The sequence below is a fragment of the Pseudoduganella sp. UC29_106 genome, assembly GCF_044055365.1.
Taxonomy (GTDB): domain Bacteria; phylum Pseudomonadota; class Gammaproteobacteria; order Burkholderiales; family Burkholderiaceae_D; genus Rugamonas.
Window position 1 is genome coordinate 5391586 of sequence record NZ_CP171977.1, and the last position, 115343, is coordinate 5506928.

Annotated in this window: 95 protein-coding genes and 15 pseudogenes (2 of these 110 only partly in view); 64 read left to right on the forward strand and 46 right to left on the reverse strand. The window is 63.3% G+C overall.

The genetic code is table 11. The annotated features are described in order from the left end of the window. From ACHMW6_RS27000 to ACHMW6_RS27015, 4 genes and pseudogenes are all read right to left on the reverse strand, one after another. Positions 1-690, reverse strand: the 5' portion of a protein-coding gene (locus tag ACHMW6_RS27000) for a sulfite exporter TauE/SafE family protein (RefSeq protein WP_395401501.1). 24 nt of this gene lie to the left of the window's left edge; only the first 690 of its 714 coding nucleotides appear in the window; it begins with the start codon at positions 688-690; its stop codon lies off the left edge, out of view. A gap of 308 nt (positions 691-998) precedes the next feature. Then, a complete protein-coding gene (locus ACHMW6_RS27005) occupies positions 999-2873 on the reverse strand; it encodes an AMP-binding protein (RefSeq protein WP_395401503.1) in 1875 nt (624 codons plus the stop codon). Positions 2874-2894: 21 nt separating this feature from the next. After that, a complete protein-coding gene (locus ACHMW6_RS27010) occupies positions 2895-3347 on the reverse strand; it encodes a MaoC family dehydratase (protein ID WP_395401505.1) in 453 nt (150 codons plus the stop codon). A 3-nt stretch (positions 3348-3350) separates the two neighbouring features. Further along, a pseudogene (locus ACHMW6_RS27015) lies at positions 3351-5436 on the reverse strand (3-hydroxyacyl-CoA dehydrogenase NAD-binding domain-containing protein). Between the two features lie 152 nt (positions 5437-5588). On the opposite strand from ACHMW6_RS27015, the gene ACHMW6_RS27020 reads away from it, so the two are divergent. From ACHMW6_RS27020 to ACHMW6_RS27040, 5 genes are read left to right on the forward strand one after another with little or no spacing between them, the layout of a single operon-like run. Continuing rightward, a complete protein-coding gene (locus tag ACHMW6_RS27020) occupies positions 5589-6407 on the forward strand; it encodes an ABC transporter ATP-binding protein (RefSeq protein WP_395401507.1) in 819 nt (272 codons plus the stop codon). After that, positions 6404-7144: an ABC transporter ATP-binding protein gene (locus ACHMW6_RS27025; RefSeq protein ID WP_395401509.1), complete on the forward strand. Its 741-nt coding sequence runs from the start codon at positions 6404-6406 to the stop codon at positions 7142-7144. The genes ACHMW6_RS27020 and ACHMW6_RS27025 overlap by 4 nt, the downstream gene beginning before the upstream one ends. A gap of 4 nt (positions 7145-7148) precedes the next feature. Then, the gene (locus ACHMW6_RS27030) at positions 7149-8087 is read left to right on the forward strand and encodes a branched-chain amino acid ABC transporter permease (RefSeq protein ID WP_395401511.1); all 939 of its coding nucleotides are present in this window, start codon (positions 7149-7151) and stop codon (positions 8085-8087) included. A gap of 8 nt (positions 8088-8095) precedes the next feature. Beyond that, positions 8096-9367 (forward strand): branched-chain amino acid ABC transporter permease, encoded by a 1272-nt coding sequence (locus ACHMW6_RS27035; protein ID WP_395401513.1) that lies wholly within the window; start codon positions 8096-8098, stop codon positions 9365-9367. Then, complete coding sequence (locus tag ACHMW6_RS27040; protein ID WP_395401515.1) at positions 9367-10728, forward strand: MATE family efflux transporter; 1362 nt, start codon at positions 9367-9369, stop codon at positions 10726-10728. Before ACHMW6_RS27035 ends, ACHMW6_RS27040 begins: the two co-directional genes overlap by 1 nt. Before the next feature lie 3 nt (positions 10729-10731). Here ACHMW6_RS27040 and ACHMW6_RS27045 read toward each other — a convergent pair whose 3' ends face one another. Both ACHMW6_RS27045 and ACHMW6_RS27050 read right to left on the reverse strand, forming a co-directional pair. Then, positions 10732-11979: a branched-chain amino acid ABC transporter substrate-binding protein gene (locus tag ACHMW6_RS27045; protein WP_395401517.1), complete on the reverse strand. Its 1248-nt coding sequence runs from the start codon at positions 11977-11979 to the stop codon at positions 10732-10734. Positions 11980-12059: 80 nt separating this feature from the next. After that, positions 12060-13565 carry a CoA transferase gene (locus ACHMW6_RS27050; protein ID WP_395401519.1) on the reverse strand — a complete coding sequence of 502 codons (1506 nt, stop codon included), beginning with the start codon at positions 13563-13565 and terminating at the stop codon, positions 12060-12062. A gap of 173 nt (positions 13566-13738) precedes the next feature. Between ACHMW6_RS27050 and ACHMW6_RS27055 the strand changes: the two are divergent. Continuing rightward, positions 13739-14918, forward strand: a pseudogene (locus ACHMW6_RS27055) (acetyl-CoA C-acyltransferase). 2 nt (positions 14919-14920) lie between these two features. Here ACHMW6_RS27055 and ACHMW6_RS27060 read toward each other — a convergent pair. Beyond that, positions 14921-15967 (reverse strand): porin, encoded by a 1047-nt coding sequence (locus ACHMW6_RS27060; RefSeq protein WP_395401521.1) that lies wholly within the window; start codon positions 15965-15967, stop codon positions 14921-14923. Positions 15968-16230: 263 nt separating this feature from the next. Here ACHMW6_RS27060 and ACHMW6_RS27065 point away from each other — a divergent pair, with 263 nt between their 5' ends. Beyond that, on the forward strand, positions 16231-17019 hold the full coding sequence (locus ACHMW6_RS27065) for a WHG domain-containing protein (RefSeq protein ID WP_395401523.1): 789 nt from the start codon (positions 16231-16233) through the stop codon (positions 17017-17019). A 30-nt stretch (positions 17020-17049) separates the two neighbouring features. Here the strand turns inward: ACHMW6_RS27065 and ACHMW6_RS27070 are convergent, their stop codons facing one another. The 4 genes and pseudogenes from ACHMW6_RS27070 to ACHMW6_RS27085 all read right to left on the reverse strand — a co-directional run. Next, entirely contained in the window at positions 17050-17925 is an 876-nt protein-coding gene (locus ACHMW6_RS27070) for an SDR family oxidoreductase (RefSeq protein WP_395401525.1), read from the reverse strand. An 11-nt stretch (positions 17926-17936) separates the two neighbouring features. Beyond that, positions 17937-19181, reverse strand: a complete 1245-nt coding sequence (locus ACHMW6_RS27075) for a CaiB/BaiF CoA transferase family protein (RefSeq protein ID WP_395401527.1) — start codon at positions 19179-19181, stop codon at positions 17937-17939. After that, positions 19181-20101 (reverse strand): acyl-CoA dehydrogenase family protein, encoded by a 921-nt coding sequence (locus tag ACHMW6_RS27080; protein ID WP_395401529.1) that lies wholly within the window; start codon positions 20099-20101, stop codon positions 19181-19183. The genes ACHMW6_RS27075 and ACHMW6_RS27080 overlap by 1 nt, the downstream gene beginning before the upstream one ends. Before the next feature lie 97 nt (positions 20102-20198). Beyond that, positions 20199-20942 (reverse strand): annotated as a pseudogene (locus ACHMW6_RS27085) (acyl-CoA dehydrogenase family protein); the annotation flags it as partial. A gap of 108 nt (positions 20943-21050) precedes the next feature. Here ACHMW6_RS27085 and ACHMW6_RS27090 point away from each other — a divergent pair. The 7 genes and pseudogenes from ACHMW6_RS27090 to ACHMW6_RS27120 all read left to right on the forward strand — a co-directional run bounded on the left by ACHMW6_RS27090 (position 21051) and on the right by ACHMW6_RS27120 (position 26873). Further along, positions 21051-21200, forward strand: a complete 150-nt coding sequence (locus ACHMW6_RS27090) for a hypothetical protein (RefSeq protein WP_395401531.1) — start codon at positions 21051-21053, stop codon at positions 21198-21200. Beyond that, the gene (locus ACHMW6_RS27095; RefSeq protein WP_395401533.1) at positions 21172-22227 is read left to right on the forward strand and encodes an iron-containing alcohol dehydrogenase; all 1056 of its coding nucleotides are present in this window, start codon (positions 21172-21174) and stop codon (positions 22225-22227) included. The genes ACHMW6_RS27090 and ACHMW6_RS27095 overlap by 29 nt, the downstream gene beginning before the upstream one ends. 11 nt (positions 22228-22238) lie before the next feature. Continuing rightward, positions 22239-23150, forward strand: a complete 912-nt coding sequence (locus ACHMW6_RS27100; RefSeq protein WP_395401535.1) for an NAD(P)H-binding protein — start codon at positions 22239-22241, stop codon at positions 23148-23150. A 14-nt stretch (positions 23151-23164) separates the two neighbouring features. Further along, positions 23165-24278 (forward strand): annotated as a pseudogene (locus tag ACHMW6_RS27105) (Re/Si-specific NAD(P)(+) transhydrogenase subunit alpha). A gap of 12 nt (positions 24279-24290) precedes the next feature. Further along, complete coding sequence (locus ACHMW6_RS27110) at positions 24291-24629, forward strand: NAD(P) transhydrogenase subunit alpha (protein WP_395401537.1); 339 nt, start codon at positions 24291-24293, stop codon at positions 24627-24629. After that, positions 24626-26110, forward strand: a complete 1485-nt coding sequence (locus ACHMW6_RS27115) for an NAD(P)(+) transhydrogenase (Re/Si-specific) subunit beta (RefSeq protein WP_395401539.1) — start codon at positions 24626-24628, stop codon at positions 26108-26110. Before ACHMW6_RS27110 ends, ACHMW6_RS27115 begins: the two co-directional genes overlap by 4 nt. Before the next feature lie 10 nt (positions 26111-26120). Then, positions 26121-26873, forward strand: a complete 753-nt coding sequence (locus ACHMW6_RS27120) for a DUF72 domain-containing protein (protein ID WP_395401541.1) — start codon at positions 26121-26123, stop codon at positions 26871-26873. On the opposite strand, the gene ACHMW6_RS27125 is transcribed toward ACHMW6_RS27120, so the two are convergent. The 3 genes from ACHMW6_RS27125 to ACHMW6_RS27135 all read right to left on the reverse strand — a co-directional run bounded on the left by ACHMW6_RS27125 (position 26870) and on the right by ACHMW6_RS27135 (position 29545). Further along, on the reverse strand, positions 26870-27748 hold the full coding sequence (locus tag ACHMW6_RS27125) for an alpha/beta fold hydrolase (protein WP_395401543.1): 879 nt from the start codon (positions 27746-27748) through the stop codon (positions 26870-26872). The genes ACHMW6_RS27120 and ACHMW6_RS27125 overlap by 4 nt on opposite strands. After that, the gene (locus ACHMW6_RS27130) at positions 27745-28329 is read right to left on the reverse strand and encodes a TetR/AcrR family transcriptional regulator (RefSeq protein ID WP_395401545.1); all 585 of its coding nucleotides are present in this window, start codon (positions 28327-28329) and stop codon (positions 27745-27747) included. The genes ACHMW6_RS27125 and ACHMW6_RS27130 overlap by 4 nt, the downstream gene beginning before the upstream one ends. A gap of 118 nt (positions 28330-28447) precedes the next feature. Beyond that, entirely contained in the window at positions 28448-29545 is a 1098-nt protein-coding gene (locus ACHMW6_RS27135; protein ID WP_395401547.1) for a hypothetical protein, read from the reverse strand. Positions 29546-29650: 105 nt separating this feature from the next. Here ACHMW6_RS27135 and gmk point away from each other — a divergent pair, with 105 nt between their 5' ends. The 4 genes and pseudogenes from gmk to ACHMW6_RS27155 all read left to right on the forward strand — a co-directional run bounded on the left by gmk (position 29651) and on the right by ACHMW6_RS27155 (position 34358). Next, positions 29651-30292 (forward strand): guanylate kinase, encoded by a 642-nt coding sequence (gmk, locus tag ACHMW6_RS27140; protein ID WP_395401549.1) that lies wholly within the window; start codon positions 29651-29653, stop codon positions 30290-30292. A 32-nt stretch (positions 30293-30324) separates the two neighbouring features. Continuing rightward, positions 30325-30528, forward strand: a complete 204-nt coding sequence (rpoZ, locus tag ACHMW6_RS27145; RefSeq protein WP_005665923.1) for a DNA-directed RNA polymerase subunit omega — start codon at positions 30325-30327, stop codon at positions 30526-30528. Between the two features lie 67 nt (positions 30529-30595). After that, positions 30596-32864 (forward strand): annotated as a pseudogene (locus tag ACHMW6_RS27150) (RelA/SpoT family protein). A gap of 297 nt (positions 32865-33161) precedes the next feature. After that, positions 33162-34358, forward strand: a complete 1197-nt coding sequence (locus ACHMW6_RS27155; protein WP_395401553.1) for an IS256 family transposase — start codon at positions 33162-33164, stop codon at positions 34356-34358. Between the two features lie 23 nt (positions 34359-34381). Here ACHMW6_RS27155 and ACHMW6_RS27160 read toward each other — a convergent pair whose 3' ends face one another. Both ACHMW6_RS27160 and greB read right to left on the reverse strand, forming a co-directional pair. Continuing rightward, positions 34382-35014 carry a transposase gene (locus ACHMW6_RS27160; protein ID WP_395401555.1) on the reverse strand — a complete coding sequence of 211 codons (633 nt, stop codon included), beginning with the start codon at positions 35012-35014 and terminating at the stop codon, positions 34382-34384. Between the two features lie 76 nt (positions 35015-35090). Further along, the gene (gene greB, locus ACHMW6_RS27165) at positions 35091-35657 is read right to left on the reverse strand and encodes a transcription elongation factor GreB (protein ID WP_395401557.1); all 567 of its coding nucleotides are present in this window, start codon (positions 35655-35657) and stop codon (positions 35091-35093) included. A 37-nt stretch (positions 35658-35694) separates the two neighbouring features. On the opposite strand from greB, the gene ACHMW6_RS27170 reads away from it, so the two are divergent. The 12 genes from ACHMW6_RS27170 (at position 35695) to ACHMW6_RS27225 (ending at position 48091) form a co-directional block, all read left to right on the forward strand. Beyond that, positions 35695-36276, forward strand: a complete 582-nt coding sequence (locus ACHMW6_RS27170) for a hypothetical protein (RefSeq protein ID WP_395401560.1) — start codon at positions 35695-35697, stop codon at positions 36274-36276. Positions 36277-36292: 16 nt separating this feature from the next. Next, positions 36293-37402: a histidine kinase gene (locus ACHMW6_RS27175; protein WP_395401562.1), complete on the forward strand. Its 1110-nt coding sequence runs from the start codon at positions 36293-36295 to the stop codon at positions 37400-37402. An 8-nt stretch (positions 37403-37410) separates the two neighbouring features. After that, positions 37411-38058 carry a response regulator gene (locus tag ACHMW6_RS27180; protein ID WP_395401564.1) on the forward strand — a complete coding sequence of 216 codons (648 nt, stop codon included), beginning with the start codon at positions 37411-37413 and terminating at the stop codon, positions 38056-38058. Positions 38059-38199: 141 nt separating this feature from the next. Continuing rightward, positions 38200-39774: a GGDEF domain-containing protein gene (locus ACHMW6_RS27185; RefSeq protein ID WP_395401566.1), complete on the forward strand. Its 1575-nt coding sequence runs from the start codon at positions 38200-38202 to the stop codon at positions 39772-39774. Positions 39775-40100: 326 nt separating this feature from the next. Then, positions 40101-41594 carry a flagellin gene (locus ACHMW6_RS27190; protein ID WP_395401568.1) on the forward strand — a complete coding sequence of 498 codons (1494 nt, stop codon included), beginning with the start codon at positions 40101-40103 and terminating at the stop codon, positions 41592-41594. Positions 41595-41670: 76 nt separating this feature from the next. Continuing rightward, positions 41671-42039 (forward strand): flagellar protein FlaG, encoded by a 369-nt coding sequence (locus ACHMW6_RS27195; RefSeq protein ID WP_395401570.1) that lies wholly within the window; start codon positions 41671-41673, stop codon positions 42037-42039. A gap of 169 nt (positions 42040-42208) precedes the next feature. After that, complete coding sequence (gene fliD / locus ACHMW6_RS27200) at positions 42209-44878, forward strand: flagellar filament capping protein FliD (protein ID WP_395401572.1); 2670 nt, start codon at positions 42209-42211, stop codon at positions 44876-44878. A gap of 22 nt (positions 44879-44900) precedes the next feature. Next, positions 44901-45332 (forward strand): flagellar export chaperone FliS, encoded by a 432-nt coding sequence (gene fliS, locus ACHMW6_RS27205; protein ID WP_395401576.1) that lies wholly within the window; start codon positions 44901-44903, stop codon positions 45330-45332. A 13-nt stretch (positions 45333-45345) separates the two neighbouring features. Continuing rightward, positions 45346-45672, forward strand: a complete 327-nt coding sequence (locus tag ACHMW6_RS27210) for a flagellar protein FliT (RefSeq protein WP_395401578.1) — start codon at positions 45346-45348, stop codon at positions 45670-45672. Between the two features lie 13 nt (positions 45673-45685). Continuing rightward, positions 45686-46996: a flagellar hook-length control protein FliK gene (locus ACHMW6_RS27215; RefSeq protein WP_395401580.1), complete on the forward strand. Its 1311-nt coding sequence runs from the start codon at positions 45686-45688 to the stop codon at positions 46994-46996. Beyond that, complete coding sequence (locus ACHMW6_RS27220; RefSeq protein ID WP_395401582.1) at positions 46983-47330, forward strand: EscU/YscU/HrcU family type III secretion system export apparatus switch protein; 348 nt, start codon at positions 46983-46985, stop codon at positions 47328-47330. Before ACHMW6_RS27215 ends, ACHMW6_RS27220 begins: the two co-directional genes overlap by 14 nt. Further along, entirely contained in the window at positions 47330-48091 is a 762-nt protein-coding gene (locus tag ACHMW6_RS27225) for a flagellar brake protein (RefSeq protein ID WP_395401584.1), read from the forward strand. Before ACHMW6_RS27220 ends, ACHMW6_RS27225 begins: the two co-directional genes overlap by 1 nt. A gap of 230 nt (positions 48092-48321) precedes the next feature. Here ACHMW6_RS27225 and fliE read toward each other — a convergent pair whose 3' ends face one another. Further along, on the reverse strand, positions 48322-48663 hold the full coding sequence (gene fliE / locus ACHMW6_RS27230) for a flagellar hook-basal body complex protein FliE (RefSeq protein ID WP_395408725.1): 342 nt from the start codon (positions 48661-48663) through the stop codon (positions 48322-48324). 217 nt (positions 48664-48880) lie between these two features. Between fliE and fliF the strand changes: the two are divergent. The 14 genes and pseudogenes from fliF (at position 48881) to fliR (ending at position 60477) form a co-directional block, all read left to right on the forward strand. Further along, positions 48881-50618: pseudogene (gene fliF, locus ACHMW6_RS27235) on the forward strand (flagellar basal-body MS-ring/collar protein FliF). Further along, positions 50611-51611 (forward strand): annotated as a pseudogene (gene fliG / locus ACHMW6_RS27240) (flagellar motor switch protein FliG). Before fliF ends, fliG begins: the two co-directional pseudogenes overlap by 8 nt. Then, positions 51611-52363, forward strand: a complete 753-nt coding sequence (locus ACHMW6_RS27245; protein ID WP_395401586.1) for a flagellar assembly protein FliH — start codon at positions 51611-51613, stop codon at positions 52361-52363. Before fliG ends, ACHMW6_RS27245 begins: the two are co-directional and overlap by 1 nt. A gap of 1 nt (position 52364) precedes the next feature. Continuing rightward, a complete protein-coding gene (gene fliI / locus ACHMW6_RS27250) occupies positions 52365-53771 on the forward strand; it encodes a flagellar protein export ATPase FliI (RefSeq protein ID WP_395401588.1) in 1407 nt (468 codons plus the stop codon). Between the two features lie 34 nt (positions 53772-53805). After that, a complete protein-coding gene (fliJ, locus tag ACHMW6_RS27255) occupies positions 53806-54246 on the forward strand; it encodes a flagellar export protein FliJ (protein ID WP_395401590.1) in 441 nt (146 codons plus the stop codon). 14 nt (positions 54247-54260) lie between these two features. Continuing rightward, entirely contained in the window at positions 54261-55775 is a 1515-nt protein-coding gene (locus ACHMW6_RS27260; protein ID WP_395401592.1) for a flagellar hook-length control protein FliK, read from the forward strand. A 197-nt stretch (positions 55776-55972) separates the two neighbouring features. Continuing rightward, positions 55973-56485 carry a flagellar basal body-associated protein FliL gene (gene fliL, locus ACHMW6_RS27265; protein WP_395401594.1) on the forward strand — a complete coding sequence of 171 codons (513 nt, stop codon included), beginning with the start codon at positions 55973-55975 and terminating at the stop codon, positions 56483-56485. Between the two features lie 15 nt (positions 56486-56500). Further along, on the forward strand, positions 56501-57484 hold the full coding sequence (gene fliM, locus ACHMW6_RS27270; protein ID WP_395401596.1) for a flagellar motor switch protein FliM: 984 nt from the start codon (positions 56501-56503) through the stop codon (positions 57482-57484). Between the two features lie 18 nt (positions 57485-57502). Continuing rightward, positions 57503-57919 (forward strand): flagellar motor switch protein FliN, encoded by a 417-nt coding sequence (fliN, locus tag ACHMW6_RS27275; RefSeq protein ID WP_395401598.1) that lies wholly within the window; start codon positions 57503-57505, stop codon positions 57917-57919. Positions 57920-57931: 12 nt separating this feature from the next. Further along, positions 57932-58543 (forward strand): flagellar biosynthetic protein FliO, encoded by a 612-nt coding sequence (fliO, locus tag ACHMW6_RS27280; RefSeq protein ID WP_395401600.1) that lies wholly within the window; start codon positions 57932-57934, stop codon positions 58541-58543. 8 nt (positions 58544-58551) lie between these two features. Then, positions 58552-59313 carry a flagellar type III secretion system pore protein FliP gene (gene fliP, locus ACHMW6_RS27285; protein ID WP_395401602.1) on the forward strand — a complete coding sequence of 254 codons (762 nt, stop codon included), beginning with the start codon at positions 58552-58554 and terminating at the stop codon, positions 59311-59313. 10 nt (positions 59314-59323) lie between these two features. Continuing rightward, complete coding sequence (fliQ, locus tag ACHMW6_RS27290) at positions 59324-59593, forward strand: flagellar biosynthesis protein FliQ (protein WP_395401604.1); 270 nt, start codon at positions 59324-59326, stop codon at positions 59591-59593. 3 nt (positions 59594-59596) lie between these two features. Then, complete coding sequence (locus ACHMW6_RS27295) at positions 59597-59722, forward strand: hypothetical protein (RefSeq protein WP_395401606.1); 126 nt, start codon at positions 59597-59599, stop codon at positions 59720-59722. 20 nt (positions 59723-59742) lie between these two features. Further along, the gene (gene fliR / locus ACHMW6_RS27300) at positions 59743-60477 is read left to right on the forward strand and encodes a flagellar biosynthetic protein FliR (RefSeq protein ID WP_395401608.1); all 735 of its coding nucleotides are present in this window, start codon (positions 59743-59745) and stop codon (positions 60475-60477) included. On the opposite strand, the gene flgL is transcribed toward fliR, so the two are convergent. From flgL to flgB, 11 genes are all read right to left on the reverse strand, one after another. Further along, complete coding sequence (gene flgL / locus ACHMW6_RS27305; RefSeq protein WP_395401610.1) at positions 60435-61676, reverse strand: flagellar hook-associated protein FlgL; 1242 nt, start codon at positions 61674-61676, stop codon at positions 60435-60437. The two genes, fliR and flgL, sit on opposite strands and share 43 nt — an antisense overlap. 23 nt (positions 61677-61699) lie before the next feature. After that, a complete protein-coding gene (gene flgK / locus ACHMW6_RS27310) occupies positions 61700-63655 on the reverse strand; it encodes a flagellar hook-associated protein FlgK (protein WP_395401612.1) in 1956 nt (651 codons plus the stop codon). A gap of 83 nt (positions 63656-63738) precedes the next feature. Further along, entirely contained in the window at positions 63739-64689 is a 951-nt protein-coding gene (gene flgJ / locus ACHMW6_RS27315) for a flagellar assembly peptidoglycan hydrolase FlgJ (RefSeq protein WP_395401614.1), read from the reverse strand. A 7-nt stretch (positions 64690-64696) separates the two neighbouring features. Continuing rightward, positions 64697-65806: a flagellar basal body P-ring protein FlgI gene (locus ACHMW6_RS27320; RefSeq protein ID WP_395401616.1), complete on the reverse strand. Its 1110-nt coding sequence runs from the start codon at positions 65804-65806 to the stop codon at positions 64697-64699. Between the two features lies 1 nt (position 65807). After that, positions 65808-66464, reverse strand: coding sequence for a flagellar basal body L-ring protein FlgH (locus ACHMW6_RS27325; RefSeq protein WP_395401618.1), 657 nt, complete (start codon positions 66462-66464; stop codon positions 65808-65810). An 11-nt stretch (positions 66465-66475) separates the two neighbouring features. Next, entirely contained in the window at positions 66476-67258 is a 783-nt protein-coding gene (gene flgG, locus ACHMW6_RS27330; protein WP_395401620.1) for a flagellar basal-body rod protein FlgG, read from the reverse strand. Positions 67259-67310: 52 nt separating this feature from the next. Then, complete coding sequence (flgF, locus tag ACHMW6_RS27335; protein WP_395401622.1) at positions 67311-68054, reverse strand: flagellar basal-body rod protein FlgF; 744 nt, start codon at positions 68052-68054, stop codon at positions 67311-67313. 8 nt (positions 68055-68062) lie between these two features. After that, positions 68063-69616: a flagellar hook protein FlgE gene (locus ACHMW6_RS27340; RefSeq protein WP_395401624.1), complete on the reverse strand. Its 1554-nt coding sequence runs from the start codon at positions 69614-69616 to the stop codon at positions 68063-68065. Positions 69617-69644: 28 nt separating this feature from the next. Next, entirely contained in the window at positions 69645-70334 is a 690-nt protein-coding gene (locus ACHMW6_RS27345) for a flagellar hook assembly protein FlgD (protein ID WP_395401626.1), read from the reverse strand. 14 nt (positions 70335-70348) lie between these two features. Beyond that, positions 70349-70756, reverse strand: coding sequence for a flagellar basal body rod protein FlgC (gene flgC, locus ACHMW6_RS27350; RefSeq protein WP_395401628.1), 408 nt, complete (start codon positions 70754-70756; stop codon positions 70349-70351). Beyond that, a complete protein-coding gene (gene flgB, locus ACHMW6_RS27355; protein ID WP_395401630.1) occupies positions 70756-71175 on the reverse strand; it encodes a flagellar basal body rod protein FlgB in 420 nt (139 codons plus the stop codon). Before flgB ends, flgC begins: the two co-directional genes overlap by 1 nt. 130 nt (positions 71176-71305) lie before the next feature. Between flgB and flgA the strand changes: the two genes are divergently transcribed. The 4 genes from flgA (at position 71306) to ACHMW6_RS27375 (ending at position 74662) form a co-directional block, all read left to right on the forward strand. After that, positions 71306-71992: a flagellar basal body P-ring formation chaperone FlgA gene (gene flgA / locus ACHMW6_RS27360; protein ID WP_395401632.1), complete on the forward strand. Its 687-nt coding sequence runs from the start codon at positions 71306-71308 to the stop codon at positions 71990-71992. A 107-nt stretch (positions 71993-72099) separates the two neighbouring features. Next, on the forward strand, positions 72100-72411 hold the full coding sequence (gene flgM / locus ACHMW6_RS27365) for a flagellar biosynthesis anti-sigma factor FlgM (protein ID WP_395401634.1): 312 nt from the start codon (positions 72100-72102) through the stop codon (positions 72409-72411). Positions 72412-72425: 14 nt separating this feature from the next. After that, the gene (locus ACHMW6_RS27370; protein ID WP_395401636.1) at positions 72426-72890 is read left to right on the forward strand and encodes a flagella synthesis protein FlgN; all 465 of its coding nucleotides are present in this window, start codon (positions 72426-72428) and stop codon (positions 72888-72890) included. A 482-nt stretch (positions 72891-73372) separates the two neighbouring features. Beyond that, positions 73373-74662 (forward strand): hypothetical protein, encoded by a 1290-nt coding sequence (locus ACHMW6_RS27375; protein ID WP_395401638.1) that lies wholly within the window; start codon positions 73373-73375, stop codon positions 74660-74662. On the opposite strand, the gene motD is transcribed toward ACHMW6_RS27375, so the two are convergent. The 10 genes and pseudogenes from motD to ACHMW6_RS27425 all read right to left on the reverse strand — a co-directional run bounded on the left by motD (position 74580) and on the right by ACHMW6_RS27425 (position 85625). Further along, positions 74580-75371: a flagellar motor protein MotD gene (gene motD / locus ACHMW6_RS27380; protein ID WP_395401640.1), complete on the reverse strand. Its 792-nt coding sequence runs from the start codon at positions 75369-75371 to the stop codon at positions 74580-74582. The genes ACHMW6_RS27375 and motD overlap by 83 nt on opposite strands. Before the next feature lies 1 nt (position 75372). Continuing rightward, entirely contained in the window at positions 75373-76119 is a 747-nt protein-coding gene (locus tag ACHMW6_RS27385) for a flagellar motor protein (RefSeq protein WP_395401642.1), read from the reverse strand. Continuing rightward, positions 76101-76832 (reverse strand): RNA polymerase sigma factor FliA, encoded by a 732-nt coding sequence (locus ACHMW6_RS27390; protein WP_395401644.1) that lies wholly within the window; start codon positions 76830-76832, stop codon positions 76101-76103. The genes ACHMW6_RS27385 and ACHMW6_RS27390 overlap by 19 nt, the downstream gene beginning before the upstream one ends. 22 nt (positions 76833-76854) lie before the next feature. After that, positions 76855-77674: pseudogene (locus tag ACHMW6_RS27395) on the reverse strand (MinD/ParA family protein). Then, on the reverse strand, positions 77667-79103 hold the full coding sequence (gene flhF / locus ACHMW6_RS27400) for a flagellar biosynthesis protein FlhF (protein WP_395401646.1): 1437 nt from the start codon (positions 79101-79103) through the stop codon (positions 77667-77669). The pseudogene ACHMW6_RS27395 and the gene flhF overlap by 8 nt, the downstream one beginning before the upstream one ends. Before the next feature lie 302 nt (positions 79104-79405). After that, positions 79406-81535 carry a flagellar biosynthesis protein FlhA gene (flhA, locus tag ACHMW6_RS27405; RefSeq protein ID WP_395401648.1) on the reverse strand — a complete coding sequence of 710 codons (2130 nt, stop codon included), beginning with the start codon at positions 81533-81535 and terminating at the stop codon, positions 79406-79408. A gap of 2 nt (positions 81536-81537) precedes the next feature. After that, positions 81538-82692 carry a flagellar biosynthesis protein FlhB gene (gene flhB, locus ACHMW6_RS27410; protein ID WP_395401650.1) on the reverse strand — a complete coding sequence of 385 codons (1155 nt, stop codon included), beginning with the start codon at positions 82690-82692 and terminating at the stop codon, positions 81538-81540. A gap of 88 nt (positions 82693-82780) precedes the next feature. Beyond that, entirely contained in the window at positions 82781-83824 is a 1044-nt protein-coding gene (locus ACHMW6_RS27415; protein WP_395401652.1) for a fumarylacetoacetate hydrolase family protein, read from the reverse strand. Positions 83825-83866: 42 nt separating this feature from the next. Then, positions 83867-84844: an Rpn family recombination-promoting nuclease/putative transposase gene (locus ACHMW6_RS27420; protein WP_395401654.1), complete on the reverse strand. Its 978-nt coding sequence runs from the start codon at positions 84842-84844 to the stop codon at positions 83867-83869. A gap of 64 nt (positions 84845-84908) precedes the next feature. Beyond that, positions 84909-85625: a pseudouridine synthase gene (locus ACHMW6_RS27425; RefSeq protein WP_395401656.1), complete on the reverse strand. Its 717-nt coding sequence runs from the start codon at positions 85623-85625 to the stop codon at positions 84909-84911. A 129-nt stretch (positions 85626-85754) separates the two neighbouring features. Between ACHMW6_RS27425 and ACHMW6_RS27430 the strand changes: the two genes are divergently transcribed. After that, the gene (locus tag ACHMW6_RS27430; RefSeq protein ID WP_395401658.1) at positions 85755-86051 is read left to right on the forward strand and encodes a hypothetical protein; all 297 of its coding nucleotides are present in this window, start codon (positions 85755-85757) and stop codon (positions 86049-86051) included. Positions 86052-86183: 132 nt separating this feature from the next. On the opposite strand, the gene ACHMW6_RS27435 is transcribed toward ACHMW6_RS27430, so the two are convergent. The 4 genes from ACHMW6_RS27435 to rluC are packed head-to-tail and all read right to left on the reverse strand — an operon-like array spanning position 86184 to position 89252. Beyond that, a complete protein-coding gene (locus ACHMW6_RS27435) occupies positions 86184-87188 on the reverse strand; it encodes a S49 family peptidase (RefSeq protein WP_395401660.1) in 1005 nt (334 codons plus the stop codon). An 18-nt stretch (positions 87189-87206) separates the two neighbouring features. Next, the gene (locus ACHMW6_RS27440; RefSeq protein ID WP_395401662.1) at positions 87207-87578 is read right to left on the reverse strand and encodes a Rieske (2Fe-2S) protein; all 372 of its coding nucleotides are present in this window, start codon (positions 87576-87578) and stop codon (positions 87207-87209) included. Continuing rightward, positions 87575-88234, reverse strand: a complete 660-nt coding sequence (locus ACHMW6_RS27445; RefSeq protein ID WP_395401663.1) for an HAD-IIIA family hydrolase — start codon at positions 88232-88234, stop codon at positions 87575-87577. Before ACHMW6_RS27445 ends, ACHMW6_RS27440 begins: the two co-directional genes overlap by 4 nt. Positions 88235-88244: 10 nt before the next feature. Continuing rightward, on the reverse strand, positions 88245-89252 hold the full coding sequence (gene rluC, locus ACHMW6_RS27450; protein WP_395401665.1) for a 23S rRNA pseudouridine(955/2504/2580) synthase RluC: 1008 nt from the start codon (positions 89250-89252) through the stop codon (positions 88245-88247). Between the two features lie 572 nt (positions 89253-89824). Between rluC and ACHMW6_RS27455 the strand changes: the two are divergent. The 4 pseudogenes from ACHMW6_RS27455 to glp all read left to right on the forward strand — a co-directional run bounded on the left by ACHMW6_RS27455 (position 89825) and on the right by glp (position 97423). Continuing rightward, positions 89825-93005 (forward strand): annotated as a pseudogene (locus ACHMW6_RS27455) (ribonuclease E/G). Between the two features lie 69 nt (positions 93006-93074). Next, positions 93075-94425: pseudogene (gene chrA, locus ACHMW6_RS27460) on the forward strand (chromate efflux transporter). Further along, positions 94422-95536, forward strand: a pseudogene (gene moaA / locus ACHMW6_RS27465) (GTP 3',8-cyclase MoaA); the annotation flags it as partial. The pseudogenes chrA and moaA, both read left to right, overlap by 4 nt. Continuing rightward, a pseudogene (gene glp, locus ACHMW6_RS27470) lies at positions 95519-97423 on the forward strand (gephyrin-like molybdotransferase Glp). The pseudogenes moaA and glp, both read left to right, overlap by 18 nt. Before the next feature lie 48 nt (positions 97424-97471). On the opposite strand, the pseudogene ACHMW6_RS27475 reads toward glp, so the two are convergent. Continuing rightward, positions 97472-98702: pseudogene (locus tag ACHMW6_RS27475) on the reverse strand (DNA recombination protein RmuC). Beyond that, entirely contained in the window at positions 98702-99094 is a 393-nt protein-coding gene (locus ACHMW6_RS27480; protein ID WP_395401667.1) for a group II truncated hemoglobin, read from the reverse strand. The pseudogene ACHMW6_RS27475 and the gene ACHMW6_RS27480 overlap by 1 nt, the downstream one beginning before the upstream one ends. 160 nt (positions 99095-99254) lie before the next feature. Here ACHMW6_RS27480 and ACHMW6_RS27485 point away from each other — a divergent pair, with 160 nt between their 5' ends. Continuing rightward, positions 99255-100463: a sensor histidine kinase gene (locus tag ACHMW6_RS27485; protein WP_395401669.1), complete on the forward strand. Its 1209-nt coding sequence runs from the start codon at positions 99255-99257 to the stop codon at positions 100461-100463. Further along, the gene (locus tag ACHMW6_RS27490; RefSeq protein ID WP_395401671.1) at positions 100460-101530 is read left to right on the forward strand and encodes a hypothetical protein; all 1071 of its coding nucleotides are present in this window, start codon (positions 100460-100462) and stop codon (positions 101528-101530) included. The genes ACHMW6_RS27485 and ACHMW6_RS27490 overlap by 4 nt, the downstream gene beginning before the upstream one ends. On the opposite strand, the pseudogene ACHMW6_RS27495 reads toward ACHMW6_RS27490, so the two are convergent. After that, positions 101460-103994: pseudogene (locus ACHMW6_RS27495) on the reverse strand (ABC transporter permease). The gene ACHMW6_RS27490 and the pseudogene ACHMW6_RS27495 overlap by 71 nt on opposite strands. Position 103995: 1 nt before the next feature. Then, a complete protein-coding gene (locus tag ACHMW6_RS27500; protein ID WP_395401673.1) occupies positions 103996-104976 on the reverse strand; it encodes an adenosine deaminase in 981 nt (326 codons plus the stop codon). A gap of 430 nt (positions 104977-105406) precedes the next feature. On the opposite strand from ACHMW6_RS27500, the pseudogene ACHMW6_RS27505 reads away from it, so the two are divergent. From ACHMW6_RS27505 to ACHMW6_RS27545, 9 genes and pseudogenes are all read left to right on the forward strand, one after another. Further along, positions 105407-107330 (forward strand): annotated as a pseudogene (locus tag ACHMW6_RS27505) (PrkA family serine protein kinase). A 128-nt stretch (positions 107331-107458) separates the two neighbouring features. Further along, positions 107459-108727, forward strand: coding sequence for a YeaH/YhbH family protein (locus tag ACHMW6_RS27510; RefSeq protein ID WP_395401675.1), 1269 nt, complete (start codon positions 107459-107461; stop codon positions 108725-108727). Continuing rightward, entirely contained in the window at positions 108724-110262 is a 1539-nt protein-coding gene (locus ACHMW6_RS27515) for a SpoVR family protein (RefSeq protein ID WP_395401677.1), read from the forward strand. Before ACHMW6_RS27510 ends, ACHMW6_RS27515 begins: the two co-directional genes overlap by 4 nt. A 572-nt stretch (positions 110263-110834) precedes the next feature. After that, positions 110835-111500 (forward strand): energy transducer TonB, encoded by a 666-nt coding sequence (locus ACHMW6_RS27520; RefSeq protein WP_395401679.1) that lies wholly within the window; start codon positions 110835-110837, stop codon positions 111498-111500. An 86-nt stretch (positions 111501-111586) separates the two neighbouring features. After that, a complete protein-coding gene (locus ACHMW6_RS27525; protein WP_395401681.1) occupies positions 111587-112504 on the forward strand; it encodes a MotA/TolQ/ExbB proton channel family protein in 918 nt (305 codons plus the stop codon). Between the two features lie 17 nt (positions 112505-112521). Then, a complete protein-coding gene (locus tag ACHMW6_RS27530; protein ID WP_395401683.1) occupies positions 112522-112950 on the forward strand; it encodes an ExbD/TolR family protein in 429 nt (142 codons plus the stop codon). 51 nt (positions 112951-113001) lie between these two features. Then, the gene (locus ACHMW6_RS27535; protein WP_395401685.1) at positions 113002-113424 is read left to right on the forward strand and encodes an ExbD/TolR family protein; all 423 of its coding nucleotides are present in this window, start codon (positions 113002-113004) and stop codon (positions 113422-113424) included. A gap of 83 nt (positions 113425-113507) precedes the next feature. Further along, positions 113508-114683, forward strand: a complete 1176-nt coding sequence (locus ACHMW6_RS27540; RefSeq protein WP_395401687.1) for a tetratricopeptide repeat protein — start codon at positions 113508-113510, stop codon at positions 114681-114683. Between the two features lie 145 nt (positions 114684-114828). After that, positions 114829-115343, forward strand: partial view of a bifunctional riboflavin kinase/FAD synthetase gene (locus ACHMW6_RS27545; RefSeq protein ID WP_395401689.1) — the 5' portion only. The gene runs 442 nt beyond the window's last position; only the first 515 of its 957 coding nucleotides appear in the window; the start codon lies at positions 114829-114831; its stop codon lies off the right edge, out of view.

Here is a 115343-nt window from a genome sequence, read left to right on the forward strand (position 1 = left end):
ATCCCACAGCAATTTAAACGCCGTAATCACCAGCAGCCCATAACAAATCCTGTAAAGCTGCTCCTGATTCAGCCGTCCATGTAATTTCCACCCTGCCCAGACGCCGAAAAACGCCGCCGGCAGGCAAATCAGCATCAGCACCCATAAACCGTCCGCAAAACGTCCCACGGCGATCCAGGGCCCCGCCTTGAGCAAATTCCCGATCGTGAAAAACATGCTGGTGGTGCCGGCATAAACTTCCTTCGACAGCCCAAGCGGCAGCAGGTACATGGCCAGCGGCGGCCCGCCGGAGTGCGCGACCATCGTGGTCACGCCGGACGCCGTGCCGGCCAGCACCGCCTTGCCCTGCGAGCGCTCGCGCGTGACGCCGGCGCCCTTCCCCCGCAGCCACAGCCAGGCGAAATACAGCGTCGTCAGCGCCATCAGGATTTCGACGATATGGCGGTCAACATGCTCCAGCAGGACGTAGCCTGCGATGATGCCGGCTACCAGGCCCGGCACCAGCAAGGCCAGGTCGGGCTTCGACCAGGTATTGGGGCGCCAGAAGCGCAGGGCGAAGAGGTCCATGGCCACGAACAGCGGCGCCAGCATGCTGCCGGCCTTGATCGGGTCCATCACGAGGGCGAGCAGCGGAATGCCGATGATGGCAAAGCCGCCGCCGAACGCCCCCTTCATGAAGCCAATGGCCATGACAGCCGCCATGGAAACGGTAATAACTATGGGGTCCAATTGCATGGTGAGGATGTTACTACGCAGGCCGCCAACCTGAAAATCAAACTAAAGACATAAACCAGGTGGCTGGCACATCGTGCCTGCCACGAGCATTCCAGGTTTTCAGCCGCCGCTCGCTGATACAAGCCTTGCACTCATATCCCAGGCAGCGGCCGCGGACGACATAAAATCTTCGTCCGCGGGCCAGAGCTCGCCGCAGTTGCGGCACTGCTGCTCGTCCCCCAGCTCGGTGGTGGCGAGGCGGCGGAAGCCGCCCCGGTAGCGTCTCACTTCGAGCACGGTGCGGACCGCACGGTGGTGGCTGGACGGGGATCGGCGAACAGCGCTTTCACATCATCCGCACGGCGCTCGATCACGGCGCGCTGGTTGATGCTGCCCTTGTCCGTCACCTCGTAGGCCTGCATCGACGGCGGCTCGGCCAGCAGGCCAAGGCATTCGATGCGCATCGAAGCGGCACGCACATCGGCGTTGACCTTAGACAGCCGCTGCTCCAGCTCCGCCAGCAGGGCCGGATGCTGGCGCAGCTGTTGCACCTGCACGCCCTCCAGCTCCGGCAGCAGCTTCGCGCAGGCGGAAGGATCGGGCCAGGCCAGGGCGCCGACGGTATCCGCGCCGTCGCTGGTCAGCACGGCTTCGCGCAGCAGCGGGCTGCAAGCCTCCAGCAGGCGGGTACGCAGTGCGGCGGTGCGCACCCAGGTGCCGTTCGCCAGCTTGAAGTCCTCGGCGAAGCGGCCCGCGAAGCGCAGACCCGCCAGCGGCTGCTCCGGGTCGACGAAGCGCACCGCGTCACCCAGCATGTAATAGCCATCCTCGTCAAAGGCATTGGCGCTCAGCTCCGGCGCACCGAGATATTCGCTGAAGATATTCGGGCCGCGGAGGCGCATCTCGTAGCGACCCGGAAGATTCGGATCTTCAAGCAGTTTTAGTTCCACGCCCGACACGGGCAGGCCGATGCAGCCCACATCGTCCACCGCCCAGTACTGCGTGACGGCCGGGCCGGACGACTCGGTGGCGCCGAACACGGAAGTGAGCACGATGCGCTCACCCGTGATGGACACGGCCAGGCGCTGGAAGCGGTCGTACAGGTCGCGCGACAGCACGGCGCCGCCGTAATAGACGTACTTCAGGCGCGAGAAGAAGTGGCGCGCGAATTCCGGCTCCTTCTCCAGCGCGGCAATCAGCATCGTCAGGCCGATCGGCACGTTGAAGTACAGCGAAGGCGCGACTTCGCGCAGGTTCTTCAGCGTGATGTCGAAACGGCCCGGCATCGGGCGGCCATCGTCGATGTACAGCGTGGCGCCGAAACGCAGGATGCGGTTCATCACGATGTTCCCGCCCATCACATGGTGCCAGGGCAGCCATTCCAGGTAGACCGGCTGCTCTTCCGGGTCCTTCTCGAATACGCGCGCCGCCATCTCCTGCGCGGCGGCCAGCATCGAGCGCGTCTGCACCACGGCCTTGGGCACACCGGTGGAGCCCGAGGTGAACATATACTTTGCGTGCTGCTCCGGCTTCAGCGCGGCGTGATGCTCTTCCAGGCCGGGCGCCAGCGGTGCTTCCGACCAGGCGGCAAAGCGCTGCATGCCCGGCTGGGCGCCGTCAACGGTGATAATGCGCTCGGACGGCAGGCCCGTTGCAGCGACGGCGCCCGCGTATTTGGACGCATCCTGCACGAAGATCAGATGGGGCTTCACCACGGCCAGCGTGGAACGCATGCGCGTGAACTCGCCGCCCAGTGCCGCATAGGCCGGCGATACAGGCGCCACGGGCACGCCTGCATACAGCGCACCCCACGTCATCAGGGCCTGCTCAGCCGAATTCTCGGACAGGATGGCCAGCGGCTTTTCCTGCGAAGCACCGGCCGCCAGCAGCGAGGAAGCCACGGAGCGGATCGCGTTCCACACCTGGCGGATGGACCAGCTCACCCATTCGCCCTGCGCATTGCGCTGCACCAGCATGGGATTATCGGGCCGCAGCTTGATCCAGTGCGCCAGCCAGTCGGTGGTGCAGGCGGCGGGCTGGCCCAGGTCATGGCCAGAGCCCAGCAGCAGCACGCCGCCGGGCTTGCGCTCGACAGTGGCTGTCGGCTTGCGGAAGCCTACGTTGCGGAACGGAACCTGAGCGGTAGTATTTGTCGTCATCTTGCTGTCTCCATCGCTGTATTATGCGGCCGGCCGCTTTGGCACGCTGGACAGGCCATACATGCGCATGACCACTTCGCCGCGCTGGTTCTTCAGCTCAAGGCGGGCCTTGGCGATGCCGCGCTTCGGCTTGTCCGGCAAGGTGATGATTTCCACCAGCTCGCGCTCCACGGTCAGCACGTCGTCCACTCTTACCGGCTGCAGCCAGCGCAGCTCATCCACGCCTACGCCCACCACCGGCAGGTCGCCGAAGATACGCGCTTCCACACTGACACGCATAGCCATCGAGGCCAGGTGCCAGCCGCTGGCCACCAGACCGCCGAAGGGGCCGGCCGCCGCGGCTTCCGGGTCGGTGTGGAAGGGCTGGGGATCGAAACTCAGGCCAAAGTTGATGATGTCTTCCTGAGTGATCGCGATCGGGGCGCTGGTCCACCGCTCGCCGACCTCCAGGTCTTCCAGGTATCGTTTGACCATGGTTTAGCCCCCAAAGGTCTTGCCCTGTTCGGCCAACGACACCAGCAGCGGGTCCGGCTGCCACTGGCTGCCCTGGTAGCCCTGCTGCCATTCGCGCATTTTCGCGAGCACCTTGTCCAGGCCGAATTCGCTGGCGAAGAACATCGGGCCGCCGCGCGTGGCGGGGAAGCCGTAGCCGGTGATGTAGACCACGTCGATATCGGAAGCGCGCTGGGCGATGCCTTCGCTCAGGATGGCCGCCCCCTCGTTGGCCAGCGCGAACAGCAGGCGCTGCACGATTTCCTCGTCGCTCACCTGGCGCTGCGGGATGTTGTGCTCGGCGCGGTAGGCGGCCAGGATGGCTTCCGCTTCCGGGTCCGGCAGCGGCGTACGCTGGCCCGGCTCATAACGGTACCAGCCCTTGCCGGTCTTCTGGCCCAGGCGACCCGCTTCGCAGATGCGGTCGGCGATGCGCGAATAGACCATCTCCGGCCGCTCGATGTAGCGGCGCTTGCGGATCGACCAGCCGATATCCAGGCCACTCAGGTCGCCCACGGCCAGCGGGCCCATGGCCATGCCCCACTTCTGCATCGCGCCATCGATCTGCTGCGGCGAGCAGCCTTCATCCAGCAGGAACAGCGCCTGCTGCAGGTACTTCTGCAACATGCGGTTGCCGATGAAGCCATCGCACACGCCGGACGATACCGGCACCTTGCCCAGGGTGCGCGAGAGCTGCATCACGGTCAGCAGCACATCGTCCGCCGTCTGTTCGCAATCGACCACTTCCAGCAGGCGCATGACATTGGCCGGCGAGAAGAAGTGCATGCCGATCACGTCCTGCGACCGGTTGGTGGCGGCGGCAATCGCGTTCACATCCAGCATCGACGTGTTGGTGGCGAGGATAGAGCCGGGCTTCGTGATTTCGGACAGTTCCTTGAAGATGCGGCATTTGAGGTCGAAGTCTTCGAATACGGCTTCGACCACGATGTCCGCACCGGCGGCATCGGTCAGCGCGGCGCCCGGCGTGATCAGGGCCAGCACGGCCTCGCGCTCGGCGGCGCTCATGCGGCCTTTGGCCACCTTGGCGTCATAGACTTTGGCAATGTGGGCGCGGCCGCGTTCCAGCGACTCCGGCTTGGCGTCGATCAGGGTGACGGGAATGCCGGCGTCGGCAAAGCAGATGGCGATGCCGGAGCCCATGGTGCCTGCGCCGATCACAGCGGCGCTCTGCACGGGGCGCGGTTTCACGTCCGCGCCGAGGCGGGCGATCTTGGCGGCCTGGCGCTCGGCGACGAATACATGGCGCAACGCCTTCGATTCCGGCGTGCCGAGCATGGCGAGGAAGCGCTCGCGCTCATAAGCCAGGCCCTGGTCGAAAGGCTGCTCGACTGCGGCGACGCAGCAATCGACGATATGAAGCTTGGCGATATTGCCCTGGGCGCCGGCTTCGACCTTGTCGCGCAGCTTGGCCAGGTAGCCGGGCGCCAGCGCGTCCACCCGGGCCGGCAGGTCGCGCGTGCGGCGCAACTGGCCCGATCTTGCTGCGGGCGAAATCCACGGCGGCGGACAGCACATCACCTTCGAAAATGGCGTCCACCAGTCCCAGTTGATGGGCTTCCTCAGCTGTGACGGCGGCGCCGGTCAGCATCATGTCGGCAGCCTTGTCCATCGGCACCAGGCGTGGCAGGCGCTGCGTGCCGCCCGCGCCGGGCAGGAAGCCGAATTTCACTTCCGGCAAGCCCAGTTTGCCCTCCGCGCCGGCCACGCGGTAGTGCAGGGCCAGCGCCAGTTCCAGCCCGGCGCCGTAGGCAAAGCCCTCGATTGCGGCGACTACAACCTTGTCGATCTTGTCACAGCCTTCGATCAGCTCCGGCATGATGGGACTGATACGCTGGGCCGGCGTATTGAATTCGCGCACATCGGCGCCTCCGCAGAAAATCCCGCCCTTCCCCGTGATCACAATGGCCTGCACATCGCTGCGCGCCGCCGCGTGCTGCAGCATGGCGCCCAGCCGGCCGCGCTGCGCGCCCGAGAGGCTGTTCACCGGGGGATTGTCGAGAGAAAGGATGGCTACACCGTCCACTGTTGGGTAATCGCTTGCTGCATGCATCGTCGTCTCCGCTGAGGTTCTGGTGATTTGATTTTGACAGTGTAAAGTTTGGAAGTCAATATAACTGAACCACTTAAATAGTGTTTGGCAGTGGCGAAATCTGCTGCTATTATGAATTCGCATCTTTACATTGTAATGTTTGGATCATACAAATGAACGAATCAAGAACGGAGACACAAGGCGCAGTACCTGCACTGCACCTTGCAGCAGTAAAGAAAGCCTTCGGCGCCACCGAAATCATCCGGGGCGTAAACTGGGAGGTCGCGCAGGGCGAATGCCATGTGCTGATCGGTCCCAACGGCGCCGGAAAATCCACCCTCTTTGGCCTGATCAGCGGCCACCTGCGCCCCAGCAGCGGCAATATTTCCCTGTGCGGCACGCAGATTTCGGGACTCAGTCCCAGCAAAATCAGCCGCAGCGGTCTGGGACGCAGTTTCCAGACCAATAACCTCTTTGCCCGCATGAGCGCCTTCGAGAATGTGCGCATCGGCGCCCTGCGCGCCGTCGGCTATGGCCCCGCCTTCTGGCGCGGCCTGCCGCATGGCGGTCCCGCCGACCTGCGGGCGCTGGAAGTGCTGGATGAAGTGGGCCTGTTGGAAAAGGCCCACGTTGCAGCCGGCCTGCTGTCCTATGCCGACCAGCGCGCGCTGGAAATCGCGATGGCGATTGCCGGCGGCCAGCAGGTGCTGCTGTTCGACGAGCCCACGGCCGGCATGAACCGCGAGGAAACGGCACGTGTGATCGGCCTGCTGCAGAAGCTGCGCGCCGGCGATGCGCGCCGCACCATCGTCATCATCGAACACGATATGAATGTGGTGTTCGAGCTGGCCGACAGGATTTCCGTGCTGGTGTACGGCGAATTGATCGCCACCGACATCCCTTCGCAGATCCGCGCCAACCGCAAGGTCCAGGAAGCCTATCTGGGCGTTCCGGCCACGCTGCAGCAGGCCGCCGCCATGGAGGTGTCATGAGCCAGCTGCATCCCACTCCACTGCTGCGCACCAGCGATGTCACGGCCGGCTATGGCCAGGGCCAGGTGCTGCACGGCGTCGATCTCACGGTCAATGCCGGCGAAACGGTCGGCCTGCTGGGCCGCAACGGCGCCGGCCGTTCCACGCTGCTGAAAACCATCATGCGCCTGGTGCGCGGCGCCGGCAGCGTGACGATGGACGGCAAGGAAATCGGCAAGGCGCCAACCCATGAAGTCACCCGGTCTGGCATCGCTTACGTGCCGGAAGACCGCGGCATCTTCCCCGACCTCACGGTGCGCGAAAACCTCGCCGTGGGCATGCGCGGACGGAATTTCGCCGGCCATGAAAAGACGGCTGGCGCCAGCTGGAGCGAAGAGGAATTCTTCGACATGTTCCCCAACCTGAAGCGGCGCGCCAATACACCGGGCGGCGTGCTGTCCGGCGGCGAGCAGCAGATGCTGACCATCTGCCGTGCGCTGATGGGCAGGCCGCGTCTGATCCTGGTCGACGAACCGACCGAGGGCCTGAGCCTGTCCATGGTGGAACAGGTGGCAAACCTGCTGCGCGAGATCGCGAAGCGCGGTGTGGCCATCGTGCTGGTCGAGCAGAAGCTCACAATTGCCCTGCAGTGCTGCGACAGGCTGAATGTGATGGGCCACGGCCGCATCGTGTTCGACGGCACGGTCAACGAATTTGAATCCGATCCGGGCGTGCGCGCTCACTGGCTGGAGGTCTGAACCGATGGATACACTGGCACTGGGCCTCTTCAATGGCGTCACGTACGGAATGCTGATGTTCCTGATGGCGGCGGGCCTCACCCTCGTCTTCAGCATGCTCGGCGTGCTGAATTTCGCCCACACCGCCTTCTATATGCTGGGCGCTTACTTCAGCTATACCTTCGCCCAGCTGCTGGGCCTGGGCTTCTGGGCCGGCCTGGTGGCCGCGCCGCTCTGCTGTGCGCTGCTGGGCGCCGCCGTCGAACGTTATGGATTGCGCCATGTGATGCGCTACGGCCTGCTCGGTCCCCTGCTGTTCACCTTCGCGCTGGATTTCGTACTGGTGGAAGTGGTCACCCTGGTGTGGGGCAAGCAGCCGGTCGCCTACCAGGTTCCTGCATCGCTCGACTTCGCCTTGTTCACTTTCCACGGCATCGAATATTCGGCCTACCGCTTCTTTGCGCTAAGCATGTCGCTGGTGGTGCTGGCCAGCCTGTTCATCATGCTGAAGACCACGCGCATCGGCGTGACGGTGCGCGCTTCGCTGTCGCATCCGGATGTCGTCAATTCCCTTGGCCACAACCTGCCCGCCCTGCGCGCCGGCGTGTTCGTGCTGGGCGCCGCACTGGCGGGCCTGGCGGGCGCGCTGGCAGGCAACCTGCTGGGCACGGAGCCCGGCATGGCCAACCAGCTGGGCACCCAGTTGTTCATCATCATCGTGGTGGGCGGCCTCGGTTCGCTGGCCGGCGCCTTTGTCGCCTCCATCCTGCTGGGGGTGTTGCAGACGCTGGCGATTTCCACGGGCCTGAGCTGGGCCGAACTGCTTGGCCCCCTGCAGCAATGGGCCGCCGGCGTGGATGCGCTGGCAGAACCGGTCAGCCGCTTCGCGCCGCTGATTCCTTTCGCAATGGTGCTGGCAGTGCTGCTGTTCCGTCCGCGCGGCCTGATGGGACAGAGAGAATAATGATGGACATGACGACACCAATGCCGGCCGCGCGTTATGCGGCCTACCTGCCGAAGCGCCGCACGCTGGCCAGCCGCGCTGCGCCCTGGGCCGCCACCCTGCTGCTGCTGGCCGTGCTGCCCTTCGTGTTTTCCGGCCTGCTCGGCATCTCCGTGCTGACCCAGTCCTGCATCGCGATCACCTTCGCGCTGGCCTATAACATGCTGCTGGGCGGTACGGGCCTGCTGTCCTTCGGGCATGCGCTGTACTTCGGCGTCGGCGCCTATGTCAGCGGCCATTTGCTGAACAATTATGGAGCCTCCGTGCCGGTAGTACTGGTGCCGCTGGCGGGCGGCTTAGCGGCGCTGGCCGTGGGCGGCGTGCTGGCCCTGTTCACGGTGCGCCACGACCGCACCACTTACGCCATGATCTCGCTCGCCATTGGCCAGCTGGTGTATGCAAGCTCCATCATCATGACTTCGTGGTCAGGCGGCGACACGGGCATCCGCATCGATCCCGCGGCCGCCAATGGCTGGGGCGTGGACTTCGGCGACCCGCGCGCGATGTACTTCCTCGTGGCCGGCTGGACGTGGCTGGCGGCGCTGGGCATGTTCCTCGTCACCCGTACGCCGCTGGGACGCCTGATGAATGCAACGCGCGACAACTCCCACCGCGTGTCGTTTGTCGGATTCAGCCCGGTGGGCGTGCGCGGCCTGGCGCTGACGCTGTCCGGCGGCTTTGCCGGCATTGCCGGCTCGCTGTACGCGCTGGCGATGCAGGTGGTGACCACCGATACCTTCGGCCTGCCGCAGACGGCGTCCGTCATGCTGCACACCTATATCGGCGGCTTCACGACCTTCGTCGGACCCGCGCTGGGCGCGCTGCTGATGACGGTCACTTCGGCCCACCTGTCCGCGCTCACGGAGGCGTGGCCGCTGTACCAGGGCGCGTTCCTGCTGGTGGTCATCATCTACTCGCAGCATGGCCTGGTCGGCGCAGTCACCTCGGGCCGCAGCCTGCTGGTCCGCCTGGGTGCGCAGCGCGGCGTGGCGTATGTGGCCATCAGCTGCGTGCTGGCCGTACTGTGCACCGCGCTGATCGTGGCGGGCTTTGTCGGCATCGTGGAGATGACGCAATCCTGGTCAGCCAATAATGGCGAGCCCGTGACACTGCTCTCTGGTGCGCTGGCATTCGAGGTGTCGCCGCGCCAGCCCGCGCACTGGATTGCCGCTGCGGCTGCGCTGCTGCTTGGGGCGGCCGGCACGGCGCTGGTCCGCCGCCGCTTCCGCCCCGCCACATAATGCGTGATACGCAACCCGCGCTCGACGAGCGCACCCGGCGCCTGCTCACGGCGCCGGTCCTCCCTACCCTGCTGCGCATGGCAGCACCCAATATGCTGGTGATGCTGGCCCAGGCTTCGGTCGGCCTGATCGAGACCTGGTTCGTGTCCCGCCTGGGCATCGACGCACTGGCAGGACTGTCGCTGGTATTCCCGGTGCTGATGCTGGTGCAGATGGTTTCCGGTGGCGCGATGGGCGGCGCGATCATCGGCGCCGTGGCGCGCAACCTGGGCCAGGGCCGGCGCGAGCAGGCCAATGAACTACCCTGGTATGCGCTGGCGATTGCCGCCGCCTTCGGCACCCTCACCAGCGCGCTGGCCCTTGGCGGGGGCGCAGCGCTTTACCAGCTGCTGGGCGGCCATGGCGAAGTGCTGCGCGCGGCGCTCAGCTACTCCCACATCGTCTTTGGCGGCGCGCTGCTGATCTGGGCCTTCAACCTGATGGCGGCCGTCATCCGCGGCACCGGCGACATGGCGCTGCCGACTTTTGTCATCGTCGGCGGTGCGGTCACGCTGCTGCCGCTGTCGCCCGCACTCATCTTCGGCATCGGTCCGCTACCGCGGCTGGGCGTTGCCGGCGGCGCGGCGGCCGTGCTGCTGTACTACGTTGGCGGCTGCGCGGTGTTCGCCTGGCATTTATGGCGCGGCAAGGGATTGCTGAAACCTGCCCGGCGTCCGCCGCGCCTGCGCTGGGCGCTGCTGCGCGAAATACTGCGCGTGGGCGCGCTGTCGTCCGTAGTGAGTGTGAGCGCCAACCTGACCATCGTCGGCGTGACGGGCTTTGTGGCCTTGCATGGTACCGCAGCCGTGGCAGGCTATGGCGCGGGCAGCCGACTCGAATACCTGCTGGTGCCATTGATGTTCGGCCTTGGCATTCCGATCAGCGTGCTGTGCGCAACCTGCCTTGGTGCGGGCAACGCCGCGCGCGCCCAGCGGGTCGCCTGGACCGGCGCCGCGCTGGCCTTCGGTATCGCTGAAACCATAGGACTGGCGGCGGCCTGCTGGTCGCAGGAATGGATCAATGCTTTCGGCGGCGATGCGCAAATGCTGGCATCCGGCGTGGCCTACCTCCGCATCGCAGCCCCCTGCTTCGGCATGTTCGGGCTGGGACTGGCGCTTTACTTCGCCGCACAGGGCACGGGAAAAGTCGCCCTGCCCGCCTGCGGCGCCGCGCTGCGCACCGTTGTCGCACTGGGCGGCTGCTGGGCGGCGCAGCGCCTGGGCGCGGGCTTGCCGTGGATGTTTGCTTCGGTGGGATTGGGAATGACGGTATTTGCCGCCGTCAACGTGGTGGCCACGCTGAACGGCGGCAGGGGGAAGTGAAAATCAGGCGCCTGCAGGACGCTTCATCTTGCAGGTGGTCGGCTCGCTCATGGCTTCAGTCTTATAGGTCTTCAGCAGCTTGAAACCCCAGGGCGTGCCCTCCTGCTTGTACTTGGCATCAGCGGTCAGTGCAGAGATAACGATCGGCAGCTGCGCCTGGTGATCGCTCGCACGCATCGTCGCCTGATAGCCGCCCACCCCGACAGTCAAACCTTCCATTGCCTTCGCCACTTTCAGCGGTTGCAGGGAATTGGCCTTGCGGATGGCGCCGGCCAGGAACTGCCAGCTGCGGTAGGCGCGGTAGCTTTCCATATCGCCGCCGCCTTCCGCGCGCGAATCGTCCTGCAGCTTGTCCATGGCCGGATCGTCCATGCTCATGACGGCATCCGAAGACTGCAGGACTTTGTTGACGCCCTTCTCGCCGATCGCGGTCACCTGACCGTGCTGGGAGGCGAATGTGGTCATCCATTTCGCGTTCAGGCCGATATCGTTGCCGGCGCGGATCAAGCGATTCAGGTCCGTGCCAATATTGGCGGTAATGACAACGTCAGGATTGGCGGCCTTGATCTTGGCGACGTAAGGGGTAAAGTCCTGCACACGGCTGGGCGGATGCAGCTGGGTGCCGACGATCTGGATGTCCGGACGCTGCTGCTTCAGGAAACGGCGCATGGCGGCTTCCGCATTCTGGCCCATCTGGTAATCCATATTCATCAGGTAGACCTTCTTGATGTTCGGGTCCTCGGCCAGGTAGCTGATCATGCCCTTGGCCTTCATGCCGATATGGCCGTCGGTACGGAAGTGCCAGAAGGAGCAGTACTTGTTGGTCATCTCTTCATCGAGGCCGGCCCAGTTCATCAGGATGATTTCCTTGCCCGGATTGCGGGAATTGTATTTCTCGATCGCGTCCACCAGGGTCAGGGTGATGTTGGACCCGATCCCCTGGATGATGAAGTGGATATCTTCGCCGATGGCGCGGTCCAGGCAGTTCTTGCCGTCCTTCGGATTGAACTTGCTGTCGCAGGTCACAAACTCCACCTTGGCGCCGGCGACGCCGCCTGCGTCGTTATCGCGCTTCACGGCCCATTTGAAATTCTGCAGCGTGCGTTCCAGCGTTGCCGACTGGGGTCCGGACAGGGGATCGATCAGCATCACCTTGAAGGTCGGCTGGGGCTGCGCCTGCGCGGGCAGCGCGCAGGACAGGGCGGCAGGGAGGATGGTCAGGGGAAGTGCGAGTTGGCGTAGCTTGAGCATTACTGTCTCCGGTTATTGTAGTCGTCATTAACTTGACATTGAAAAGATTAGTCCTAAACCGCCCACTTTGCAAGAGGTGCTTAAGTGCTATGCAGCCATTCTGGACGGCAAGAGCCGCGCGGTACGAACACGGTGCGGTAGGCGCCCGGCGTGCGCGACATGACGACCTGGTCGGTCACACCCTGGTAATGGCCGGCCGGCGTGTCGGCGCTGAACAGTTCCGGCTCCAGCTGCAAGTGGTCACCGCCGCTGCCGGCGATGCCGTGCGCATACTCCTTGTCGAAAATGCCCATCGAATAAAGCCAGAGCGAAACGCGGGTCAGTGACACGTGGACGCGGTAGCTGCCGCCCTCTTTCGCCCGGCGCATCAGGGCCGCCACGGCGCCGGCCGTACACAGCCAGCCGACAATATTGTCATTGACGACCATGACCGGCGGCAGCTGCGGCGCATCCGGGCGGCCTTCCAGCGACATCACGCCGGTCACGGCGCCCGCCGTCTGGTCGAAGCCCGCGCGGTTGGCCCAGGGACCCGTTTCGCCGTGCAGGCTGATGGAAACGTGGACGATACCAGGGCGGATCGCCGCCGCCTCCTCCGCCGAGAAGCCGTGGCGGTCAAGGAAGCCGAGGCGGCGGTTGGCGTAGAACACATCCGCATCCCTCAGCAGGGAAGTCATGCGCGCATGGCCTTCCGCCTCGCCGATATCCAGCAGGGCCGAGCGCACACCCACATTGGCCGTGGCGTACATGGTGTCGATCTCGTGATCGGTGGGACGCCAGATGTTCAGCACATCGGCGCCGTGCAGCGCCATGGCGCGGCCGATGGCGGAACCGGCAATCACGCGGGCCAGACCCAGCGCTTTGATGCCGTCCAGCGGCTGCGTGGCATTGGCGGAGAAAGGTTCGGGTTCGGATTCGCCAATCTTTTCGATCTGGATCAGCGGCAGATGGGAAAGGTGGTCACGGTACTGGGACTCTTCCATGAACTCTTCCAGCGAGCGCACCACGGGCATCACCACCTTCTGTTCGGCGCCGGCCAGTTCCAGCTCATAGGCATCCCATTTGGCAATGGCGGCAGCGATGGCGGCCGGATCGTCCGAACAGCCCAGCATGCGGATGGTCTGGGAACGCATGCGCGGATACAGGTTGAATGGCATGACCCAGCGGCCATCCTTCGCTTCGAAGAAGGCGCGCATGAAGGGATTGTCCGGATCGGCATTATTGCGGATCGGGTAACCGTTCAGCTTTTCCCAGCGGCGTTCGAAGAAGGGGCACAGGCGGCGCGGCGCCTTGCGGATGTCGAGCGAGATGTCCTGCCCCTCGCCGGTGCGCATCGCCCACAGCGACGCCATCGCGGCCGACTTGACCATGATGGCCGTGCCGGCCGCGGCGCCCAGGCGGAATACGCTGGGCACGATCGGATCGGCGCCGGTGAAGGTGATGGAACCGCCGGTGCTGTCCGGGCGGATACCTATGCCTTCCAGCACGGCGTTCAGGTGGGCGTTGATGTTGAAAGGGGCGTCTCCGGTCTCGCGCTGGGCCAGGATTGCGCGCAGCGGCGCGGTCAGCGGGCTTGTTTTGTCTTGCATGGTTTGGTCCTTGCAGAATATTTACATCGTCAAGATTAAACCCGGAATTTTCCGATTGCAAGCGGAATTGCTCGCTTCCAGCGCGGACGCGGCATTTTTGCGAAAAATATTTGACTTTAAACTTTACAGCGTTAAGATAGAATTCCCATATCAGACCGACACGAGGAATCATCATGCGCGAAGCAGTCATCGTCTCCACCGCCCCGTACGCCCCTGACCAAGGCCCACCGGGGCGAGTTCAATATCACGGCCGGCCCTACCCTGGCTTCCTTCGCCGTGCGCGCCGCCGTTGAACGGGCCGGCATCGATCCGGAGCAGATCGAAGACGCCATCATCGGCTGCGGCTACCCGGAAGGGACCACGGGCCGCAATGTGGCGCGCCAGGCCGTGGTGCGCGCCGGCCTGCCGCTGAGCATTGCCGGCACCACCGTGAACCGCTTCTGCGCCTCCGGCCTGCAGGCCATCGCCATGGCGGCAGGCCGTATTGTCGTTGACGGCGTGCCGGCCATGATTGCGGGCGGCGTGGAGAGCATTTCCCACATCGTGACGCGCGAGAAAGGCGCCGGCACCGACCCCTGGCTGGTGGAGCACAAGCCCGATATCTACCTGCCCATGATCGATACCGGCGACACCGTCGCGGCCCGCTACGGCATCAGTCGCGAGGAACAGGATGCCTTCTCCGTGGAGAGCCAGCGCCGCACCGAGAAAGCCCAGAAAGCTGGCCGCTATCGCGACGAGATCATTGCCTGCACTACCACGATGGCCGTCAAGAACAAGGAAACCGGTGAGGTTAGCCAGCGCGAAGTAACGGTGGATGCTGATACCTGCAATCGCCCCGGCACCACCTATGAGGCCCTGGCAAAGCTGGAGCCGGTGCGCGGCCCGGATCAATTTGTCACTGCCGGCAACTCGTCCCAATTGTCCGACGGCGCCTCGGCCTGTGTGCTGATGGAAGCCAAGGATGCCGAGCGCGCCAACCTGAAGCCGCTGGGCGCTTTCCGCGGCCTGGCCGTAGCGGGCAACGAGCCGGATGAAATGGGTATCGCGCCCGTGTTCGCGGTGCCCAAGCTGCTGCAACGCCACGGCCTGAAGATCGAGGACATCGACCTGTGGGAGCTGAATGAAGCTTTCGCCTCGCAATCGCTGTATGTGATCAAGCGCCTGGGGCTGCCGACCGACCGCCTGAACGTGAACGGCGGCGCCATCTCCATCGGCCATCCCTTCGGCATGACCGGCGCCCGACTGGCAGGCCACGTGCTGATCGAGGGCCGCCGCCGCGGCGCGAAGTATGCAGTGGTGACGATGTGCATTGCCGGCGGCATGGGAGCCGCCGGCCTGTTCGAGATCTTCTGATATCAGAAGGTGTGCTGGATGCCGGTAGCGACGCCGAACTGGCTCGTCTGCCGGCTGGCAGGAATGTAGGCGCCCTCATAGCGGTTCTTGTCGATGCCGCCATAGATCAGGGTGCGCTTGCTGAAGGTATAGCTGGCGCCGATGATCGCAAGCTCACGATTGCCATCCAGGCCAGGGCTCAGCGACTCGCTCTTGTAGTAGGCCGCAGTTGCCGAGAACAGTGGCGTGAACTTCCAGCCAATGCCGCCCCACACGATGCGATTGCCGTAGCCGGTCTTCGCGGCATCCTGCGTTTCCCGCACATAGCCCGCAGTCAGGCGCAGCTGCTCGCCCGCCCAGGCGCCGCCGAAGGTTCGCGCCGTATTGCGGAAGCCTCCAACCGTGTACTTCTGGGTGATGGCGCCGCCCACCGTAAATCCATTCTGCGTATAGGTCGCGCCGATCGCGCGCGCAGAGCCGGGACGCTCGCTTCCTGCCTGCTCGCCGGCGGCATATTCGGCGCGCGCCGTGAGGCCGCCAAAGGTGCCGGTGTACTGGATGTCGTTATTGAAGCGCGTGCCGGACGTTGCTGAAGCGCCCAGGCCCGCTGCGACGGCGGCTGCCGGCAGCGATGTGCCCTGGCCGCTGATCAAGGGCGCCAGCGTGGGAAAGCGGAAGCTGAAGGGATCGTAGGAGCCGATGATGCGGTAAGCGATGGTGTACTGCCGGCCCAGATTGAGCGTGTGGTTCTTGTAGCCCAGGCCCACGGCCGCTGTACGGTTGAAGATATTGCCTGCCACGTCCTGCGCGCCGGTGTCGGTGAAGAAGCCGCTTTCGAGGGTGAACAGGGCCTTCATGCCGCCACCAAGATCCTCCTCGCCGCGGAAGCCCAGGCGGTTGGCCAGGTAGTGGCCCGAGGTCTGGGTGTACAGGCCGTCGCCTGCCGCATTGGTGTTGGTCTGGTAGCGCACGCCGCCGTCGATGGTGCCGTACACAGTGACGTTGCTCTGGGCCGAGGCAAGGCCCGCGCATGCGCCCAGAGCTGCGGACGCAATGAGGGTTTTACACATGCTGAAGTCTCCGGTTGTTTTAATAGTCGATACTCGACAAATCCAGTATTGGCCTATAATGTGACACTGTCAAGTTAACAGTAGCAAATACAACGCAAATATGCGAAGGGCACTTCAGCTTGTGCTATTGTGCCTACTGAAGCAGTCAAGGAACCTTTCAACGCTAACTTTATGCAGAACGAAAAAGACGAGAACGCCGCTCCGGCAGCCGCTGGCAAGCGGGGCAAAAAGGCGCATGGCACCACGGGAACCTGCGCGAGGACATGGTCAAGCGCGGCGTGGAACTGATTGAATTGCGCGGCGCGGCAGAGCTGTCGCTGCGCGAAGTGGCGCGCCTGGTGGGCGTGTCGCAGACCGCACCTACCCACCACTTCGGCGACAAGGAAGGCCTGCTGGCCGCCATCGCGTCCGAGGGTTTCCGCGTACTGATGGGCGAGCGCCTGGCGGCGCTGAAGGATGGCATGACCAAGGAACAGCGGCTGCGCGTGGTGATGCGCGTCTATGTATCCTTCGCGCTGCGCCATCCGGAACTGTTCCACCTGATGTTCGGCACGCGCATTCCGGACAAGCGCAAGCACGCGGAGCTGATGGAGGCGAGCGCCGCCTCCTTCCAGTTCCTCAGCAACTCAATTGCCGAGTTCATGGCCGCCGACAACAGCGAGCGCCCGCCGCGCTTCTCCCGCGCTGGCCGTATGGTCGGGCATGCATGGGCTGGCGACGCTGCTGTCCGACCGCGACAGCGGCTTGTTCCAGGTGCCGGATCCCATGGTCGACCAGGTTTGCGAAAGCGTGACCAATGTTCTGCTCGACGGCCTCAAAGCCGCCCAGGCGCGCACCAGCACCGAAGCGCCCGCCGAGAAGCCCGCCCCCCGCCGCAAGGCCGCCAAATCCGCCTGACGCCGCCTGTCCGGGGACGCCGCCCCCTTGCGCCGTCCCGATCCACCCCGCGCCGCGTCACGGCGCCGTCTGTTCCGCGTCACGCCGCGATGCAACGCCGCTTGCTCCGCTCGGCGACGCAACGCCACTTCGGTCTGTTGCGTCGCAGGGCGTAGGGCGGATCATTGATCCGCCGTGCCTGCACGTCACGCGGCCGTGCGCTGCGCCCGATCCTTATCATTCAAGGCCTTGATCGACGACTTGGCATCCGCCCAATCCTGATCCGACCAATCCTTGAAGTGGTAGAAGTTACCGCCGGTCGCCAGCGAATTCGCGCCATCAATGGTCAAGGTCTGGCCGGTCATCCACTCCACGCCATCCGCCATCAGGAAGGTCGCCAGATTCTGCAGCTCCGGCATCTCGCCCACGCGCCCCATCGGGCTGCCCTCATCGCGGCCGGAGTCTTCACGCCCCGGATACAGCCGCTTGCTCATGCCATCGGTCGGGAAGGCGCCAGGCGCAATCGCGTTCAGACGGATACCATAACGCCCCCACTCCACCGCCAGCGACTTGGTCATCACATTCACGCCCGCCTTGGACATGGCGGAAGGCACAACGAAAGGCCCGCCGTTATTGACCCAGGTGACCAGGATCGACACCACGCTGCCCTTCAATCCATTCTCGATCCAGCGCTTGCCCACCGCCTGCGTCACATAGAAAGTGCCATGAAGGACGATGTTGGCGATCGCGTCGAAACCACGGCTGGACAAGTCTTCCGTACGGCTGACGAAATTGCCTGCGGCATTGTTGACCAGGCCAGTCAGCGGACCTTCTTTCCAGATCTCGGCCACCATCGCATCCACAGCCTCCGCATTGCGGATATCGACCGCCACGCCTTTCACGCGGCCGCCGAAACGGTCCATCAACTCGCGAGCAGTTTCCTCCAGCACGCTCTCGCGGCGGCCGCAGATATAGATGTCTGCGCCCAGTTCCAGGTATTTCGCTGCGATTTCCTTGCCAAGGCCCGAGCCGCCGCCGGTAACCAGGATGCGCTTGCCCTTCAGAAGATCTTTCGTAAACATGGTGTTTCCTTTTAGTTGGAAGAGTTCAAAGTGCGGCCTAAGACAACGGCACCGCTGCCGGCCAGTTGTGAAATATCGGAATCGGTGTAGCCCGCCTCGCGCAGGACTTCAGCGCTGTGCTGTCCCAGTGCAGGCGCAGGCCCCATTGAGCCCAGCGGCGTGCCGGACCACGTGGTCGGATTGCCCAGTGTGCGCACGCGGCCCTGGCCGGGCTGCTCGTCCTCGCCAATGAAACCGATGGCGCGCAGGTGCGGATCGTCAAGCAGGTCGTCGATGGAGTTGATCACCTGGTGCGGAATATCCGCTTCATCCAGCAGCCATTGCCACTCGGCGGTCGTACGCTCGGGCATGACGGAAGCCACCCAGGCGTAAACAGCGCGGATATTGCGTGAGCGGTTGCGCTGGGTCGAGAAGCGTGGATCGTTAAACATTTCGCGCTTGCCGATCGCCTCGAAGAAATTGCGCCAGTGCTTGTCGTTATAGATCAGCACACAGAGATAGCCATCCTTGGTGCGGTACGGCGCGCGGTCATGCGACAGCAGTCGGTCGTAGCCCGATTCGCCCTCGTCCGGCACGAAGCTGCGGCCCGCCATATGGTCGGCCAGTACGAAATGCGCCACACTTTCGAACATGGCCACTTCCACCTCTTGGCCTTGCCCGCTGCGTTCGCGTGCAAACAGGGCGGCGGTAATCGCATACACCACGTGCAGGCCCGTGACGCGGTCCGCCAGCGAAACCGGCGCAAAGGCCGGACGCGTGCTGCCGTACTGCTGCATCAGCCATGGCAGCGCGGTCGCGCCCTGGATCAGGTCATCGTAGGCAGGACGGTCGGCATATGGTCCCTTGGCGCTGAAACCGCAGGCGTTCACATACACCAGGCGCGGATTGATCGCCTGCATGGCCGCATAATCGAGGCCCAGGCGCTTCATCGCCGCGGGGCGGATATTCGACAGCAGCACGTCCGCATCCTGCGCAAGGCGCAGCAGCACTTCACGCGCAGCCGGCTGCTTCAGGTCCAGCACCATGCTGCGCTTGCCGCGGTTGTTGTGCATGAAGACATGGCCCATGCCCTCGCCTTCCGTGCGCATCACACCCGCTTCGCGCACATTGTCGCCGTCCGGCGCTTCAATCTTGATTACGTCCGCGCCCAGGCCCGCCAAGGTCAGCGTGGCCAGCGGGCCAAGCACGATGGACGACAAATCGAGGATGCGTACGCCGGCCAGCGGGCCATTGCCCTTGTTCTGCTCGGCGCTCATCAGAATTCCTCCGCGGTGATGCCCAGCGCTTCGCCGCCCTGGCCGATGCGCAGCGCCAATTGGGCGGTTTCCGGCAGCAGGCAGCTGCCAAAATAGGTTGCCGTCTTGATCTTGCCCTGCAGGTAGGCCGCGTCCTCTTTCGCGCTCAGCGCCACGCGCGCCATGCGCAGCCACATGCCGCCGGTGGCGACCAGGCCGAACAGGCGCAGGTAGTCCGACGCGGCGGCGGCCAGGCGTGCGTGCTCCCCGGCCTCACTCCAGGAGCGCAACTGGCTGCTGGCGACGCGCAGGCGGGCCATGCCGGCGGACAGCGCGCCGGTCAGCTCCGCCAGCTGCGGCTCGCCGCAAGCGGAATGCATCTCGGCTTCGATGCGGCCCAGGTAGCGCTGCAGCGCGCGTCCCTCGCTCTGGTTGATCTTGCGGTGCACCAGGTCCAGCGCCTGGATCGCATTCGTGCCTTCGTACAGCGGCACAATCCGCGCGTCGCGGTACAGGTGTTCCATGCCGTGTTCGTGCACATAGCCGTGGCCGCCGAAGATGCCGATGCCAAGTTCCGTAACTTCCATCGCGCATTCGCTGATGAAGGCTTTCAGCACGGGCGTCAGCAGCGCCAGTTCTTCTTCCGCCTCGTTGCGGACTGCCGCATCGGGGTGGCGGGCGCGCACGTCCAGCGCCATGGCGGAGTCGATATAGAGGGCGCGCGCGCCTTCCACCAGGGCCTTCATGGTCAGCAGGTTCTTGCGCACATCCGGATGGTGGATGATGGGGTCCGGTCCCTTCCCTTCGACGCCGGGTGCGCGGCCCTGGCGGCGGTCCTTTGCGTAAGCCAGCGCGTTCTGGAAGCTCACTTCCGCCGCGCCCAGGCTTTGCACCGCAACGCCAACGCGGGAAGAATTCATCATCGTGAACATGGCCTGCATGCCGCCGTGCTCCTTGCCCCAGCAGCCAGCCTTGCGCTTCGTCGAAATTCAGCACGGCCGTGGCGGAGGCGCGGATGCCCATTTTGTGCTCGATGGAGCCGCAGTTCACGCCATTCGCTGCGCCGGTGTCGGGCAGCAGCTTGGGCACCAGGAACAGGCTGATGCCGCGCGTGCCGGGCGGCGCGTCGGGCAGGCGCGCCAGTACCAGATGGATAATGTTTTCAGACAGGTCATGCTCGCCGGCCGAAATGAAGATCTTGGTGCCGGTGACGCGGAAGCTGCCGTCACCTGCCGGTGTGGCGCGCGTGCGCACCAGCGACAGGTCGGAGCCGGCCTGCGGTTCGGTCATGCACATGGTGCCGGTCCATTTGCCGGATGCCAGGCGCGAGAGATAGCGCTCCTTCAGTTCCTCGCTGCCGTGTGCCGAGATGGCGCGGTAGGCGCCCATCGACAGGCCCGCGTACATGCCGAAGGACATCGAACCGGAAGCCATGAACTCGCGCACCAGCAGGCCAAGCGAGGCTGGCAGGCCCTGGCCGCCGTATTGTTCCTCCGCCGCCAATGCGGTCCAACCACCTTCGCAGTACTGGCGATAGGCTTCCTTATAGCCGGGCGGCGTGGTCACGACGCCTGCATCATGGGTGCAGCCGACATCATCGCCGGGCAGGTTGATTGGCAGGACCACATCGCGAGCAAAGGTGGCGGCGCTGTCCAGCACCGCCAGCACCACATCCAGGCTCACATCCTCATAGCCTTCCAGCCCGGCTAGCGTGGATTCGTAGTCAAATACTTGTTCCAGCAGATAGCGCATGTCGCGCAAAGGTGCTGCGTATGAAGGCATGAGGGCGTCTCCTATGGCTGAGAATTTAAACTTGACACTGTCATGTTAAGCGAACATACTGCATCACGCAAGCTCGAAATCGAAATTCAAACGACAGGAGATATCACCATGCATGACAAAGGCACGCACCTCTTCCCCGCCATGGAGCGGGTCGACTTTGGCCGCCCAGCCGCACAGGCGCTGGCCGCGGAAGCCGACCGCCTGGGGCAGCAAGCGTGTTTTCCTTATCGTGAGCCGCAGCCTGAACACGAATACTGATGAGATAACGAAACTGCGCGACGCATTGGGCGAGCGCTGCGCCGGCGCGTATGACGGGGTGCCGCAGCACACCACGCGCGAAAGCGTTGCCGAGATCACGCGCGCCGCGCTGGAAGTGAAGGCTGACCTGCTGGTGGCAGTCGGCGGCGGTTCGGTAGTTGACGCTGCAAAGATTACAACCTTGTGCATGGAGCACGGCATTGTCGATCCGGATGGGCTGGATGGCTTCGAAGTGAAATTCGACAGCGCCGGCCGCGTGAGCCTGAAGAATTTCCGCGGCCCGACGGTGCGCATGATCGCCATTCCGAGCACCCTATCCGGCGGCGAATACAACGCTGGCTGCCTGGTCACCGACCCGCGCCGCAACCTGAAGCAAACTTTCTTCAGCCGCCAGATGATGCCGATCACGATCATCCTTGACCCGGAACTGCTGAAATACGCGCCGGACGACCTGCTGCTGGGTTCCGGCACGCGCGCCATGGACCATGCGATCGAAGCCCTGTGCTCCCCGCGCGGCACGCCACTGACCGATTCCGTGGTGCTGCGCGGCCTGGCGCTGATGGCAAAATGGCTGCCGCGCGCCCGCGCCGACCGCAACGACCTGGAAGCTGCGCGCCAGTGCCAGACAGCGTCCTGGCTGTGCTCCTTCGGCCTGCAGTCGCGCGTGCCGATGGGCGCCAGCCACGCCATCGGCCACGTGCTGGGGGGCACCTGCCACGTGCCGCACTTCCTGTGCACGCCGGTGATGATGCCGGCCATCCTGGACTACAATCGCCCGGCAGCGGAAGAGGCGCAGGCGGAATTGTCCGCCGCGCTGGGCCACCCCGGGATGCCGGCCTCGCAGGCCTTCCGGGAATTCTGCGTTTCGCTCGGCCTGCCTACCAGCCTGTCCCAGGTCGGCGTCGGCCCGGACCAGTTCCAGCTCATCGGCGAAACCACGATGAAGGAAGAGTTCTTCATCTACACTAATCCACGTCCCGTGCGTTCCCCTGCCGACGTGATCGATATCCTGAAACTCGCGGCCTGAAAGGACTGAACATGACCAGCAATTCCCCCATCCTCGTTACCGGCGCGGCCGGCCGTGTCGGCGCCATCGGCCGCACCCTGACCCAGCTGCTGATCGACCGCGGCCACAAGGTGCGCGCCATGGTGCGCAAGGAAGACGAGCGCTCGCAAGCCCTGCGCGATATGGGCGCCGAAGTCGTGGTCGGCAACCTGCTCAGCCTCGAGGACATGCACCGCATCATCAAGGGCTGCGAGTCGATCTACTTCGCCATGTCCGTTTCGGACGCCTACCTGGCGGCGACGGTCAACGTGGCGGCGGTAGCGAAACATTACGGTGTCAAGACCTTCGTCAATATGTCGCAGATGACGCTGTCCCAGATGAGCATTACCGAAACCACGGACAGCCCCCAGCACAAGCTGCACTGGCTGGCCGAGCAGGCGCTGGAGTGGTCCGGCCTGCCGGTGGTGACGGTACGCCCGACCGTGTTCCTCGAAGGCTTCTTCCTGCGCTTCTCGCAAAAGTCGGTACGCGAAGCGAACAAGATCATGTTGCCTTTCGGCGAAGGCAAGACTTCGCCCATCGCCGCCGACGACGTGGCGCGCGCCGTGGCGGCCATCCTCTCCGCACCGCAGGGCCATATCGGCCGCACCTATCACCTCACCGGCCCGCGCTCGGTGAACATGCACGAATACGCGAAAGAGTATTCGGAAGCACTGGGCCGCGACATTACCTACCAGGACATTCCGCTCGCACCGTGGCGCGAAACCCTGATCCAGATGGGCCTTCCTATTCATCTGGTCGATCACCTCTCCGTGATGGCGGACCTGCATCGCGCCGGCCGCTATGACCGCCAGAGCAGCGACGTGCTGGAACTGACCGGCCAGCAGGCGACCAGCGTGCGCGACTTCATTGCCCGCCACGCGGCCGTGTTCACGCCAGGCTAAAACGGAGCCACAAAATGAGAATAGGCATTCCCGCGGAAACGCGGGCGGGGGGAAACTCGCGTCGCCGCAACGCCGGAGACGGTGAAAAAGCTGGCGGCGAAGCACCAGGTGATCGTGCAGAGCGGCGCCGGCATCGCCGCCTCGGTCACGGACGAAGCTTATGTCGCAGCCGGTGCGGCCATCGGCACCGCGGCGAACGCCTTCGGCACCGAGGTCGTTTTGAAGGTGCGCGCGCCGAACGCGGAAGAGCGCAGGCTGATGAAGCCGGGCGCTGTGCTGATCGGCATGCTCAATCCTTTCGACGGCGAGAATATCACCGCCATGGCGGAAGCGCGGCTGCAAGCCTTCGCGCTGGAAGCCGTGCCGCGCATCACGCGGGCGCAGTCGATGGACGTGCTGTCCTCGCAGGCAAATATCGCCGGCTACAAGGCCGTGATGGTAGGCGCGAATACTTACCAGCGCTTCATGCCCATGCTGATGACGGCGGCCGGCACTGTGAAAGCGGCGCGCGTGCTGATCATGGGGGTAGGCGTGGCGGGCCTGCAGGCCATCGCAACAGCCAAGCGCCTGGGCGCCGTGATTGAAGCATCCGACGTGCGGCCGCCGGTGAAAGAACAGGTGGAGTCGCTGGGCGCAAAGTTCATTGACGTGCCCTACCTGACTGATGAAGAACGCGAAATCGCGCAAGGCGTGGGCGGCTATGCGCGCCCCATGCCGGCTGAATGGATGAAGCGCCAGGCGCAACTGGTACACGAACGCGCCAAGCTGGCGGACATCGTCATCACGACTGCGCTGATCCCCGGCCGTCCCGCGCCGGTACTGATCGGCGAGGAAACGGTGAAGGCGATGAAGCCCGGCTCCGTGATCGTGGACCTGGCGGTGGCTCAAGGCGGCAACTGCCCGCTGTCCGAATCCGGTAAGACAGTGATCCGGCACGGCGTACATATCGTCGGCGAACCGGACCTGGCCTGCCACGTGGCGGCGGATGCTTCGGCACTATACGCGCGCAATGTGCTGGACTTCCTCAAGCTGATCATCGACAAGGACGACGCCTTGTCAATCGACCTCGAGGATGAAATCCTGAAGGCCACCCTGGTGTGCGCCGATGGCGTGGTGCTGCGCAAATAAGGAGATAGGCAAATGGAAATCAGTCATACCATCATCAACCTGATCATCTTCGTGCTGGCCATCTATGTCGGCTACCACGTGGTGTGGAACGTGACGCCGGCGCTGCATACGCCGCTGATGGCGGTCACCAACGCCATCTCGGCCATCGTTATCGTGGGCGCCATGCTGGCGGCGGGACTCACCGAAGGCCTCACGGGGCGGGTGGCGGGGACGATCGGCGTGGCGCTGGCGGCCGTCAACGTGTTTGGCGGCTTCCTCGTCACGCAGCGCATGCTGGAAATGTTCAAAAAGAAGGAAAAGCCGAAGGCAGCGCCGGCGGCCGCTACGCCACAGAAGGAGGTCACGCAATGAGCTGGCTGACCCTTAATCTTGTGACGATGATGTACCTCGTTGCCTCGGTATGCTTCATCCAGGCGCTGAAGGGCCTGTCCTCCCCCGCCAGCGCGCGCATAGGCAATGCCTTCGGCATGAGCGGCATGGCGATTGCCGCCGTGACGACGATCGCCCTCATCCTCAAGCTGCGGGCGGACGCGATGGCGGCCGGCGCGGCCGGCCAGGGCGGCGCGGGACTCGCGTTGGTTGCACTGGGCGTGGTGGCGGGCGGCGGCATCGGCGCCACGCTGGCCAGACGCGTCGAAATGACCAAGATGCCGGAACTGGTGGCGGCCATGCACTCGCTGATCGGCCTTGCGGCGGTCTGCATCGCCGTGGCCGCGGTGTCGGAGCCGCAAGCCTTCGGCATCGCCGCGGTGGGCCAGGCGCTGCCGCTGGGGAACCGCATCGAGCTGTTCATCGGCACCTTTGTCGGCGCCATCACCTTCTCCGGATCGGTGATCGCTTTCGGCAAACTGGCCGGCAAGTACAGGTTCCGCCTGTTCCAGGGCGCGCCAGTGGTGTTCAGCGGACAGCACATGCTCAACCTGGCGCTGGCCGTGCTCATGGTCGGCCTGGGCCTGGTGTTCGTGTTAGCGCCCGGCACCCAGCCCGCGTGGCCCCCCTTCCTGCTTATGACGGCCATCGCCTTCCTGCTCGGCGTGCTGATCATCATCCCGATCGGCGGTGCGGACATGCCGGTCGTTGTGTCCATGCTGAACTCCTATTCCGGCTGGGCGGCGGCAGGCATCGGCTTCTCGCTGAATAACGCGATGCTGATCATTGCCGGCTCGCTGGTCGGCTCCAGCGGCGCCATCCTCTCCTACATCATGTGCAAGGCGATGAACCGCTCCTTCTTCAACGTTATCCTGGGCGGCTTCGGCGGCGAAGGTGCGAGCGGAGGCGGAGGCGGTGGCGGCGGCGAGACGCCGGCGCGGCCGGTGAAATCCGGCTCGGCCGATGACGCCTCCTTCATCATGGCCAATGCGGAAACCGTAATCATCGTTCCTGGCTACGGCCTGGCCGTGGCGCGCGCCCAGCACGCGCTGAAGGAACTGGTGGAGAAGCTCACGCACAAGGGTGTCGTCGTCAAATATGCGATCCACCCGGTGGCGGGCCGCATGCCGGGCCATATGAACGTGCTGCTGGCCGAGGCGGAAGTGCCTTACGACCAGGTGTTCGAGATGGAGGACATCAACGGCGAATTCGGCCAGACCGATGTAGTATTGGTGCTGGGCGCGAACGATGTGGTCAACCCGGCCGCCAGGGATCCGAAATCGCCGATCGCCGGCATGCCGATCCTGGAGGCGTACAAGGCCAAGAGCATCATCGTCAACAAACGCTCGATGGCCTCCGGCTACGCGGGCCTGGACAATGACCTGTTCTACCAGCCGAATACGATGATGGTGTTCGGCGACGCGAAGAAGGTCATTGAGGAGATGGTGAAAGCGGTCGAATAAAGGAGATCACATGGCGGCGGAGCGCATTCGGGTAGGCATAGGCGGCTGGGATTTCGAACCATGGCGTGAGACTTTCTACCCGGCGGATGTATCGAAGAAGCGCCAGCTGGAATACGCGAGCCGCCAGCTCACCAGCATCGAGGTCAACGGCACCTTCTACAGCACATTCAAGCCGACGACTTTCGCCAGCTGGTATGAGCAGACGCCGGACGACTTCAGGTTTTCCATCAAGGCTAACCGCTTCGCCACCAACCGCAAGGTGCTGGGCGACGCGGGCGAATCGATCGAGCGCTTTCTCAATAGCGGCCTGTCAGAACTGGGCGAGAAGCTCGGTCCCATCCTGTGGCAGCTGGCCGCCACCAAGAAGTTCGATCCGGACGATGTGGCGGCCTTCTTCAAGCTGCTGCCGAAAAAGCTGGGCAAGCTTAAGCTGCAGCATGTGCTGGACGCGCGCCACGAGAGCTTCATGTGCGAGGAATACCTGAAGCTGGCGCGCAAGCACAAGGTCGCCACCGTCATCACCGACAGTGAGAAATTCCCCAACTTCAGCGACATCACGGGCGATTTCGTGTACGCGCGTCTGATGAGTGCAAAGAGCGAGGTCACCACCGGCTACACCAAGCCGGCGCTGAAGAAATGGGCCACACAAGCCCAGGAATGGAGCGATGGCGGCAAGCGCGACGTGTTCGTCTACTTCATCAACGGCGCCAAGGAACGAGCGCCCGCCGCGGCACAGGAACTGCTGCGCGTGCTGAACCGCTAGCGGCCCAGTCCTTCGAACCAGTCCAGCGCCCCGGCCCATAGTGGCTCGGCGTGCTGGCGGAAATAGCCCATGTGGCCAAGCTTGCCCAAGCCGCGCGATGCCGGTTCGACATCGATGCCGTGCCACGGCGCGTGGCGGTAGCCGCTCATGAAGGCATCGCGCGAACGGGGCGGCGCCCACAGGTCGTCGGTGGCGTTCAGGGCCAGGATCGGCGTGCGCACGCGGGCAAAACCCTCCGCGATTTCGGGCACCGTGGGATCGTCGAAGAAGTAGCGCGGGTAATTGCACCAGCGCTTCCACTGTCGATAGACGCCGATCGGCAGGTCCTCTCCCATTCCCAGCATGCTCCAGGCCAGCCTGCCCTTCCAGCGAGTAATCAGCGGGCCAATCACGCTCCACATCAGCCACACGCGGGGACGTTCGCGGCGCGGCATCCAGCCGTGCCAGCCGGCGCCTACGCCGAACATATACATGCCGTCGATGCGCGCGTGATTGGGCAGCAGGCCGAGCGCATGGCCGCCGTAGGAATGGCCGACCAGGTAGAGCGGCGCATCGCCGCCGGCGGAGAACTGGTCCACCACGGCGCTCAGGTCCAGGCGGGCCCAGTCCAGGAAGTCCGCCTCGAAGCCGCGCAGCGAGCGCGGGGCCGATTCGCCCACGCCGCGGTAGTCGAAAGTGAGCACGCTGTAGCCGCGGGCGGAAGAATATTCGGCAAAGCGGCGGTAGAAGCCCTGCGGCACGCCGGTGGCGCCGGCGACGATGAGACGTGCCCGCTCGGCGCCAATGGCTGGATAGCTGGTGGCCGCGAGTGCGTAGCCGTCGGCGGCAGGAAGGGTGAGGCGGTGCGGGCGCGCGCCTGGCGGCAACTGGCTCATGGTCGTTTCTCCACTTTGAGCATCGGCATCAGGGCGTCCATGGCCTGCACCATGGGCGCTGTATCGTTGGCCACGCGCGCCTGCAGCAGTCCGCCCTCGTAGGCGGCGATGATCAGGGCGGCGATGGCGGCGGCGCGCTGAGGCGGGTGGCCGGCGTTTACCAGCACGTCGGCGATGCGCGCGCGCAGCGTGGCGAAGCCTTCGCTGAGCGTGCGGCGGATTTCGATGTCGGCGGCGGTCGATTCCAGGGCTACGGCGGCCAGCGGGCAACCCAGCTCGAACTCGGAATCGTCCAGCCCGCGCAGGGCGCGCAGGATCCAGGCTTGCAGGGCGGACGTGAAATCCGGCTCTTTCGCGACGTAGCTGTCCAGCTTGTGGCAGAGGTAGCTGAAGGTCGCTTCGATGGCGGCCACGGCCAGCGCATCCTTGCCGCCGGGGAAGTGGTGGTACAGCACGCCCTTCGGTGCATTCGCCACGGACAGGATCTCGCTCAGGCCGGCGCCGTGCAGGCCGCGGTGCTGCAGGGTCGTGATCATGGCGTTGATCAGGCGCTCGCGGGTGGTGGGTTGTTTGGTCTCCATGCAATGCATTCTATAGACCGGTCGGTCTAGTCGCAAGCAAAAAATAAAATCCACGGCGGAAACCTGGTGTCAGGCACATCGTGCCTGACACCTGCTTTTGCTGTGGGTCTTAAGCCAATTACAGCGACCTGCTGGCGCGGAAGGCGGCCCAGGCGCGGTCGAGCTCCAGCGGGAGCGGATCCCACTTCGGGTCAAAGGTGGCTTCGTTGATACGGCCGCCGGTCACGGTGCGGCTGTTGTACGAGTAGCAAGCGGTAAAGCCGGCTTCGATCGCGCCGCGCAGCGCGGTCGGCGCGTCCTGCGTTCCCAGCTCACCCCGGTTGACCAGGTCACCCAGCGGCAGCGGCGCCGAGTGGGCATCCAGCGTCAGCAGATACGCAACATACCCCTGCTCCTGCAGCGCGCGGGCCGTGGCAGCATCCTCAGGCCGCACGAAAATGGCGCCAAACAGATGTTCCACGCCGCGGATCGAGCCATACAGCGCCACCGGCGGACGGGCCGCCTTGACAGGCAAATCAAGCGCGGCAAAGGCGGCGTTCCGGTCGGCGGGACGGGCCAGCCAGCGCACCACCACATTGCGCTTGACCATCTTCGCCGCATAGCGCGTTTCGACGAAGGGCTCCAGCGACTCGATGCCGGCGCGCTGCCAGCTGCGGTCGGCCTGGGTGCGCGTGTACTCGCGCAAGTAGAGCCGGTGGACGATATGGTGGAACAGGTCGCTGGCATTCACGCGCGGGAACTTGTTGATGGCCAACTCCAGCGCGCGGGCCACGGCCTCGCGGTTCTTCAGCTTGGGACGCGGCAGGTTCAACTGGGCATAGAGGGCGCAGATTTCCGTCTCCAGCCACAGATAGCCTTCGCGCGTGATGCCTTCCAGTAGCACTTCCCTGATGCGGCCCTGCCACACCATGGGCACGCGCACGCCGCGCGGGTCGCCGATGGCCTCGCCGCGCAGGGGCAGCGCGGGCGTGTCCTCGTCCGGCGTGAACCAGCCGAGCTCGGTGAAGAAGGTCTTGTGGCAGTAGCCGATGGCGGTCAGCCAGTCGAACAGTTCGACGATGTCAAGCGGCCGCGCCCTGGATTCGGCGCTTTCAACCCAGGACGGCGCCTGATCGAACGCGTCTGCAAGGTCAGCCTGTGTAATATTGGCGTTATGACGGACGCTCGCCAAGTGCTCGACGAGCTGGATATATCGGGGATCTTGAGTGGTGGTCATACAGCAATATATCCGGAGCAAGCTTTGTTCCGCAACGCTAGCCCGACCGCCGTTGCTCTTGGTAAAATAGATCTTTGGGCGAGCGCCCCCTATTGAGAATTGCAAATGAGCCAACACTTTTCCGGCAGCCTGTTCATGGTTGCAGCCCCTTCGGGCGCCGGCAAATCGACGCTGGTGAATGCCCTGCTGGCGCAGGAACCGGCGATCAAACTGTCGATTTCGACCACTACCCGCGCGCCGCGTCCTGGCGAGCAGAATGGCCGCGAGTACTTCTTCACCACGCCGGAGGACTTCCTCAAGCGCGCTGAAGCAGGCGAATTCCTCGAGTGGGCGGAAGTGCACGGCAATTACTATGGCACCTCGCGCATCTTCGTTGAAGAACAGATGAAGGCCGGCACCGATATCCTGCTGGAGATCGACTGGCAAGGCGCGCGCCAGGTGAAGAAGCAGTTCGCCCAGGCGCTGGGCATTTTCATCCTGCCACCGTCCATCGCGGCGCTGGAAGAACGCCTGCATAAACGCGGCCAGGACGAACCCCACGTGATCACCCGCCGGCTGCTGGCGGCAGGCGGCGAAATCGCCCACGCGCCGGAGTTCGAGTATGTTATTATCAACGAAGAGTTCCCGGTCGCCTTGTCCGAGCTGAGCGCGATCGTCCGTTCGGCCCGTTGCCGTTTCCCGCAGCAAGCCGCCCGCAGCGCCGCGCTGTTTACCCAGCTGGGTATCCACGCCGGCCACGCAGAATAATCACCGAATACACGCATCCAGGAGTATAAAGAATGGCCCGTATCACGATCGAAGATTGCCTGAAAAACGTACCTAACCGTTTCCAGCTGACCCTGGCCGCAACCTACCGCGCCCGCCAGCTGCTGCAAGGCCACACCCCTAAGGTCGAAGCCAAGGACAAGCCAACCGTGGTGGCGCTGCGCGAAATCGCCGCCGGTAAAGTGGGTCTGGAAATGCTGAAAAAGGTCCCTATGTAAGCTGGGAACCTGGTTCCCGACCTTCATGTCACAGGTTCACCCAGTAGGATTCCATCACTGACCAGATATGAACCTGACCAGCACCGACTCCAGTGTGACTGAACAGCCCGCCCGCCGGGCAAGGCGCCCGGCTAAATCTACGCCGGGCGTTGACGTTTCTGCAGCATCCAATTCCACCTCGTCCTACGCCGCCAGCGTCGCGACCATCAGCCATCTCACCGAAAAGCTCGCCGAATACATGGGCGAATCCGACCTGAAGAAGGTCAAGGAAGCCTATCGCTTCTCGGACGAGATGCACCTGGGCCAGGTGCGTAAGTCGGGCGAACCGTATATCTCGCACCCGATCGCGGTGGCGGAAATCTGTGCGGACTGGAAGCTGGATGCGCAGGCCATCATGGCCGCGCTGCTGCACGATGTGATGGAAGACCAGGACGTCAAGAAGGATGAACTGATCGAGCGTTTCGGCGCGCCGGTCGCGCATCTGGTGGACGGCCTGTCGAAACTGGAGAAAATCGAGTTCCAGAGCCAGATCGAAGCGCAGGCGGAAAACTTCCGCAAGATGCTGCTGGCCATGGCCTCGGACGTGCGGGTCATTCTGATCAAGCTGGCCGACCGCCTGCACAATATGCGCACGCTGGACGTGATGGCGCCCATCAAGAAGCGCCGCATCGCGGCCGAGACGATGGAAGTCTATGTGCCCATCGCGCACCGCTTGGGCCTGAACAATATCTACCGCGAGCTGCAGGAACTCTCCTTTGCCCACCTGTACCCGCTGCGCTATCACGTGCTGTCCAAGGCCGTGAAGGCGGCGCGCGGCAACCGCCGCGAGGTGGTGGGCAAGATCATGGAAGCGGTCAAGAATACGCTGGGCATGGCCGGCATCCATGCCGAGGTCTATGGCCGCGAGAAGACCCTGTACGGCATCTACAAGAAGATGCGCGCCAAGCGCCTGACCTTCTCGCAGGTGCTGGATGTGTACGGCTTCCGCGTGGTGGTGGACAGCTTCTCGAACTGTTACGTGGCGCTGGGCACCCTGCACTCGCTGTACAAGCCCATGCCGGGCAAGTTCAAGGATTACATCGCGATCCGCAAGCTGAACGGCTACCAGTCGCTGCACACGACGCTGATCGGCCCCTACGGCACGCCGGTCGAATTCCAGATCCGCACCCAGGAAATGCACCGCACAGCCGAATCGGGCGTGGCGGCGCACTGGCTGTACAAGAACAATGACGCGAACATGTCGGACATGCAGCAGCGCACCCACGCGTGGCTGCAGTCCCTGCTCGATATCCAGCAGCAGACGGGCGACTCCGCCGAATTCCTGGAACACGTGAAGGTCGACCTGTTCCCGGACTCGGTGTACGTGTTCACGCCGAAGTCCAAGATCATCGCGCTGCCCGCGCGGCGCCACGCCGATCGATTTCGCTTACGCGATCCACACCGGCATCGGCGATCATACGGTGTCCGTAATGATTAACTCCGAGCCGGCCCAACTGCGCACGGAATTGCGTAATGGCGATATCGTGGAAATCACGACCGACCCTGATTCGCGTCCTTCGCCGAGCTGGCTGTCCTTCGTGCGCACCGGCAAGGCGCGCTCGGCGATCCGCCACCACCTGCGCACCATCAACCTGCCGGAATCGATCCGCCTCGGCCAGCAGCTGCTGAACCAGGCCCTGCACGCGATCAATATTTCGCCTGACCTGCCGGGTCCGCTGATGGAGCGCCTGCTGAACGAATCGTCGGCCAAGTCGCCCGAGGAGCTGTATGCCGACATCGGCATCGGCAAGCGCATGGCTGCGCTCGTGGCGCGCCATATCTTCGGGCTGATGGGCGGCGAGTCGGCCGCTTCCGCGCCAATCGACCACAACAGCGCGGCAGATCTCGATCCGGTCACGATTTACGGCAGCGAGGGCGTGTCTGTGCAACTGGCGCCGTGCTGCCTGCCGATCCCAGGCGACCACATCGTCGGCCAGTTGCGCCGCGACCAGGGCCTGCAAGTCCACACCGCCGACTGCACCGTGGCCAAGCGCCTCAAGCAGAAGGAACCGGACCGCTGGATCGCCGTGAAATGGGGCACCGAGCTGAACCGCCGCTTCGACTCGCGTATCCGCCTGCTGATCAACAATGAGAAGGGCATCCTCGCCCGCGTGGCTGCCGAAATCGGCGAATCCGACGGCAACATCACCTTCGTCGGCATGGACGAGGACCGCGAGCACATCCTCCACCAACTGCGCTTCACCATCCAGGTGAAGGACCGCGTGCACCTCGCCGCCCTGCTGCGCAACGTGCGCAAGGTCGCCGGCGTCAACCGCGTTTCCCGCGAACGCGCCTAAAAACCAACGGCCTCAAAGCAGGTGTCAGGCACATCGTGCCTGACACCAGGTTTATGCCATGGGTTTTCGTTTTTCTGCAACGGCCCGCATAAATGCCTGGTCGCCAATTGCGAATTCGCTACGTGTTGCGGTGCGAATTCGATCCAGGTCGGCTTGTGCAAAGATGGTGCCCCAGGGTGTGGTGTATGAAGAGGTCGCCGGAGTCGGCGTTTAGGAAGGCTGCTTGAGGGCGGCCATTGTGATTCTTAAGGTAATGTTGGGTTTGCGAAGACCTTAACTCAACCTAAGGGAAACACAATGACCAACGCCACTATCGCACTATCCGAGCTCGCCGAAAAGGGGGCGGATGCAGATTTCATCCGTCAGACCTTGCAACATGCCCTGCAGCGGCTCATGGAAATGGACGTGGAAGCGCTTTGCCAGGCCGCCTATGGCGAGCGCAGTGAGGAACGCATCAACAGCCGCAACGGCTATCGCGACCGTGCTTATGAAACCCGGGCCGGCAAAGTCGATCTCAAAATACCAAAGCTGCGCAGCGGCAGTTATTTCCCCGGCTTCCTAGAGCCACGGCGCACAGCCGAAAAGGCGCTAACAGCGGTGATTCAGGAGGCCTATATTCAGGGCATCTCCACCCGCTCAGTCGATGAACTGGTCAAGGCTATGGGCATGACCGGCGTCTCCAAGAGTCAGGTCTCGCGGCTGTGCGAAGAGATCGATGAGCGGGTACAAGCTTTCCTTGGTCGGCCTATCGAAGGCGATTGGCCTTACCTGTGGATCGATGCCACCTACGTTAAATCGCGTCAGGCCGGCCGAGTCGTGTCAGTGGCCGTGATAATCGCGGTGGCCGTCAACACTGACGGCGTGCGCGAAATCCTTGGCGTGGCGACCGGCCCTTCCGAGGCTGAGCCTTTCTGGACCGAGTTTCTGCGCGGCCTGACGCGGCGAGGGCTGCGTGGCGTTAAGCTGGTTATCTCGGATGCCCATGAAGGGCTGAAGGCGGCCACCAGCAAGGTGTTGAAGACAACTTGGCAGCGTTGCCGTGTGCACTTTATCCGTAACGCCCTGGCGCATGTTGGTAAAGGCCAGCGCCAGGCCGTACTGGCCATGATCAATACCATCTTTGTGCAGGAAAGCGCCGAGGCAGCCAGCGGGCAGTGGCGAACAGTGGCCGACCAGCTGCGGGCCAAATTCTCCAAGCTGGCTGCCATGATGGATGACGCCGAATATGAGGTTCTATCCTTCATGAGCTTTCCCAAGGCGCACCGAACCCAGATTCACAGCACCAATCCGTTGGAACGCCTGAACGCCGAGGTCAAACGCCGCACTAACGTTATTGGCATCTTCCCCAATGACCGCGCCATCATCCGGCTCGTGGGCGCCTTGATGCTGGAGCAAAATGACGAGTGGTCACTGCAACGCCGATACATGCAGCTTGAAGGATTGCAGTCCTTGAGCGACAATCAGTCCGCACGGCTCTCTGCCGTGATCAACTGATCGGGGACCCAGCCCCTTGAGAATCACTTCTCGTACACCACTCCTGGGGACACCATCTGTGCAAACGGTATATCAAATAGCCGCCGGTATCGAGCCGCCCGAGAAACCGTATCACCACCAAGCCGCAGATACACCTCATGCGGCGTAACCAGTGAGTTCGCATTCCCTTCCGCGTTGCACCGATAACTCGACCACAAATAAGCCCCCGGAAACGACTCCATCCCGGCCCTGACCGGATTCAGTTCGATATACCGTTGACACAACAACAGATAGTCCTCCTGCTGTACGACGCAGCACCTATACCGCCCGTCCCACATCGTGCCGGTTTGATAGTGACGCCAGTGCAAATACTGCGAGATACGTTGGGTCAACGACTTCATCAGCCTGCTATGCGCTTCGCGTTCGCGGAGTGTCAGCAATAGGTGAACGTGATTGGTCATCAGCACATAAGCGTGCAGTTCACAGCCGTACTTGAGGCAATAATGATTGAGCAAATTGAGAAAGCGCGAGCGTTCATCATCGCTGAAGAAGCACTGCTGCCGGTTGTCGCCGCGCTGGACAATGTGCAAACAAGTGCCCGGATCGAAGTCACGCGATGAACGTGGCATGCCGTTTGCTCCAATCAAAACCAAAGGCGTGAACCAGGTGTCTGCCACGATGTGGCAGACACCAGCTTTACGGTGTGGGTTCTGAGGAGTTTAGCGGCGCTTTAACAGGCCAGTTTGAGCCGCCTCAAACCTCGCCAGGCGCGGGGTAGCTGACTTCGAGGACTTCGATTTCTTCCACGCCAGTGGGCGTGTGAAGCGTGACGGTGTCGCCTTCACGGGCCTTGGTCAGCGTGCGGGCGACGGGGGAGATCCAGCTGATCTTGCCCTTCAACGGATCAAACTCGTCGATGCCAACGATGGTAATGGTTTGCTCTTCGCCGGACTGCTTGGCATATGTCACGGTTGCGCCAAAGAAGATCTGATCGCTGCCATGGTGCACGCTGGGGTCAACCACAGCAGCCAGGTCCAGCCGCTTGGTCAGGAAGCGGATGCGGCGGTCGATTTCGCGCAGGCGGCGCTTGCCGTAGATGTAGTCGCCGTTTTCGGAACGGTCGCCATTGGACGCCGCCCAGTGCACCACTTTCACCACTTCGGGCCGATCGACGTCAATCAGCTGGAGCAGCTCATCCTTGATGCGCTGGTAGCCCGCGGGGGTGATGTAGTTCTTCGATCCCGGCGGGATCGCCAGCGCGGCAGGGACGGCATCATCGTCGTCGTCCTGCTCGCTCTCTTTTACGAATGCCTTGTTCATATCTGCTTAAGTCTAATGGTGCAATAATGGCACCCACATGAAGCGATTGTACACATTCAGACGCCGCCTGTTTGCCCCACTCGTCTACCTGGCCGCCCTCTTCCTGATGCTGGAGGAATGGCTGTGGGACGTGGGCGCACGCTTCATGGCGAAACTGGCGCAATTTCCGCCGTTGCGCGCGCTGGAACGCTTCATCAGCAAGCTTGGCCCCTTTGCCGCGCTGGCAGTCTTCGTGCTACCAGCATTGATGCTGTTCCCCGTCAAGCTGCTGGCCCTGATGGCCATTGCCCATGGACACGCCATGCTGGGCCTGGCCGTTTTCATCACCGCCAAGCTGGCCGGTGCGGCGGCGGTAGCCCGGCTGTACGGACTGACCCGCCCTGCCCTGCTGCGCCTGCAATGGTTTGCCCGCCTGCACAACTGGTTCATCGATCTGAAAGACCGCTGGATCGCGCGCCTGAAGGCCACCGCCGCCTGGCGCGAATGCCGGGAGGCGTTGCATGCCTGCCGCGTCTGGCTGCGCAGGCTGTGGCGGCGCGGTCCCGGTGGCCGTCACGACAAGCGTGCGCTCAGGGTGTTGCGCCGCTTTAGCGCTTTCTGGCGTGCACGGCGCCGGTGACGCTACACTATCGCCCATGCACCCGTGCCAACCTACTGTTCTCGATGCCATTGCCGCACACACACCCGGCCTGGTCTACCAGTTCTCCCGCCTGCCCGACGGCAGCGTTGAATTCCCCTACCTGAGCGACGGCTGCCTGGCGCTGCTCGGTATCACGGCCAGCGAGCTGCAGGCCGCGCCGCACCGTTTCCTCGAACTGATCCTGCAGGAAGACCGCGCCTCCTATCAGGAAGCAATGGACGCTTCGGCCGCTTCGCTCTGGAGCTGGAACTGGGAAGGCCGCATCTGGGTCGAAGCCTGGAAGGACGTGAAGTGGATCAACTTGCGCTCCACCCCGCACCGCCTGGAAGACGGCACCGTGCAGTGGGAAGGCATCATGAGCAACATCACGGAGAGCAAACTGGAACAGCTGGAAGTGCGCGCCAGCCGCGCTCGCCTGGCCGAACTGACGGCGCACATCGAAAAGGTAAAGGAACAGGAACGCGAGCGCATCGCCCGCGAAATCCATGACGACCTGGGCGGCAACCTGACCGCCATCAAGATGGCCCTGGCCATGCTGGCGGCGCGCCTGCCGGAAGGCGACAGCACGCTGCATCAGAAAGCCGCCTATGTCGATTCCCTGGTCGACCGCACCATCGATGCCGTGCACCGCATCTCGCTCGATCTGCGTCCCTCGGTGCTGGACTTCGGCCTGCCCGTCGCACTGGAATGGCAGGTCAAGGAATTTGCCACCCAGGCCGGCATCCCCTGCAGTTTCGAGTCCAATGTGAAGGACCTGGACCTCCATCCGGACCAGGCCGCCGCCCTGTTCCGCATCGCCCAGGAAGCGCTGACCAATATCGCCAAGCATGCGGACGCCAAGACAGTCACGGTGCGCCTGCAGCGCGCGCGCGGCATCCTGAGCCTCAAAATTACCGATGACGGCCAGGGTATCCACGCCACGGACCGCAGCAAGCCCGACTCTTTCGGCCTGCGCGGCATGGCCGAGCGCGCCAATGCGCTGGGCGGTACGTTGACGCTAAGCCACGCGCCGGGCGGCGGCACGGTGGTTGCGATCAAATTACGGCTCCCGGCAAGCGCTGTGGACGTTAAAATAGCGAACCAAGGAGTTGCCGTAACGAAATAACGATCCTCATGAGCGAAAAAGCCACTATCAAGGTCTTCATTGCCGATGACCACGCCATTGTCCGCGAAGGCCTGAAGCAGATCCTGGCCGAGACCAAGGACATCGTGGTCGCCGGCGAGGCCGAAAACGGGCTGGACGCCGTCAAGCTGTTCCGCAAATCGGGCTGCCACGTAGTGCTGCTGGATATTTCCATGCCCGACCGCAGCGGCATCGAAGTGCTCAAGCAGATCAAGAAGGAAAAGCCGGAGCTGGCCGTGCTGATGCTGTCCATGCATCGCGAGGACCAGTACGCGATCCGTTCTCTGAAAGCCGGCGCGGCGGGCTATCTGACCAAACAAAGTGCGCCAAAAGAGCTCGTCAATGCGATACGCCAGGTCGCTAGCGGATTAAAATACATTAGTCCGGCACTGGCCCAGGAATTGGCCAATCATGTCGGTGAGGACCATCAGGCGGCCCTGCACGAAACCCTGTCGGACCGGGAATACCAGACCCTGACCATGATCGCCTCCGGCAAGACCGTAGGCGCGATTGCCAAGGAGCTGTCGCTCTCGGTCAAGACCGTCAGCGAGTACCGCGCCCGCCTCCTGGTCAAGATGAAACTGAAGAACAGCGCCGAGCTCACACATTACGCCATCAAAAACCAGTTGATTGATTGACGGACAGCCTCCGCCGTCCCCGCGGCCCGAAACCTTGCCCGTAAATAAAGCAAGTTTCTCCCCGCTAATCAAAAGATAAACTGGACAAAGGTTGGCCTAAGATGCTGACAATCGGTAAACCTTGTAAAGGCTGTACGTCAGATGTCTAGCAAACCCACCAATCCAGCCGCGGCGGACATGAATCCGGCTGATGTTGCTCGCGAGGCTTTCCGCCGCCTCGCCTTGCGCCGGATTGCCCCTACGCCTGAAGCGTATCGCGACATCTACCACGAAATCATCGGCGTCACCCCGGCCGTAGCGCCGGCTGCGGACCCAGGCCCGGAAAACGTGCTGACCCAGTTTGCCGCCCGCCTGACCGAGCAGTCCGGCGAGCTGGCCGACTTCGGCCGCCGCTTCAACCGGGCCGTCAAGGCGCGCGACTGGGAAGCCTATGCCCGCACGCTGGCCGCGCTGGCCGATCGCCCCGTGCTGCGTGCCGATGGCGGCATCGAACTGGCGCCGAATCCCGAGGGCGAACAGGCCAGGCAGCTGCGTGAACTGCTGAGCCGCACCCTGACCTTTGCCGTCGCATCCCTTCTGAGCGGCACACCAACGCTGGTGGCCGAAGCCGAAGCGCTGGGCGCCGCCACCAAGGAGGCCCACACTGAAGCGGCGCTGGCCGAGATCGGCACGCGCCTGAAGCAGCTGTGCTACCAGATCGAGATCCGCAGCGGCGACACGGCCGAGCAGCAGGAATTGCTGCTGCGCCTGTTCCGCCTGCTGCTGGAGAACGTATCCGAACTGCTGGATGACGATTCCTGGCTGCGCGGCCAGATCGACGCCGTGCAGAACCTGATTGCCGGTCCGCTCGACCAACGCGCGCTGGAAGAAGCAACGCGCAGCCTGAAAGACGTCATCTATAAACAGAGCCAGCTCAAGCACAGCCTGTCCGACGTCAAGGTAACGGTCAAGAATATGATGATGACCTTCATCGACCGCTTGGGCGCCGTGGCCACCTCCACCGGCGACTTCCACGAAAAGATCGGCGGCTATTCCGAGAAGATCAGCCAGGCCAAGGATATTTCCGAGCTCAACCAGATTTTGGACGATGTACTGAAGGAAACCCGCCTGGTCCAGAGCGAGGCGTTGATGGCCCGCGACCGCATGGTATCGGCCCAGCAGGAGGTGCAGGACGCGGAAGCGCGCATCCACGCGCTGGAAGCCAAGCTGCAGCATATGAGCGAACTGGTGCGCGAGGACCAGCTGACCGGTTCCCTGAACCGCCGAGGCCTGGACGATATCTTCGAACGCGAAACCGCCCGTGCCGACCGCCGCGGCACGCCGCTCTGCATCGCGGTGCTGGACCTGGACGACTTCAAGAAGCTCAACGACTCGCTGGGCCATATCGCCGGCGACAATGCGCTGAAGCACCTGGTCAAGGTGGTCAAGGAAACCCTGCGCTCGATGGACGTGATCGCCCGCTTCGGCGGCGAGGAATTCCTGATCCTGCTGCCGGAGACCTCGATTGAGGCGGCCGTGGCGACCATGACCCGGCTGCAGCGCGAGCTGACCCGTCACTTCTTCATGCATGAGAATGAGAAGGTGCTGATTACGTTCTCCGCCGGCGTGGCCCTGCGCCGGCCGCACGAAGGGCAGACCGAACTGGTCAAGCGCGCGGATGCGGCGATGTATCAGGCCAAGCGCACGGGCAAAAATCGCGTGGTTGTTGCTGAATAATTAAGCCTTGTCCCTGGGTCAGCCCCCTCGGGTCTGATCCAGGTGTTAGGGTTTCAACAAGAAAGCTGCCTCCGGGCAGTTTTTTTTCGCCTCAAAAAAATCTTTTTTACCCCTAAAGTTCCCCAAAACCCCGCCGTTTAAGCGGGCGTCCCCGCCCCGACTTTAGAGGGAAAATGCCGGTTTTTCCCTCTCAAATCCCCCTAAAGGTTCCCGCACGGCAACCGTTACCCAAAACAACAGCGGCTTGATCGTCACGGAACAACGTGGCGGGCCAAAGTGAACGAGCAAATAGCCCAACTAGCAGTACCAAGTTTTGGAGAATTACCATGGCTTCCGTAATCAATACCAACATCGCCTCCCTGAACTCGCAGCGTAACCTGAGCGCATCCCAGGCCAGCCTGTCCACGTCCCTGCAGCGTCTGTCTTCCGGTCTGCGCATCAACAGCGCGAAAGACGATGCGGCAGGCCTGGCGATCTCCGACCGTATGTCTTCGCAGATCCGCGGCATGAACCAGGCAACCCGCAACGCAAACGACGGCGTTTCCCTGGCTCAGACCGCTGAAGGCGCACTGTCATCCTCCGGCGACATCCTGCAGCGTATCCGCGAACTGGCTGTGCAGTCGTCCAACGCCACCAACAGCGCTTCCGACCGTCAGGCTCTGCAGACTGAGGTGACCCAGCTGTCGTCCGAACTGAACCGTATCGCCCAGACCACCACCTTCAACGGCCAGGCCCTGCTGGATGGCACCATGGGTACCGCGAACTTCCAGATCGGCGCTGATGCAAACCAGCTGATCTCCGCTAACGGCGCGAACTTCCTGACCAACACCTACGGCGACAACCGTGTGGAAAACGACGCCGTGCAGGTCGACACCGCCATCACCGGCGGCGCAGTGACCGTTTCCGGTTCCCGTGGTTCGAAGAGCTACACCGCGACCGCGACCGACACCGCACAATCCATCGCTGCGCAGGTCAACAAGCTGACCAGCGATACCGGCGTGACCGCTACTGCCAAGACCGAAGTCAACCTGTCGCTGACCAGCGGCGAGTCCTTCAAGTTCGACCTGAAGGGCGATAACAGCACCGCTGTATCGATCTCCTTCTCGGTTGGCGGCTCCGGCACCGGCGTGGGCTCTTCGGCGGCCGACTATGCTGCTGGCATCAACGCCATCAACGCACAGTCCGCCAAGACCGGTATCACGGCCCAGTACGACCAGACCAATGGCGGCCTGAAGCTGACCAGCGCCACCGGCGCCGACATCAGCATCGCCAACACCAACACTGGCGTGACGAACACCAACTTCGACATGGCCACGTACAAGACCAACGGCGGCCTGGTGGCAACTCCGGTAACCACCCAGACCACCGCTGGCGGCGCCGCTTCGATCGCTCACGGCCGTGTGACCTTCGACTCCGAGAACAGCTTCTCCATCACCGACGCCGGCACCGGCTACGGTCTGGGCGCAGCAGCTTCCGCCACCACCGCCCAGGCTTCCAGCCTGAAGTCCGTGGCTTCCCTGGACGTGACCACCTTCGACGGCGCCCAGCTGGCGATCAAGATTGCCGATGCAGCACTGGCAACCGTGAACAACCAGCGCGCTAACTACGGTGCACTGCAGTCCCGCTTCTCGTCGGCGATCTCGAACCTGAGCGCGACCACCGAGAACCTGTCTTCGTCCCGCAGCCGTATCGTGGACACCGACTTCGCAGCTGAAACCGCAAGCCTGACCCGCGGCCAGATCCTGCAGCAAGCCGGTACCGCAATGCTGGCCCAGGCGAACTCCCTGCCGAACGGCGTGCTGAGCCTGCTGCGTGGCTAATCGAGCACAACAAGCTAGCTAAAGCACACCCCCGTCCCGGATTTTCCGGGCGGGGGTTTGTCACTAGGAGGCCCGAATGACTATTGATTCGATTGCGACTGCCGCCCCCCGCCCCGACCGGGCCGTGGGTGTCGAAACGGTCGCCCTGCCAGTAGCCGGCCGCGCGCCGGCCGCAACAGTAGACACTGCCGATGCCGTCAAGGCCAAGGCCGCAGCACCATCGTTGAAGGAAGTCGAACAAGCTGTAGCGGAAATCAACAAGACGCTGCAGAGCAAGGCCCAAAGCCTCGAGTTCTCGATCGACGATGACAGCAAGCGCACTATCGTCAAGGTGATCGACCAAAGCACGAAGGAAGTGCTGCGCCAGATCCCCACGCCGGAAGCTTTGCAAATCGCTAAGTCCTTAGCCAACAGTAAAGGTTTGCTGGTCGACCAGGAAGCCTGATTGCCTGGCAATACGGCCCGGCCTGTCCGCGCATGCGGCAGGCCGGGCCTTTTTGTTTTATGCTGGCGAATCGCAGCGTCTGAAAACAAACCGGTATTTCCCCCTCTCAAGTCCCCTTTGAATCTGCCGTAAATACCTTAGACTTGTTCTGTTTTCTCAGGAGTGCGCCGTGGCTGTTTCGTCTACCCCAACATTGTCGTCCCCCGGTTTGGGTTCCGGCCTGAACGTGAATGATATTGTCGATAAATTGATGGCTGCCGAATCGGTGCCACTGCAAACTTACGACAAGAAGACCGCGTCTTTCCAGTCCAAGCTGAGCGCCATCGGTTCGCTCAGTGGCGCCATCGGCGTGTTCCAGAGCGCGCTGGGCGGACTGACCAACGCGTCGGCGTTTAACGGCTTGACCACGACGCCCGGCGATACCACGGTGCTGAGCGCCAGCGCAGGCTCGAAAGCCGTGGCGGGCAATTACAACATCAACGTCACCCAGCTGGCGCAGGCGCAGAGCCTGACCACGAGCGGGTTGGCAAGCAAATCCTCGGCTGTCGGACTGGGCGGCGCCACCACGCTGTTTTTCCAGTTCGGCACGACGTCCGGCTCTTTCGGCACCCAAGGCGTGGGCTTGACGGCCGCGATGCTGAACAACGGTATCAGCAACGGCGCGCTGTCCATCAACGGCACCGCCATTGCCACTTCGTCCAGCACCAACAGCGCCGTGGCGCTGGCTGACGCGATCAATGCCAAGAGCGCAAACACTGGCGTGACCGCCAGCGTATCGAATATCTTCTCGACCTTCGGCGATGTGGAAACCGCCGCGGGCGGCAGCTACTCGTTGACAGTCGGCGGCGTGGAAATTGCCAGCCAGGCGGGCGGCGTGGCCGCCGGCGCTGGTGTGACCGCCGCCAGCATCGATGCCGACCTGGCTGACAGCTCAAGCGCCGCCGCAACCGCACTGGCCGCGGCAGGCATCACCTATACCGGCAGCGCCGCCGCGGGCACGCTCGAATTCAAGAACGCCAGCGGCGGCAGCATCGCCGTCGAGGAAGTGGTCGGCGGCGCAGCCGGCGAAGTGACGGGCGGCGCCAAGACGACCGCCGGCACCGCCAACGCGGGCGCTACCTATGCTTCCGCCACCAGCATTACCCTGGCATCCGCCAACGGCAGTCCGATCACCATCGGCGGCACCAACCCGGCGCTGGCCGGCTTTACCGCCGGCAGCGGCGGCAGCTTCATGGGCGCCGGCTTCAGCCAGGATGCCTCGCAGCCGTCCGCCTCGGTGCTGATCGACAGCAGCAACAACACGCTGGAAGGCATCCGCGACGCCATCAACAAGGCCAATATCGGCGTGCAGGCCAGCATCATCAATGACGGCAGCGCCACGCCCTACCGTCTCGTGCTGACCTCGACCAAGAGCGGCGCGAATGCATCGATGAAGATCACGATGAACGGCGACGGCAGCAATCCGCCGGACAGCGCGATTTCCAACCTGCTGTCCTACGACCCGGCCGGCACGCAGGCGCTGCAACAGACTTCGGCTGCGCAGGATACCAAGGTCAACGTCAATGGCATCACGGTCACCAGCTCGTCCAATGCGATCAGCGAAGCGATCCAGGGTGTGACCCTGAACGTGACCAAGGTCGGCAGCACCACGCTCAACGTGTCCAAGGACACCGGCACGATCAAGAGCAACCTGACCGCCTTCGTCAAGGCCTACAACGACCTGAACAAGGCGCTGAAGGACCTCACCGCCTACGACCCGGAAACCAAGAAAGCCGGCATACTGCAGGGCGATGCGACCGCCCAGACCATCCAGTCCCAGCTGCGCCGCATGCTGGGTTCGGAAATCACCGGCCTGTCCGGTGGCCTGCGCAACCTGGGCCAGGTCGGCATTACTTTCGACAAGGATGGCTCGCTGGCCCTGGACAACAGCAAGCTGCAGAAAGCGATCGACGGCAACTTCTCCGACATCGCCGGCCTGTTCGCCGCCATTGGTACCGCGACCGACAACCAGGTCGGCTTCGTCAGTTCGACCGCCGCCACCAAGCCCGGCACGTATGACCTGGAAATCACGGCCATGGCCACCCAGGGCGCGATGACCAGCGCCGCGGCAGTCGGCGGCACCACGACCATCAACGCGAATACGGTGTGGGCAGTGTCGCTGAACGACACCACGCCGAGCAACTCGAAAAACATCGCCAACGTCACCATTCCTCCCGGCACCTACACGCCGCAGGAACTGGCAAAGGCACTGCAATCGTCGATCAACGGTCTGTCGGCGTTTTCATCGAACGGCGCCAGCGTCAGCGCCACCATCGACAGCAATGGCAAGCTGGTACTGTCGTCCAGCAAGTACGGCTCGGCTTCGAATATTGCGCTGACCGACGTCAGCGGCAGCACCGTGGCTGATGTGTTCGGCTCCACCACGCCGGTGGCAGGCACCGACGTGGCCGGCACGCTGGGCGGCCATCCCGTGGTCGGCAGCGGCCAGACCCTGACCGGCGCCGGCGGCACCGATGTCGAAGGCCTGAAAATTGAAATCACTGGCGGCACCATCGGCAGCCGCGGTTCGGTGTCCTTCTCGCAAGGCTACGGCTACCAGCTGAACAACCTGGCCACATCGTTCCTGGGTGCGAAAGGCTTGATCAGCAATGTAACCGCCGGCCTGAACAACAGCATCAAGGATATTGCCAAGCAGCGCGACGCCTTCTCGGCCAGACTGGACGACATCGAAAAGCGCTATCGCACCCAGTTCACCGCACTGGATGTGACCCTGTCGAAGATGCAATCCACGCAACAGTATTTGACTCAGCAGCTGGCATCGCTGGCCGCCAACGGCTGATCACAGGAACAGAGGAGAGACTATGTTCGGAACCACTCAACGCGGCGTTAACGCCTATGCCAAAGTCGGCCTGGAGACCGGTGTCACCGCCGCCTCGCCGCACAAGCTGATCGTCATGCTGTACGACGGCGCACTGGCCGCCATCATGACCGGCATCACGCAGATGAACGCTGGCAATGTGCAGGAAAAAGGCAAGGCCATTTCCAAGGCCATCCAGATCATCGACAACGGCCTGCGCGCCAGCCTGGACAAGGAAGTGGGCGGCGAGATCGCCCAGAACCTGGACGCGCTGTACGACTACATGAGCCGCCGCCTGCTGGAAGCGAATCTCAAGAACCAGCCGGAAATCTTGGAAGAAGTGCGCGGCCTGCTGGCCGACCTGCGCGACACCTGGAACCAGATTGGCAATGCGGGCGCCGCTCCGGTCCCAGCCAAGACCCCTGCCTTTGCGTAATTTGAGGATAACGATGACGAATCAGGAAGTATTGTCGGTGTACGGGGAAATGGCCAGGCTGAGCGCCTCGATGCTGCGCGCGGCACAGGCTGCAGAATGGGACCGACTGGAAGAGCTGGAAGCGGGCGTGTCCGCCCAGGTAAGCCGCCTGCGCGGCAATGAAGACGCGGTTGTGCTGGACAGCGCCGAGCGTGCGCAGAAGCTGGCCATGATCAAGCAGATTCTCGACGACGACCACCAGATCCGCGACCTGACCATGCCGTGGATGGCCGAGCTGTCCAAACTGATTTCCAGCACCGGTACCGAACGTCGCCTGGCCAACGCCTACGGCGGCGTCTGAGTAAGGGGGCGCCGTGCTGCCCCCGAGCCTGGATACGGGCAATGTGCGCGGCGTTACGCCGGTCGAAACCCGGCTGCCTGCGCCGCCCGTCAACGCGGCGCGCCAGGAAGCTTTCCAGCGCACGATCTCCAATATGGTCGGCCAAACCTTGTCCGGCCAGGTTCTCTCCAAATTCGCCGATGGCAGCTACCTGGTGCGCGTGGCCGATACCGCAGCGCGCATGCTGCTGCCGGCGAACATCCAGGCCGGCACCCAGTTGCCGCTGACCGTGGTGGCCGCCGAGCCGCGGCCCACGCTGCAGATCGGCGCCGGCAATCCGCTCGCCGGCCAGGCCGCCGTCATCTACACCGAAGACAATCCGCCGCCGGCGATGGACGCGTCGCGCCTGCCGTCGCAGGACACGAGCACCCTCAGCCAGGCGGGCCGGCAGGCCGCGCAGCAGGCCGCTCTGCCCGGCCAGCCCGCCACGGACACCGCCGACGCGCATGCTGCAACCGGACCCGGCGCCAACGCCGCCGCGCAAGCCCGTCCGCAAAGCGCCGCCGCCACCCTGCTGAGCAAGGCGCCCCTGATACCTGCCGACCAGCTGCCGGCCCTGGACAAGAACACGCCGCAATCCACGCTGAGCCCGGCCGCGCGCGCGATCTCGACTGCACTGGCCAACGCCTACACCACGCCCGGCGTACCGGTCACCATCAACGGCAAGATCCCCCTCTCGCTGGGCGGCCCGCCCGACGCAGACAAGCTGACGCAAAACCTGAAACACGCCATCGGCGACAGCGGCCTGTTCTACGAATCGCACGTGGCCGAATGGGCCGAAGGCAAGCGCAGCCTGCAGGACTTGCAGCGCGAACCGCAGATGCAGCGCATGGCGCAGGCTGCCTCGCAATCGCCTGCCGAGGCCGCAGCAAAATTGCTAAGCGGACCGGATCTCTCCGCTGCGCAAATGATCAACCAGCAGCTGCACACCCAGGAACAGGGCAAGCTGATCTGGCAAGGCCAGGCCTGGCCGGGCCAGCCGATGGAATGGCAGATAGAGCGCGACCGCCGCGATGGCGGCAGCCACGGCGGCCAAGGCGAGCGCGAAGAAGCGCCCGTGTGGCGCAGCGGCGTGCGCTTCCGCCTTCCGCTGCTGGGCAAGGTCGGCGCCAGCGTGACGATGGTGGGCGACCAGGTGCACATCGCCGTCGAATCCGGCTCTGAAGACACGGCCGCCACGCTGCGCGCCTGGGCCAGTGTGCTGCAAAGCGCGATGGATGCGGCGGGCGCGCCGCTGGCCTCGCTGACCATCAGCGCGGAGGATGGCGGCGATGGACAATCCTGAACTGCCGCGCCGCCCGCTGCAAAGCGCCGTGGCACTCGCCTACAAGAGCGGCCAGGCGGCGCCGAAAGTCGTCGCCAAAGGGCGTGGACTGGTTGCGGAGCAGATCATTGCCGTCGCCGCCGAACACGGCGTGCACATCCACGAATCGAAGGAACTGGTATCGCTGCTGATGGACGTCGACCTCGACGCCCAGATCCCGCCCATGCTCTACCGTACAATTGCGGAACTGTTGGCATGGCTATATCATATTGAAGCAACGCAAAAGTCTGGACAGCCCCCGCCCCCGGCGCCGGATCTGAGCGTACCGATCGATTCCCCAGACAACGGACTTTGATGCACACCTATATTTCGGATGCGGACCTTGAGAACTGGCATGATTTTGAGGTCGAATCGCGCCGCGAAATAATCGCCCTGCTGCGCGGCATCAGCGAAAAGAAGCAACTGATCCGCATGCTGGTGCACGGCGAGTCGGATGTCTGTGTGACCTCTATCCTGGAAGTCGATCCCGATAACGACGCGGTCATCCTCGACTGCTCGATCAACCCCGACCAGAACCGCCGCATCCTGTCGGCCAAGCAGATTTCGTATGAGACTTCGCTGGACAAGATCCGCATCATTTTCGGCAGCGCGAACGCGCAATCCGTGACCTTTGAAGGCGGCCAGGCCCTGAAGATTGCCGTGCCGACCAGCCTGATCCGCCTGCAGCGCCGCGAGTTTTATCGCATGGCGACGCCGGTCAGCAATCCGGTGCGCGTGGAGATTCCGCTGCCGGCCGAGATGGGCGGCGGCACCACGCATTTCCCGCTGGCGGATATCAGCTGCGGTGGTATTGCCATACTCGACAATCGGCTGATCCTGGGGGATACGATCGGCCGCATCTACCACGATTGCCGCATCGAACTGCCGGAAGCTGGCACGATCGCTACCGGATTGCAGATCCGTAATTCGATCGAACTGACGCTGCTGAACAACAAATCGAACCGGCGGCTGGGGTGCCAGTTTGTCGACATCCCCCGTTCCGCGCTGAATGCCGTGCAGCGCTACATCACCAAGCTCGAACGCGAACGCAACGCGCGGATAGCCGGACTGAGCTAAGACGGCGGATCAAAACGATCCGCCCTACGCGCCGCGGCCATCCAGGCGCCAAATCCACGTTCGGCCGTGCGTGCTCCGCCGTGACACCCGAAATTCGGGGTCAGCTCTGTCATTCGGACAGCGAGCGCTAACATTTGACTCACATCAATACGCAAAAACGCGCATTTCGGCGTATTGAGCCAGATCAAAGAATAGGTTCGCGTGTCCGAATGACAGAGCTGACCCCGACTTTAAATTTGCATGTTCATGATGTCGTGATACGCCTGCACCAGCTTATTACGCACCTGCATCGTTGCCTGAAAATTAATCGCCGCCTTCTGTTGCGCGATCATCACGTCCGATAAATTCACGGAATCGTCGCCCATCTGGAAGCGCTTGCTCAGCCCCTCGGCCGTATTCTGCGAAGCCGCGACCGTGTCCAGCGCCCCCTTCAGCGCCTGCGAAAAGTCAACCTTCGAGGCCGGCTGCTCGGTCTGGATGGCCGGCGGCGTGGCTTGCGGGCGTGTAGCCGCCGCCTTCAGCTGGGCGATCATGGCCTGGATCTGGCTATTGTCGATGCCGCCTGTTCTCATCATCTACTCCAATCTGTTGCTGTAGCGGAACAACGACACTTCAAGCGTCTGTTGCCGAGCTACAATATATGCCTACTGTCAGGCTTCCAGAATACGGCAGCCAGAGCAAGCAGCTGGCAACAAGCAGGACGGGAAACGGCCTTCTTTTCAAGCCTTTAAAGAGCGCAACAGCGCCTGATAATGTGCAACAGGCCCATAACCCCACACAGATAAACCCATGGCAGCAGCCGCCGAACAACTCGATACCGACGCACCGGACGCCCAGACCGCCCAGCCGGCCGGACGTTTTGCCTTCCTCCAGACCCCGATGGGCAAGAACCTGGCGCGGGGCGCGGCGGCCGCCGGCATCCTGGCCGTGGTGCTGATCCTGTGGCTGTGGAACAAGGAGCCGGACTACAAGGTCCTGTTCTCCAACTATAGCGACCGCGACGGCGGCGCCATCACGGCGGCGCTGGACCAGATGCAGGTCAAGCACAAGTTTTCCGAAGGCGGCAATGCCATCCTCGGTGCCATCCGAACAGGTGCACGACATACGCCTGAAGCTGGCCGCCCAAGGCTTGCCCAAGGGCGGCAACGTGGGCTTCGAACTGATGGAAAACCAGAAGCTGGGCGTGTCCCAGTTCCTGGAACAGGTCAATTACCAGCGCGCCCTGGAAGGCGAGCTGGCGCGCTCGATCCAGTCGATCGCCGCCGTCGAGTCGGCACGCGTGCACCTGGCGCTGCCGAAGCCGTCCGTCTTCGTGCGCGAGCAGCAGAAGCCGACCGCGTCCGTGCTGCTGAACCTGCACCCGAACCGCGTCATCGACCCGGCCCAGACCAGTGCCATCGTGCACCTGGTGGCGTCCTCAGTCCCTGAACTGACCCCGGCCAATGTGACCGTGGTGGACCAGAACGGCAACCTGGTGTCCGACCTGAACAAAAATGGCGCCGCCGGCAACAACGCCAAGAACCTCGACGCCAGTCAGCTCAAGTATGTGCAGGAACTGCAGAAGCAGGTGATCAAGCAGGTTGAATCGATCATCACGCCTATCGTGGGCGAAGGCAATGTGCGCGCCGAAGCCGTGGCGGACGTGGACTTCTCCGCCGTCGAACAGGCCGCCGAATCCTACAAGCCGAACTCCCCGCCCGCCGCGTCCGCCATCCGCAGCCAGCAGAGCAGCGAGACTTCGGGCAATCCGAACGCCAATCCGAGCGGCGTGCCGGGCGCCCTGTCCAACCAGCCGCCGGGCACCGCGACCGCGCCGCTGACCACCAATCCGCCAGGCACCGCGCCGGCGCCGGGCCAGCCGGGCACGGCTGCGACCGCCAACGGCGGCCCGTCGCACAAGGAGTCGACTACCAATTACGAAGTCGACAAGACCGTCCGCTACGAGCAGAAAGCCATGGCCGGCCTGAAGCGCATGACGGTGGGCGTCGTAGTAAACTACCGGCGTATCGTCGGCAAGGATGGCAAAGTTACCGTGCGTCCGCTGAGCGCGGAAGAAATGGCGAAGATCAACAGCCTGGTGCGCGAAGCGATGGGCTACAACCAGGACCGCGGCGACTCGGTCAGCGTGGCCAACGCCCCGTTCGATGGCGTGGACAAGGCGCCGGAGCCGCCGCTGGAATGGTGGCGTGACCCGGCCAACCTGCCGCTGGCCAAGGAACTGGCGAAGTTCCTGATCACCGCGCTGATTTTGCTTTACATCCTGCTGCGCATCGTGCGCCCGATGATGCGTCCGGTGTTCAAGAAGATCGACGAAATCAACGAGCCAGAGCCGGAGCCGGAAGAAGAAGTCATCGAAGCACCGAGCGGCCCGACGCCGGAAGAAATGCTGGCGCAGGAAATCGCCGAAATGGAAGAAAATACGGCGCGCACCTACCGCGACAACCTGGCGCTGGCCAAGAAGCTCGCGATGGAAGATCCGCGCATCGTCGCCAACGTCATCAAGGAATGGATAGGCAACAATGACTAACGAGAACACCGGTCTGCAAAAGGCTGCCATTCTGATGCTGGCCATGGGCGAAGGCGAAGCGGCCGAAGTGATGAAATTCCTCGGCCCGCGCGAAGTGCTGAGCTGGGCGCCGCGATGGCGACCATGAAGAACGTGCCGCACGAAGTGGTGGTCAATACGCTGGACGATTTCCGCGACCAGTACGCAGCCGCCTCCACCGTGGGCCTGGATTCCGACGAATACATCCGCCAGGTGCTGACCAAGGCGCTGGGCGACGACAAGGCTTCCGTGCTGCTGTCCCGCATCCTGGGCGGCAAGGACGCGTCCGGCATCGAATCGCTGAAGTGGATGGATTCGCAATCGGTTGCCGAACTGATCCGCAACGAACACCCGCAGATTATCGCCACCATCCTGGTCCACCTGGAGCGCGACCAGGCTTGCGAAATTCTGGGCCACTTCACCGACCGCCTGCGCAACGACGTGGTGCTGCGTATCGCCACGCTGGACGGCGTGCAGCCGGCCGCGCTGCGAGAGCTGAACGACGTGCTGACCAAGCTCCTGTCCGGCAATGAAAACATCAAGAAGTCCACGCTGGGCGGCATCCGCGCGGCAGCCGAGATCCTGAACTTCATGTCCGGCGAGCAGGAACAGAACGTGATGGACAATATCAAGAACTACGACAACGATATGGCGCAGAAGATCATGGACGAGATGTTCGTGTTCGACAACCTGATCGATATCGACGACCGCGGCATCCAGCTGCTGCTGCGCGAAGTGCAGTCCGAAATGCTGATCATCGCGCTGAAAGGCGCGTCGCAGGACTTGCGCGACAAGGTCTTCAAGAACATGTCGGCGCGTGCCGCCGAGATGATGCGCGAAGACCTGGAATCGAAGGGCCCTGTGCGCCTGTCTGAAGTGGAAACCCAGCAGAAGCAGATCCTGCAGATCGTGCGCCGCCTGGCGGACGAAGGCCAGATCGTGCTGGGCGGTAAAGGCGAGGATAGCTTCATCTGATGGCGCAGATTCCGAAAGAACAGCAGACCGCCTTCCAGCGCTGGGAGCTCAAGTCCTTCGGGGACATGCGTCCCAGTGCCGTGGCCCAGCGCGAGCGCGAGGAAGCCGAGGCGCGTGCCGCCGCGGAAGCTGCGGCCGCCGAAGAAGCGGCCGCGCACGCTGCCGAGCTTGCGGCGTATGAGGAGGTCCCGCCTCCGCCCGACTACCCGACTGAAGAAGAGCTCGCGGCAATCCGCGAACAGGCCCGCCAGGAAGGCTATGAAGACGGCTATGCCGCCGGCCACGAATCAGGTGCGGCCGAAGCGCTGGAAGCGGGCCGGGCTGCCACTGAACAGATGCTCGATCCCCTGCGCGCGATGGCCGAGAACTTCGCCGAATCGCTGCGCCAGGCCGACCAGCTGATCGCCAATGATGTGCTGGACCTGGCCCTGTACCTGGCCAAGGGCATGCTGAAGAATGCGTTGCAGGTGAAGCCGGAACTGATCCTGCCTATCGTCCGTGAAGCGATCGAATACCTGCCGGTGCTACAACAGCCTGCGCTGCTGATCCTGAATCCGGAAGATGCGCCCGTGGTGCGCGAAGGCATTGCCGAAGAGCTGGACAAGGGCGGCTGGCGCGTGATCGAAGACCCCACCATCGCGCGCGGCGGCTGCAAGGTCGACACGGCCAGCAACCAGATCGACGCCACCGTGCAGGCGCGCTGGCAGCGGCTGACGCTCGCCCTGGGCAAGGATTCCGACTGGATGCTGTGAGATGGGCGCCGCCGATTTCAACTCCCCTCACGCAAGCCGCTGGCGCGCCTATCTGAACGATTGCGCCACGCTGACCGATTTCGTCGAACCCATGCAGGTCTCGGGCCGCGTGACGCGCGTGGCGGGCCTGGTGATGGAAGCCGTGGGCCTGCGCCTTGCAGTCGGCGCCGCCTGCACCGTGCCCCTGCCCTCGGGCGGCAAGGTCGAGGCTGAAGTCGTCGGCTTCGAAGGCGACAAGCTGTTCCTGATGCCGCAGAGCGATGTGGAAGGCATCGTTCCCGGCACCCGCGTGTTCCCCGTTGAGCAGAGCGTGCCGAAGCCCGGTTCCGTCAGCCACCCACGCCGCCGCCCCAGCGACCGCGCGCGTCACCTGCCGGTCGGCGAGGAATTGCTCGGCCGCGTGGTGGATGGCGCCGGCCGTCCGCTCGATGGGCTGGGACCGATCCTGACCAATGATTCGGCGCCGATCAATGTGCGCCCCGCCAATCCGCTGGGCCGTGCGCCCATCGTAGAAACGCTGGACGTGGGCGTGCGCTGCATTAACGCCATGCTGACCGTAGGCCGCGGTCAGCGCATGGGCCTGTTCGCCGGTTCCGGCGTCGGCAAGTCCGTTCTGCTGGGCATGATGGCGCGCTATACGGAGGCGGACATCATCGTGGTCGGCCTGATCGGCGAACGGGGCCGCGAGGTCAAGGAATTCATCGAACAGATCCTGGGCGAGGAAGGCTTGCGCCGCTCGGTGGTCGTCGCTGCGCCGGCCGACACGCCGCCCCTGATGCGCATGCAGGGCGCGGCCTATTCCACCGCCATCGCCGAGCACTTCCGCGACAAGGGCATGAATGTGCTGCTGATCATGGATTCGCTGACCCGCTACGCGATGGCGCAGCGCGAAATCGCACTGGCGATCGGCGAGCCGCCCGCTACCAAGGGCTATCCGCCTTCCGTGTTCGCCAAGCTGCCGGTGCTGGTCGAACGCGCCGGGAATGGCGAACTGGGCGGCGGTTCGATCACCGCGTTCTACACCGTGCTGACCGAGGGCGACGACCAGCAGGACCCGATTGCCGACTCCGCCCGCGCGATCCTGGACGGGCACATTGTGCTGAACCGTCGCCTGGCCGAGGCGGGTCACTATCCGGCCATCGATATCGAACAGTCCATCAGCCGCGCGATGCATTCGATCACGTCGCAGAACCACCAGAATTCGGCGCGCCGCCTGAAGCAGCTATTTTCACGCTATGAACGCAGCCGCGACCTGATCGCCGTCGGTGCCTACACGCCTGGTACCGACCCCGTGCTGGACCAGGCGATTGCCTTGCACGACAAAATTGAGAACTTCCTGCAACAGCAAATCACTGAGCGCGTAGACATGCCTGAGAGCTTGGGGCAATTAACCACGCTTTTCGACTGATTGATCCACCTTGCCGTGCTTATAATTGACCATCATGGCCTCGACACAGCAACTGGAAACCTTGATTGACCTGGCTCAGCGTGAGACCGATGACTGCGCAAAGCGGCTCGGCGCGGCGCTGAAAGCCGTCAATGACGCAGAGGAAAAGCTGAACATGCTGATCGGCTACCGCGACGAGTACGGCCGCCGCTTCGACGCGTCCCAGCAGGCTGGCATCACGCCGATGGCTTACCGCAATTTCCAGGCTTTCATGGAGAAGCTGGATTCGGCCATCCAGGGCCAGCAGGAAGTACTGCGCCATGCCCAGTCGCGTGGCGAAATGGACAAGAAACAGTGGCAGGATGCCGAGCGCAAGCGCATGTCCTACTCCACGCTGCGCGAACGGGCTGAAGCCCAGGCGCTGAAAGTGGAAGCCAAACGCGACCAGAAGGCCATGGACGAGCACGCCTCGCGCCAGGCATTTTTCAAACGCTGAGTACGGGCTTAGCCATGCAGACCCAACAAGTTACCAATCCACTGATCAGCCCGACCAGCGCGGCTCCCTCGAACGCCGCACGCGCAAATTCCGACGGCACCGCATTCCAGCAGGCTTTTACGCGCCAGCTTGAGCGGCAGGCCGTGCCGCAAACACAGGCCGCCGCGCAACCGCAGGCCGCGGCACCGAATCGCGGCGCCGAGCAGGCACGCCAGGCTGCGCGTCAGCAGGCGCAGGCGCCTCAGCAGCCGAAGCCGGCCGCTGCACAGCAGTCCAAACCGGCCGCGCAGCAGGCTGCCGCCAAGCCGGAATCGTCCAGCGCCGCCAAGCCGGCCAGCGCCGAAGGCAGCAAGTCCGCCGACAGCGCGACCTCCAACGAGGCCGCCGATGCTGCTTCGGATGCACCGGCTGACGCTTCCGCCACGGCAGCGACGGATGCCAGCTCATCTGCCGAACCTGCCGATGCCGGGTCCGCCGCGACCGAAGACGCGACCGCCGGCGCCACCGCTGCCGACGATATGCTCGCACTGATGGCCAGCCTCGCCCAGCCTGCCTCAACCGATGCCGCGAGCGCCGCAGCAGCTGCTGCCGCTGCCGCCGCTTCGGCCACCGCGTCGGCTGCGACGGCTGCCGCTTCCGCATCCGCATCGGCTGCCGAATCGGGCGCCACGGAAGCAAAGCCCGGCAAGACTGTCGAAACCGTGCTGACCGCCGAAACCGGCGCAGGTACTGCCGCAAAGGCCGCCGAGTCCGCCGCCGCCGTGCAAACCGCCGGCGCCAACGCCGCCGCAGCCGCCGTCACCAGCGACGCCCTGCCCGCCGACTTCAAAACCGCGCTGAGCGAAGCGGCCGACGCCACGCGCGCTGCGCGCGACGCCGCCCAGCAGCCCGCCGGCGCCGATGCCAAGCCCGCGGCCGACACCAAATTCGACGCCCAGCTCGCCGATGTGAAGCTGCGCGAAATCAAGACTGAAGCTGCCGCCCGCCAACATGAGGCCGCGCCAACGATTCAGGCGCCGTCCAGCGCCGTCGCGCAGACCACCGCCGCTAACGCGCAGGCTGCAAATGCTGTCGCCAGCAACCAACTGCAGGCGCGCGTCGGCACCCAGGCATGGGACCAGCAACTGGGCCAGAAAGTGGTCTGGATGGTGGCCGGCGGCGATCAGTCCGCCACGCTGACGCTGAACCCGCCGGATCTCGGCCCGCTGCAGGTGGTGCTGAACGTGTCCAACGACCAGGCCAGCGCCAGCTTTACCGCCGCCCAGCCGGAAGTACGCCAGGCGCTGGAAAATGCCTTGCCGAGATTGAAAGAGATGATGAGCGAAGCCGGCATCCAGCTCGGCCAGGCCAGCGTCTCGGCCGGCGATCCGGGCCAGCAGCAAGCCTTCGCTGAAGCAGCCAACCGCGGCGGACGCGGCCACGGCTCCGGCCTCGGCAGCGGCCGCGGCACCGACACCAGCGCCGACAGCGCCCCCGTCCAGCAAGCCCCTCGCCGCAGCATCCTCGGCGCCGTCGACACCTTCGCCTGATTTGCGGCACGGCTGGGGCCGTGTTGCATTTCGTGCCTGACCCCAAATGTATCTGGTTCCACACGGAAACGAGGAGAAAGGCTGGGTTATGCCTTCTTTTCGGCCGATCCGCATGCCTGCTCTATGCCGATAATGACATAATGGCGGTCATGATCCACTACTAGCATTCAAGGGCAGATTTGAAAGCGAATCCAAAAATGAAGGCTGACGCGAAAGCTGAAGCAGCGCCGCCGGTTGGTGGCGGGTCGAAGAAGAAGCTGGTCATCATTCTGGCGATCGTTCTGCTCGTGGTGCTCGGCGGCGGTGGCGCCGCGGCATTCTTCATGATGAAGGGCGGTGAGGATCACGCCGAGGAAGCGGCCCCGAAGAAGAACAAGAAGAAGAAGGAAGCGGGTCCGCCGGTGTATGTGCCTGTCGAACCATTCACCGTGAACCTGCAGCCGGAAAACGGCGAGCAGTACCTGCAGCTGGCGTTCACGCTGCAAGTCGGTTCGCTGGAGGAAGTGGAACTGATCAAGACGAATATGCCGAAGGTGCGCAGCCGTATCCTGCTGCTGTTGTCGAGCAAGCATGCGTCCGAAATCAATACGCCGGAAGGCAAGCAAGCCCTGAGCCAGGAAATCATGGAGCAGATCAAGCAACCGTTCGACGCCAATGGCTCGCCGCAGGATGTGACCGAGGTACTGTTTACGTCCTTTATCATTCAGTAAAGTTGTAGACGCAACATGGCCGATAATTTTCTCTCCCAGGAAGAAGTTGATGCCCTCTTGAAGGGCGTCAACGGCGATCAGGATGACGTCGCCGCGCCGGAAGAGGTCGCGGGCGTCCGGACATACAACCTGGCTACCCAGGAACGTATCGTCCGGGGCCGCATGCCGACCCTGGAAATTATCAATGAACGCTTTGCGCGCCTGCTGCGCGTGGGCCTGTTCAACTTCCTGCGCCGCAGCGCGGAAGTGTCGGTGGGTTCGGTGCGCGTGTCGAAGTATTCCGAATTCATCCGCAACCTGGTGGTGCCGACCAACCTGAACCTGGTGCACATGAAGCCGCTGCGCGGCACGGCCCTGATGGTGTTCGACCCGGGCCTGGTGTTCCTCCTGGTCGACAACCTGTTCGGCGGCGACGGCCGCTTCCACACTCGCGTGGAAGGCCGCGACTTTACCCAGACCGAGCAGCGCATCATCCTGCGCATCCTCGATATCGTGTTCGAGGCTTATACGAAATCCTGGGAGCCGGTGTACCCGGTCGAATTCGAGTACATCCGCTCGGAAATGAATACGCAGTTCGCCAACATCGCCACGCCGAACGAGGTGGTGGTGGCGTCCACCTTTACCGTTGAACTGGGTTCGGTGTCCGGCCAGATCCACTTCTGCATGCCGTACTCGATGATCGAGCCGATCCGCGATGCGCTGACCTCCTCGCTGCAGGGCGAGGCGCTGGAAGTGGACAAGCGCTGGATCCGCCTGATGACGCAGCAGATCCAGATCGCCGAAGTGGAGCTCGTAGCCAGCCTCGGCACGGCCAAGGTCAATTTCGATGAAATCCTGAATATGAAGGTGGGCGACATTATTCCGCTCACGATTCCGGAAACCATCGAAGCGACCGTGGACGGCGTGCCCGTGCTCGATTGCACCTATGGCGTGCTGAACGGACAATATGCGCTGAAGGTGGAGAAATTGCTGTCCAATGCCGATAACCTCGGCAAGTAAGGAATTTAGGAGAGAAACATGTCTGACAATCAAGACGATCAGAGCCTGGACGACGATTGGGGCGCCGCGATTGCCGAGCAGGCCGCTGCCGAAGCCGCCGCCCTGCAGAACCAGGCCGCGACTGCCGCCGTCTTCAAGGATTTTTCCAAGACCGCCAGCAAGACCGAAACCCATAACGATATCGACTTCATCCTCGATATCCCGGTCCAGCTGACGGTGGAACTGGGCCGCACCAAGATCGCCATCAAGAACCTGCTGCAACTGGCGCAGGGCTCGGTGGTGGAACTGGACGGCCTGGCCGGCGAGCCGATGGACGTGCTGGTCAACGGCTGCCTGATCGCCCAGGGCGAGGTGGTGGTGGTGAACGACAAGTTCGGTATCCGCCTGACGGACATCATCACGCCTTCCGAACGCATCCGAAAACTGAATAAATGAAGCACGGTTTATATGCTGTCCTCCTGGCCGCCTGCCTGGCGGCCTCCGGGGCCGGTCCTGGCCCGAGCCGCCAAGCCCGCCACCGACACCACCTCCACCAGCAAGCCGCGCGCAGCGGCGGACGCGCCAGCGCAGGCTGCCGGTCCCGCCGACGCTGCAGCCGCAGCCCCTGCCGCCACCGACGCAGGCGCGGCTCCGGTTGCCGCCGCGCCAGCCCCGGCCACGCCTGAACAGCAGGCTGCGCTGGCAGGCGCCCGTCCAGCCCAGCCCGGCGCCGCCCTGCCCCAGGCGCCTTCCGCGCTGGGCAGCCTGGTGCAGACCATCCTGTCGCTGGGCCTGGTCATCGGCCTGCTGGTCGGCCTGGCCTGGCTGCTGAAACGCTTCGGTCCGAAAACCATCACCGGCGGCACCACCGTCAAGCTGGTCGGCGCCCTCAGCGTGGGCGCGCGCGAGCGAATCCTGGTGGTCGAAGTGGGTGAACAGTGGATTGTGGTGGGCGCCTCGCCCGGCCGCATGAATGCTCTGGCGACGATGCCGCGCCAGGAAACCAGGCGAAGCCGAACTGGCTCCCTCTTCTCCGCTGCCGGGAGCGAACTTCGCAGAGTGGTTCAAACAGACGATTGAAAAGCGCAATGGCAAATAAGTTGGGCGCACTGCGCAATACTCGCTGGCTGGGCCTGGCCGCCGCATTGATGCTGCCGCTGATCGCGGCCGCCGAGCCGACCATCCCTGCTTTCACCAGCACGCCTGCACCGGGCGGCGGCACCGCCTATGGGCTGACACTGCAGACGCTGATCCTGATGACGGCGCTGACCTTCATCCCGGCCGCGCTGCTGATGATGACGGGCTTCACGCGCATCATCATCGTGCTGTCCCTGCTGCGTCAGGCGCTGGGCACGCAGTCGGCGCCGCCCAACCAGGTGATCGTCGGCCTTGCGCTGTTCCTGACTTTCTTCGTGATGAGCCCGGTGTTCGAGCGCATCTACACGGAAGCCTATGTGCCGCTGCAGGAAAACAAGATCACCATGCTGCAGGCGCTGGACAAAGGCGCGGCGCCGCTGAAGACCTTCATGCTGAAGCAGACGCGCCAGGCCGACCTCGCGCTGTTCGTGAAAATTTCGCGCAGCCCGGCCCTGCAGGGTCCGGAAGACGTGCCGCTGAAAGTGCTGGTGCCGGCCTTCATCACGAGCGAGCTGAAGACGGCCTTCCAGATCGGCTTCGCCATCTTCATCCCCTTCCTCATCATCGATATGGTGGTGGCGTCGGTGCTGATGTCGATGGGTATGATGATGATGTCGCCCGCCGTGATTTCCCTGCCCTTCAAGCTGATGTTGTTCGTGCTGGTCGATGGCTGGCAATTGCTGATCGGCTCGCTCTCGCAGAGCTTCTACTAAAGGACACGCGATGACGCCCGAAACCGTAATGACGATGGGCCGCCAGGCCATGGAAGTGACGCTGCTGGTGGCCGCTCCCCTGCTGCTGGTGGCGCTGGTGATCGGCCTGATCGTTTCCATCTTCCAGGCCGCGACGCAGATCAATGAAACGACCCTGTCCTTCATCCCCAAGCTGGTGGGCGTGTTCGTTGCGCTGGTGGTGGCCGGTCCCTGGATGCTGTCGGTGCTGACCGACTATATGCGCCAGATCCTGACCGGCATCCCCGGCATGGTTACCTGATGCATGCTGACGTTAACCTCCGCTGAGCTGAACACCTGGATCGCGGCCCTTATGTGGCCGCTGACCCGCATCCTCGCCCTGCTCGCCGCCTCGCCGATTTTCGGCAACGCCCGCATTCCCCGACCGTGACAGTGCCCTTCGGCCTGATCATGGCCATTCTCATCGCACCTGCCGTGCCGGCCATGCCGGCCGCCGATCCCTTCTCCTGGGCCGGCCTGCTGATCATCGCGCGCGAACTCGTGATTGGCGTGGGCATGGGCTTCGCGATCCGCATCGTGTTCGCTGCGGTGGAAATGGCGGGCGAGATCAGTTCGCTGACCATGGGCCTGGGCTTTGCGCAATTCTTCGATCCCATGTCGCAGGGCCGCTCGTCGGCCATCTCGCAATTCCTGGTATGGATCGTCACGCTGGCCGTGCTGGCGGTGAATGCCCACCTGGTGATCCTGGAAGCGCTGGCGGAAAGCTTCGTCAGCTTGCCGGTGGCGGCCATCTCCTTCCACAACGACGGTTTCTGGCAGCTCGCGCTATGGGGCGCCAAGATTTTCACGGCCGGCCTGCAACTCTCGCTGCCCATCGTGGCTGCCCTGCTGATCACCAACGTCGCCCTCGGCATCCTGACGCGCGCGGCGCCGCAGCTGAACCTCTTCGGCATCGGCTTCCCGATCACGCTGGGCGTGGGCTTCCTGGTGCTGATGACCAGCCTGCCCTTCCTGAGCATGCCGGTGCAGACGCTGGTGAATGAAGGCATTGAAAAGGCGCGCCAGCTGCCCCGGGTATGGGACAGCCGCGCGCCGCGTCCGCCGGCCCGTCCGGGCGCGGCTCGGGTGCCCCAGCCTACGCCTCAGATGAAGTTGAACAGCGACAGCCCGCTCAGGGCCTTGTAGGATTTCTGCGCCGCTTCCAGGTTGATTTGCAGCTGGCTGAAGCGGGAGATGGTTTCCACCGGATCGGCTTCCACCAGGTCGGCGATGGTGGACGCGTACTGGATGTTCAGGTCGTCGCCTGCGCTGTCCAGATGGTCCAGCTCCTTCATGCCCGCGCCCACGGTGGCACGCACCGACAGCACCTTGTCCAGCGCATTGGTCAGGTTCTGGTTGGCCTGGTTCAGCTGGTTGGTCAGCTGGGCGCCGCCGGTCGGTCCGGTATTGTTGGCGCGCAGTGCCGTGACCAGGCTCTGGATGGTGGTGAATACTGACTGGTTCTGGCTCGGGTCGACGGTGAACTGGTCGAGGTCGGCCGGATCGCCCTTGATATCCATCTGCATGCCGTCGAAGGCGATCGGATCGCCCGACTTGTAGGGCACGCCCGTTGCCACCTGGGTGCCGGCGGTCACGTCATTGACGGTGTAGGTGGTCACGGCCGGCACGCCCGGCGTGGCGGGCACCACGCTGAAATCGATGGTGTACTTGTGGCCGGTCAGCGCCGCCGCATTCGTCACGGAACCCGGCGAGATGATGCCGGTGCCGCCGCGGCTGCCATTGTTCGCATCGGCGCCCGTCAGGAAGGTGCCGTTGCCGGTGATGACTTCTTCAAAGACCGAACTGCCCGACGCGCTGATGGCCAGCTTGCGCGAGGACGCAACCTGCAGGTCGCGCACGCCCTGGTCGCCGGCATAGGTGGCGCCGGTGGCGGAACGCGCGAACGGCTGCGTGCCGGTCTTGTAGCCGGAGAACAGGTAACCGCCGGTGCCGTCGGTCGAATTGGCCTGGCCCACCAGGTCGTCCAGGCGCCCTTCCAGTTCATTGGCCAGCGCCAGGCGGTCCTGCTGCGTGAGGCCGCCGTTGCCGGCATTGATGGCGAGCTGCTTGATGTCCTGCAGCAGGTCGTCGGACGTGCCCAGCGCCTGGTCCACCAGCGCCAGCGAGCTGCGCGCATTGCTGCGGTTGGTGGCGTACTGCGCGTTCATGGTTTGCGACTGCGTCACTTCCAGCGCGCGGGCGGAAGCGACCGGATCATCGGACGGCGTCAGCACGCGGCGGCCCGTGGACAGTTGCAGCTGCGCCTTCTGCAAGGCTGACTGCATCGTGTTCAGCTGCGATACGCCGGTGTTGAAGATGGTCTGGTTGGAGATCCGCAATGCCATGATGCTATTCCTTGAATCCTTGATTATGCGCCGATGGAGAGCAGCACATCGAACAACTGGGTCGCCGTCTGCATCACCTTGCCCGCAGCCTGGTAAGCCTGCTGGTAGCGGATCAGATTGGCCGCTTCTTCGTCCAGATTCACGCCGGACACGGACTGCTGCGCTGCCGATGCCTGCGCCACGGCCGTATCGGCGGCCGTGCTGGCGATCTGCACTTCGCGCGTCTTGTTGCCGACGAAGTTGGTCAGGCTGGCATAGCCGGCCTGGTAGTTGGTCTTGCCGCCGTCCAGGATATTCTTGTTCTGCAGGCCTGCCAGCAGCACGCCGTTGCGGTTGTCGCCCACGCCGCTGCTGTTCAGGATATTGAACTTGTCCTGGTCGGCCGGCTGGCCGGTCACGCTGAAGTTGACGCCGCCAAAACTGATGTTGGCGCCCGAGGTAAACGTGACCGGCGTACCGGCCGGGTACAGCGTGCTGGTGCCGTTGACCGTTACTGTCACGTCCTGCCCCGCCGGGAAGCCGTTCAGGGTATTGGTGGCGGCATCGTAAGTCAGGTTGACGGGGCCGGCCAGCGCATTGCCGGGCAGCAGATAGTTACTGTCCACCGCTCCCGGGCTCATCGTGGCCTTGCCGGTATTGGTCGAGGGCACGGAAGTGCTGATCGGTGCGGCCAGGGCAATTTTTTGCGGATCGGTGATCGCCACCTGCATCTGCGATGCCGCGGTATAGGTCGGGCGCACCAGGAAATGGTCGCCGTCGGCCGGCGTGCCGGTGATGTTGTACTCGACGCCATCGATGACCGGGGCCGGCGTGGAGGTGGGCAAGGTGATCGTGCTCTGGAAGCCGTCCGACTTGCGGGTGACGATCAGGTCGGTGCCGTTGAAATTCACGTCGTAGTCGCTGGTGGTCAGCGCGCCCGCGTCCACCACCTTGGCCTGGATGTCGAGCGTGCTCAGCGAGGAATTGTCGCGGTCATAGCCCACATAGGCCTGGATATCGTTGAAGAAGTTGCCACCTGGCGCGCCGTTCAGGTCCACGCCCAGCTTGTGCTGCGCATTGAAGCTGGTGGCGAGGCCGGCTGCAATCTGGCCCAGCTTGTTTTGCGCCTGGTCCAGCGCACCGTTGCGGAACTGCAGCGTGCCGCCCAGCTGACCGCCGGTGATCACATTATCCGGCAGCTCGGCGAATCTGCCGGGCGTCTGGTAGCCGACCACGATGCGGCCCGGATCGGTGTCCGAGAAGCCGGTGGCCAGACTCTGCGCCAGGTTGCCGACGACCAGCGGCTGGCCGGTGCCGAAGGACACGTTCAGCATATGGTTGTCGCCCTGGGTCACATTCACCTTGACCTGCTTGTTCAGCTCATTGATCAGTTGGTCGCGCTGGTCCAGCAAATCGTTCGGCGCGATATTCGGGTCGAGCGAGAGGCTGGCAATCTGCTGGTTCAGGTCGGCAATGCGCGTGGCATAGGAATTGATCTGGTTCACGCTGGCCGTGACGCTGCTGGTCACGCCATCCTGCAACTCCTGCAGGCGGGAGGACAGGCCGGTAAAGCGCGCCGCCAGCGTTTCCGCCGACGACAGCATGGCCGAGCGTGCCGCGTTGGAGGATGGCGAGGAATTGGCCTGCTGCACGCCGTCAAAGAAGCCCTGCAGCGCCGGCGACAGGCCGACCGTGGTATCGGCCAGCAGGTTGTCGATCTGGCTGATCTGGCCATAAAAACTGTCCAGCGAAGCCTGGTTGGCTTGCGCGCCCAGCAATTGCTTGTTCAGGAAATCATCATAGTAGCGCTTGATCTGCGCCACTTCCGTGCCGGTGCCGATGAAGCCCACACCGGTGCTGACGGGCGCCGTGGTGCCCTGGATCACGACCTGGCGGTTGTAGCCCGGCACGTTTGCATTGGTAATGTTGTGCCCAGTCGTCGCCAGGCCCGCCTGGGCGGCCATCAAACCCGTTTTACCGATGCTGAGAAGACTGGACATTGTGCTAATACCTTCGCTAGATAAGTCAGTTTACGGCCAGTTCGCCGGAAACTTGAAACCGCCATTTTCTACAGGACGTAACATCAGGCCAGTGTTTTCTTGATAATGCTGGCCAGCTTGACCGCATAGTTGGGATCGGTGGCATAGCCGCCGCGCTGCAAGCCCTTGGCGAAACCAGCGGCGTCGCCGCTGCTGGCACTGGCCAGCGCTTTTTCGTAACGGGGATTGCCGGCGATCAGCTTGGCGTAATCCTTGAAGCTGTCGGCATAGCTGTCATAGGCGCGGAAACGCTCGACCCTGGTCTGGGCCTTGCCATTCACGTATTCAGTGGTGGCCGTTTCAACCACTTTGCCCTTCCAGTCCGGACCGGCCTTGATGCCGAACAGGTTGTGGCTGTTGCTGCCATCGCGGCCCTTGATTTCGCGGCGGCCCCAGCCGGATTCCAGCGCCGCCTGGCCCAGCATGAACTTGGCCGGGATGCCGGTCGCGCGGCTCGCTTCCTCGGCGTGGCTGGCCAGCTTGTCCTGGAAAGCGCGCACGTGGCTCGGCTTGCCGGAGGCGGACGCGCTGCTGTCGGCGCCGCTCACCGATGCGCTCGTGCCAGCACCGCGCGCTGCCGCATTGCCGCCGGCGGCATCGATCGAGCGCTGCAGCTTGGCCGCGTCGAGCAGCGTGCGCGAGAACGCATCGTCGCCGCCGGCGGCCGCTTCGGCGGCTGCCTGCGTTTTCGACAACTGGCGCACCAGCACATCGGACAGGCCCAGTCCGCGCTTGGCGATATTCTGGCTGGTCTGCTGGTCGAGCATGGTGGTGAACATCTTGGTCTGCTGGTTGTCCAGCATGCCTTCCTGCGGCGTGGCGTCGCGCATGCTCTTCATCATCATATTGACGAACATGGCTTCGAACTGCTGGGCCGCTGTTTTCAGCGCTTCCGGAGAATTGGCCTTGGCCGACTGGCGCAGGTCGCCCAGGCCCTTGGTGTCGAGGGCGAGGTTCTTGCTCAGGTCGGCGGGCGTGGTCGTCTGGCGAATCATGGCAGCCTCAAATGATTTCCAGTTCCGCGCGCAGCGAACCGGCCGCCTTCATCGCTTGCAGGATGGCCAGCAGGTCCTGTGGCGAGGCCCCGACCGCGTTCAGGGCCTTGACCACTTCGGCCAGGTTGGCGCCGCCCTTCAGCATCAACACCTTGCCAGGCGTAGCCTTGATATCGACCTGGCTATTTTGCGTAACCACCGTCTGGCCGCCGGACAGCGGATTCGGCTGGCTCACCTGCGGTTCGGTGCTGATCGATACGGTCAGGTTGCCATGCGAGATGGCGCAGGTTTCCAGAGTCACTTCCTGGTTCATCACGACCGAGCCGGTGCGTGCATTCATGATCACTTTCGCTGCCTGGCGCGCGGGACGCACATCCATCGCTTCCAGTGCGCCGATAAAGGCCACGCGCTGGTCGCTAGACGACGGCGCGGTGACGCGGATGGTGCGGCCATCGAGCGCGTAAGCGACGCCCGCGCCGTATTTATCATTGATCGCTTCGACCACGCGGCTGGCGGTGGCGAAGTCGGTATTGTTCAGTTCCAGGCGGATCTGGCCGCCATCGCCCAGGCTGGTCGGCACCGCGCGCTCGACGGTCGCGCCGCCATTGATGCGGCCGACGGACAGGTGATTGACCACTACCGAAGTGCCGCCGCCCGGTGCCTGCGCGCCCACGCCGCCCACGACGAGATTGCCCTGGGCCATGCCGTACACCTGGCCGTCCGCGCCTTTCAGCGGCGTCATCAGCAGGGTGCCGCCGCGCAGGCTTTTTGCATTACCCAGCGAGGAGACGGTCACATCCAGCATCTGGCCCGGTTGCGCGAAGGCCGGCAGCGACGCAGTCACCATCACGGCTGCCACATTCTTCAACTGCAGGTTGGTGCCCGGCGGCAGCGACACGCCCAGCGACTGCAGCATCGAGGCCACGCTCTGCACGGTAAATGGGGTCTGCGTAGTCTGGTCGCCCGAGCCGTCGAGGCCGACCACCAGGCCATAGCCCATCAGCTGGTTCTGGCGTACGCCGGCGATGCTGGCCAGGTCCTTCAGCCGCTCGGCCTGCACGGCGGGCGCCAGCACCAGTGCGGCGCACAAACACAAAATCTTGAACTTGGTTTTCATATCAGAACGGCAGCAGGCTGAGGAAGAAGCGCGAAGCCATCGATTGCAGCTCCGTCTTGTCCAGATGGGTATTGGTGCGGTACTCGACGCGCGCATCGGCAATCGCGGTCGACGGCACGCTGTTCGCCGACGAAATCGTGTCCGGATTCACCATGCCGGAGATGCGGATGAATTCCGTGCCCTTGTTCATCGCGATCTGCTTTTCGCCCGCGATGATCAGGTTCCCGTTCGGCAGCACCTCCACCACGGTGGCGCCGATGGTGCCGCGGAAGGTATTGCTGGCGGACTGGTTGTCGGCGTCGGCGTACTTGTTGTCGGCGCTGGTGGCGATATTGGTGCCCAGGCGGCTTTGCAGCACGCCCGGCACGCCGAAGTTCACGCTGCCCGTCTTGTTGCCGGAGCTGGCGCCCGTCTTGTTGGCGGCCGTGTTCTCGGTGATAACCACGCTGATCACATCGCCCACGTGGCGCGCACGGCGGTCTTCGAAGGCGGGACGGAAGTTGCTGTTCTGGTAGATCGCGCCATTGTTCTGCGCCACCGGCGGATAGGCGGGCGGCAGCGGACGCGCCGAAGTCGGGCCGGCCACGATGGAGGTCGGCGTGCTGGCGCAGCCAGCCAGGGTGGCGAGCGCAGCGGCAATGGTGATCAGGGATTTCATGGCAAGACTCCTTACAGCTGGCCCAGCTTCTGCAGCATCTGGTCCGAAGTCGTGATGGCCTTGCTGTTGATCTCGTAGGCGCGCTGGGTCTGGATCATATTGACCATTTCCTCGACCACGTTGACGTTCGAGGTTTCCACATAGCCCTGCAGGATCACGCCGGTGCCATTAGTGCCCGGCTGATTGGCAGTGGCGGCGCCGGACGAGCCGGTTTCCACGTACAGGTTCTCGCCCTTCGACTCCAGGCCGGTCGGGTTGATGAAGGTCGCCAGCTGGATGTTGCCGATCTGGGCCGGCGCAGTCTGGCCCGGCAGCTTGACGGACACGGTGCCGTCGCGCCCCACGGTGATGCTTTCGGCATTGATCGGGATGGTGATGGCCGGCTGCAGCACGAAGCCGCTGGAAGTGACCATCTGGCCGTTGGAATCGCGCTGGAAGGAACCGTCGCGGGTGTAGGCCGTGGTGCCGTCCGGCAGCAGGACTTGGAAGAAGCCGTTGCCGTTGACCATCAGGTCCTTGTCGTTGCCGGTGGCTTGCGGATTGCCCTGGGTGTGGATGCGCTCGATGGATACGGGACGCACACCGGTACCCATCTGCATGCCCGATGGCAGCTGGGTCTGCTGCGAGGACTGGGCGCCCGGCTGGCGGATATTCTGGTAGAGCAAGTCTTCGAAGACGGCGCGCGACTTCTTGAAGCCATTGGTGCTGACGTTCGCCAGATTGTTGGACACCACGTCCATCTGGGTCTGCTGCGCCTCCATGCCAGTCTTGGCAATCCACAACGATCGAATCATTTTGCTTGCTCCTTAACGGTATTCCTACGCAAGCATTATGGCTTGGGAACCGTCAATTCAAAGCGAGGATCTGGGTGGCTTTTGCCGCGTTATTTTCCGCATTCTTCAGCAGGCTCATTTGCGTGTCAAAGGAGCGCGCCAGCTGGATCATATTGACCATCGAATCGATGGGATTGACGTTACTGCCTTCCAGCACGCCATCGGCCAGGCGCACGTTCACGTCCGGGTCGGCAGTCAGGCCGGACTGGTTGCGGAACAGGCCGTCCTCGCCACGCACCAGGCCTTTCGTGTCCGGATTGACAAGCTTAATGCGGCCCAGGATGTTGGCTGGCCCCGGCTGCGTCTGCTGGGTATTGATGCCGCTGATGGTGCCGTCGCTGGCGATGGCAATATCGGTATCGGGCGGAATGGCGATCGGGCCATTCTCGCCGACGAGGGTCAGGCCGTTGGCCGTTTGCAGCAGGCCGTTTTCGCTGACCTTCAGGCTGCCGTTGCGGGTATAGGCTTCGGAACCATCCGCCGCCTGCACGGCCAGCCAGCCATCGCCGCGCACCGCCACGTCCAGCGCTCGGCCGGTGGTTTGCAGTACGCCCTGGCGGAAATCGCTGCCGACCGTGTTGTCGACCACGAAAGCGCGCGTGGGCAAGCCTTCGGACACCACGGGCACGGCCCGGAACGAGTCGAGCTGGGCGCGGAAGCCCGTGGTGGTGGCGTTGGCCAGGTTGTTGGCGGTGGTGGCCTGCTGGTCCAGCAAATGCCGGGCGCCAGTCATGGCCGTGTAGATCAGGCGGTCCATGATTCAGCCTATCGCAGGTTGACCAGGGTTTGCAGCACGGAGTCCTGGGTCTTGATGGTTTGCGCATTGGCCTGGTAGACGCGCTGCGCGGTGATCATGTCTACCAGTTCCTTGGTCAGGTCCACGTTCGACGATTCCACCGAGGATGAGCGCAACTGACCCAGCGAGCCGGAGTTCGGCGTGCCCACGGAGGGCGAACCGCTGGCCGAGCTCTCGGCCCAGGCATTGTTCCCCAGCGGGATCAGGCCGTCCGGGTTGGCGAAGTTGGCCAGCACGAACTGCGCCAGAGGACGCGACTTGCCGTTCGAATACTGGCCGGTGATCACGCCGTTGGCATCGGTGTTGAAGCGCTCCAGGTGACCCGAGGAATAACCGTCCTGTGAGGAAAGCTTCTCGCTCGTGGTCGAGCCGTACTGCGTGGTGCCCTCGAAGGAGGTGGTAATCGTCAGCGGCTGGATCGAGCCGGTGTCCGGGAAGATCGGCAGATTGATGGTGAACGGCACCGTTTGCGGCGGCGTCAGGCCGGCCATGATGGCCGTGCTGATTTCACCGGTCTTGTCGAAGGCCAGCGTGCCCACTTTCACGGCCGGCACGCTGACGGCGGCGGCCAGGGCTTCATTGATCTTGTCCGGATTGGTGCCGGGGATGGAACCGACGTCGGTGCCGGCTGCCGTGTCATATTTGGCGGCCAGGGCGGCCAGCTGGCCGGCGCTGGCGCCCGCCGCGGCAGCGGCCGTCGACATGGCCGTACCCGCCGCCTGCGAATAGGCCTGGTTGGCGGCGTCGATGTCAGCCTGCACCTGCGGAATAGTGTTCACGGCAGTCTGGTAGGCAGTGCGTGCGGCGGCCACGGTCGGATCGGTCAGGATGGCTGCAGCGGCGGCCTTGGACGCGATCTCGATGCCGTCATTGCCCGCATACACATCCCACATGCCCGCATTGGTCTTCACGTAGTACATGGACATCACGTGCGGATTGCCCAGGCTATCGTACACATCCAGCACGGTCTGCTTGTTGTAGGTGGTCGGGTCGGCGGCATCGAACGGCACCTTGGTCGGCACGGTGCTGCGCGAATCCAGGTTGAGCGAGAAATTGGCCTTGGTCGTCGCAACCGGGGTCAGGTCGGAGTAATCGATGGTGATCGGAACCGGTGCGCCGGACAGGATCACGCCCTGCTTGTTGGCGAGGTAGCCGGTGATAGCCTGGCCCTGCGCATTGCGGATGGTGCCGGTGTTATCGAGCTGGAACTGGCCATTGCGGCTGTACTGGATGGCGCCGCCCGGCGTCACCGTGCGGAAGAAACCGCCGCCATTAATGGAGATGTCCAGCGGGTTGTTGGTGGTCTCGATATTACCCTGCGTGAACTGCTGCGCCAGGCGCGCGATGGACACGCCAATGCCGGGGTTGTTGCCGGCCACGCCGTTCAGGGAGTTGGCATACAGGTCGGCGAACTGGGCCTGCGAACCCTTGAAGCCAACGGTACTGGCGTTGGCGATATTGTTGCCGATCACGTCGAGCGATTTGGAGGCGGCGTTCAGGCCGCTGAGACCTTGTTGAAACATGGTGTTCCCCTATTCAGATTGGGCTTGCTTACAGTACTTGTTTGATTTGGTCCATCGTCACCTGGCCGATGGGCAGATTCAGTTTCAGGCCGCCGGCGCCAGTCGATACGCTGCTCACCGTGGTAAAGGTCAGCGGCTTGGCGTCCTTCAGCGTCTGGTCGCCGGACACGGCGGTCAGCTTCACGCTGTATTTGCCATCCGGCGCCTTGGTGCCGTCTTCCAGCGTGCCGTCCCAGGTCAGCGGGATCACGCCGGCATCGACGCCGCTGCTCATCGCCAGCGAGTGCACCACCTTGCCGGAAGAATTGACGATATCGATACGCGCCGCATCGGCCGCGCTGCCGAATTCCACGCCGAAGATGGACTTGCCATCCTTCAGCGTCAGGTCGCTGCCTTCGATCAGCACGCCGTGGTCGATCAGGCTGGTCGCCTGCAGTTGCGAGGACAGCTGGTAATTGCCCTGCAAGGCCTTCATCGATTCGTTCAGCTTGTTGATGCCGGTCACGGTGTTCAGCTGGGCCAGCTGGCTGGTGACCTGGGCATTGTCCAGCGGGTTCAGCGGGTCCTGGTTCTTCAGCTGGGTAATCAGCAGGGTCATGAACTTGTCGGTGTCGGCCTGCACGCTGTCGGTGGACGTGGTCGCCTTCGGGTTCACTGCGTTCAGCAGGGAGGCCGGCACGCCGCCGGAAGAAGTGGTATTGCTTACAGCACTGGTCATAATCGGGCCTCTTCTTACTGACCGATGGTCAGCGTTTTCAGCAGCATGGTCTTGGCTGCGTTCATGGTTTCCACATTGGTCTGGTAGGAGCGGGAAGCGGACAGCATGTTCACCATCTCATCCACCACATTCACATTGGGCATCGTGACGTAGCCCTTGTCGTCGGCCAGCGGATGCTTGGGGTCGTAGACCTGCTTCAGCGGCGAGGGATCTTCGATCACGCGCTGCACTTTCACGCCGGTGGACGAGTTGTCGGCGGCGGGCGTTGCTTCGAACACCACCTGCTTGGCGCGGTAGGCTTCGCCACTGGCGCTGGTGGCGCTGTCCGCATTGGCCAGGTTGGACGCGGTCACGTTCAGGCGCTGGGCCTGGGCGCTCATGGCCGAGCCGGCAACGTTAAAAATATTGAACAGCGAAGACATTATTGGCCTCCCTGGATCGCGGCCAGCAGGCCCTTGATCTGCGCGTTAACAAACTGCACGCCGGCCTCGTAGCGCAGGGCGTTGTCGGCGAAGGCATTGCGTTCCACATCCATATCGACGGTATTGCCGTCCACCGCGCCCTGCACCACGCCGCGGTATTGCAGCGGTGTGCCGTCGGCCAGCGTTCCGGCGTCTTGCTGAGGGATGGGGAAATGCTTGGGGGCGGTCGCCTTCAGCGGCGCCGGCGCGGCGTTCTTCGCCATTGCGCTGGTGAGCGCGGCGGTGAAGTCGATGTCGCGCGCCTTGTAGTTCGGGGTATCGGCGTTGGCGATATTGGACGCGAGCACAGTCTGGCGCTGGGAGCGCAGGCTCAGCGCGGTTTCATTGAATCGCAGGTAATCGTCGAGTTTCCCTAACATGGCGGTCGCCCTCTTTTGATGACAGGATCGATGATACGGAGCAACACGCGCAAATGATCGAAAGAGAAGGCTGGGGTTTTCCACGCTATTCCCCGCTTTCCTCCGCGCACGCGAGGCTAAGATGGCTGCCATGAAACGCATACTCATCACTACCGCCCTGCTGTTGCTGGCCTCGGCCGCCGGTGCCCAGAATCGTATGGACGTTGCTGTGCTGCGCCAGAGCGTCGAGCAATTCCTGCAAGTGCAGACGGCCGGCCTGCCGGGCAAGGTCACGGTGCACGTGGGCGCGGTCGATCCGCGCCTGTCGCTGGCCCCCTGCCCTGCGCCGGAAGCCTTCCTGATGCCGGGCGCGCGCGCCTGGGGCAAGACCACGGTAGGGGTACGCTGCGCGGCGCCGACGCCGTGGCAGGTGTATATTCAAGCGAATGTGTCCGTGCTCGGAAACTATATTGCCGCGGCCGCGCCGCTGGCGCCGGGCCAGGCGATCGAGGAGGGCCAGCTGGCCGTGATGCAGGGCGAGCTGACTGCCCTGCCGGCCGGCGTGGCGACAGACAAGGCGCAAGTTGTCGGACGTACCAGCAATCTTTCCATTTCGGCAGGTATGCCGGTGCGCGTGGATTTGCTGAAGAGCAAGCCTGTGGTGCTGATGGGACAGCCGGTCAAGCTGGTTTCGCGCGGCAACGGCTTCTCGGTTTCGGCTGAAGGCAAGGCGGCGGCCAACGCCGGCGAAGGCCAGGTGGTACAGGTAAGAACTGCCAATGGGCAACAAATTAGCGGCATCGCGAAAGCGGGCGGACTGGTGGAAGTGACATTCTGAGGACGGTAACGAGGAATTTGTCGCGGTCCGGCTAAAGTTTCGCAAGCCGCTGCCGATATAAGACTCGTATCCCGGAGTAAAGTCTCCAACCAGACGAGGATAATGCTGTGAAAATCAATGATTCATTAAAGAGCACGCCGGGGCTGCCGACGTCGCCTGCTACTACCAATAACGCCCGCACGGCGGAAAAGGCTGCGGCTGCGACCAATCAGGCGCCGACCGATAACGTGCGCCTGTCTGCCCAGGGGCAGGCACTCGCGGCCAGTGGCGCCGGCGCCAGCAATGCTGTGTTCGACACCAAGAAAGTCGAGCGCATCAAGCTGGCGATCGCCGATGGCCAGTTCCAGGTCAATTCCGAGAAAGTAGCGGACGGCTTGCTGGAAACGGTACGCGACCTGCTGCACTCACGTAAACGCTAAGCCAGGGTAAAACCATGTCCGACTCCCCGATGAACAGCCTGCGCGCCGAACAACAGCTGATTACCCAGCTGCTCGAGGTGCTGAAGCAGGAACAGGACCATCTGGTGGCGGCGGACATCGACAAGCTCACCGCCCTCACGCCGCATAAGTCCGACCTGGTCGCGCAAATGGGCGCCTTGGCCACCAGGCGCCACAAGGCGCTGGACGCGCTCGGCTTCGCTGCGCAGGAAGCGGGCATGGAGGCCTGGCTCGCCGCCCACGGCGACGACGGGTCGCGCGCGCTGTGGCAGCAAGTGCTGGAGCAGACGCGCGAGGCCAAGGAGTTGAACCGCCTGAACGGCATGCTGATCAACAAGCACCTGAGCACGACCCAGGGCGCTTTGCAGGCGCTGCGCCCACAGGCGGCTGCCGCTGCCGTGTACGGTCCGACCGGCCACACCACTTCCGTTTCGCGCAGCCGCGGCTTTATCGCCGGCTGATCCCTTGCGCGGGCTCAACGCCCGCTCCCCGGCGCGCAAGCATACTGCTTGCATGCCAAACCGCCACTACGTCCCCACCGCCGCGCTGCTCCTCGCCGCGTCCGCCATAGCCACCGCGCCCTCCGCCGCCCTCGCGCGTCCGCCTTACGCGCAGCGCACAAGCGCCTTGGCGAGGCCGCCCGCCGGCGCGGCAGCCAGCCCCGCAGTGTCCGACGCCAGCCCGGTGCGGCTCGCGCTGGAGGACGGTCGCCTCGGACTTTACGCTGCAAGCGAATTCCGCCTCGCTGACGGCCACTGCAGCGACTGCCCGAACGCCGCGCCAGGCGCTGTGGTACTTCCGCGACGAACCAATCGCCGTTCCGCGCGCGCCGGGTACGTCCCTGCCCGCCCTGGTCTGGCTGGGCGCCCCCGAGCGCATTGAATCGGCCACGCTGTCATCCGATGGCCGCAGCCTGCGCGCCGACAACGGCGACAGCTTCGCGATGCGCCTGGCGCCGAAAATCGCCAGCAACCGCTCCTGGTTCAACGACAGCACGCTGGACTTCTTTCGCCAGCGCGCCGTCAGCCTGCGCGGCACATTGGACGGCAACACCTTCACCGCCCGCACCATCTGGCCGCGCGACTACACGATCACGCCGTCCACCGCCCAATTCTCGCCCCTGCGCTCGCCGGACGAACTGCAAGCCTGGGTGCGCGCCGACCACGGCGGCGCCCGCAGCCAGTTCGCCGCGCGCCTGATCTGGAAGCGCCCCTGCGTGCAGACCGCGTGGTCGAACAAGCCCGTGCTGGCCGTCATGCTGAATGGCGCGCAAGGCGACGATGACGAAGCCCACGGCGGACATTTCGCCATCGCCACCGGCAAGCTCGGCCCGCAAGGCGAATGGTCCGACTGGCTGGTGAACAATTTCTACAACCTGGACAACGTCAGCGAAAAAGGCATCATCGCTTCGATGACGCCGATGGACGCCTACCTGATGGACCTGAACAGCGGCCAAAGCTACTACCGCCCGTCATGGCTGCTGGTCGCCGTGCTGCGCAGCGAGCGCACGGCCGCCGCCTACCAGCAAGGCATCCAGCGCACCTTCGAGCACTTCTACCGCCACGCTTTCACCTACCAGCACGCCGCAGCCAACTGCGCCGGCATCAGCGTGGACATGCTGCGCAGCCTTGGCTGGCACATCCCGCCGCAAGGCCCGACGGGACGCATGCAGGCCATCGGCGCCTACGCTTATATGGCGGCCAGCGACGCCAGCCTGCAAAGCGGCCGCAAAGCCTACGATTATTTCAGCGAAGAGCAAACGCGCCTGTATCCGGCGGTGGCCTTCGACGCCATCGGCCGCGACCTGCTGGCCGTGCTCGGCGGCCAGAGCGGACGCACGCTCAGCGCTTTCGAGCGGCAATTGCATGAGGATGTGGAAGCGGTACTGCTGCTGCGCGTGCCGCAAGTGCCGTCCAGCCGCGCCTCCGGCTCGGCGCCCGTCTACAGCATCGCCGAGTACCGCGCCCGCACGCCGCAGGATCGCAGCAAATGGCAGATCGTGCCGACCGAGCCGCGTCCCTTCCCTGCCGAATTGCGCGAAGGCGTGTCCATCTCGCGCGCCGCTGGGCAACCGGTACCGCTGCCGGTTGCGATGCTGCTCGTTGTCGTAATAGGCGCCGCGGGCGCGGGCGCCATCTGGCGGCGCCCTGTCAGCGCGGCGCAGGGACGGGCTGCGCTGGCGCCCCGCGCGGAATCTCGGTCGAAGGATCAGGAATCGCAGACAGGATCGTGACGGCCACGCGCCGATTGCGTGCGCGGCCCTCGGGATCATCGTTGGAAGCCACGGGGTGATTGTCCGCATGTCCCACGGCCGTCATGCGCTCCGGCGCCACGCCGGATTCGATGAACAGCCGCACCACCGTCCCCGCGCGCATGGCAGACAATTCCCAATTGGACGGGAAGCTGGCGTTCTTGATCGGCATCTTGTCCGTATGCCCCTCCACCTGCACCGCATGCGGATCATCCTTGAGCAGCGAAGCCACCGCCGTCAGCGCCTCGCGCGACTCGGACGTCAGCCGCGCATCGCCAGGATTGAACAGCACGGACGCGTTGATCTCCACGCTCACGCCGCGGCTGTTCTGCGTGACCTTCACCTTGCCCTCCTTGACCAGCGGCGCCAGCGTGGCGGCGAGGTCGTTGGCCAGGCGCGTCATCTGCTCCTTCTCCTTGCGGATCTGTTCCGCGCGCCGGCGCTGGGCGGGATTGGGGATGGGGATGTTCTGCACTTCCGTGTTGACCAAGGGCGCCGCGCCCTGGCCGCCGAACGCATCGCCAAGGGCATCGGAAAACACCTTGTACTTGCCGATATTGACCGAGGAAATCGCGTACATCACCACAAAGAAGGCAAACAGCAGCGTGATGAAATCGGCATACGAAATCAGCCAGCGCTCGTGGTTCTCCGGCTCGTCGTCAAACTTCCTGCGCGCGCGGCGGTACTGCATGTCACGGCTCCCGCAGCAGGGTCGCGATGCGCTCGTCGATCACTCGGGTGAAGTCGCCGGTGGCGATATCGTAGAACACGGCGGCCGCCAGCTCCTGCTGGTAGACCTGGCGCGTGACGATGGTCTTCAACTTGTTGGCGATCGGGTAGAAGAACAGATTGGCCAGGCCCACGCCGTAGATGGTGGAGACGAAGGCCACGGCGATGCCGGAACCGAGCTTGCTCGGATCGGTCAGGTTTTCCATCACGTGGATCAGGCCCAGCACCGCGCCGAGAATGCCGATGGTGGGCGAATAGCCGGCCGCCGATTCCCAGATGCGCACGGCCTGGCGTTCGGCGGTTTCGAAGGCGGTGATTTCCATGTCCAGCATCTGGCGCATCTTGTCCGGCTGGATGCCGTCGACGATCATGCGCAGGCCCTTGGCGATGAACTTGTCCTTGGACGCGAGCATGTAGCGCTCCAGCGCCAGCAAGCCGTCGCGGCGCGCGGCCAGGCTCCAGGCATTGATGTCGCGCGCCAGCACGGCGCGGTTGTCGAGCGGCGGACGGAAGACCCAGCGCAGCATGGACAGGCCACGGCGCAGGGTCGGCAGCCGCGTTTGCAGCATGACGGCGCCGAAGGTGCCGATGACGACGATGGCAAATGCCGCAGGCTGCAGCAATGAAGTAACTTTGCCGCCTTCCAGCCCCTGGCCGATGATGATGCCGGCAATCGCCAGCAGGACACCGGCTACGCTGGACCAGTCCATGCCTGCTCCCTCAGCGTTGCACGCAGGCGGGCCACAGCCTGGGTATGCAGTTGCGAGACCCGTGATTCGGACACGCCCATCACGGCCCCGATCTCCTTCAGGTTCAGCTCTTCCTCGTAGTAGAGGCCCATCAGCATCTTCTCGCGCGGCGGCAGCGCATCGATGGCGTCGATGACGGCCTGGCGGAAGTCGGTGTCCAGCAGCGCGCGCAGCGGATCGGCGTCCTCGTCGTGCGCATAGCGGTCGAGAAAGGAATCATTGCCATCCTCGTCGTGGAAGTCTTCGTAGTAGACCAGCTGGTGGCCGCCGCCTTCGGACAGCATTTCCTGGTAATCCGCCAGCGACAGCTTGAGCGACTTCGCCACTTCCGATTCGCTCGGCGGGCGGCCCAGGCGCTGCTGCAGCACGGCCATCGCATTTTCGATCTTGCGCATATCCTGCCGCATCGAACGCGGCATCCAGTCGGACGAGCGCAGCTCATCCAGCATGGCGCCGCGGATGCGCATCACCGCATAAGTCTCGAACTGGGCGCCGTGGGTTTCTTCATAGCGGTTGATTGCATCGAGCAAGCCAATCATGCCGGCCTGTACCAGGTCATCGACTTCCACGCTCGGCGGCAGCTTGGCCTTCATGTGGTGGGCAAGACGCTTAACCAACGGCATGTGCTCCGTCAGCAGAGAGTCCTTGTCTACTTTCCCTTTGACCGTGTACATATAGTTCTAGTTCTTTTGAGGCTCAAAAATGGTTGCTGCTCCCTGCAAAGTGTGATGGCGAGCCAGCCAGCGCAAAGCGTCCGGCCAGTTGACGGAACGCGACCGACGCACCGGCCAGCGGAAAGGCATCGACCACCGCGCGCCCCAGGCGTGCTGCACGATGCAGGTACTCGTCGGCCGGAACCGAACCCATGGAGACAAGGTTCACAGCCAGGTAACGGCTTGCCGCTTGTGCCATATTATCGTGAAACCACCCTCGCCTCGGCTTCCGAGGCGCCCGTCACGAGAATTCCGAAGGGGCGGCGACCCAGTTCGTGGTTCAGGCGCTTGATCATCAGGTAGGCATTCTTGATGGATGCCGCGCTGTTCGACACTTGCACGACGATTTCCGAGGAAGCCATCACGGGCACCGGGAAAGCCTCGCCATCGAATTCGCCGTCCACCAGCGTGATGCCAGTTTGCTTGACCAGCACATCGAAAGCCTTGGCCAGGCGGCGGCCTTCGTCCGGACCGCGGCGGCTTTCGCCGCGCGTCATCTGCGCCACATTGAAACCTTGCGGGGCGGCGTGGATGACCTGGTTCAGGCCGCACTGCTGGCGCGCCACGTTCAACAGGCTGGCGCCGCCATCGACGCCGAGACGCGACGCCACACCGTGGGCGCTGGCGCAGGCATCGACCAGCAGCACATCGTTGCCGGCCTGGGCCAGCGAGGCGCCCAGGTTTACCAGCATCATGCCCTTGTCGTCCTGCGGGGTGGCGGAGAGGAAGGTGACGAGGCGGGGACGCGGCCCCGCCAGCATGCGGCGCAGGCCTTCGGCCTGGTCGAAATCGAAATTAGCCAAGGTGCACCTCGCGCAGGGAAGCATCGTGGCCGGCGTTGGCCATCAGCAGGGGCAGGTCGGCGTCCGCCAGTTGCGACTTGGCGCCGCTGAAGGCGCGCTCAATCAGGGCGGCCGGATCAGCCAGGTGCAGGTCTTCCGGCACGCGCTGGCCGTTGGACACATAGAACAGGTTCAGCTTGTGGCGGATCACCACATCCAGCGCGCTGCCGATCGACGCCGCCTCATCCAGCTTGGTGATGATGGAACCAGCCAGGCCGCTGCCCTGGTAGGCGCGCACCACTTCGGACAGGGTTTCCTGGGTCGAGGTGGCGTTCAGGCACAGCAGGCGCTTCACATTGGCGCCGGCGCCTTGCAGCATGGCCACCTGCTCTTCCACCATATGATCGCGCTGGCTGACGCCGACGGTGTCGATCAGCACGGTGTGCTTCTTGCTCAATTCCTTCAGGGCGATGCGCAGGTCGGCTTCATCCTTCACCGAGTGCACCATCACGCCGAGGATCTTGCCGTAGATGCGCAGCTGTTCGTGGGCGCCGATACGATAGGCATCCGTGGTAATCAGGGCCAGCTTTTCCGGGCCGTGGCGCATCACGCAGCGCGCGGCCAGCTTGGCGGTGGTGGTGGTCTTGCCGACGCCGGTCGGGCCGACAAGGGCGAACACGCCGCCCTGCTGGATCAGCGCCTCTTCATTGCTCATGGCGTTCAGGTTGCGCGCCAGGGCGTTACGCATCCAGCGCTGGGCATCGATGCCGGCGGGGAGCTTGTCCACCAGGTAGCGCGACAGCTGGGCCGAGAAGCCGGCCGCCAGCATGTCGCGCAGCACGGCGTTCTTGTGCGGCTCGCGCTGCTGACCGCTGCTGAAGGCGATCTCGGCCAGCTGGGACTCCATCATGCCGCGCATGGCGCGCAGCTCGTTCATCATCGTGCTCATTTCCGCCGCAGCGCTGGCTTTCGCGCCGGCGACGGCTTCCGCGACCAGGGCGGTGATGCGGTCCATGTCGAAGGCTGGCGTGACTGGCGCCGCGGCCGGTGCTGGGCGAGCTACGTGGCGCGGTGGCAGTGCGCGGGCTGCGGCGGCGGCAGCGGCAACGGAAGCGGCCGAACGTGGCGTCGCTTCGCCTTCACGGGCAACCGCGCGGGCTGGACGCGGCATCGCGCGCTCGACCGGCGCTTCCGGTTCCTGCGGCAGCAGCGGCTCCACGCGCTGGTCGAAGGGCTGGGGCGACAGCTCCAGTTGCGGCTCCGGCGCGGCCATCGGCGAGTCTGCAGCCGGCATGGCCAGCGAAGCGGCATCGTCATTGGCCAGGGCCAAGATCTCCACCGCGCCATCGACCGGGCGATTGGAGAGGATCACGGCATCCGGCCCGAGGGCCTCGCGCACCTTGCGCAGCGCCTCGCGCGAAGTCGGCGCGGTGAATTTTTTGACGTTCATTGCTACTCCTGCAGTCTTTCACGTTGATGGTGAAATTATTGACGATGCACTGGAGAAACCATCGAACGAACAGCTTGGGAATTCCCCCCTTATTTGCCGCCCAACCTTGGGGTCAGATCCGACATTCGGACACGAACTCGGCCCTGATACCGAATTGTGCAAATACACGCAGAGTAAGCACCAAACCGTGGCAGAAAATGCCCTTCCGCCGCGAGCTCATCAGAATGCGGAGCGAACGCGCTCCCTATGAGCCGCACCTTTTGCTGAGCTCGTGTCCGAATGTCGGATCTGACCCCAGGGGGTTATTGGGCACCGACGAGGGAGGTGACGCGGATGGTTTTCGTTTCGGGGATTTCGGCGTGCGACAGCACTTTCAGCTGGGGCAGCGCGCGGCGCAGGAAGCGCGAGAGCAGCGCGCGCAGCGGGCCCGGCACCAGCAGCACCGGCGTCACGCCCAGCGCTTCCTGTTGCGCGGCGGCTTGCGCGGCCTGCTGGGCGATGGTGTCGGCCAGGCCCGGCTCGATGCCGGCCGTGTCGCCGCCGCCGGTGGTCAGCGCCTGCATCAGCAGCCGCTCGAGGCGGTTATCCAGCGTCATCACGGAAAGCTCGCCGCCGCCCGGGAACAGTTGCTGGACGATGGCGCGGCCCAGCGCGACACGCACTTGCGCGGTCAGCTCGCTCGGATCCTGCGTCATCGGCGTGAACTCGGCCAGGGTTTCGATGATGGTGCGCATGTCGCGGATATGCACGCCTTCCACCAGCAGGTTCTGCAGCACCTTCTGCAACGAAGACAGCGAAATCATCTTCGGCACCAGGTCTTCCACCAGCTTCGGCGATTCCTTGCCCAAGTGATCCAGCAGCGCCTGCACTTCCGCGCGGCCCAGCAGCTCGGACGCGTGCGTGGTGATCAGGTGATTCAGGTGCGTCGCCACCACCGTGCCCGCATCGACAACGGTATAGCCCATGCCGGTTGCCTGGTCGCGCATGCCCGCGTCGATCCACACGGCAGGCAGGCCGAAGGCGGGGTCGGTAGTCGCCAGGCCGGGCAGCGTGCCGCTGGCCATGCCCGGATTGATCGCCAGGAACTGGCCATTGAAGGCCTCGCCCGTGCCCACTTCCACACCCTTCAGCGTGATGCGGTAGGCGGACGGCTTCAGTTCCAGGTTGTCGCGGATGTGCACGGGCGGCGCCAGGAAACCCACTTCCTGCGCGAACTTCTTGCGAATGCCCTTGATGCGCTTCAGCAGTTCGCCGCCCTGGTTCTTGTCCACCAGCGGAATCAGGCGGTAGCCCACTTCCAGTCCCAGCGTATCGACGGCCAAGACATCCTGCCAGCTCGCCTCTTCCTGTTCGGTTGGCGCAGTCGCACCGCCACCGCCAGCACCGCCTGGACCACCCGCCGTGCCGGCCGCCTCCGCCGTTGCAGCCTCGGCGCGCTCTTTCGCCCGTTTCGACAGCATATAGCCGGCGCCGCCCAGCGCGCCGCCCAGCAGCAGGAACACCAGGTTCGGCATGCCCGGGATCAGGCCCAGGCCGCCGATGATACCGGCGGTGATGTACAGCACCTGCGGCTTCTCGAACAGCTGGCCGATGACCTGGGTCCCGATGTCCGTTTCGCTGGCCACGCGCGACACCACGATACCGGCCGCGATCGAAATCACCAGGGAAGGAATCTGCGCCACCAGGCCGTCACCAATGGCCAGCAGCACATAGTTTTTCAGCGCATCGGCCATGGCCATGTCGTGCTGGATCATGCCGACCAGGAAGCCGCCGATCACGTTGATCACCGTGACCAGGATGCCGGCCACCGCGTCGCCGCGGACATATTTCGACGCACCGTCCATCGCGCCGTAGAACTCGGCTTCCTGCGACACTTCGCTGCGGCGCTTGCGCGCTTCGGGCTCGCCGATCAGGCCTGCGTTCAGGTCGGCGTCGATCGCCATCTGCTTACCCGGCATCGCGTCCAGGGCGAAACGCGCGCCCACTTCGGCAATACGGCCCGCGCCCTTGGTCACGACCACGAAGTTAATGATGGTCAGGATCACGAACACCACGATACCGACCGTGTAGTTACCGCCGATCAGGAAGTGGCCGAACGCTTCAATCACCTTGCCCGCTGCGTCCGGACCGGTATGGCCCTCGGTCAGCACGACGCGGGTGGACGCCACGTTCAGGGACAGGCGCAGCATGGTGGAAACCAGCAGCACGGTCGGGAAAGCCATGAAGTCGAGCGGCTTGACCGTGTACAGGCTGGTCAGCAGCACGATGATGGACAGCGCGATATTAAAGCTGAAGAACAGGTCCAGGATGAAGGCCGGCAGCGGCAGGATCATCATGGCCAGCAGCATGATGATCAGGATGGGCGCGGCCAGGCTCTTGCTGTTGCCGCCGGCCAGTCCGCTCATCCATGCGGGAAGCTTCATGCTGTTCATTCTTATACTCCGTTGTTATCTGGTTTCTTCGTTGCCGGGTCCATATCCGCCGGTACATCGAGTCTGGTTGGACGGTCCGGATAGCGGCCGCCCGGACGATAGGCGCGCAGCTGGTACACATAGGCCAGCACTTCGGCCACGGCAGCGTACAGGCGCGGCGGGATTTCGTCGCCGATGTCGGTGTGCTTGTGCAGCGCACGCGCCAGCGGCGGCGCTTCCAGGATCGCGACCTTGTGCTCTTTCGCCAGTTCGCGGATCTTGGCCGCCACTTCGTCCGTGCCCTTCGCCACCACTTTCGGTGCGCCTTGCGCGCCGTCGGCGTATTTCAGCGCCACCGCGTAATGGGTCGGGTTGGTCACGACCACGTCGGCGGTCGGCACGTCGGCCATCATGCGTTTCTTCGCCATTTCGCGCTGCAGCTGGCGGATCTTGCCCTTGATCTGCGGGTTGCCGTCCGACTCCTTGGATTCCTGGATCAGCTCCTGGCGCGTCATCTTCAGCTTGTTCGCGTAATGCCACATCTGGTAAGGCGCGTCGATGGCGGCAATCAGGCCCAGCGCGCCGACGATGAACAGGAAGCTCGTGCCCAGCATGTTCATCAGGTGGCTGTAGCTGGCAAACATGGGTTCGTTGATCAGGCCGAACATCGCGTCCTTCTGGCGCGAAATGACCACCCAGGCCACGGCGCCGACCACGATGGTCTTGATGATGGCCTTGACCAGCTCCACCAGGGAATTGGTCGAGAACATATTGCTGATGCCGTTGATCGGATTCAGCTTCATGAAATTTGGGGTGAAAGCCTTGGAGCTGAACAGCCAGCCGCCCACCAGCAGCGGCGAGGCCAGGGCCACGACCATCACGGCCACGCCCAGCGGCAGGCAGGCAACCAGCACTTCCACCAGATCGACCAGGATGCGGCGGATCAGCACGTCCGGATCGAAGACCTGGTCGCGCGTGAGCGACAGGCCGGACACCAGGGTGTGGCTCAGCTGGCGCACCAGACCCGAACCCGTCATCCACAGGCCGGCGCCCGCCGCCATCAGAACGGTAAAGGTGGCAACTTCGCGTGACCTGGGTACGTCGCCTTCTTCTCGCGCCTGCTCGAGGCGCCTCGGTGACGCGGCTTCTGTCTTTTCGGCTTCGCTATCTTCAGCCATGTACCGCTCCTGTTATCGACCCTGCCATTATCCGGGTCTGAGCGGTAGCGCCATCTATGGAAAAGGGGCGGAAAACCGCCCCTTTTCATCATTGCTCGACAGAAACATCCGCCTTGGGCGGCTCAGGCTCTGCCTGCTGCGGCTTGGGTCGGCCGTGCTGCTGCACGGTCTGGTCGATGGCGCCGAAGATGGATTTGCCGTCGCCATCCAGCATTTCGATCTTGATGGTGTCGCCGAAGGACATGAAGCCGGTGGTGGGTTTGCCATCCGCGATGGTTTCCAGGCAGCGCTTTTCGGCGATGCAGGAATAGCCTTTCTTGCTGTCCTTGTTGGACACGGTGCCGGAACCGACGATGGTGCCGGCGCGGGCGTTGCGTGTTTTCGTCAGATGGCTGATCAGCTGGGCGAAGTTGAAGACCATGTCCACGCCGGCGTTCGGCTGGCCGACCAGCTTGCCGTTCCAGATCGAACGCAGCGGCAGGTGGACCTTGGCGTCCTTCCACGCCTCACCCAGCTCGTCCGGCGTGACGGCCACCGGCGAGAAGCTGGAGGCGGGCTTGGACTGGAAGAAGCCGAAGCCTTTGGCCAGCTCTTCCGGAATCAGGTTGCGCAGCGACACGTCGTTAACCAGCATCAGCAGGCGAATTTGCTGGAAAGCCTGGTCCGGTGTCGCGCCCATGGGCACATCGTCGGTGATCACGGCGACTTCTGCTTCGAAATCGATGCCCCACTCTTCGTGCTTCAGCTCGATATCGTCCGTCGGGCCGATAAAGTCGTCGCTGCCGCCCTGGTACATCAGCGGGTCTTGCCAGAACGAGGCCGGCATCTCGGCATTGCGCGCCTTGCGCACCAGTTCAACATGGTTCACATAGGCCGAACCGTCGGCCCACTGGAAGGCGCGCGGTAGCGGGGCCATGCAGTTCCTGGGATCGAAGTCGAAACTGCGGCGCGCCCTCCCCTCGTTCAGCGTGCGGTACAGCTCGTCCAGCTGGGGTGCAATGAAGAACCAGTCGTCCAGCGCGCGCTGCAGGCTGCGCGCAATCCCGTCCGCCACTACCGCCGTCTTCAGGTCGCGCGACACCACAATCAATTGCCCGTCGCGCGTGCCGTCTTTCAGAGTTGCCAGTTTCATTCGTGGTCTGCCTTGTTCTTAACAGGCCAAGACTTTACCAGATCACCTCAGCGCCGCGGGGATTTGGCCGGCCAGCAACTCGTCGATCCACACTTCCAGCTGCGGCGCGTCCGCCGCCTCCAAGGCCGTCCGCACCTGCCCCGCTCCCGGCTCGACAGACGCACGCAGCAGCAACTGGACCACAAAGCGCTTTCGCTCGCTGAGCATTCCTATCGCCGCCCCTTCGGCACGTCCTTCTGCAAGTCCTTTTTTCATGGCGCGCTGCTCTGCCTGCCATTGCCACAACTCCTCGGGGGTTGCAAATCGTTGATTAAACATGGCATGCACCTCAAGTAATGTAAATTCCGGCGGAATCTGCAAGTCTCGAAACTCATTACGCAAGCGGTCGACAACCCAGTCGCGTATGTATTGCTTCAACGCTTTGCTCCGCTGAGGAACAAGCCAGTCGTTGACGTGCCGAAGCGCGAAAAGCAGGTCCACGTCATCTGATGCCTGCTCGAACTCCAAAAGTGACGCAATCACACTTCGTCCGACAGCCGGCCCAGCCCTCAAGTAGCTTTGATCGATCAACAGATATTTTTGTTCCGGCTGCAGAACGCGAAGAGACGCCGGCGCCTCTTCCTGAAGCGCGGCGAGGTCGGTGTTTGATGTCCACGGCGCCTGACCGGTATACAGCACAAGCGGCAGGAGCAGTGGAAGCTTTCTGCTGCGCAGTTTTTGCTGGCGGACGAGATCCTCGCACAGCAAGCCAACATAGACCTGCATGCGCAAGGCCATCCAGTAATCGGGGTGGGATTGAAATTCAAGAAGCAGGTAGATTGGCGGTTCAGGCGACCGCTGGATGCGCCACACCATGTCGCTGTGGCGTTGCCGACCGGTACCGCTGACATAACTGCCGTTGCAGCGCTGCAGCCTGACGGCGCGCAGCCAGGCAGGCGGCAGCGCAATCCGCAGCAACTCGCCCACAACCTCCGGATGGGCGAACAATTGCTTGCAGCTGATGTCGGCGGAAGCGCTCATCCGGACAGGATAAGCGCAGCAGCAAGAGAGGAAATTGGCGGCGCGCAAAGACACCGCGCGAGTGTCAGACCGGGGCCAGCAGAGCCAGTTGTTCTGGCGTCAGATAGCACCACTCGCCCTCTTTCAGGCCGAGCGAATCGAGCTGGAGCTTGCCGATGGCAGAGCGGTGCAGCGCCGCGCAGTGGTTGCCCGCCGCGGCGAGCATGCGCTTGACCTGGTGGTATTTGCCCTGCTCCAGCACGATCTCCAGCTGGTACTCGCCCTTCTTCTCGCACACCAGCGCGGCCAGGGGCGCCGGCTCGTCGTGCAGCTGGACGCCAGCCAGCAGATGCTGGACCAGCTCGTCTGTGACAGGGTCCTGGGTCGTCGCCTGGTAGACCTTGGGCACATGCCGCTTCGGCGACGATTGTGCGTGGATAAAGGGCCCGTCGTCGGACATCAACAGCATACCCGTCGTGTCATGGTCCAGCCGTCCGACCGGCTGCACATCGCGCCAGGTGAACTGTTCGGGCAGCAGAGTCAGTACGCCGGGGTGGTGGCTCGGCTTGCGCGAGCATTCATAGTCGGCAGGCTTGTACAGCGCAATATAAACATGCTCGCGGTACAGCCACTCTTCATCAAACACGTGCAGCACCAGGCCGTCGGTCTCGAAAGTGGTCTTGAAATTGTCCTGCACGACGCCGTCGATGACGACATCGCCATCCTCGATCAGTGCCCGGCAGTACTTGCGCGTCCCGAAGCCTTGCGACTGCAGGATGCGATCCAGGGAAAGTTTACTCATAGGGCGGGATTTTACCGGATTTTAAGCAAGCTCAAGCCCGACCATTGATACAGATCAAGAGATGTTCACGACAATTTATTACACTTAAACTACGTTAGGAATTTGCTGAAGTGAATAGGAAGATCTGCCATGAAACATATTGCCAAGCGCGCAAGGATCGCCTGCCTGCATGCCTCTTCACTGCAAATGAAACTCGCCGTGGCTCGCTGGCAGGGACGAGCCGACCTGATGCCGCAGCATCGCTGGCATCTTGATGTTCAGGACAATTTGACGAAGTGGTTGCAGGCCGGCGGCTTCGCCCGCATGCAAGCAGGCCAGGCACAAACGAAAACAGCGGCCAAGGGCCGCCGTTCTCTTGCCTCCCAAAGAGACAGTGACGAGGAATTTCAATTCACTCTAACCCGCATCCACGATGCGGCTGAGTAGTCTTTACCCAAGTTCAAGTTGTTAAGCCCTCCCTTGAATGAACTACACCGTCACTATAGTCCACGTCGGGGAATATACAAGCCTTAATAGAATCAGTTTGCCAATGTTTCCTGCTGAGCAGCCCAGCCGTCTTTAGCGCAGCTCGGGCTTCACGGATTGGGTCACCGCCTTGATCGCGCCGGTACCGACCGCCGCGCCGAATTTCTTCAGGACGCGCTCCGGCAAGCCTTCATGCTGGGTGTAGTCGATCACATCTTCCGCCTTGACCACGTCGCGCGCGACGCTGTCCACACTGCCCAGATCATCGGCCAGCCCCATCTCGATAGCACGCGCGCCGGTCCAGAACAGGCCGGAGAACATTTCCGGGGTTTCATGCAGGCGCTTGCCGCGGCCGCTGCGCACCACTTCGATGAACTGCTGATGGATTTCCTTCAGCATGGTCTGGGCGTGCTGCTTGTGCTTTTCGGACTGGGGGCTGAACGGATCAAGGAAACCCTTGTTTTCGCCGGCCGTCAGCAAGCGACGCTCGACGCCCAGTTTTTCCATCGTTCCCGTAAAGCCGAAGCCATCCATCAGCACGCCAATGGAACCGATGATGCTCGCCTTGTTCACATAAATGCGGTCGGCCGCGGCAGCAATGTAGTAGCCGCCGGACGCACAGATCTCATCCACCACCACATACAAGGGCTTGTTCGGATAGCCGCGGCGCAGGCGATGGATCTCGTCCACGATCATGCCGGCCTGCACCGGGCTGCCGCCCGGGCTATTGATGTGCAGCACGATGGCTGCCGATCCCGCGTCGGCGAACGCCTTGTTCAGCGCCGGGATGACCACCGAAGCGGCGCCACTGCCCTCGCTTTCAATATTGCCTTCGATTTCAATCAGCGCCGTGTGGCGGCCGAGCGACTCGGCGTCGCCGCCGAGGTGAATATCGAAATAGCTGGCGATCGCGAAAAATACGACCACCAGCAGGAAGACTTTGAAGAAGATGCTCCAGCGGCGGTTGGCGCGCTGTTCCTTAATCGTGGCGAATACCAGCTTCTCCAGGACTTCGCGTTCCCAGTTGATCGGCGGGGCGCCTTGCGGTTGGGATGGTGGATTCGGGGGCGGCGTGGTGTTATTAAGATTGTCGCTCATGTTTGCTTTCTGGGCACTTCAGCTGAGTGCCGGGCGGACGTAATCGTCCGGTTGCCAGTAGATATTCTGGTCGCGTTCAGTCACCGAGATGGGACGCAGGCGTCCACCGCGGCAGGGCCCGCCGGCGCACTGGCCATTGTCCGGCAGGTAGATCGCGCCATGGGTCGAGCACATGATATAGAGCTTGCTCGATTCAAAAAATTCCCCTTCCGCCCAGTCCAGCTCGATCGGGACGTGGGCGCAGCGGTTCAGGTAGGCATAGGCTTTGCCGCCATAACGCACGACGAACCCGGTGGTGTTCTCGCCGCCGGCCGACACCGGGAAGCGCATGCCCCTGCCGCCATCACTGACGGCATCCGACGCGCAAATCAGGATTTCCTCATCCATCATGCGTTCTCGTTGAGCCACTGGTGCAGTTCGGGCACCGAGCGCGCACTGAAAACCGGTTTGCAGGCTTGCAGCTGATCGAGTGGATGCGCGCCATATTCGACGGCGATGCCCGCAGATCCCGCATTTTGCGCCATCATCAGGTCGTGTGTGGTGTCGCCGATCATGACGGTGCGGCGCAAGTCCTGGCCCAGTTCGCGGGTCAGTTCCTGCAGCATGGCCGGGTGCGGCTTGGAGAACGTTTCATCGGCACAGCGTGTGGCGTCGAAGGTGGACAGCAAACGGGCCGCATTCAGCGAGCGGTTCAGGCCGACCCGGCTCTTGCCGGTCGCCACCGCCAGGAAATAGCCCTGCTGGGACAACTCCTGCAGCATCTCATGCACGCCGTCAAACAGTGTGAGCTCGTGGTCCTTGCTCAGGTAATGATAACGGTAGCGTTCGACCATGCGCGGGTAATACTTCGGATCGACATCCGGCAGTACCACCTGCAATGCTTCGCCCAGGCCCAGCCCGATCACATGCGCGGCGGACTCCCGGCTCGGAATCGGCAAGCCGAGATCCTTGGCGGAGGCCTGGATGCACTTCACGATGGTCGCAGTGCTGTCCATCAGGGTGCCGTCCCAATCGAAGACGATCAGGTCAAATTGCTTACGTGCCATTATCTTGTGCTCAATTCAACGGTTTACCCAAGCTTACCAAGAATTTTTCGCATTCGGCGGCCAAAGGTGCGTTAAGTGTCATCACTTTGCCCGATTCCGGATGGGTAAACGTGATCTGATGGGCGTGCAGGAACATGCGCTTCAATGCTCCGCGCACATCGGTGGCTTTTTGCAGCGCCTTATTTAACGCAAAATCGCCGTACTTATCGTCACCAGCGATAGGGAAGCCCGACGATGCCAGATGAACGCGAATCTGGTGGGTACGGCCGGTTTTCAGCTCCGCTTCCAGCAGCGCGAATCCTTCAAATTTCTTTAACAAGGTAAATACGGTGTGCGAGGCCTGGCCGTCAGCCTGCACGCGCACGCGGCGCTCGCCATCCGCCAGCGTATATTTATGCAAGGGCAGTTTCACGTGTTGCCGCTTGTTTTTCCAGTCGCCGACTGCCAAAGTCAGGTAACGCTTGTCGGTCAGGCCGTCGCGCATCTGTTCGTGCAGGCTGGTCAGCGCCGTACGTTTCTTGGCCAACAAGAGCAGGCCCGAGGTTTCCCGGTCCAGGCGGTGCACCAGCTCGAGGAACTTCGCATCCGGACGCGAGGCGCGCAACTGCTCGATGACGCCGAAGGAGACACCGGAGCCACCGTGTACGGCCACGCCGGCCGGCTTGTCGATGACCAGCAGATGCGCATCCTCGAAAATGATGGCGAATTCGGCAGCCGGAACGATAGCTTCCTGCTTCTCCGCAACGCGGACGGGCGGAATGCGCACGACGTCGCCCTGGTTCAGGCGATACAACTGGTCAATGCGCCCCTTATTCACCCGCACTTCACCGGAGCGAAGAATGCGATAGATATGGCTTTTGGGGACGCCTTTGCAAACGCGCAACAGATAATTATCGATGCGCTGACCGGCCTCTTCCTCAGTAATTGTCACGAATTGTGCTTGCGGCAGGACCTGTGCGGGGGTTGCCGGGGCTTTCTTTTCTCCGGTCTTCCCAGAAAATCTCTCTAAGTCCTTCATTTTGAATATATAATCGTTTTGCCGCGGTTTTATGGCTGCTGCGAGTGTAAGAATAAAAGCACATTTTACACAGGGGCGTATCCACTGGCCTCGCCAAAATTGCAAATTCGGTGGAAAAAAACGTATACGCACATTCGTGCGCCGGCCAGGGTAGCAACCACTGTTGCCATCGGGTAGAGCGCTCGGGTGCTGGATTAGACTGGCTGGATTGTTAGGATAGTTCCGGTGAGCAAGTATTACAGTCGTTGCTCGCTGGATTGATGAAGCTGATAACGCTTGCCGTTTCCGCCATGGCACCACACAAGATGCCCTGGCTCGACGATGTGCGCACGCCCTGATGCTCTCCCGCCCCCCGATGCGATCGGGCCGCCGGAGTATGCTGCAGGCAGTGCGCAAACTCGGCTTGACGATCGGTTTTCATGCGCCCAATGCGGCGGCAGCGCCTTGCGCAGCTGCGCCGCATGCAGAGGCATTTCCCCCTCAGCCTCCTTAATTCACGCGTATATCCTTGTACTGCGCCGCCTCTCCGGAGGCGGCTTTGAGATGGCCCAAGGGTCGCGGAGTTAATAAAAATGAAACGCATGTTGTTTAACGCTACGCAGCAGGAGGAGCTGCGCGTAGCGATTGTCGACGGTCAGAAATTGATCGACATCGACATCGAGACCGCCGGACGCGAACAGCGCAAGTCCAATATCTACAAAGGCGTCATCACCCGTATCGAACCCTCCCTCGAAGCCTGCTTCGTCTCCTATGGCGAAGATCGTCACGGCTTCCTTCCCTTCAAAGAAGTTGCCCGCAGTTATTTCCGCGAAGGCGTGGACGTGCGCAATGCTTCCGTCAAGGAAGCGCTGCGCGAAGGCCAGGAAATCATGGTGCAGGTGGAAAAGGAAGAGCGCGGTAACAAAGGCGCTGCGCTGACCTCTTTCATTTCCCTGGCCGGCCGCTACCTGGTGCTGATGCCGAACAACCCGCGTGGCGGCGGCGTGTCGCGCCGCGTGGAAGGCGAAGAACGCCAGGAACTGCGCGAAACGATGGACAAGTTGGACTTGCCGCAGGGCATGTCCGTCATCGCCCGTACCGCCGGCATCGGCCGTACCGTGGAAGAGCTGCAGTGGGACTTGAACTACCTGATGCAGCTGTGGCGCGCGATTGAAGGCGCCTCCAAGGCAGCCTCCGGCGCCTTCCTGATCTACCAGGAATCGTCCCTGGTGATCCGCGCGATCCGCGATTACTTCCAGCCGGACATCGGCGAGATCCTGATCGATACCGACGAGATCTACGAACAAGCGCACCAGTTCATGTCCCACGTGATGCCGGACATGGTGCACCGCGTGAAGCGCTACAGCGACGACGTGCCGCTGTTCTCCCGCTTCCAGATCGAACACCAGATCGAAACCGCCTACTCGCGCACGGTTCCGCTGCCATCCGGCGGCGCCATCGTGATCGACCACACCGAAGCCCTGGTGTCCGTCGACGTGAACTCGGCCCGTGCTACCCGCGGTTCCGACATCGAAACCACCGCCTTCCACACCAACTGCGAAGCGGCCGATGAAGTGGCCCGCCAGCTGCGCCTGCGCGACCTGGGCGGCCTGATCGTCATCGACTTCATCGACATGGAAGTGTCGAAGAACCAGCGCGAAGTGGAGCAGCGCCTGAAGGACGCCCTGCACCACGACCGTGCCCGCGTCCAGATGGGCAAGATTTCCCGCTTCGGCCTGATGGAACTGTCGCGCCAGCGCCTGCGCCCTTCGCTGTCCGAAGGCTCGCACGTGACCTGCCCGCGCTGCTCGGGCACCGGCCACATCCGCGATACCGAATCGTCCGCCCTGCAGGTGCTGCGCATCATCCAGGAAGAGGCGATGAAGGAAAATTCCGCCGCCATCCACGTGCAGGTGCCGGTCGACGTGGCCGCCTTCCTGCTGAACGAGAAGCGCGGCGAAGTGCTGAAGATCGAGAACCGTCACCGCATCACCGTGATCCTGATCCCGAACAAGCATCTGGACACGCCGCATTACAAGCTGGAGCGCATCAAGCACGACGATCCGCGCCTGGAAGACCACGCCGCCAGCTACACCATGGCTGAGCAGGCCGAGACCGACATGGCGTTCAGCAAGCGCCAGAAGGAAGAGTCCAAGCCGCGCCAGGAAGCCGTGGTCAAGACCATTACTCCGGAGCAACCAGCTCCGATGGTCGATCACAAGGCTGCTGCCGAGGCTGCCAAGCCGGCTGCGCCGGTGGCTGCCGCTCCGGCGCCGAAGGGTTTCTTCGCCAAGCTGATTTCCTTCTTTACCGGTGAGAAAGAAGAACCGGTCGTCGCTCCGGCTCCGGCCATCGTGACCAAGCCTGCCGCCGGTGAGCGCGGCGACCGCGGCGCACGTGGCCCACGCGGCCGCGCCCGCGGCAAGGGTGGCCGTGCCGAGCGCGAGGACCGCGAACCAGGTTCCCGTCCGGGCGCCGAGGAAGCCAAGCCAGCCGCAGAAGGCCGCAAGCCGCGCGAACCGCGTCAGCCGCGCGAGGCACGCGAGCCGCGTGAGACGGTTGAAGCCGTTGCACAGCCACGCGCCGAGCGTGCCGAGAAGGCCGAACGTGAACCACGCGAGCCGCGTGAGCCACGCCAGCCGCGTCAGCCACGCGAGCCGCGCGCCGAGAAACCGGCAGCGGCTCCAGCCGAAGCCGCCAAGGCCGAGGAACTGGCACTGGCCGCAGCGGGCGTCGGCCCGGTAGGCACCGGCACTGGCGCTCCCGAGACGCCAATCCTGGTCAAGCCGCAGAATGTCGGCCCTGAGGGCGAGGAAGTGGAAGGCGCTGAAGGCGAAGAGCCGCGTCGTCGCCGCCGCCGTGGTGGCCGCAACCGCAACCGCCGCGAACGCGAAGCCGCTGAGGGCGTGGATGGCGTGGAAGGCGTGAGCGCAGAAGGCGTCGAAGGTGCTGAAGGTGCCGAGACTGCTGCTGCCCCTGCTGTCGCCGCCATTGAAGCATCTGCTGAGGCCGCTGCTCCGCAAGCTGCTGTTGTCGCGGCCGAGGCTGCTCCAGCACCAGCCGCGGAGCCAGCCGCACCGGCTCCGGCTGTTGCACCGGCCGCTGAAGTGGCCGCCATCGAAGCACCGGTTGCGCCAGTGTCCGCTCTGGTCGCCGCCGAGGCCGCCCCAGCCGCCCCGGTTGCCGCTGAAGTTGCCGCTCCTGCCGCCGATGAAGCCCCGGTCCCAGCCATCCTGGCTGAAGCCATCCCGGTCGTGACGTCCGAGGCGCCGGCGCCAGCCGAGCCTGCACCGGTTGTCGTCACCGCTGCCCCGGCCGTGGCTGCGGAAGCTGCGATCGAGATCGCAGCTGAACCGCAAGTCGCCGCGCCAGTCGCAGCGCCAGCGGAAGAAGCGAAGCCGGTTGCACCGGAGCCCGCTGTTGCCGCGGCAAATGCCGTCCCGGCCGCAGCCGAGCCAGCCCCGGTAGCCGAGTACGCCTTCGAGCAAAAGCCTGTCGAAACTGCCCCAGCCGCAGTCGCCGCGCCGGCGCCAGCCCCGGCTCCAGCAGCGCCAGCACCGGCACCGATTGCGCCCGCTCCAGCAGCCCAGCAGGATATGCAGTCCGTCCTCGCCGCCGCCGGCCTGACCATGGCAGCAACCGACCCGGCCAAGCTGAAGGCCGCCCCAGGAAGCCGCGGCCGCCATCCAGGCACCGGTGCGCGTGCCACGCCAGCGCAAGCCGCAGCCGCCGGTATCGGACGAGCCGCTGGTCCAGGTGAACACCCGCCACTAAGGCATGGTGATTGCTAACTAAAAAGGGAAGCCTCGCGCTTCCCTTTTTTCGTCCAAGGAAAGCGAGCTCATGTCACAAAACGTGCCTGACCCCAAATTGCCGTCGTTGCGGGAAGCGTTCTGGTATTGGCTGAAGCTGGGTTTTGTCAGCTTTGGCGGGCCGGCGGGACAAATTGCGATGATGCATGCCGAGCTGGTCGAGCGGCGGCGCTGGATTTCGGAACACCGCTTCCTGCACGCGCTCAACTATTGCATGCTGCTGCCCGGCCCGGAGGCGACCCAGCTGGCGGTCTATATCGGCTGGCTGCTGCACCGGACGCGCGGCGGCATCATTGCCGGCACGCTGTTCGTGCTGCCCTCGCTGATTATCCTGATGGCCTTGTCCTATATTTACATGGCCTTCGGCAGCCTGCCGGCCGTGGCGGGCGTACTGTACGGCATGAAACCGGCCGTGGTCGCGATCGTGCTGGCTGCGGCCTGGCGCATCGGCAGCCGCACCCTGCGCAACGGCGCGCTGATGGCCATCGCGGCCGCCGCTTTTGTGGCGATCAGCATCCTGCAACTGCCCTTCCCGGCCATCGTTGCGGGCGCGGCGGTTATTGGCTGGCTGGGCGCGCGGACTGCGCCGGACAAATTCCAGGCCGGCGGTGGACACGCGGCCAAGGAAGCCCGCTACGGCCCGGCCATCATCGACGACCACACGCCGACGCCCGAACACGCCCGCTTCAGCTGGTCCCGCCTGGCGCGCAATGTCGGCGGCGGAGTGGGCCTGATGCTTGGCGCCTGGCTGCTGATCGCCTGGCTCACGGGCGTCGACCAGCCCCTGGCCCAGATGGGCTGGTTCTTCACCAAGGCCGCCATGCTGACCTTCGGCGGCGCCTACGCGGTGTTGCCCTACGTCTACCAGGGCGCCGTCGAAAACTTTCCATTGGCTCACGCCGGCCCAGATGATTGACGGCCTGGCCCTCGGCGAAACCACGCCCGGCCCGCTGATCATGATCGTGGCCTTTGTCGGCTTCGTCGGCGGCTGGACCCATGAGGTTTTCGGCGGCAACAGCCTGCTGGCCGCGGGCATCGCAGGCGCCACGGTAACCGCCTGGTTCACCTTCCTGCCCTCGTTCATTTTCATCCTGGCCGGCGGCCCGATGGTGGAAGCCACGCGCGGCGACATCCGCATGACCGCACCGCTGACTGCCATCTCGGCCGCCGTAGTCGGCGTGATCTGCAGCCTGGCCGTGTTCTTCGGCCGCCACGTGTTCATCACGCCCGCCGGGGTGGACTGGCTCAGCGCCGCCATCGCCGCCGCAGCCTGCGTCGCCCTGTTCCGTTTCAAGACAGGGGCCATCAAGGTATTGCTGGCATGTGCAATCGCTGGCGTCGTGCTATCGTATCTTCGTTATTCGAATTTCTTCCTTCAATGACCGAAAAGATCATCCTGCTGAACGATGGCCGCAGCCAGGCGCCAGCCATTCCCGCCACGCTGGAGGCACCCACCGGCAGCGTGCAGGACAAGCTCGCCCGTCCCCTCCACGACTTGCGCATCTCCATCACGGACCGCTGCAATTTCCGCTGCGTCTACTGCATGCCGAAGGAAGTGTTCGACAAGGATTACCAATACCTGCCGCATGACTCCCTGCTGACTTTCGAGGAAATCACGCGCATCGCGCGCCTGTTCATCGAGCACGGCGTGGAAAAGATCAGGCTGACCGGCGGCGAGCCCCTGCTGCGCAAGAATGTCGAGAAGCTGATCGAGATGCTGGCCGGCCTGCGGACGGTGTCCGGCAAGCCGCTCGACCTCACGCTGACCACCAATGCCTCCCTGCTGGCGCGCAAGGCGCAATCGCTGAAGGATGCGGGACTGCAGCGCGTGACGGTGTCGCTCGATGCACTGAGCGATGAGATCTTCAAGCGCATGAACGACGTCGATTTCGCCGTGGAAGAAGTCCTGCATGGCATCGACGTGGCGCACAGCGTGGGCCTGGGTCCGATCAAGGTGAATATGGTGGTCAAGCGCGGCATGAACGAGCAGGAAATCCTGCCGATGGCGCGCCACTTCAAGGACACGCCGCACATCCTGCGCTTCATCGAATTCATGGACGTGGGCGCGTCCAATGGCTGGAATATGCAAGACGTGATCCCCTCCCGCCGAAGTCGTGCGCCGCATCAGCGCCGAGATGCCGCTGGAGCCGGTCAACCCGAACTACACGGGCGAAACGGCGGCGCGCTGGCGCTATGTGGACGGCGGCGGCGAAGTAGGCATGATTTCAAGTGTTACCCAGGCTTTTTGCAAGGACTGTACCCGGTGCCCGCCTGTCGACGGAAGGTAAGCTGTACACCTGCCTGTTCGCGACGCGCGGCCACGATTTGCGCGCCCTGCTGCGCGAGGGCCGCAGCGACGCGGAAATTTCCGGCGCCGTCGCCCAGCTCTGGCAGGCGCGCAGCGACCGCTATTCCGAACTTCGCACCATTAACACCGACGGTCTCTCCCGCACGGCGGGCGAACGCAAGGTCGAGATGTCTCTATATCGGGGGATAAGTTTGAAGGTAAGCGCACTGATACTCGCGGGCGGCCGCGGCACCCGCATGGGCCGAGTGGACAAAGGCCTGCAACCCTTCCGCGGCGGCACACTGGTTTCCCATGTCCTGCAGCGTCTCTCGCCCCAGGTCGAAAGTGTGATGATCAATGCCAACCGTAACCTGCCCGCCTACAGTGCGCTGGGCGTTCCGGTGCTGCCGGACGAGCTGACCGGCTTCGAAGGTCCCCTGGCCGGCGTGCAGACCGGCCTGCGCCACTGCGAGACGGAATTGCTGGTCACCGCGCCCTGCGACTCGCCCTTCCTGCCCACCGACCTGGTACAGCGCCTGCTCGATGCGATGCAGGAGCAGGATGCCGACCTGGCTGTCGCCGCCACCCTGGAAACCGATGAAACGGGCAACACGCACACGCAGCTGCATCCCGTCTTCAGCCTGATGCGCAAGAGCGCCCTGCCCCAGCTGGATGCCTACCTCGCCACCGGCGCGCGCCGCATGGACGGCTGGTACAAGTCGATCAAGGTGGCCGAAGTGCAGTTCAACGATGCCGCCGCCTTCCGCAACATCAACACGCTGGACGAGCTGCAAAAGGAGGAAGCGGCAAGCGGCAAGCCTTCGCTGAAGGAAGTGGCCAGCTGCCTGTCCAGCTACGATCCCGAAGCGTTGCCCGTGCGCGATGCGCAGCGCATCATCCGCGAATTCATCCAGCCCGTGCGCGGCGTGGAAAAGGTGGCGCTGCGCAGCGCTCTCGATCGCGTGCTGGCGCAGGATGTGATCTCGCCCATCAATGTGCCTTCCCACGATAATTCGGCGATGGACGGCTTCGCCTTTGCGGGCGAGCAGCTGGGCAGCACACCGCTCACCCTGAAGATTATCGGCACTATCTACTGCGGGCCGGCCATCGCCGCTCAAGCCCGGCGCCGGCGAATGCGTGCACATCATGACCGGCGGCGTGATGCCCGAAGGCTGCGATACGGTACTGCCGCAGGAGCATGCGTCGGAGATTGGCGAGACGTCGGTGACGATTCCGCCCGGCGCCGTGCGCACCGGCGATAACCTCCGTTTCAAGGGCGAGGACCTGACCGCCGGCAGCGCGGCCCTGAAGAGGGCAAGATCGTGCGCCCATCCGACCTGGGCCTGATCGCTTCGCTCGGCATCGCCGAGGTGCCGGTGCAGCGCCGCCTGCGCGTGGCCTTTTTCTCCACCGGCGACGAGCTGCGCTCAATCGGCGAGCCGCTGGGCGAAGGCTGCGTCTACGATTCCAACCGCTACACCCTGTTCGGCATGCTGACGCGCCTGGGCTGCGACATCATCGACATGGGTTGCGTGAAGGATGATCCGGCCTCGCTGGAAGAAACCCTGCGCACGGCTTGCGAATGCGCGGACGCGATCATCACGTCCGGCGGCGTTTCCGTCGGCGCGGCCGATTACACCAAGCAGATCATGGCCACGCTGGGCGATGTGAATTTCTGGAAGATCGGCATGCGGCCGGGGCGCCCGATGGCCTTCGGCCGCATCAGCTCCAATGGCCACAGCGCCTATCTGTTTGGCTTGCCGGGCAATCCGGTGGCCGTGATGGTGACCTTCTACTTCTTTGCCCGCAATGCGTTGCTGCACATGATGGGCGCTGCGGCCGCCGGCGACCAGCTGCTGCGGGTGCGCTCGAAGTCCGCCATCCGCAAGAAGCCGGGGCGCACGGAGTATCAGCGCGGGGTGCTGTCGATGGCCGCGGACGGGGCACGGGAGGTATCGATCACGGGGTCACAGGGGTCGGGCATCCTGCGTTCGATGTCGGAGGCGAATTGCATGGTGGTGCTGCATGATGAAATGGGCAGCGTCGCCGAAGGCGATCTGGTGGACGTGATCGTGTTTGAGGGCCTCGTCTGAGCACGCACGGCGGATCAATGATCCGCCCTACGCTTTAACACTGCGCTCCTACGCTTCTTCGTCGGCGGAGCCGATTAGGAGCTGGGCGGCTTCGGCGGGGAGCGCTTCGACGGATTTGAGCTTGCGTGCCATCTGGCGGCTGCGCACTTCGGCCGATTCGATATTCTTGGCTGCGCGTTCCAGCGTGGTCTTCGTGGCGGCCAGCACGTCGCCGAACTTGGCGAATTCCGTCTTCACCGCGCCCAGCACCTGCCACACCTCGGATGAACGCTTTTCCAGCGCCAGCGTGCGGAAGCCCATTTGCAGGCTGTTGAGCAGTGCCGTCAGCGTGGACGGGCCGGCAATGCTGACGCGGTTCACGCGTTGCAGCTCGTCCGCCAGGCCGGGCCGGCGCATCACTTCCGCGTACAGGCCTTCGGTCGGCAGGAAGAGGATGGCGAAATCGGTGGTCAGCGGCGGCGCCAGGTATTTTTCCGCGATGGTTTTCGCCTCCCCGCGCACGGCGCGTTCCAGTTCGCGGCCCGCCAGCGCAACGGCTTCCGCGTCCGCCCGCTCGCCCGCTTCCAGCAGGCGTTCGTACTGCTCTTTCGGGAACTTGGCGTCGATCGGCATCCACACTGGCACGCCATCGTCCTTCTGGCCCGGCAGCTTCAGCGCGAATTCCACGCGCGCATTGGTGCCGGGGATGGTTTCGACGCTTCTTCGCATACTGCTCCGGCGTCAGCACCTGCTCCAGCAGCATTTCCAGCTGCACCTCGCCCCAGGTGCCGCGCGTTTTCACATTGGTCAGCACGCGTTTCAGGTCGCCCACGCCCAGCGCCAGCTGCTGCATTTCACCCAGGCCCTGGTGCACGCGCTCCAGGCGCTCGGAGACGTGACGGAACGATTCGCTCAGGCGCGTTTCCAGCGTGGCGTGCAGCTTCTCGTCAACCGTCTTGCGCATCTCTTCCAGCCGCGCACCGTTGTCGGTCTGCAGCTCGCGCATCTTGACTTCCAGCGTGGCGCGCACTTCGGCCAGGCGGCGCACATTCGACTCGGTCAACACCTCGATCTGGCGGCGCATGCTGTCCAGCTGCTGCACCGTGGCAGCGTGGGACTGGGCCAGCGTGTGGCCCATTTCCTGGCGCTGCGCCTGCGCCGTGGCCTGCAGCTGCATGCGCACTTCGCGCTCCACGCGGTCCAGGCGCTCGGCCATGTCGCCGCCGCGGCTGCGCAGCAGCGCCACCACCTGCAGCACGATGATGACGACGGCCAGCGCCAGCAGGATCGTCATTTCCATCAGTCGGCCTTGTTCCGCATCCAGTCGGCGGTCTGGTAGAAGGATTCCATCAGGCGCAGGCGCAGGTTTTCGGGAACGCCCACGTCTTCCATGGCCCAGGCCATGCAGCGCAGCCACTGGTCGCGTTCGCTGGTGCCGACGGCAAACGGCAGGTGGCGGGCGCGCAGGCGCGGATGGCCAAAGCGTTCGATAAACAGGTCCGGGCCGCCCATCCAGCCGCTCAGGAACCAGAACAGCTTGTCACGCGAACCTTCGGTGCTGGGCGGGTGCAGCGCCCGGATGCCGGCAAATTCCGGTTCCAGCTCCATCAGGTCGTAAAAACGGTCAACCATTTCGCGCAGCTTGGTCTCGCCGCCGATTACTTCATACAGGGTTTGGGATTCTTCACTCATAACCAACATCATAGCGCACCGCATCATTGATGCGGATCAAGCTAGCTGTGGATATAACTCATATTGTGAAAATTTGCTTGCATTATTAGAACTTGTTTAAAATCAAGCATCGCATTGCCTTTTCATTATGCATTTTTCGCCAGACAAGCTAATCAGGAATTTGCTGCGCCGTCGCAGCACCGACGACCTCGCCACGCTGCGGCTGTTGCTGCTCAGCTGGATGGGTCTCGCCTGCTTTCCGATTTTCCACCTGTTGTTCGTCGAGGTTTTTCCCCAGCCCTACGAAAACCTGACGCTGCGCACCATTGGCGTCGCCCTTTGCCTGGGCGGCCTGCTGGCGCGCCAGTGGCCGCTGCGCCATCGCGAGCGCTACACCTTCCTCATGCTGGCCTACGGCTTGCCGTTTTTCATCAGCTATATGTTCCTGATGAACGGCGCCAATGAAACCTGGACCCAGGCGCTGCTGGCGGCCCTGATCGGCCTGTTCCAGTTCCCCTTCCGCATGGCCCTGCGCGCCTATGTGGTGGGCACCCTGGCCGCCGTGCTGCTCGCCCTGGCCCAGGGCAAGGGCGCAGCCGTGCTGTCCCAGCCGGTGTTGCAACTGCTGCCCATTCACTGGCTGATGATAGGCGTGATGTCCATCGCCCGCGTCAGCCGCCGCACGCTGGAACATGAAAAGCTGAACGGCCTGGGCGAAGGGCTCGGCTCCGTGGCCCACGAACTGCGCACGCCGCTGGCCAGTATCGAGGCCAACCTGCGCGGCCTGTCGCGCCTGCAGGAACGTGCCTCCGACGACTGCGGAGATGTCTGCCAGGCCGCCCTGGCGCGCGCCCAGCATGAGGTGCGCCACATGAACCGCATGATTGACCTCTTCCTGCTGAGCGCATCCGCGCTGCGCAAACCGTCCGCGCCGGATGCCGTGCTGTCCATGCATGCCACGGTGGACGAAGCCCTGCGCCGCTACCCCTTCAGCAGTCCCGCCCAGCGCGAGCTGGTGGTGACCCAGGTGCGGCGCGACTTCCGCTTCAGCGGCCAGCGGGAAATGGCGGTGGTCGTGGTGCTCAACCTGCTGCGCAATGCGCTGCAAGCGGTCCAGCGCGCCGGCAAGGGCCGTGTGCGCATCATCGTCGATGGCACGCGCGCCCTGCCCCGCCTGCTCGTCATCGACACGGCCTGCGGCATCCCCAGCCGACAGTTGCCGCTGATCTTCAAGCGCTTTGTTGCCTTCCCGGCGCACAATGGTCCCGGTATCGGCCTGGCCCTGTGCCGCCAGATTCTCAACGCCTGGCAAGCCAGGCTGCGTTGCGTGTCCCGAGAACACGCATACGCAATCTTTGTTCTTGAATTTCCTCGATCAGGTGAATCATGAAACTGCCCGTGCACTTCCATCCCACAACGACCGTGCTGGTCGATGACAGCGACAGCTTCCTGCGCAGCCTGTCCTTCCAGCTCGATCCGGCCCAGCCGAATATCAGCTTCCATGACACCGTGGCGGCCCTGGAGTGGTTTGGCCGCAGCGTGCGCAGCGCCGACCTGCCCCTGCTGGTCAATTTCGACGATCCGCACCAGTCGGCCGAACGCCGCAACGTGACGGTGGACATGGCGCGCATCTGGCGCATCAGCGCCCAGCCGAAGCGCTTCACTATACCTTCGGTGCTGGTGGTCGACTATTCGATGCCGCAGATGGATGGCGTCAGCTTTTGCCAGGCGCTGCAGGGGCTGCCCTGCAAGAAGATCCTGTTCACCGGCGCGGCGGACGAGCGCATTGCCGTCGATGCCTTCAACCGCGGCCTGATCGACCGCTACATCCGCAAGAGCGCGGAAGATGCGCTGGACCAGCTGGAGCGCGACCTGGCGACGCTGCAGAAACAATACTTCCTCGAACATTCGGAAACCGTGTGCGAAATGCTGGCCCTGCACGACTTCGGCTTCCTCAATTGCACGGCCATCGCGCGCGTGGTCGATGAACTGTACCGCACGCACGGCTTCGTCGAGCACTATGTGTTCCCCAACCCGAGCGGCATCCTGTTCTTCGACCGCACCGGCCACCCCACGCTGATGATCATCGAAACGGCCCACGGCCTGCACGCGCAGTACGAGGTGGCGCGCGACAGCGGCGCCCCCCGTCCCTGCTGCTGGCCCTGGAGGAAAGGCGCGTGCTGCCCTTCTTCCCCCATGTGGGCAAGGACGGCATGTACACGGACGAAGTGGGCGAACAGTGGCACCGCTACTGCCGCACGCCCCAGGTTTGCCAGGGCAGGGATACCTGGTACTGGGCCCTGTTCGACCTGCCGCCCCGCTTCCTGGACAGCAGGCCCGCTTCCTTCGACAAATTCCTCCGTTCGCAGCGCCCTGCCGAAGCCGCTTAAGCTTCGCGCAGGGTCTGCAGCGGTGGGTGGTTCAGCACATTGCGCAGTCCCAGCCAGCCGCCGATGATGGCGCACACGGCGCCCGCCAGCAGGCCCGCCAGCCACACCCAGGGGCTGAAAGTCCACGCGAACTTGAACTGGTAAGTGGCCAGTCCCCAGCCCATCAGGCCCGCGCCGGTCGCGGCCAGCAAGCCCGCCAGCCCACCCACCAGCAGGAATTCGATCATCTGCGCCTGCGACAGCTGCTTGCGCGTTGCGCCCAGGGCGCGCAGCAGACCCGCCTCACGCTTGCGTTCGTCCTGCGATCCCATCAAGGCCGCGTACAGCACCAGCACGCCCGAGGCCAGCGTGAAGGCGAACAGGAATTCGACGGCCTGGATCACCTGGTCCAGCACGGCCTGCACCTGGCGCAGTACGCCGCCCACATCCACGATGGTCAGGTTCGGGTAGTCGCGTGACAGCGAGGCGCCCAGCGCCGCCGCCTGCTTCGGCAGGTGGAAGGCGGTAATCCAGGTCTGCGGCGTTTCGGCCATCGCGGCCGGGTTGATGATGACGAAGAAATTGACCCGCATCGAGCCCCATTCCAGCTTGCGCAGGCTGGTAATTTTCGCTTCCACGGGCGAACCGGCGATATCGAAGCGCAGCGTGTCGCCCAGCTTCAGGTTGAGCGTCTTTGCCAGGCCCTCTTCCACCGAGGCTTCGGCGGCTCCGGGCCTGTCGCTGTACCACTTGCCGGCGGTGACCTGGTTCTGCGCCGGCATGTCCGTCATGGTGGAGAGGTTGAATTCGCGTTCGGCCAGCCCGCGCGCCCGTTCGTCGGCATAGGTATCGCGCGTGATCGTACTGCCGTTCACGGCCACCAGGCGGCCGCGGATCATGGGATAGAGCGGAATCTCGGCCACGCCGCCCTTGGCCAGCTTGCTGCGGAGTTCATCCTTCTGTTCCGGCTGGATATTGATCACGAAACGGTTGGGGCGCATCAGGCGGGGTCGCGTTGCGCCACGCTGTCATCAGGTCGCCGCGCACCACGGTCAGCAGCAGGAGCGCCATCAGGCCCAGGGCCAGCGACACGACCTGCACCACGGTGGCTCCCGGCCGGCGCCTGAGCGAAGTCACGGCAAAACGCCAGCTCTGGTGTCCGGACAGGTGGCGCAGCGAGGACAGCGCCCGCAAACCCAGCCAGCCCACCAGCCCAAACACGGCGAAGGCCGCCAGGAAGCCGCCGCCCGTGAACAGGGCCAGCTGACATCGCCCGCCTGCCACAGCAGCAGCGCACCGAAAGCGACGATGCCCATGCCGTAGGTCGCCAGCGTGGCAGGCTTGGGCGGCGCCGCCTCGCGCCGGATCACGCGATTGTGCGGCACATTGCGCAGCTGCAGGATGGGCGGCAGTGCGAAGCCGGCCAGCAGCAGCATGCCGGCGGCCAGGCCCTGCACGGCTGGCAGCATGCTGGGCGCCGGGATGTCGGTGGCGACCAGGGAGCCCAGCAGCTCTACCAGCAGGTAGTGGCTGGCGAAGCCCACCAGCACGCCCAGCAGGCTGCCCGCCAGGCCGACGAGGATGAATTCGGTCAGGTACAGCACCGTCACCTGGTTCTGGGTCAGGCCCAGGCAACGCAGCATGGCGCAGGAATCGAGATGGCGCGTCATGAAGCGGCGCGCTGCCATCGCCACGGCCACCGCCGCCAGCATCGCCGACAGCAGGCCGACCAGGGACAGGAAGCTGTCGGCCCGCTCCAGCGTGGCGCTCATTTCAGGGCGGCCATCCTGCAGCGAATCGATGCGCACGCCGCGCACATTGCCACCCTTGATGGTCTTGCGCAGCCAGTCGCCATAGCTCTTGATGGCAGCGCCCGGGGCGCCGCTGCCCGCCTCCGCCACCAGCAACCGGTAGCCGACGCGTGCGCCAGTCTGCACCAGGTCCGTGGCCGCCAGGTCGCCCATCCCCAGCATCACGCGCGGCGCGAAATTGATGAAGCCCGAGCCGCGGTCCGGTTCGGCCGCGATCAGTTGTGCGACGCGGAACACTTTTTCGCCCAGGCGCAAGTCGCCGCCCACGCGGGCGTCCAGGCTGGCCAGCAGCGCGGCATCGATCCACACGGTGCCGGGCGCCGGGATGCCCTCGGCCGGCACGCCGATGCTGTCCGCCGCCTGGTCGGCGCTGGTGGTGATCTTCAGACGGCCGCGCAGCGGGTAGCCGTCGCTGACGGCCTTGATCGAGGACAGCACCGATTGCGCCGCACCACCCTCTCCCGTCTGGGCCATGCTGGGGAAGGCCACCGTCTCGGCCGCGCGCAGGCCGCGCTTCAGCGCTTCCTCGCGCCAGGCCGACGGCATCGGGTTATCGGCCGTGACCAGCAGGTCGGCGCCCAATAACTGGTGCGCATCGCGATCGAGGCCGCTGCGCAGGCGGTCGATGAAGAAACCGGCGGCGGACAAAGCCGCCACCGCCACGGTCAGTGCGATCAGCAGGAAACGCAACTGCCCGGCGCGCCAGTCGCGCGCGGTCATACGCAGGGCTTGGCGCAGCATGTCACACCACGTTGAAGGCGGCGAAGTAGGCGTCCACCTCGTCCAGGTAGCGCTGCTTTTCCTCCTGTGGCAGGAAGGCCGCTTCAAAACTGTTGCGCGAGAGCTGGTAAGCATGCTGCAAGCCAAGCGGCAGCGAGTCGAAGGCCGCTACGAAGTTATCGTTCATATAGCCGCCGAAATAGGCCGGGTCGTCCGAATTGACGGTGGCCACCAGGCCGGCATCGAGCAGCTGCAGCAGGTTGTGGTCTTGCATCTGGTCGAATACGCGCAGCTTGATGTTGGAGAGCGGGCACACCGTCAGCGGCATGCGCATTGCCGCCAGGCGGCGCGTCAGCGCCGGATCTTCCAGGCAACGCACGCCATGGTCGATGCGCTCGACCTGCAGCACGTCCAGCGCCGTTTCGATATAGGACGGCGGCCCCTCTTCGCCCGCATGGGCCACCAGGTGCAGGCCGAGATCGCGGCAGCGCGAGAATACGCGCGCAAACTTCTCCGGCGGATTGCCCACTTCGGAAGAGTCGAGGCCGACGCCGATGAATTTGTCGCGGTGCGGCAAGGCTTGCTCCAGCGTCGCAATCGCATCGTCCTCGCTCAGGTGGCGCAGGAAGCACAGGATCAGCGAAGCGCTGACCGGGCTGTCAACGCAGGCGCGATGGATGCCGTTGATCACGTATTCGATCGGCACGCCGCGCGCCGTGTGCGTTTGCGGGTCGAAGAAAATTTCCGCGTGGCGCACATGGTCGGCCTGGGCGCGCGCCAGGTACGCCGCCGTCATGTCGTAGAAGTCCTGCTCCTGCAGCAGCACGCTGGCGCCGGCGTAGTAAATGTCGAGGAAAGATTGCAGATCGCTGAAGGCGTAGGCGGCACGCAGCGCTTCCACCGAGGAATACGCGAGCTGGACGCCGTTGCGTTCGGCCAGTGCGAAAATCAATTCGGGTTCGAGCGAGCCTTCGATATGGATGTGCAGTTCCGCCTTTGGCATGTTTTGCACAATGGAACGCATTTGGGAACGCATTTGAGTATTCATTTTATTTCTTTCAAACGGGATACAGCATCTTAGCGCAATAGCGTGCGCGGACACACTGCACACGGCTGTCCTGCAGAGTGTGCGTAGCCGTGCTACTGTCACATAAAATTTCGTGGGTTTTAAGTTTTACTTCCTGAGGCATTGGAGCAATAATAAATTTCATCAACGTAAGATGCGTTTCGACCGAACACACTCAGGCGCCGGCACCCTCCCCGCACGGCTAAAAAAAAGCCAGCTCCGGCCCGGGAGCAATTCCCGGACACTCAGGCAGCTGGCGCGTTAAAACACAGAACGAAGGAGTTCTCCTCACACGATAAGGCCAGCAGCCACCAGCGACGACTGCCGACCGACTGACTAGCAAGTTACTTCATAAAGGGACATACTTATGACCATTTTTGACAACTACGCAGCACGGTACGAGCGCACCCGGGAAGAGGAAATGTCTCTGACCGAGTACCTGGCGCTATGCAAAAAAGACCGGCTAACGTACTGCAACAGCGGCCGAGCGCATGCTGGCCGCCATCGGCGAACCCACGCTGGTCGACACGCGCAACGATACGCGCCTGTCGCGCATCTTCGCCAACAAGGTCATCAAGATTTATCCGGCCTTCCGTGAGTTCTACGGCATGGAAGAAGTCATCGAGCAGGTGGTGTCCTACTTCCGCCACGCGGCCCAGGGCCTGGAAGAGCGCAAGCAGATCCTCTACCTGCTGGGACCGGTCGGCGGCGGTAAATCCTCGATCGCCGAAAAACTGAAATCGCTGATGGAACAGGTGCCGTTCTACTGCCTGAAAGGTTCGCCAGTGAACGAATCGCCGCTGGGCCTGTTCAGCGAGCAGGAAGACGGGGCCATCCTGGAAGAAGATTTCGGCATCCCGCGCCGCTACCTGCGCAACATCCCTTCGCCGTGGGCGGTCAAGCGCCTGCATGAATTCAACGGCGACATCAACCAGTTCCGCGTGGTGCGGCGCTACCCTTCCGTGCTGCGCCAGGTCGCGATCTCGAAAACCGAGCCGGGCGACGAGAACAACCAGGACATCTCCTCCCTGGTCGGCAAGGTCGATATCCGCAAGCTGGAAGACTATGCCCAGGACGATCCGGACGCCTACAGCTACTCCGGTGGCCTGTGCCTGGCCAACCAGGGCCTGATGGAATTCGTCGAGATGTTCAAGGCGCCCATCAAGGTGCTGCACCCGCTGCTGACCGCCACCCAGGAAGGCAACTACAAGGGCACGGAAGGCTTCGGCGCCATCCCCTTCGACGGCATCATCCTGGCGCACTCCAACGAATCCGAGTGGAAGAGCTTCAAGAACAACCGCAACAACGAGGCATTCCTTGACCGTATCTACATCGTCAAAGTGCCTTACTGCCTGCGCGTGACCGACGAAATCAAGATCTACGAGAAGCTGCTGCACAATTCCTCGCTGGACAAGGCGCCCTGCGCGCCCGGCACCCTGCGCATGATGGCCCAGTTCGCCATCCTGTCGCGCCTGAAGGAGCCGGAAAACTCCAGCCTGTTCAGCAAGATGCTGGTCTACGATGGCGACAACCTGAAGGACACGGACCCGAAAGCCAAATCGATCCACGAGTACGTGGACTACGCAGGCGTGGACGAAGGCATGAATGGGCTCTCGACGCGCTTCGCGTTCAAGATCCTGTCCAAGGTCTTCAACTTCGATTCGACCGAGGTGGCAGCCAACCCGGTGCACCTGCTGTATGTGCTGGAACAGCAGGTCGAGCGCGAACAGTTCCCGCCGGAGACCGAACAGAAGTACTTCTCCTATATCAAGGAGCACCTGGCGCAGCGCTATGTCGAATTCATCGGCAAGGAAATCCAGACGGCTTACCTGGAGAGCTATTCCGAGTATGGCCAGAACATCTTCGACCGCTACGTCACCTTTGCCGACTTCTGGATCCAGGACCAGGAATACCGCGATCCGGATACCGGCGAGAGCTTCGACCGCGAATCGCTGAACAACGAACTGGAGAAGATCGAGAAGCCGGCCGGCATCTCGAATCCGAAGGACTTCCGCAACGAGATCGTCAACTTCGGCCTGCGCGCACGCGCCAACAACGGCGGCAAGAACCCCGCATGGACTTCTTATGAGAAGTTCCGCACAGTGATCGAGAAGAAGATGTTCTCCAATACGGAGGAACTGCTGCCGGTGATCTCCTTCAATGCGAAGGCCAGCGCCGAAGACGCCAACAAGCATGCCGATTTCGTCGCACGCATGGTCGAGAAGGGTTATACGGCCAAGCAGGTGCGCCTGCTGTGCGAATGGTATCTGCGCGTGAGGAAGTCGTCGTAAGCGGCGGAGCAGACGCGGCGGATCAATGATCCGCCCTACAGCCCTGGCGGGCCCGCGACGCCGGCTTGCGCCGGCGGTGCGATAATAGGCGCACACCGCCACGGCAACGGATATGCAGCAGGAGGCACATGACTTACCTCATCGACCGTCGTTTGCAGGGCAAAAACAAGTCTGCGGTCAACCGCGAACGATTTTTGCGGCGTTACAAGAGCCAGATCAAGGATGCCGTCGGGCGCGCCATCAAGGGCCGCTCGATCACCGACATCGAGAATGGCGAGAAAGTCTCGATTCCCGTCAAGGATGTGAGCGAGCCCTCGTTCGGCCATGCCCACGGCGGCGTGTGGGAAGTAGTGAATCCCGGCAACCAGGAATACCAGAAGGGCGACCAGATCAACCGGCCCAAGGGCGGCGGCGGTTCCGGCCGCGGCAGGGCCGGTAACAGCGACCAGACCACCGAGGATGATTTCATCTTTGAGCTGTCGCGCGAAGAATTCATGAACTACTTCTTCGAGGACCTGGAACTGCCGCACATGGTCAAGACCCAGTTGACCGCCACCACGGAATTCAAGCAGCAGCGCGCCGGCTATACCGTTTCCGGCACTCCGTCCAATATCCACGTGCTGCGCTCCCTGCGCGGCGCGCTGGGCAGGCGCCTGGCGGTAGGCGGTCCCAACCGCAAGCGCGTGATCGAGGCCGAACGTGAGCTGGAAGATTTGCTGCTGGCCGGGGCTCCGCTGGACGATCCGCGCGTGGTCGAGCTGAAAAAGCTGATCCATCACCTGCACACGCGGCTGCTGGCCATTCCCTTCATCGACCCCTTCGACCTGCGCTATTCGAACCGCATCAAGGTGCCAAAGCCGATGACCCAGGCCGTGATGTTCTGCATCATGGACGTGTCCGGTTCCATGGACGAACAGCGCAAGGATACCGCCAAGCGCTTCTTCATCCTGCTCTACCTGTTCCTGAAGCGCGTCTACGACAAGATCGAGGTGGTCTTCATCCGCCACCACACGGCCGCTTCCGAAGTGGATGAGAATGAATTTTTCCATTCGCGCGAATCGGGCGGCACCGTGGTGTCGTCCGCCCTGCACCTGCTGAACAAGATCGTCGACGAGCGCTACGGCGGCGGCAGCTGGAATGCCTACGTGGCCCAGGCCTCGGACGGCGACAACTGGGACAACGATTCCGTTCTGTGCCGCCAGCTGCTGGTGAATACCATCATGCCCAAGGTGCAGTACTACACTTATGTGGAGATCACCGACGGCCCACCGCAAAACCTGTGGGAGCAATACGCGCAGGTGCCTGAATACCACCAGCACTTTGCCATGCAAAAAATCGTCACGCCGGCCGACATCTATCCGGTATTCCGCGAACTGTTCAAGAAGCAGCCAAAATGAATCAGATGACCCTCCGTCCGCGCCACCCGAACGCCCTGCCCGAGCAATCGGAATGGACGTTCGACCTGATCGAGCAGATCCACGATGAAATCAAGCGGGTGGCAAAGAATTTCGGGCTGGACACCTACCCCAACCAGCTGGAAATCATCACGGCCGAGCAGATGATGGACGCCTACACCTCGGTCGGCATGCCCGTGTCCTACGCCCACTGGTCCTTCGGTAAGCACTTCCTTGCCACCGAGAAGGGCTACAAGCGCGGCCAGATGGGGCTGGCCTACGAAATCGTGATCAATTCCAATCCCTGCATCGCCTACCTGATGGAGGAAAACAGCCTGACCATGCAGGCGCTGGTGATTGCCCACGCCGCCTACGGCCACAATTCCTTCTTCAAGGGGAATTACCTGTTCCGCACTTGGACCGATGCGGACGCCATCATCGACTATATGGTGTTCGCCAAGAACTACATCACCGAGTGCGAGCAGCGCCACGGCATCGAGGCGGTCGAACTGCTGCTCGACTCCTGCCACGCCATCCAGAACTACGGTGTGGACCGCTACAAGCGTCCGGCCAAGCTGTCGCTGGCCCAGGAAAAGCAGAAGCAGAAGGAGCGCGAAACCTACCTGCAATCGCAGATCAATGAACTGTGGCGCACCGTGCCGCGGCGCGAGGAAGAGGAAGTCAACAAGCCGATCGCCCGCTTCCCGCCCGAGCCGGAAGAGAACCTGCTGTACTTCATCGAGAAATATGCGCCGCTGCTGGAACCCTGGCAGCGCGAAGTGGTGCGCATCGTGCGCAAGATCAGCCAGTACTTCTACCCGCAGCGCCAGACCCAGGTGATGAACGAAGGCTGGGCTACCTTCTGGCATTACACCATCCTTAACCAGCTGTATGACGAAGGGATTGTCGGCGACGGCTTCATGATGGAATTCCTGAAGAGCCATTCCAACGTGATCTACCAGCCGCCGGTGCACAGCCCCTACTACAACGGCATCAATCCTTATGCCCTAGGTTTCGCGATGATGTCTGACATCAGACGAATCTGCGAGAACCCGACCGACGAGGATCGCGAATGGTTCCCCGATATCGCCGGCAGCGACTGGCAAAAGACGCTGGACTTCGCCATGCGCAATTTCAAGGACGAGAGCTTCATCGCCCAGTTCCTGTCGCCGCGCCTGATCCGCGAGTTCCACTTCTTCGCCGTGCTGGACGATGACAAGAACGAGAAGCTGACCGTCTCGGCCATCCACGATGAACTGGGCTACCGCTACGTGCGCCAGCAGCTGGCTGACCAGTACAACCTGGGCAACCGCGAGCCTAATATACAGGTGTGGTCCGTCAACACCCGCGACGACCGTGCCCTTACCCTGCGCCATACCCAGTACAACCGCCGCCCGCTGAACCAGCAGGCCAATGAAGTCCTCAAGCACGTGGCCCGCCTGTGGGGCTTCGATGTGCATCTCGACACCGTCACCCCGGACGGCCAGGTGGTCAGCACCCTGGAATGCAAGCGCGAGAAGCGCAACCGCATTATCTGATCCAAACCCAAGGCGTAACCCTGGTGCCTGCCACATCGTGGCAGGCACCTGCTTTTGGCCGTGGGTTTTGGCAGGCTGCCCCGGCCCGCGCAGGTCCTACATTTAATTACTATATATATGTAGTGTTCTTACAAGCAAACACGCCATCCGGCGACTTGGGCGCTCATCTTGCTGATTTTTTTCTATACTTGGCTTGTATAGAGCAATTTGGCACGGTTACGCCATAGCAACACCCACCTCCGAATTTTCCACACGCCACCAACCGGAGTCGGCGTGGAAAATTCCGTATACGGCTGAGTCAAGAAGATTTCAGTCAGAGTGGTCGTTAGCGTACAAAAAAATGTGCCGAATTATCTTGCTTTTCCCACTAGAAGGTGCAGACAACTCTCCGGTTGAGCCCGCCTAGATGGGGCTAAGGGCATGAAATTTAAACGGTTTTAGAGGTCAAAATTCTATGTAAAATCCAAAATTCGTATGTATAATTCGCCGACGTCCCGGATGCGGCTGTAGCTTTGTGCCGCCAATTTGGGGTTCAAGTAGCAACACAAGAGTAGGTATTGGAGAAAGCAGGCATGAATTTCAGTGATAACGAGAAAATTGCCGGGAAGAAGAACTATACGGGCATCGCGTTCGTTGTAGTGCTACACATCCTGGGAGGGTACGGCATCGTATCCGGCCTGGGTAAGCGCTTGGTCAGTAAGATGATTGAACCGGTCGAGACCAAGATCATTGAGGAGGTCGCCCCGCCTCCACCAAAAGAACTGCCGCCGCCGCCACCGCCGCCGGAAATGAAGGCACCTCCGCCTCCATTCATTCCTCCGGTTGAAGTGAACGTGCAGCAGCCGCCGCCGCAGCAAAACGTGATCGCCTCGGCGACCAACGTGAAGCCGGCAACTAACGAACTGGCGCGCCCGGCTCCGCCGGCAGCACCAGCATCGCCTGCCCCTGCGGCAACCGGTGTCCGTACCCCTGCTGTGGTTGACTTCAGCACCTGCGCGAAGCCTGAATGGCCAAAATCGTCGCTGCGTAACGAAGAAACCGGGACCGTGACGCTGTCGTTCCTGATCGCGACCGATGGTCGCGTGGCTGAATCGAAGGTGGTGAAATCTAGTGGTTTCCGTGACCTGGACAAGGCTGCGCAGTCGGGTATCTCCCGCTGCAAATTCAAGCCGGCTACCGTGGACGGCAAGCCGCAAGAAGGCTGGCAACAGATGCAATACGTCTGGACGCTGGAATAAACCTGAGACAGAACATCGTCTCGCAACTTAGTAGTTTCGTTGTCGTTTAAGCCAGCGAACTGATTATTTTAAAATTTGGAGGAAGCATGTTTAAGAATACCCGTTTGTCCGCCGTTCTGGCCGCTGTGCTGTTTTCGGTGACCGCAGCTAGCGCCCTGGTTAGCGCGCCAGCAATGGCTGACGCTCCTGCCTCGGCAGCCGCTTCGGCTCCTGCAGCCGCTCCTGCGGACGCGGCAGCAGCACCGGCAGCTGACGCAGCCGCAGCACCAGCCGCTCCGGCCGCTGAAGGCGCTGCCGCTGGCAAGGCCAAGGAAGAAGTGGAAAACCCATTCGGCCTGCAAGCAGTGTGGGATGGCGGCTTCGTTGCCCGCGCTACCCTGATCATCCTGTCCATCATGTCCATCGGTTCCTGGTACATCATCGTGACCAAGGTCATCGACCAGAGCAAGATCTTCAAGCAGCAGAAAGAAGCCGCTGCCAAGTTCTGGAAAGCTTCCTCGATCGCCGCTGGTTCCGCGACCCTGACCGAAGGTTCCCCATTCCGCTACATCGCTGAAACCGGCACCAAGGCAACCGCTCACCACGACGGCGCCCTGCTGGAACAGATCGACCTGGCTACCTGGGTTTCGATGCAAGTTCAGCGCGCTGTTGACAAGATCCAGTCCCGTCTGTCCGATGGCCTGTCCTTCCTGGCAACCGTTGGTTCGACCGCTCCGTTTATCGGTCTGTTCGGTACCGTGTGGGGTATTTACGGTGCACTGACCAACATCGGTATGACCGGTAACGCGTCGATCGACAAAGTGGCAGGTCCTGTGGGTGAAGCGCTGATCATGACCGCTTTCGGTCTGCTGGTGGCAGTTCCTGCCGTTCTGGGTTACAACTGGCTGCTGCGTCGTAACAAGACCGCAATGGAAGACGTGCGTACCTTCTCCGCTGACGTGCACTCCGTGCTGATCTCCGGTGCAATGTCCACCGCAACCAGCTCTGCTAAAAAAGTCGGCTAATTTAGGGGCAAGTAAACATGTCCATGTCCGTAGGCTCCGATACCGGGGGAGAAGAGCAGCTTAACTCAGAGATCAACACGACCCCGCTCGTGGACATCATGCTGGTTCTGCTGATTATCTTCCTGATCACGAGCCCGGTCGTTCTCAAACTGCAGAAGATCAATCTGCCGGAAGAGATCAACCAGGCAATCCAGACGAAGCCGGAAAACGTCAACATCGTTGTTAACAAAGATGGCGACATTTACTGGAATCAGAAGAAAATGCGCGACACCAATGAGTTGTTCGATTTTCTGAAAGAGGAAGCGGTCAAGGTCCCTCAGCCTGAAGTTCACGTACGCGGCGACAAAGACGCCAAGTACGAGTCCATCGGCAAAGTGATCTACACCACCCAGCGTGCTGGCATCCAGAAGGTCGGTTTCATCACCGAACCACCTGACAAGATGTAAGGACCAGCCGCCCCGGTTCGCCGGGGCGGCCATCTGAAAGGAAACACATTCATGAGTATGAGCGTAGGCAGTTCCGGCGGCGACGCGGAACCGATGATGGAAATGAACATGACGCCGCTGATCGACGTCATGCTGGTTCTGATCATCATGCTGATTATTACGATTCCTAAGGCGAACCACTCGGTGAACCTGAACATGCCGGTCGGCACTCCGCCGCCACCGACCAAGGAACCGGTAGTAGTCACCATCGACGTTGACTTCGACGGCACCATCCTGTGGGACAACCAGGTCATTCCTGACCGTCCGTCCCTGGAAAACAAGCTGATGAACGTAGCGGCACAGGCTGACCAGCCTGAAGTGCACCTGCGTCCCAACAAGCTGGTTAACTACAGCGTGGTGGCTGGTGTGATGGCCGCTGCCCAGCGTCTTGGCGTGACCAAGATCGGCCTGGTCGGCAACGAGCAGTTCCAGTAAATAATCGGTTAAATCGCCCTTTATTTTCCCGAATAGGCAGGTTATCCTGCCTATTTCGCATTTTGAAGAAAGAAAACTCCCCCATGACCAAGTTCCGTCTCGCACATCTCGGCCTGGTACTGGCCGCAATCGGTTTCACCGCCGCCGCTCCGATGGCCGGCCTGACTTCCGTCGCTTATGCAGCCGATACCGTCCGCGCCGAAGTGGGTAAGCCACTGCAGGAAGCACAGAAGCTGGCCTCCTCCGGCAAGGCAAAGGAAGCCCTGGCGAAACTGAAAGAAGCAGACGCAATCGGCAACAAGTCCGACCTGGAGAAGTTCCAAATCGAATACACCCGCGGTTCCGCCGCACTGGCAGCCGGTGACAACGACACCGCCGCCAAATCCTTCGAATATGTGCTGAACTCCGGCAAAGTGCCGGCAGCGCAGGCGCCGAAGATCGCCGAAGCCCTGGCCACCATCTACTACCGCGCCAAGGACTATCCAAAGGCCATCACCGCCATCCAGCGCGTGCTGAAGGACAATCCGGGCAACGCCCAGATGAAGGACCTGCTGACCCAGGCTTACTACACCAGCGGCAAGTACGCCGAAGCGGCCAAGGAACTGCAGGGCGCGCGCTCGGAGCAGAGCCTGCAGATGCTGGCCAACATCCAGCTGAAGCAGAACGACAAGGCCGGCTATGTACAGACCCTGGAAAAGCTGGCCTCGTCCTATCCGAAGGCTTCCTACTGGGCTGACCTGCTGAACCGCGTGGTCGGCAAGCCAGGCTTCTCCACTTCCCTGAACCTGGATGTGCTGCGCCTGAAGCTGGCCCTGGGCCAGCTGACCAAGCCGGGCGAATACATGGAAATGGGCCAGCTGGCCCTGCAGGCCGCCAATCCGGCTGAAACCCTGAAGATCGTGGACGCAGGCTACAAGAAGGGCGCCCTGGGCACCGGTGCAGACGCCGGCCGCCACCAGCGCCTGAAGGACCTGGCAGTGAAGACCCAGGCGGAAAACGCCAAGAACCAGGCAACCGCCGAAGAAACCGCGCGCAAGGAGAAGGATGCCGACGCGCTGGCCAATATGGGCTTCGCACTGGTTTCCGAAGGCAAGGGCGACCAGGGCCTGAAGCTGATCGACGAAGCGATCAAGCTGGGCAGCGCACGCAAGCCGGAAGAAATGAAGCTGCACTATGGCATCGCCCAGTACAACGCAGGCAAGAAAATCCGCTGCCGTCTCCACCCTGAAGTCGGTGAAGGGCAACAGCGGCGAAGCTGACCTGGCCCGTTACTGGACCATGTACATTAACAACCCGGCCTAAAAACAAGCCGGGCTGAGCCAGAAAAGCGCTGCCTGCACCCGCAGGCAGCGCTTTTTGCCTTTCAGACCGTATAATCAAGCATTTGAGCCACACGGCAATAGCATGAAGGTATTTCGCGGACTTCCCAATGCAGCGGCGCGCGCGCCCTGCGCCCTGACGATCGGCAATTTCGACGGTGTCCACCTGGGGCACCAGGCATTGCTTGCGCGCGTGCGCGCCGCGGCCGACCGCCTCGGCCTGGAAGCGGCCGTGATGACCTTCGAACCCCATCCGCGCGAATTCTTCGCACAGAAGATGGGCGACATTTCCAAAGCCCCGCCGCGCATCGCCAACCTGCGCGACAAACTGAAGTCGCTGGGCGACCAGTGCATCGACCGCGTCATCGTCGAACACTTCTCGGAGCATTTCGCTTCCCTCACGCCGCAGGAATTCACGGAGAAAGTGCTGGTCGAAGGCTTGCACGTGAAATGGCTGATGGTGGGCGAAGACTTCTGCTACGGCTCCAAACGCGCCGGCAATGTGCAGCTGCTGATGGAAGCGGGCAGGAAATACGGCTTCGAAGTCGAAGCCCTGCCTACCGTGACCGTGGAGAATGGCGACAAGCGCATTTCCTCCTC

Excerpts from the sequence above, each read along its gene's own strand:
- ACHMW6_RS27005 (WP_395401503.1), bottom strand. The coding sequence starts at position 2,873 with ATGACGACAAATACTACCGCTCAGGTTCCGTTCCGCAACGTAGGCTTC.
- ACHMW6_RS27010 (WP_395401505.1), bottom strand. The coding sequence starts at position 3,347 with ATGGTCAAACGATACCTGGAAGACCTGGAGGTCGGCGAGCGGTGGACC.
- ACHMW6_RS27020 (WP_395401507.1), top strand. The coding sequence starts at position 5,589 with ATGAACGAATCAAGAACGGAGACACAAGGCGCAGTACCTGCACTGCAC.
- ACHMW6_RS27025 (WP_395401509.1), top strand. The coding sequence starts at position 6,404 with ATGAGCCAGCTGCATCCCACTCCACTGCTGCGCACCAGCGATGTCACG.
- ACHMW6_RS27030 (WP_395401511.1), top strand. The coding sequence starts at position 7,149 with ATGGATACACTGGCACTGGGCCTCTTCAATGGCGTCACGTACGGAATG.
- ACHMW6_RS27035 (WP_395401513.1), top strand. The coding sequence starts at position 8,096 with ATGACGACACCAATGCCGGCCGCGCGTTATGCGGCCTACCTGCCGAAG.
- ACHMW6_RS27040 (WP_395401515.1), top strand. The coding sequence starts at position 9,367 with ATGCGTGATACGCAACCCGCGCTCGACGAGCGCACCCGGCGCCTGCTC.
- ACHMW6_RS27045 (WP_395401517.1), bottom strand. The coding sequence starts at position 11,979 with ATGCTCAAGCTACGCCAACTCGCACTTCCCCTGACCATCCTCCCTGCC.
- ACHMW6_RS27050 (WP_395401519.1), bottom strand. The coding sequence starts at position 13,565 with ATGCAAGACAAAACAAGCCCGCTGACCGCGCCGCTGCGCGCAATCCTG.
- ACHMW6_RS27060 (WP_395401521.1), bottom strand. The coding sequence starts at position 15,967 with ATGTGTAAAACCCTCATTGCGTCCGCAGCTCTGGGCGCATGCGCGGGC.
- ACHMW6_RS27065 (WP_395401523.1), top strand. The coding sequence starts at position 16,231 with ATGGTCAAGCGCGGCGTGGAACTGATTGAATTGCGCGGCGCGGCAGAG.
- ACHMW6_RS27070 (WP_395401525.1), bottom strand. The coding sequence starts at position 17,925 with ATGTTTACGAAAGATCTTCTGAAGGGCAAGCGCATCCTGGTTACCGGC.
- ACHMW6_RS27075 (WP_395401527.1), bottom strand. The coding sequence starts at position 19,181 with ATGAGCGCCGAGCAGAACAAGGGCAATGGCCCGCTGGCCGGCGTACGC.
- ACHMW6_RS27080 (WP_395401529.1), bottom strand. The coding sequence starts at position 20,101 with ATGCAGGCCATGTTCACGATGATGAATTCTTCCCGCGTTGGCGTTGCG.
- ACHMW6_RS27090 (WP_395401531.1), top strand. The coding sequence starts at position 21,051 with ATGCATGACAAAGGCACGCACCTCTTCCCCGCCATGGAGCGGGTCGAC.
- ACHMW6_RS27100 (WP_395401535.1), top strand. The coding sequence starts at position 22,239 with ATGACCAGCAATTCCCCCATCCTCGTTACCGGCGCGGCCGGCCGTGTC.
- ACHMW6_RS27110 (WP_395401537.1), top strand. The coding sequence starts at position 24,291 with ATGGAAATCAGTCATACCATCATCAACCTGATCATCTTCGTGCTGGCC.
- ACHMW6_RS27115 (WP_395401539.1), top strand. The coding sequence starts at position 24,626 with ATGAGCTGGCTGACCCTTAATCTTGTGACGATGATGTACCTCGTTGCC.
- ACHMW6_RS27120 (WP_395401541.1), top strand. The coding sequence starts at position 26,121 with ATGGCGGCGGAGCGCATTCGGGTAGGCATAGGCGGCTGGGATTTCGAA.
- ACHMW6_RS27125 (WP_395401543.1), bottom strand. The coding sequence starts at position 27,748 with ATGAGCCAGTTGCCGCCAGGCGCGCGCCCGCACCGCCTCACCCTTCCT.
- ACHMW6_RS27130 (WP_395401545.1), bottom strand. The coding sequence starts at position 28,329 with ATGGAGACCAAACAACCCACCACCCGCGAGCGCCTGATCAACGCCATG.
- ACHMW6_RS27135 (WP_395401547.1), bottom strand. The coding sequence starts at position 29,545 with ATGACCACCACTCAAGATCCCCGATATATCCAGCTCGTCGAGCACTTG.
- gmk (WP_395401549.1), top strand. The coding sequence starts at position 29,651 with ATGAGCCAACACTTTTCCGGCAGCCTGTTCATGGTTGCAGCCCCTTCG.
- rpoZ (WP_005665923.1), top strand. The coding sequence starts at position 30,325 with ATGGCCCGTATCACGATCGAAGATTGCCTGAAAAACGTACCTAACCGT.
- ACHMW6_RS27155 (WP_395401553.1), top strand. The coding sequence starts at position 33,162 with ATGACCAACGCCACTATCGCACTATCCGAGCTCGCCGAAAAGGGGGCG.
- greB (WP_395401557.1), bottom strand. The coding sequence starts at position 35,657 with ATGAACAAGGCATTCGTAAAAGAGAGCGAGCAGGACGACGACGATGAT.
- ACHMW6_RS27170 (WP_395401560.1), top strand. The coding sequence starts at position 35,695 with ATGAAGCGATTGTACACATTCAGACGCCGCCTGTTTGCCCCACTCGTC.
- ACHMW6_RS27175 (WP_395401562.1), top strand. The coding sequence starts at position 36,293 with ATGCACCCGTGCCAACCTACTGTTCTCGATGCCATTGCCGCACACACA.
- ACHMW6_RS27180 (WP_395401564.1), top strand. The coding sequence starts at position 37,411 with ATGAGCGAAAAAGCCACTATCAAGGTCTTCATTGCCGATGACCACGCC.
- ACHMW6_RS27185 (WP_395401566.1), top strand. The coding sequence starts at position 38,200 with ATGTCTAGCAAACCCACCAATCCAGCCGCGGCGGACATGAATCCGGCT.
- ACHMW6_RS27190 (WP_395401568.1), top strand. The coding sequence starts at position 40,101 with ATGGCTTCCGTAATCAATACCAACATCGCCTCCCTGAACTCGCAGCGT.
- ACHMW6_RS27195 (WP_395401570.1), top strand. The coding sequence starts at position 41,671 with ATGACTATTGATTCGATTGCGACTGCCGCCCCCCGCCCCGACCGGGCC.
- fliS (WP_395401576.1), top strand. The coding sequence starts at position 44,901 with ATGTTCGGAACCACTCAACGCGGCGTTAACGCCTATGCCAAAGTCGGC.
- ACHMW6_RS27210 (WP_395401578.1), top strand. The coding sequence starts at position 45,346 with ATGACGAATCAGGAAGTATTGTCGGTGTACGGGGAAATGGCCAGGCTG.
- ACHMW6_RS27220 (WP_395401582.1), top strand. The coding sequence starts at position 46,983 with ATGGACAATCCTGAACTGCCGCGCCGCCCGCTGCAAAGCGCCGTGGCA.
- ACHMW6_RS27225 (WP_395401584.1), top strand. The coding sequence starts at position 47,330 with ATGCACACCTATATTTCGGATGCGGACCTTGAGAACTGGCATGATTTT.
- fliE (WP_395408725.1), bottom strand. The coding sequence starts at position 48,663 with ATGAGAACAGGCGGCATCGACAATAGCCAGATCCAGGCCATGATCGCC.
- ACHMW6_RS27245 (WP_395401586.1), top strand. The coding sequence starts at position 51,611 with ATGGCGCAGATTCCGAAAGAACAGCAGACCGCCTTCCAGCGCTGGGAG.
- fliI (WP_395401588.1), top strand. The coding sequence starts at position 52,365 with ATGGGCGCCGCCGATTTCAACTCCCCTCACGCAAGCCGCTGGCGCGCC.
- fliJ (WP_395401590.1), top strand. The coding sequence starts at position 53,806 with ATGGCCTCGACACAGCAACTGGAAACCTTGATTGACCTGGCTCAGCGT.
- ACHMW6_RS27260 (WP_395401592.1), top strand. The coding sequence starts at position 54,261 with ATGCAGACCCAACAAGTTACCAATCCACTGATCAGCCCGACCAGCGCG.
- fliL (WP_395401594.1), top strand. The coding sequence starts at position 55,973 with ATGAAGGCTGACGCGAAAGCTGAAGCAGCGCCGCCGGTTGGTGGCGGG.
- fliM (WP_395401596.1), top strand. The coding sequence starts at position 56,501 with ATGGCCGATAATTTTCTCTCCCAGGAAGAAGTTGATGCCCTCTTGAAG.
- fliN (WP_395401598.1), top strand. The coding sequence starts at position 57,503 with ATGTCTGACAATCAAGACGATCAGAGCCTGGACGACGATTGGGGCGCC.
- fliO (WP_395401600.1), top strand. The coding sequence starts at position 57,932 with ATGCTGTCCTCCTGGCCGCCTGCCTGGCGGCCTCCGGGGCCGGTCCTG.
- fliP (WP_395401602.1), top strand. The coding sequence starts at position 58,552 with ATGGCAAATAAGTTGGGCGCACTGCGCAATACTCGCTGGCTGGGCCTG.
- fliQ (WP_395401604.1), top strand. The coding sequence starts at position 59,324 with ATGACGCCCGAAACCGTAATGACGATGGGCCGCCAGGCCATGGAAGTG.
- ACHMW6_RS27295 (WP_395401606.1), top strand. The coding sequence starts at position 59,597 with ATGCTGACGTTAACCTCCGCTGAGCTGAACACCTGGATCGCGGCCCTT.
- fliR (WP_395401608.1), top strand. The coding sequence starts at position 59,743 with ATGGCCATTCTCATCGCACCTGCCGTGCCGGCCATGCCGGCCGCCGAT.
- flgL (WP_395401610.1), bottom strand. The coding sequence starts at position 61,676 with ATGGCATTGCGGATCTCCAACCAGACCATCTTCAACACCGGCGTATCG.
- flgK (WP_395401612.1), bottom strand. The coding sequence starts at position 63,655 with ATGTCCAGTCTTCTCAGCATCGGTAAAACGGGTTTGATGGCCGCCCAG.
- flgJ (WP_395401614.1), bottom strand. The coding sequence starts at position 64,689 with ATGATTCGCCAGACGACCACGCCCGCCGACCTGAGCAAGAACCTCGCC.
- ACHMW6_RS27320 (WP_395401616.1), bottom strand. The coding sequence starts at position 65,806 with ATGAAAACCAAGTTCAAGATTTTGTGTTTGTGCGCCGCACTGGTGCTG.
- ACHMW6_RS27325 (WP_395401618.1), bottom strand. The coding sequence starts at position 66,464 with ATGAAATCCCTGATCACCATTGCCGCTGCGCTCGCCACCCTGGCTGGC.
- flgG (WP_395401620.1), bottom strand. The coding sequence starts at position 67,258 with ATGATTCGATCGTTGTGGATTGCCAAGACTGGCATGGAGGCGCAGCAG.
- flgF (WP_395401622.1), bottom strand. The coding sequence starts at position 68,054 with ATGGACCGCCTGATCTACACGGCCATGACTGGCGCCCGGCATTTGCTG.
- ACHMW6_RS27340 (WP_395401624.1), bottom strand. The coding sequence starts at position 69,616 with ATGTTTCAACAAGGTCTCAGCGGCCTGAACGCCGCCTCCAAATCGCTC.
- ACHMW6_RS27345 (WP_395401626.1), bottom strand. The coding sequence starts at position 70,334 with ATGACCAGTGCTGTAAGCAATACCACTTCTTCCGGCGGCGTGCCGGCC.
- flgC (WP_395401628.1), bottom strand. The coding sequence starts at position 70,756 with ATGTCTTCGCTGTTCAATATTTTTAACGTTGCCGGCTCGGCCATGAGC.
- flgB (WP_395401630.1), bottom strand. The coding sequence starts at position 71,175 with ATGTTAGGGAAACTCGACGATTACCTGCGATTCAATGAAACCGCGCTG.
- flgA (WP_395401632.1), top strand. The coding sequence starts at position 71,306 with ATGAAACGCATACTCATCACTACCGCCCTGCTGTTGCTGGCCTCGGCC.
- ACHMW6_RS27370 (WP_395401636.1), top strand. The coding sequence starts at position 72,426 with ATGTCCGACTCCCCGATGAACAGCCTGCGCGCCGAACAACAGCTGATT.
- ACHMW6_RS27375 (WP_395401638.1), top strand. The coding sequence starts at position 73,373 with ATGCGCCTGGCGCCGAAAATCGCCAGCAACCGCTCCTGGTTCAACGAC.
- motD (WP_395401640.1), bottom strand. The coding sequence starts at position 75,371 with ATGCAGTACCGCCGCGCGCGCAGGAAGTTTGACGACGAGCCGGAGAAC.
- ACHMW6_RS27385 (WP_395401642.1), bottom strand. The coding sequence starts at position 76,119 with ATGGACTGGTCCAGCGTAGCCGGTGTCCTGCTGGCGATTGCCGGCATC.
- ACHMW6_RS27390 (WP_395401644.1), bottom strand. The coding sequence starts at position 76,832 with ATGTACACGGTCAAAGGGAAAGTAGACAAGGACTCTCTGCTGACGGAG.
- flhF (WP_395401646.1), bottom strand. The coding sequence starts at position 79,103 with ATGAACGTCAAAAAATTCACCGCGCCGACTTCGCGCGAGGCGCTGCGC.
- flhA (WP_395401648.1), bottom strand. The coding sequence starts at position 81,535 with ATGAACAGCATGAAGCTTCCCGCATGGATGAGCGGACTGGCCGGCGGC.
- flhB (WP_395401650.1), bottom strand. The coding sequence starts at position 82,692 with ATGGCTGAAGATAGCGAAGCCGAAAAGACAGAAGCCGCGTCACCGAGG.
- ACHMW6_RS27415 (WP_395401652.1), bottom strand. The coding sequence starts at position 83,824 with ATGAAACTGGCAACTCTGAAAGACGGCACGCGCGACGGGCAATTGATT.
- ACHMW6_RS27420 (WP_395401654.1), bottom strand. The coding sequence starts at position 84,844 with ATGAGCGCTTCCGCCGACATCAGCTGCAAGCAATTGTTCGCCCATCCG.
- ACHMW6_RS27425 (WP_395401656.1), bottom strand. The coding sequence starts at position 85,625 with ATGAGTAAACTTTCCCTGGATCGCATCCTGCAGTCGCAAGGCTTCGGG.
- ACHMW6_RS27430 (WP_395401658.1), top strand. The coding sequence starts at position 85,755 with ATGAAACATATTGCCAAGCGCGCAAGGATCGCCTGCCTGCATGCCTCT.
- ACHMW6_RS27435 (WP_395401660.1), bottom strand. The coding sequence starts at position 87,188 with ATGAGCGACAATCTTAATAACACCACGCCGCCCCCGAATCCACCATCC.
- ACHMW6_RS27440 (WP_395401662.1), bottom strand. The coding sequence starts at position 87,578 with ATGATGGATGAGGAAATCCTGATTTGCGCGTCGGATGCCGTCAGTGAT.
- ACHMW6_RS27445 (WP_395401663.1), bottom strand. The coding sequence starts at position 88,234 with ATGGCACGTAAGCAATTTGACCTGATCGTCTTCGATTGGGACGGCACC.
- rluC (WP_395401665.1), bottom strand. The coding sequence starts at position 89,252 with ATGAAGGACTTAGAGAGATTTTCTGGGAAGACCGGAGAAAAGAAAGCC.
- ACHMW6_RS27480 (WP_395401667.1), bottom strand. The coding sequence starts at position 99,094 with ATGAGTGAAGAATCCCAAACCCTGTATGAAGTAATCGGCGGCGAGACC.
- ACHMW6_RS27490 (WP_395401671.1), top strand. The coding sequence starts at position 100,460 with ATGAAACTGCCCGTGCACTTCCATCCCACAACGACCGTGCTGGTCGAT.
- ACHMW6_RS27500 (WP_395401673.1), bottom strand. The coding sequence starts at position 104,976 with ATGCCAAAGGCGGAACTGCACATCCATATCGAAGGCTCGCTCGAACCC.
- ACHMW6_RS27510 (WP_395401675.1), top strand. The coding sequence starts at position 107,459 with ATGACTTACCTCATCGACCGTCGTTTGCAGGGCAAAAACAAGTCTGCG.
- ACHMW6_RS27515 (WP_395401677.1), top strand. The coding sequence starts at position 108,724 with ATGAATCAGATGACCCTCCGTCCGCGCCACCCGAACGCCCTGCCCGAG.
- ACHMW6_RS27520 (WP_395401679.1), top strand. The coding sequence starts at position 110,835 with ATGAATTTCAGTGATAACGAGAAAATTGCCGGGAAGAAGAACTATACG.
- ACHMW6_RS27525 (WP_395401681.1), top strand. The coding sequence starts at position 111,587 with ATGTTTAAGAATACCCGTTTGTCCGCCGTTCTGGCCGCTGTGCTGTTT.
- ACHMW6_RS27530 (WP_395401683.1), top strand. The coding sequence starts at position 112,522 with ATGTCCATGTCCGTAGGCTCCGATACCGGGGGAGAAGAGCAGCTTAAC.
- ACHMW6_RS27535 (WP_395401685.1), top strand. The coding sequence starts at position 113,002 with ATGAGTATGAGCGTAGGCAGTTCCGGCGGCGACGCGGAACCGATGATG.
- ACHMW6_RS27540 (WP_395401687.1), top strand. The coding sequence starts at position 113,508 with ATGACCAAGTTCCGTCTCGCACATCTCGGCCTGGTACTGGCCGCAATC.